This is a genomic window from Flavobacterium sp. ZB4P23, assembly GCF_003970375.1.
In the GTDB taxonomy this organism is placed as follows: Bacteria; Bacteroidota; Bacteroidia; order Flavobacteriales; family Flavobacteriaceae; genus Flavobacterium.
Genome location: NZ_RYDK01000005.1, coordinates 107,087 through 222,429 on the forward strand (window position 1 = coordinate 107,087; position 115,343 = coordinate 222,429).

The window sequence follows — 115,343 nt, forward strand, 5'->3', positions numbered from 1 at the left end:
TACACACAAATCGTAAAAAAATATAAATTATTTTGCGACTAATCTCTAACGTACGGACAGGTCGCGACCTGTCCCTGCAGATTGCACTAAAAATTAATCATTGAATCTTGCCTCTTACTATGATTCTACTACCATTTATCGAATTTTTATTGATAGAAATAAAAAAATGCCTCAATATTGGGATATCAATCCAAAAAAGAGGCATTTTTTTATACGACATTCACCCATATTCCTTTGATAATTAGAAGGTAACAAGCCAACTAATATCGTGTTTTCTAATCTTTAATCAAACCACAACTTGGTGGCGCTGGATATAGCGGTGGGAGCAATATCGTGTTTTCTAATCTTTAATCAAACCACAACTGTGGCATTTGCAAAATTTAAAAATATTTCAATATCGTGTTTTCTAATCTTTAATCAAACCACAACTGAGTAGTAGTTGTCATTACCCCATTAGATAATATCGTGTTTTCTAATCTTTAATCAAACCACAACTGCTCGGTCATTGCCTGAACTTCAGCATCAAATATCGTGTTTTCTAATCTTTAATCAAACCACAACTCCGCATCTTCATTAACGGCCATTATAACCAATATCGTGTTTTCTAATCTTTAATCAAACCACAACGCTAAATGAACGACTGTATTATCGTTTGCTAATATCGTGTTTTCTAATCTTTAATCAAACCACAACGAAGTGACTCCTATAAAATCAGTAACAGAAAATATCGTGTTTTCTAATCTTTAATCAAACCACAACTCAAACTCTTCATAAATTTTACGAACGTATAATATCGTGTTTTCTAATCTTTAATCAAACCACAACTGAAAGCTACTGCATCCCTGCTGGGCGGATGCCATACCTTTCAGTTGTGGTTTGGCTGTTTAAGACAATGAAAAACTGTATGTCAAAGAACCTTTAAAAATCTTGTCTTCCGATGATTGTAATGATTTCAATTTCAACACCTTTGATATTGCAATAAATAGTATCAACTCCACAAACACATAAACGGATTTGATGCAATTTTATTAAAACATTCAAACAACATCTCGTAATATTTATTTGCTTGTTGCAAACCAAATTTTCCTAAACCGTACTCAAAAATTCTTATAACATCTTCTTCAGCTTCATAAGATAAATGATACTTATACATTTAGCCTACTTTTAATTTCTGTCAAAAGTTCCTCTTTGGTTTTGGTGCTAAAACTACTTTTCAAACCTCTATCGATTTTCATTTGCACATAGTTGTGATATTCTTCCCGCACACGTGCTTGCTTGATTAAATAATTAACTACTTCACTTTTGCTGGTAAATTTTTCATTTGCTACTTGCTGTTTTAACCATTCATCATTTTGATTGGCTAATGTGAAGCTTTGTCTAGACATAATAAAATCATTTAGTGGTGTAAATATATACCAGGTAATTTAATTATTAAAAATTATTTTACCTCCCGGAGTCATTGTAAATTCGTATCCTTCAACTATCATATCTAATTTACTAACTTGTAATCTAATCTGTTCAAATGGTTTTTCAAAATCAACATCATATATTTCTTTTAAATCACTTGCTTGTCTTGCTTCAAAATGAGTTCTAAAAGTTAATCTACCTTGCGCATCAAATTTTGCCAATTTATATAATCTACTGTGCAAATCTTTAATTGGAAGTTCAAAAATTTCTTGAATATTTTTTTTATAAAACAATACCATCAAACCTTTTTTTAGAATATACTTTAAAGGCAACCTTGTTTTATCATGTGGATTTGTAACAATATCATAGCTGATTTTATTTTCATAATTACTTAATTTATAATATGAACCCGCATCAATATTATTAATCATTTCAAATGATCTTTTTATTTTCCCTTTTTTATCAACATCTTCATAAATTGCCATTGCAAAATTCTCGTCATTTTGAGCATAAACCTTCTGTTTGTGCTCATGGCGTGATTTCGACAGCAAGGCATGATCCTTTATTTCCAAAGGATTTTTTACGGAATTAGCATACAATCTAACTTTTTTTATTAGAATCCCTTTTTCTTCATTCATCCAAACCTTTTGATTTTCAGCAAGTTTATTTTTTTGTTGTGGATTTGAAGATAGTAGTAAAACCTTAGCGGCAATAGCTTCTTTCACTTTTTGTTTTACAACCTCATCCACAATATTTTCCACATCAGAAGCTTTAATACTTTCTAAATCTTTCCGGATTACATAGCGTATTTCTTCTTGATGCAATGGGTTTTTAATTGCCCCATAAATACTGTCTTGATGCAAAGAACCTCGAATAGTGTCACCTTGGTGAAACCTCGCCATTTTCTCTCCGTTGCTATCTTTCTTAAAAATTATTTTGTTATTGATGTCCGTTCTCGGAACATTTTTTCCGTCTGTATCAATTTCAATTTCGGCAACAAATTGTTTTTTCCCTCGTATTCTGATAATTTTTTTAGATTGTTTCTTTACATTATCTGGTGTATGATGGGAAACCAAAATTTCGTCCTCAATCTTTTTTAAATCTTCAGTAAAGGTTTTCCAAGGTTTTGATTGTTCTAAAACGGATTTCATCAATTTGTATTGATTTTTTTCCAAGTCATCTTCTAAATCCCAAGCATGCGCCATTACATCATATTTGTCTTTGGTCATACAGGCAATTGTAATCGCATCAATACAATGGTGTGTGTGCTTGCTGCGGTCTTTAATTTTATAATATTTCTTGCCGTCTTTAATATAACTTTCCTGAATTCCCCAGGCTTTTCTAAATTCAGCAACCATTCCGCCTTTTACGGCTTCTACTCTACCAAAATATGATTTTAAATACGCACTGGCATATTTGGTTATAATTCCCGTATCTGGAATTTGGCTGTTTTTGAAACCTACTTTCGGTTCTTTATAAGTAAACCGTTCGTATTTTCCTTTGAAATATTCCTTCTGTAAATTCAATTTATGGCGCAATCTGATTTTTCGGTCTTTTTGTTCCTTTGTGGTTGCCGCTTTAATTGCTCTTGAAATCCCAATTATATCATATTCCAATGCCAAATATTTTTTTTGCCAAGGCGCAACTCGATCTAAAATATCGCTATGATTACTCAACTCAATAGGCATTTTATTTTTTTTAATCTCCCGATTATATCGCTTGCTGCACAGCGTTTTATTCATTTGTGAATTGTCCTGTGACCTGCTTCTTGGAATAGTATGTTCTATATCATAATCAGGGTCACTACCTATAATTTGGCATATACTAATATTAGTATATTGTTCTTCATAAATTGTTTTTCTGTCTTGCTCAATCCATAACTGATAGCGTAAAATATCGTCTTCTGTTGGTTCAATGTCTATTCCAGTTTCCGCTTTATAGTCTTTTTTAATCTCCTCAATGTATGCTTTTCTGCTGTTTTCTATATCTCTTTGATAATCCTGAATTCCTTTTCGTTTATTGGCATCGTTTAATTCTCTGGCCATTTCAATATGAATTCTAGTTTTTTCATCAATTAGACCTTCAATAATTAAAGCATTCAACACTTTCCGTAATTGGTGCAAGGCTCGCATCGCCATCGGATTTTTTATTGAAGAAATTAACGGACTTCCTAAAACTAATTTTTCGTTTCCATTTCCATCTTTTAAAATTTGCTTTCTAAAAACATCAATATCCGATGGATGATATAGTTTATTAAGTTTATTCTTGGCGTTACAAAAAACCTGTCCGTCATCATTTTGACCATCTAAAAAATCAAATACTTTTTCGTCTAATCGTTTTATTGTTAAAAATTCGTATTTTTTTAATTGCTCAATGTAAATAGGAAATAACTTTTTTACAATAACCTCATTCTGGTCATCAATTTTATTTGATTTCACAAAATAACTTACCTTTTTTTCTAAATCTGATTTATAGGTTCCTTCGGCTTCTTTTGAATAATAAAAACCACCAACTTTACATTCTTTAATGAGCCCGTTTACAATTTCCAATAAATTATTATCAAAAGTGTTTGTAGCTATTAATTCGGCAATTTTAGTTTGGATGTGTTTTCTATCCTCAAGATTTTTCCAAATGTCGACATCTACAATATTTTTAATATTGGCCATAAAAACAGCGTGCGAATACAACAATCCTTCTCTCAAAAAAGGATTTATTTTATTAATTGCTGTTACACTCAAACTGGCAAAGTCTTTCTTTAGCTTTATTTTACTGAATAAAATAGCTTTTTTATCATCCAATTTCAATTTATCTTTTGCAAATTCCTGTAAGTACAAATCAGAAGTAGATACGGAAATCAAATGCCATAAATCATTATAATCTACATTTCGTGTTACTATTTCACCGCTTTTATTAAGAGTTTCATAGCTATAGATTTTAGTCTTCCAATCTTCACCCAAAGCATTTTTTAATGAAGTAGATACTACACATCCACTCACAGAAGAATTCATATTATAATTAAACAGGTAATTAACATTTGGAGCAGCAGATGATTTATAAAAAGCATATTTACCGCCACTTGGAACCAATTCTTTGGCTAAATCCTCAAAATTAAAATTGTCCTTTTTTCGCAAAAACTTGGGAGTGATTTTCAATCTTTCTTCGTTAGTAAGAAATCTTAGAGTTTCATCATCGGGAGTTTTTATCTTTATGGTATTAATAAAACACAACATTCTGTATTCCTCAAAATTGGGATGTGAAATGGCACATCTTGACTTACTTTTTTCAAAAGTACATTTGCCTATTAAGCCTTTTTGAGATTTTAAAGGTCTTTGAAAAAAGATAGCTTTATACAATTCTTTAGCTAGTCCAAAATATCTTTTTTCAGGCAATTTTTCAGTTGCTATTATTCCGTCTATTCCTTGAACCAAACAAATGACTTCAAATTCAGAAAGATAGTGTTCTTCCCGTGCCGTATATTGATTTCTAATTTTACCTTTATTGTATAAACTGAAAAAATATTGTCCTAAAGTTGCATAATTGCCCAATTTCATTGCTTGAGAAATCTCTCCAATCTTTTGTTTGACAGCCCCTAAGTCTTCTTTTTTATTCAACCGTTCAAGGAGTATGGTTTTAGTTCTCTCAAAGTCTTTTAGATTATCTTTAATCGTTTTGAAGAATGAATTATATAAGGTTTTCAGTTTCTTTTCTCCATCGTCTAAATCCGTTGCTTTACGTTCAATTAAATCACGATCTTGAAAATAGTCCGTTAATTCCATTTGAAGTTCCGTAATAGTTGCTGCGTTTTCAAGAATATCTTCTAGATCGGGTTTATGTTGCTCGATAACACCTTCCGCAGAAGGATCTAATCTATTGCTCAAAAAACCTCTTCGTTGTGCAATATGATAGAAAGCCCTTCCTAACGATAACAATGAAGTCTTTTGTTTACTTGATTTATCTCTAAAATAATAAGGATTTAAGTTTTTGTCATCATCGGTACGTAACCAAGCAATGAATTCCGGATTAAGTGGATATTTTTTAAAACCAGATTTTCTCCATTCTATAACTTCTTCTACAGATAATGGACACATATTATTTTCAGATAGAACTTTTAGAGTTTCATACTTTCTCAATTTTCTGCGAAACTTTATTTTTCTAGCACTTCTAAAACCTGTACGTTCTGCTGCACGAGAACTTTCAATTCCTTTTTCAGATTTAACCCCTTCGGAAAATATTCTGACTCCCTTATCTACAAGTGAAAAATCTGTTCCATCTTTATCCACAATTGCCCACCCAATGCTATTTGTCCCTAAATCCAATCCTAATATTTTTGCCATAACAATCTGTATTTTGTAAGAATTTTTAAAGCTACGGAGAAAATAATTACCTGCTTTACGGTTTCCCTCATTGAAACCTAATTATTTTATAGGTATATTTACAACTGATTAAAATTTCTAATCTTTAATCTTATCACAATAAGGCTATATGCCGTAGATGAAAATCTTAAGTCCTGCTTCGGTGGGACTTTTTTTTTTGAAAACAATTCATAATTTTAACCCAAATCCCTAGCCCTGATGGAAGCGGCATCTCCCAATTTAGAAAAACAAGGCTTTTCAGCCGTAGTTTTTATTAATTGGGAATACAGCGGACAGCAGGAAATAGCTCCAAAAAAAAAGCCATTTAACCTAAAATGACTATAAATTAAGTTTTTGTTTTGTATTTTCATACTGCTTTAGTATCTTTCGAGTTGAATCTATTTAGAAACCTTACACATTGAAAAAATGTTAGAAGAAAAGAATGATAACCTGCCTGAAGCAGACGGAAAATTAGACAAAAATACTATTGAATCTAATTCATTAGAATCAAACGTTTTAGCAACTCACGCCACTGATCCAACAAATGAACCCGAAGCTGCTGTTCCCGCCGAAGAGAATGTAATAGCGCCAGAAACAGCAAATACAACTGCGCTTCATGCCATTACACAAACAAATGCAGCTGAAAGTGAAGACGAAACACTCAAAGAAAGTCACGATATTCCGATGCAGGATTATGATACCTTATCACTTGAAGTATTGGTCAACGAATTGAAAAATTTAGTTTCCAGCGACAAAATTTTGACTTTTAAGCAGCATATTGAAGAAATTAAAAAAGCATTTTTAGCTAAATACAACCACCTCCTCGAAGAGAAAAAAGAAGAATTTCTAGCAGAAAATCAAGACCCTAACGAAGAATTTCAATATCATTCTCCGTTGAAATCTCAATTTGATACTTATTACTCTCTTTTTAGAGATACTAAAAATACCCATTTCAAGAGCTTGCAAACGAATCTAAAAACAAATTTAGAAAATCGTTTGGTCATTGTTGAGGAATTAAAAGAGTTGATTAACCCTCAGGAAAACATCAAAGACACCTTAAAACATTTTAATGATTTAAGAGAACGATGGAAAACTGCCGGGCCAATTCCTAAGGACAAATACAACCACGTGTGGAATAACTTCCATTTTCATGTGGAAAATTTCTATGATTATCTGCATTTAGACCGGGAAGCGAGAGATTTGGATTTCAAACACAACTTAGAACAAAAACAAAAAATTGTAGCGCGTGTTGAAGAATTGGTCACTGAAGCTGATATTAACAAAGCCTTCAGAGAACTACAGGATTTACATCGAATCTGGAAGGAGGATATTGGACCGGTATCTAGAGAACATCGAGATGATATTTGGAATAAATTCAGTGATTTGACCAAGCAAATACATGATAAACGGGAAGTTTTATTCGAAAATCAAAGAGGAACTGAACAAGAGAATTTAGAAAAGAAAAAAGAAATTATTGCTCAAATTGAAGTTTTGGCGACCGAGAAAGTGAATGCACATTCTCAATGGCTGGCTCAAATAGAAAAGGTAGAAGCCTTGAGAACTGCTTTCTTCTCTGCCGGAAAAGTGCCATCGGAGGTAAATGAGGATACTTGGGCCAGTTTTAAAACTGCTGTAAGAAATTTCAATTCTTTCAAAAATTCATTTTATAAAGACATTAAGAAAGACCAAAACGACAATTTAAGCAAGAAAACAGCTCTTGTAGCTAAAGCCAAAGAATTGCAGGAAAGCACTGATTTTGATGCTACAACTCCTATCATGAAACAAATTCAGGATGAATGGAAACAAATAGGGCATGTACCAAGAAAATATTCGGATAAAATATGGAAAGAGTTTAAGGATGCCTGCAATCATTATTTTGACAAATTAAAAGAGCAAAAAAATGAGGAAAATGGGGAAGAAGTAGCTGCTTTTGATGCTAAAAAAACCTACCTGGAAACCTTAAGAGAGTTCCAATTGATCGGAGACCATAAAACAGATTTAGACTCCATAAAATTGCATATTGAAACCTGGAAAAACTTTGGTAAAGTACCGTTCACAAGAAGACATATTGAGGGAAAATTCAACAAAATACTGGATGCCCTTTTTGAAAAATTAAGTTTGAGTAAAAAAGATACTGATATGTTGCGTTTCTCAAACAGAATGGATCATTTGTCAGAAAGCCATGATACGCGCAAATTAGATAATGAAAAGATTTTTGTAATGCGTAAAATTGATGAAGTTCAAAATGAAATTTTTCAATTGGAAAATAACATTCAGTTTTTTACCAATACCCGAAATGCAAAAAAAGAAAATTCCATCGTATTAGAAGTTCGTAAAAACATTGCTATTCATAAAGAGAGTCTTGATGTTTGGAAAGAAAAACTCAAACAATTACGAAACTTAAAAACCGAATAAATTTCAGCACATACTGGTGATCAAAACCTCGAGAATAAACTGCTCGAGGTTTTTTTATGGGGAGACACTACTTAGCTGATTTTAACATTTAACGTTCATTTATTAAAAAAAAAAATCATAAAGTCAGTCTCCTTTTTTATGTTTACAAAATGAAATGGATTCAGAAAACTGTCATTTTTATTAGCTTTTCAATAGCTCTGTTATTTGCTTTTAATGCAAATGCTATTTCATTGGATTCAATTCAAACAGAAAAGTCACATTCATTCTTTTCTGCTGACAGCATTCATTCTTCAGCTTTTATTCAACCACAGGTACATCCTGTATTTGCTTTACATGATCGTTCTATTGATCCTAACGTTAGTAATTTTTATGAAAATTACTTGGTAGCTGTTCCAAATTTTAAAGCCTCTAAGTACATTATTCATTTTGCAAAACAAGACATCAACCGTTGTGAAATGGTTTCGCTCTTACTCTTTCCTTTTCATTTTTTCTGGTAATTTAAAGCACTGAAACCCTAATTAGAAGAATATATTTATCTTCTATTTTGAATTGATTCCTTTTTAGTTTTCAGTTCAATTAATCCTGCATTAAAAATCTAAAAAAATAAAAAAAATGGATACATCCGTAACTATAATTGGCCTGGTACTAACGTTAATAATCGCCATCCCCATTTTCTATTCCATTCGGTATAGTTCACTAAATAAAACAAAAATTAAATCAATAAAACAGAAATTCAGTCAAAACAATCGCTTTAATTTTGAGTTAATGGAAACACAAAACAAAAAAGTATTGGCTTTAGACCAAAAAAACAAAGGGTTTCTTTTGATGGATTTTAATGCTAAAGAAGAAGTTGTTTCTTTTGTAGATTTAAATACAATTCAATCCTGTAAACTGATTCCAACAACGGAGAATAACAGCGATACGATAGTAAAAATTGAATTTCAATTTCACTATAAAGAAGGTAAAAAAACAGACACCATTCCATTTTACACAATTGAGAATGATCAAATAGGTCAGGTTTGTTTGCATGAAGATCATCAAATAGCTAAAAAATGGATAAAAATGATTCAGGATTGCATTACTATTTAAAGAACAAATTTCTTTGTGAAGAGGCTTTTGAAGCCTCTTTTTTTTGTAAAAGTTTTTTTCAATATGATAATTGTCATTTTAATATGTGAACAGTCGCTTTACTTTTGACTAACTATAAATGATTTTGCCATGAAAAATTCCTTAATACAAAAATACAATGTTTCGGAACCAAAATACACCAGTTATCCTAATTAGGATGAAATGGATTTTTCAGAAGAAATTTTGAAGAAATCTTTCACAGAGAGCAATCGTTCTGAAGGTATCAGTTTGCATATCCATTTGCCTTTTAATACCAAAGAATATGAGCAAATGCGAACAATGTATCGTCAGAGAATTTAGCTCTTTAAAAACCTTAACAAAAGACGAATTACTAAAACTTTCTTATTGTAAAACCTCCCATAGTAGTAAAAAAGGAGCGGTTACATTTGAAGAGGGAGAGAATGTAAATGGTATTTACTGTCTAAAAGATGGTATTTGTATTCCAAAATCAGAAGTGATGGGATGCTTTGGCAAGAACAATCAGTTTTCGATGAATGTGATGAAAAGCATTTGCGGTGATCTAAAAGAAGCCGACGATCACATGGTGCATTTAGCCCAAAAAACAGTCAAGAGAAGATTAGCCGGGACGCTTCTCTATTTGCATGACACCTTTGGAAAAAACGAAGATAACTCCTTAAAAGTACAACTTTAGAGAAATGAACTAGCCAGCATGATTGGAACAGCCACTGAAAGCTGTATCCGTTTACTTTCGGATTTAAAAAAACTAGAATTGATTGAATTAACCGGTAAAAAAATCGTTTTAAAAAGACATCAATTCACTCAAAAAATTAGCTAATTAATTCCATTTGCTTTACTCTTTCTTGTTCATTACAAAATAATACACCGGAATTCCTAACGCCACAATGCACAATCCCAATCCCGTATTGAAGGTGTCATAAATCAGTAAAGTCAGACAAATGGCTGATGTCACCACAATATAAAGTGCGGGTACAACCGGATATCCAAACGCTTTATAAGGCCTATCGGCATTGGGTTCTTTTTTTCTAAGAATGAAAACTCCCAGAATAGTCAGGATATAAAACAACAATGACGCAAAAGTAGCATAGGTTAATAAGTCCCCGAATTTTCCTGAAACACAAAGCATACAAGCCCAAATGCATTGCACCCACAATGCTTTGGCCGGAACCTGGTTTTTATTCAGTTCTGTAGCCTGTTTAAAAAAAAGTCCGTCTTTTGCCATAGCAAAAAATAATCGTCCTCCCGAAAGAATCAATCCGCTGTTGCATCCAAAAGTAGAAACCATAATCAATGCAGCCATTACAAAAACACCTACATTTCCCATAATCATACTTGCTGCGGCCGCTCCTACTCTATCATTACTGGCAAACATGATTCCGTTACTGGCAATATCAGCAGCGTTTGGAGCTCCCTGCATTGGCAATAAAGCCAAGTACGCCAGATTTGCTAAAACATAAATAACAGTAACAATTAAGGTTCCAAGAAACAAACTACGGGGGATATTCTTTTTAGGTTCTTTAATTTCCCCTGCAATGAAAGTGACATTATTCCAAGCATCACTAGAAAACAAGGAATTAATAATGGTAGCTCCTGCTGCTCCCAAAATAGCCATTCCTGCTAATTTTGTTACTGTAATTGTTCCATCAGGATTGACTACCGTTTTGCTGGCTTCCCACATAGTTGCGAAATTATTGGACAAAACATCCGTTTGCAGACCCACGTATAATCCTAAAATTATCAAGGCAAAAAGCGCTATTAATTTTGCCGAAGTAAAGAGCAACTGAACTGTTTTTCCGCTTTCTACTCCTTTAGTATTGATGTACGTTAGCAAAATTATACTGAAGATAGCCAATACTTTTTGGTACGAAAAAACAAAACTAGTACCAACCATAAATAGTGTTTGATCTAAAACAGGAAAGAAGATAGCAGCATAATTCGCAAAAGTAACTGCAATAGCAGCAATAACACCCGTTTGAATTACCGTAAAAACAGTCCAACCGTACAAGAAAGAAACTAATCTGCCGTAAGCGCGCTGAATGTAAACAAATTGCCCGCCTGCATTAGGCATCATTCCAGCCAATTCGCCGTAACTTAAGGCTGCAGCGACTGTAATTAATCCTGTCACTACCCAAATGACCAATAACCAAGCAGCGGAGCCAATATCCCTAGCCATTGCTGATGTTACAATAAAAATTCCAGATCCTATCATGGAACCAGCTACTAAACTCGTGGCATCTATTAATCCTAAGGAACGTTTTAACTCGGTTTTATTTTCTGACATAGGTAAATTAATTATTTAAAAGTGGATACTAATCCCGAAGTATTGAGACTGAAATCTGAGCACTGATTACTAAAAAACTGAACACTGAATACTATAACTTCTTCGCCTCTTCCCAAAATTGAGTTATTTGGAAATCATAGATTTCCAATTCCTATTTGTTAGGAAGACGCTTCGCTTCTTCCCAAAATTGAGGTGTTTGGAAATCATAGATTTCCAATTCCTATTTGTTAGGAAGACGCTTCGCTTCTTCCCAAAAAACATCCATTTCAGCAAGTGTCATATCCATTAAAGGTTTTCCCAATTCTCCTGCTTTACTTTCCAAATATTGAAAGCGCTTGATAAATTTTTTATTGGTTCGTTCCAAAGCATCTTCTGGATTTACATTTAAAAATCGGGCATAATTGATCATTGAAAATAAAACATCCCCAAATTCGGCTTCAATTTTATCCTGATCTCCTGCTTCAACCTCAACGTGTAATTCGTCTAATTCTTCTTGAACCTTATCCCAAACCTGATGCGATTCTTCCCAATCAAAACCCACTCCTTTTACTTTCTCCTGGATTCGGCTTGCTTTTACTAATGCGGGTAAACTTCTTGGAACACCTTCCAGAACGGACTTTCTGCCTTCTTTGAGTTTTAGTTTTTCCCAGTTTTGTTTCACTTCTTCCTCGTCTTTTACCACCACATCACTGTAAATATGGGGATGACGGTGAATTAGCTTTTCACAAATTTCATTACACACATCAGCAATATCAAAATCGTTCGTCTCGCTTCCTATTTTGGCATAAAAAACAATATGCAACAACAAATCACCCAATTCTTTTTTGACTTCGTTCAAATCATTGTCTAAAATAGCATCGCCTAATTCATAGGTTTCTTCAATGGTAAGATGGCGCAAGGTTTGCATAGTTTGCTTTTTGTCCCAAGGACATTTTTCACGCAAATCATCCATAATATCTAATACTCGTTCGAAAGCTTGCAGTTGGTTTTGTCTTGAATTCATTAGGGATAGTTTTTGGTAAAAATAAAAAAATCCTGTTCAGAAAAACAACTGAACAGGATTAAATAGTATTTTAAAATATGATTATTCTTTTTTAGCTTTTGCTTTTTTAGCAGGAGCGTTAACTTCCGCTACTGGAGTTTCTTCGGCTGCAACCTCTTCTGTCACTGCAGCAGCAGGAGCTTCATCAGTAACAAGTCCTTTTGCTTGAAGCATATTATACCAGTTCAGCACTTTTTTGATATCAGAAGGATATACTCTTTCTTCATCATAATCAGGTAAAACTTCTTTGAAATAAGCCATCAATGTAGTGTTGTCTTCTTTATGGGATATTGCCGCACCTTTGCTTTCTTTATCAGCAATTTTTTGCATGATTTCAGCTAAAGGTTTTTCGCCTTCATAGGTATAAATTGAAATTTCCGATAGTAAGCTTACATTGCTTTTCAAGTTTACGGTGATTTTTTTTCCATCCGCTAATGATTCTGCTACAAATCCGGTTCTTGTTTGCACTTTCAATACATATAAACCTGGTTTCCCAGAAATGGCTAATATTTTTTCTAAATTCATGTTATTGTGGAATTATTATTAAGAATTTGACTTATTTATTTTTATTTGAAACCAAAAATCATACCAAGCGAAGTTAAAAAGCTGTTTTATCTTCCTTTTTTGGCAAAGAATTTCATTCGGTAGTCTTGGAATGTTTTTCCTTCTAAAATGTTTTTCAGTTTCTTTTGAATCAGTCGTTTTTTTAATGACGAAATTTTATCGGTGAATAAAATTCCTTCAATATGATCGTATTCATGTTGGATTACTCTGGCGATTAATCCGTCAAAAACTTCGGTTTTCATTACAAAATCCTCTTCGCAATACTCAATTGTTATGGTTGGATTTCTATAAACATCCTCTCTGACATCCGGAATACTCAGACAGCCTTCATTAAAACTCCATTCTTCACCTTCTTCTTGTATCATTTTTGCATTGATAAAGGTTTTTTTGAATCCTTTTAATTCTTTTTGTTCTGCATCTTCTAATTCCTCATCGTCGCTAAAAGGAGTCGTGTCGATTACAAATAAACGAAGCGCTAATCCTACTTGTGGTGCAGCAAGACCCACACCATAGGCATTATACATTGTTTCATACATATTGGCAATCGTTTCTTTCAAGTTTGGATGTTCTGGTGAAAGAACTTCCCCTGTTTTTCTTAAAACTGGATCACCATATCCTATAATTGGTAAAATCATTCGTGTTGTATTAAATATTAGCTATTAAAATCGAAATAAGTTCTCTTTTAATTCGGTCTGCAAAAATAGTAAAAAAATAGCCAATGAATAATGCTCTAATGATAATTCATCACTATTTAAAATTTAGGTTAAAAGACCGATAGTATTCCTTTGAAAAATTCCTACAATCCTTACCTTTGCAAGCAATACAATTGTATGATTCATAAAATCCAAAAATTTACCGATACGACGTATTTCACTAATGCCCTAAAAGTAACTATCGCCACTGTGATTCCGGTGATGCTGTTTTCTTTTTTTGGCAAATTCGAAGCAGGTTTTACAATAGCTCTTGGAGCCTTTTTTACTTATCCTAGTGACATTCCAAGTAGTCTGAAACATAAAGTCAACGGGATTCTTGTTGCCACCATTCTTGTTGCTAGTGTGAATTTGCTGGTAAATATAATTTATCCGTATTCTTGGATTTTTTATCCTTTTTTAGCCTTATTAGTTTTCCTGACATCCATGTTATCCGTTTACGGACAACGAGCTACAATGGTTTCTTTCTCCTCTCTGATTTCAATCTCCTTGACATTTTCTGATATAAATACCGGTTGGGCTATGGTACAACATTCCGGTTTGATTCTAGCAGGAGGATTATTCTATCTCGTTGTTTCACTTACTTTTCACTACATCAGACCACATCGCTACATCGAATTACAAATTGCTGAATGCATCAAACTTACGGCTAAATATTTGAAGCTAAGAGGAGATTTATGGACCATAGACGCCGATAAAAAAGCAATTATTGAAAAGCAGTTAAACCTTCAGGTCGAGTTGAACACCATTCATCAAAACATAAGAGAAGTATTGATTAACAGCCATATCAGCGCAGGTTCTTCTAATCAAAATCGAAAAATGTTGCTTGTTTTTATAGCAATGGTAGAAATCCTTGAAGTGGCATTGTCTACGTCATTTGACCATGATAAATTGCACCGAAAATTCGACAATCATCCAAGGGTCTTGCTGACGTATCAAAACTTAGCCTACAATCTGGCCACAAGTTTAAAGCAATTATCTGAAAGTGTAAAAAAACGAACGAATTATATTCCAAAACACACATTGCTAAACGATTTGAACGCCTTACAGCTGGCAATCACTGATTATGAAAAAGATTTAGGGAAAAATTCTGCCTCAGAAGGCGTTTTTATGCTTACCACTATGCTGGAATATGCGGAAAAGCAAGTCGAGAAAATAAAAATTGTAGAACGTGCTTTTACCTCAATTGTTAATTTACAGGATTTTACAGGAATCGATACCGATTTAGAAAAATTCTTAACGCCGCAGTATTATCCGTGGCGTACTTTGACAGAGAATCTGAGTTTTTCCTCCACTATTTTCAGGCATTCCTTACGATTAACAATAGCGCTATTAGTTGGTTTTATTATTGGAAAAATACTGCCTTTTCATAATGTATACTGGATTTTATTGACTATTATCGTTATCATGCGACCCGGTTACGGCTTGACTAAACAACGTTCTTTTCATAGAATTCTAGGTACTGTTTTAGGTGGATTAATTGCCTTTGGAATTCTTTTCTTTGTCAAAGACAACATTATAATCAGTATTCTTTCTATTCTTTGCTTGCTTTTAGGATTCTCTTTTACCCAAACAAATTACAAAGTCAGTGCCACATTTGTAACCATGTATGTTGTTTTTATTTATGGAATTGTGACTCCTAACATAGGGGATCTTGTTCAATTTAGAATACTGGACACCATTGTAGGTGCCGGTCTTGCTTTTTTGGCCAATCATTTTTTATGGCCTTCTTGGGAATTTTTAAACATGCCCATGCATTTAGAAAAATCCATCAATGCCAATCAAAATTACCTGAAGGAAATTTCAATTTTTTATAATAAAAAAGGAACCGTTTCTACATCGTACCGCTTGGCTCGTAAAAATGCTTTCATCGAGATTGGGAATTTAATGGCTTCTTTTCAGAGAATGGCACAAGAGCCTAAATCAAAACAAAAACAGCTGCCTAAAGTCTATAAACTAACGGTATTAAATCACTCTCTTCTCTCCTCATTAGCGTCTTTAGGAACTTACATTCAATCCCATAAAACAACCTCCGCATCTGAAGCATTCAATGTGGTGGTGGATACTGTGATTAGAAATCTGGATGAGGCTATTGCACTTTTGAAGGAAAATGATTTCAAGCTAAAAGAAAACCTTCCCAAAGAGGATTTAGCGCTACGTTTTACCGAATTGAAAAATATACGTGCCCGAGAATTGAAAGCAGGAATTCCTATTGATGAAAAGGCTTTTCAATTGAAAATGCAAGAAGCACAATTGGTAATCGAACAATTAATCTGGCTGACCAGTTTATCCGAAACTATTTTAAAAACCACAACAGCATTAAAGGAATCTTAACAAGAAAAGCGCTTGAACCAGATTCTTATCTAATTCAAACGCTTTTTATTTTTGTGCTGACTTTCTAATTATTCAGTTTTAGGACGGCAGCCGTTTCTTTTCTGATTTTCTCTAATAAAATTGGATCTTCATTGAGATTTTGACCATAAGAAGGAATCATGATTTTTAATTTCTCCTGCCACTCCGCCGTTTTAATTTCCTCTTTGAAACATCTTCCTATCAAATCTATCATAATAGAAACTGCTGTTGAAGCACCTGGAGAAGCCCCCAGCAAAACGGATAAAGATCCATCTGCAGTGGTAATTACTTCGGTACCAAACTCCAGTATGCCTCCTTCTTTTTCGTCTTTTTTTATCACTTGTACCCGTTGTCCGGCACGTTCAATTTTCCAGTCTTTGGATCGTGCCTTGGGAACATATTCTCTTAACGCATTAATTCGGTCTTTAGGGGATTGGCGCACTTGCTCAATTAAATATTTGGTAAGGGGTATATTCTTAATACCTGCGGCTAACATTGGAATAATATTATCTGATTTTATCGATAAAGGTAAATCTGAATAGGAGCCATTTTTTAAAAACCTAGTCGAAAAACCCGCAAAAGGACCAAAAAGCAATTGCTTTTCTCCATTTATCATTCGGGAATCAATATGTGGTACAGACATTGGTGGTGCTCCCACGCTTGCCTTACCATATACTTTAGCCTGATGTTTTGCAATCACTTCCGGATTTGTGCATTTTAGCCATTGTCCGCTCACTGGGAAGCCGCCATAGCCTTTGCCTTCGGGCACATTTGCTTTTTCTAATAATGGCAAGGAACCACCCCCAGCACCAATGAAAACAAATTTAGAGTATGTTTTTCTCTTTTGACCGGAAGCTAAATCAGTGATTTTTATGCGCCATAACTTATCTTCTCGTTGTTTTAATTTTTGAACTTCGTGGTTATAATGAATGGTAACCCCATCTAGTTTTGCTAAATAACCAAAAATACTTCGGGTCAATTCTCCAAAATTTACATCTGTCCCAATTGCCATTGAACTGGCGGCCACTTTTTCGGTTTCTGATCTCCCTTCCATAACCAGCGGCATCCATTCTTTTAATTGTGCAAAATCAGTACTAAAAACCATTTGCTTAAAAAGAGGATTCAAATGCAACGCGTCAAATCTTTTTTTAAGATAAGCAACATTTTTTTCTCCCCATACAAAACTTATGTGGGGAATGCTTTTAATAAAATTTTCAGGAGAAGGAACTCTGTTTACTTGAACGAGATATGCCCAGAACTGTCTGGAAACTTCGAAAGACTCCGCGATACTGATCGCTTTTTTTGGGCTGATGCTTCCATCAGGTCCTACGGGAGTGTAATTGAGTTCACAAAAAGCAGCATGTCCAGTTCCTGCATTATTCCATGCATCAGAGCTTTCAGCCGCCGCTCTATCTAATCGTTCGTAAATTTCAATTTTTATATCCGGTTGCAGTTCTTTTAGGATTAAGCCCAGCGTGGCGCTCATAATTCCAGCTCCAATAAGAACTACTTCACTATTTGTACGTATGGTTGTGTCAGGCATAACTAGATTTTAAAGTGCAAAGGTAAATGATATATTCACAAAAAAAAGCATAAATTTCACCTCAAAAGTTACATTTATCAAACCGTTTTAGCAAAAAAATAGCTTTTTTACACTGATTTTAAAATTTTTTCCTGGTCAAATAGTCCTGAAGCATAATCGTGGCCGATATTTCGTCAATAAGTGCTTTGTTTTGACGCTGTTTCTTACTCATGCCGCTATCTATCATGGATTGAAAAGCCATTTTTGAAGTAAACCGTTCATCAACCCGAATGACTTTCATCTCCGGAAAATGATTGGTAAAGTGCGTGACAAATCCTTTAATGATCGATGCACTTTCTGAGGGTTCGCCATTCATTTGTTTGGGTTCACCAATAAGAACGACTTCTACTTTTTCTTTGGCAAAATAATCCTTCAAAAAAGCAATTGCAGTTGCCGATGGGATTGTGGTTAAACCCGAAGCTATAATTTGCATTTCATCAGTAACCGCTATTCCGGTTCGTTTTTGACCGTAGTCTATGGAGAGAATTCTAGGCATTTATAAGAAGTTTTACAAACATATTGAGCTTAATCGGCTAAATCCATAAAAAAAATCAGAATAATTAATTTTCATACTTTGAAATCACTTTATCAAGATAGGCATCAACTTAGTATATTGTATAAAGTTTTGCAGTACCATTATGATTTTTTTCTAGTGAAGCGTCTAATTTTTTTTTATTTCTAGTAAACGCCTCATCTTCCTGTACTATTTACTATTGTAAGTTCATCTGATGAAAAGAAACTCAATAACTCCAGAATTTTGGCTTTGATTTCGGGTTGAAATTCTAATCTAATGGTTTCCATACTATTTTTACTTAAAACGAATTCCTATGTTTCAAAATTGCGACAACTAAAACAGTTTCGTGTGCAACATCAACTTTAAAAACGATTGTATAACCTTTAAAAACATAATCTTTTGTGTTTTCATTATCAAAATAAATTGATTTTTTGAAAAGAAAAGGCTGCTGCATCTCTTTTTTTATTTTTTTATCAATGCAATTTTAAATTTTCTTGCAGTAAGCGGTTTGTCTTTTGAAATGGAATCAATTATATCATCTAAATCATGATTAAATTCGATAGTTAATTTAATCCTCATATTTTGATATCGTTTTTTCCAGCAAAATATCCAATTCCTCAAAAGTAGAATATACAGCAGTACCATTATCAATCTTATCAATCCTGGACTGAAGCATTCTTTTTTCTTCTTCAAAAATTGACCTTTCCTGAACTATTGTAAGTTCATCTGATGAAAAGGAACTCAATAACTCCAGAATTTTGGCTTTGATTTCGGGTTGAAATTCTAATCTAATGGTTTCCATAGTACCTACAATTTAAAGTACAAATATATAACATTTTCAAATTAATTTGACTTTTTGCTTTTAGTTAAAAACCCTATCTTTGTCAAAAATCTATCAAAAATGAATCCATTACAGCCAATTATAGAACAAGCTTGGGAAAACCGTGCTTTGTTACAAGAAACTACAACGACTGATGCTATCAGAGCAGTTATTGAATTATTAGATACCGGAAAATTACGTGTTGCTGAACCAGTTGGAGCGGGATGGCAAGTAAACGAATGGGTAAAAAAAGCAGTAGTAATGTATTTTCCTATTCAAAAAATGGAAACATTAGAGTCTGGAATTTTCGAATACCATGACAAAATGTTATTGAAAAGAGGCTATGCCGAGAAAGGAATTCGTGTTGTTCCTAACGCAGTCGCGCGTTACGGTGCTTATATTTCCAGTGGTGTTATCTTGATGCCAAGTTATGTAAACATTGGTGCTTATGTAGACGAAGGAACTATGGTAGACACATGGGCAACCGTAGGTAGTTGTGCTCAAATAGGTAAAAACGTACACTTAAGCGGTGGCGTTGGTATTGGTGGCGTACTTGAACCTTTGCAAGCGGCTCCTGTAATTATTGAAGACGGCGCTTTCATTGGTTCCCGATGTATCGTAGTTGAAGGGGTACATGTTGGGAAAGAAGCTGTACTTGGTGCCAATGTTTGCCTGACTGCCTCCACAAAAATTATTGATGTAACCGGAGAAACTCCCGTTGAAATGAAAGGTTATGTTCCTGCCCGTTCCGTAGTAATTCCTGGAAGTTATACTAAAAAATTCGCTGCTGGTGAGTTCCAAGTCCCTTGCGCTTTAATCATTGGAACTCGTAAACCTTCAACTGATTTGAAAACATCATTGAACAATGCTTTACGCGAATATGATGTTGCGGTTTAATATGTTTTAAAACAAAAAAAAAGTGTATATTCCTCCCTTCAACGGGAGGTTTTTTATGTTATGAAGATACTAGTAATACAACAAAAAATGATTGGTGATGTTTTGGCAAGCAGCATTATATGCAATAATCTGAAAATCATATATCCCGAATCACAAGTGGATTATCTGATTTATCCATTTACCAGCCCTGTTGTTGAAAATAATCTTAATATCGATAATCTGATTTTATTTAAAGATGACTATAGAAAAAGTAAATTTGCTTTTTTTAAATTCTTACTCAAAATTAGAAAAGAACGCTACGACCTTGTTATTGATGCCTACGGAAAAACAGAAAGCAATCTAATCATACTGTTTTCAAATTCAAAAAAGAAAATAGGTATCTATAAAAAATACAGTCATTTTATCTATACAGATAGCATCAAAGAATTATCTCAACCTTCAACTAATGCAGGTTTAGCTCTTGAAAACAGACTCTTATTAGTATCGGATTTTAATGATAACAAGAAACAACTAGATATCAAACCAAAAATTTTTCTTACTTCTGATGAAATCAAAAATGGAAAACAGATTTTAGAAACGAATAACATTGATTTTTCGAATAAAATATACATGATTGGCGTGCTGGGTAGCGGTAAAAACAAAACATATCCATTTCCTTATATGGCTAAAGTATTAGATACTGTTGTTGCTGAAACAAATGCTACCTTACTCTTTAATTATATGCCTTCGCAAAAAGAAGAAGCACAAACTATCTATAACTTGTGTCTTCCTGAGACTCAACAAAAAATTAAAATTGATTTAATCCTGAGAAATATTCGTGAATTTTTATCCGTGACGTATCATTGCAATGCTTTAATTGGAAATGAAGGGGGTGCAGTAAATATGGCAAAAGCATTGGATAAACCTACTTTTACTATTTTTTCAACTTGGATAATTAAGGAAGCCTGGAATTCGTTTGAAAACGAAACTACAACAGTTTCTGTACATTTAAAGGATTACAAACCTGAATTATACGGGGGGAAATCAGCAAAAGAAATGAAAAACGAAGCTATAAATTTATACGAAAAATTCACTCCAAATTTAATTTTACCTATTTTAAAGAAATATATAAAATCTAATTAGGACATATTCCTGAGTTCGTTTTTATTATTCTATTCACTTTTGTGTAGGCTCGAATTTCATTATTTTTTCTCCAAATTTCTTCAGAAACATACCCTCTTTTATGATCTAAATGAAGACAAAAGGCACTATATCTTATCTGTTTAGATGAAAGTCCCATATTGATTAATCGTTCGCCTAATTCTCTGTCTTCCCCTCCATATTGCATTTCTTCATTAAAACCATTAGTCGCTAATAAATCAGTTTTCCAGCCAGAAGCATTGTGTCCGTTCCAAGTTGGTTTGGTTGGCGTAAGCTTATTTAATAGGTTGGATAAAAAAGGAGAAGTCGTAAATTTTATATTTTTTAGATTTGACACAAGACCGTTGTTTTTAAGCCATTTTAAATCAAAACAATTTTGATTTAAAATATCTTCTTTTGTGATACGCTTTGAAATTGACATTGGAAGTTTAAAATAGCCTCCCGAAAGGAAAAAGCCTTTTTCTCTATATTTAAAATGAGTTGCAACAAAATCATTTCTAGGAATACAGTCGCCATCGGTAAAAATAAGATAGTCTGTATTTGAGGATAAAATAGCTTTATTCAGAATTTTAGTTTTTTGGAATCCGTGATCTTCATGCCAAACATGTATAATAGGAATAGTTATTAATTTTCGGAGTTCATCAATTTTTTCCTTAGTTTTTGAGTCAGAACCATCATCAGCAATAATAATCTCAAAATCAGTCGTTGTTTGCACACTAAAACCCCATAAAACTTTCTCGAGCCATTGAACTGCATTATAGGTACTCATAATAACTGACGCTTTCATATATATTTTTAAATTATTGATAACAAAAGTAATTAATAATTTATATATTGTCACAATATAAAAATTAATTAATGGATTCAAAACCGACTCCTAATTTATCTGTTTTAATAATTACATTAAACGAGGAAAATCAAATTAAGCCACTTTTGGTTGATTTAGATTTTGCTGATGAAATTATTATTGTCGATTCATTCAGTACCGATAAAACAGAAGCTATTTGTAAATCATTTGAAAAGGTCACTTTCATTCAAAATAAATTCGAAAACTATTCTTCTCAAAGGAACTTTGCTATTTTACATGCAAAAAATGACTGGATTTTATTTTTGGATGCAGATGAAAGACTGACTCCTGCATTAAAGAATGAAATTATAACCACGATAAAAACCAATGAAACCTTTTCGGCTTTTCTTTTCTATAGAACTTTTATGTTTGAAGGCAAAGTATTGCATTTCAGCGGGAATCAGAATGATAAAATATTTAGGCTTTTTAATAAAAATCAGGCTGAATATACCACAGACCGGCTTGTTCATGAAAAATTAAAAGTGAATGGAAAAATAGGTGTTCTAAAAAACAAACTGATTCATTATTCCTATGCTAATTTTCAAGCGTATAAATCGAAAACGATTCGGTACGGAGAATTCAAAGCACAGGAGAAGTTTTTAAAAAAGCAAAAGCCTTCGGTTTTATTACATTTTTTGCATCCTGCATATAATTTTTTGTTCAATTACATTATCCGATTAGGATTTCTTGACGGAAAAAAAGGTTTGATTATTTGCTATTTAAACGCCAATTCAATTCACATCCGATATCAAGAATTAGAACAACTTTGGAAAAGACAACAACAGTTATCTCCAAAACAATAATTTCTTTTTACGAGCAATTTTTCTATGAAATTTCATTTGAAAATCGTTGGTATAAAAGCACATTTTTACAAAAACTTCATCGTATTTCTTATTGTAAAGTTTGGCATATTCATCACTCATTATTGCCAGCATTTCTTTTTTTGGCGTAAGCCTGTTGAAATTTTTCATGCGTAGCTCGAAGTCCATAAACTGATGGAAATTCATTCTATTTAAATCAACTAGGTAGAAACTATAGCTTCCATCATCTGCTTTTTTAATCAAAGTATTTCCTGGAGAATGATCTAAAAACTCAATTCCTTTTTGATGTAAATCAAATGTAAATCGGGTAAACTGCCGCAAGATATTCTCATGATCCGGATAATCAGGTTGCAGCACTAATTCTCTGAAAGTTAACTCTGCCTGAAGATGCTCACTGATATAAAAACTTTCTTGTAATCCCAACAAAGTGAAATTTTCAGCACAAGCTATAGGTTGTGGCGTACCAATTCCCTTTTCTAATAAAATAGCTGCATATTCGAAAGAACGTCTGGCTTTAGATTTTCTGAAATATTTGTAGGCAATTTTATTGATCAGATTTGGGGTTTTGAAAGATTTGATATTTATCGTTTTCCCTTCTAATTCAAAAAGTTTTATTTTGTTTCGCACTCCGTCACCAAAAAGAATTCCTTTTGAATTGAAGCTTTCAATGATATCAATTAACACCTTTTGATTGGTTATCAATGACGTATTAAAAATTATAGTTCTTTTCAATTGTTTTATTATAAGATTAGTCGATTGTTTTAATAAAAGCAAAAATATTATTTAGCTAAATACTTAAACCATTGTCCGAAATTTTTAAAAAAAAGATAAAGTGATGAAATTCTAAGTACTTTATTATTACTAACATAGTTTTTAATTTCATCTATGTTTTTTGTAGGAAAATAACCTAAATTCTTCCATGTATCAGCTTCTATATAATAAAAATCTTTAAATGTTTTATAATTTTCTTGATTTACTAATTTCCATTTTTCAAAGAAAGAGTTATTAATTTGTACATTATGTCCCCAATTTTTTAATTTGAAAGCTAATTGGTCTTCGGTTCTTGATAAACATTCATGCAAAAGAATTTTATCCGTGTAAATTACCCTTGCTTTTGTCTTTCTGCCTACTTTGTAATTTGGATAGTTTGTAGCAAGTAAAACTCTTGTAAGATTTTCAACATACAATATTCCTTCATTAGTGTATTTGTACAAGTGAGTTAAAAAACAACCTATTTGAACAGGATTTTCTTTTGGGTTTTTCAAAAAAGAATCATACTTCCTAAGATCATTTATAAAACCTGAAAAATCTAAAAAGTATTCATCTGCATCAATTTGAATTAACCAATTTCCTATTCCCATTTTATCGGAAAGCATTTTTCTTTCTCTAACCTCGCATTCCATTGTAGTTAAACTTGACACGTAAAAATCATCTTCATATATAACAATTTTATTTTCAACATCAAATGCATCAATCCATTCAAAAAAAGTATCATCAATAGTAAAAAATTCACCGTTCCATGTTTTTCGTTCCTTATCAATAGCTAAAAAAATAGTGTTAGATTCTTTGTATATTGTTGGTATCGAATTTTTTAATAGTTCATAATCGTACGAGACTAAATAACCTACTTGTATTTTTCCTAACATAAACATCAATTTGAAATTTGTTGCAATTTAGTATTAAATATCTATTTTTGTTGAATGAAAAAAGAATATGATTATTTAATAGTAGGATCAGGTCTTTTCGGTAGTGTTTTTGCGCATGAGGCAACAAAAGCGGGTAAAAAGTGTTTGATTTTAGATAAAAGAAAACACACCGGAGGAAATATTTATTGTGAAAATATTGAAGGGATAAATGTCCACAAATATGGCCCGCATATTTTTCATACCAATGACAAGAAAATATGGGATTATGTAAATCAATTCGTGAATTTTAATCATTTCGTATATTCGCCTCTATCGCTTTCAAAGGGTAAACTTTATAATCTACCTTTTAACATGAATACCTTTTATCAGCTATGGGGAACCAAAACGCCGGCTGAAGCAAAAAATAAAATTGAGCAGCAAATTAAGGAGTTTGGAAGCGACAACCCTAAAAACCTCGAAGAACAAGCACTTTCATTGGTGGGAAAAGACATATACGAAACCTTGATCAAAGGGTATACTGAAAAGCAATGGGGCAGAAAGGCCACCGAACTGCCTGCTTTCATTATTAAAAGACTTCCCGTTAGATTTACTTTTGACAATAATTATTTTAACGATCGCTACCAAGGAATCCCCATTGGAGGTTACAATAAAATTATAGAAAATTTATTGGAAAACATTGAAGTGAAACTTGATACAGATTATTTCGAAAACAAAGAGTACTTTGAAAATATCGCAACAAAAATTGTTTTCACGGGGAAAATTGACGAATATTTTGATTACCAGTTTGGAAAACTAGAATATCGCTCGTTGCGATTTGAAACACAAATTATGGATACCGAGAATTTTCAAGGAAATGCAGGCATTAACTATAATGACATTGAATATCAACATACTAGGATCGTAGAGCATAAACATTTTGAATTTGGCAACCAAAAGAAAACTGTAGTGACAAAAGAATATCCTGAAAATTGGACGTCCGAAAAAGAGGCTTATTATCCTATTAATGACGAAAAAAATCAAGCGATATATCTCAATTATAAAAAGCTTTCCGAAACCCTTAATAATGTAATTTTCGGAGGCAGATTGGCAGAATACAAATATTACGACATGCACCAAATAATTGCATCCGCATTAATAAAATCTAAAAAAGAACTAGAAAATGGTTAAAATTTTTACAGTTACACATAAAGAGACCCCTATTTTATTTAACGAATTGCATATCCCGATACAAGTCGGCGAAAATGTAGACATTGCAACAAATATTTTGCGAGACAACACGCTCGATAACATTGCTAATAAAAACAAAAACTACTGTGAATTAACTGCTTCTTATTGGATTTGGAAAAATATTACGGATGTTGAATACGTTGGAATCTGTCATTACAGGAGGTATTTTAATTTTTTCAATCCCTTTTATAATTTCCAACCTTCCGCTCAAAAAAAAATTAAGATTGATGATTTTAAAAAAACAAAATTAGTTAAAACTGATGGAGAAATTTTAGAAAAAAAAATCATTAAAATACTCTCGGAGTACGATGTAATTCTTTGTAAACCATATAAATTTAAAAATACTACACTGACTCAAAACTACTGTGAAGATCACCGAAAAGAAGATTGGGATTTAACAAAAAAAATAATTAGTGAGAAGTACCCGCAATACAAAGAAAGTATTGTAACCCATTTAGACGAAGGTCGACTGTTTCATGTAGCAAATATGATGATTTGTTCCAAGAAAATTTGGGATGATTATTACACCTGGCTTTTTTCTATTCTATTTGAATTGGAATCTAAAGTCAGTATTCCCAAGGATGACTATCAAGCACGAATTTTCGGGTTTATATCTGAAAGATTAATTAATCTTTATGTTTATCATAATAAATTAAAAATCAAAGCAATTCCCACTTATAAAATAATCGATCTATAATCATGGATATCAATCAAGAAATACACAATGCTTACGAAGTCATAAAAAATGGAGGAATCATCCTCTACCCCACTGATACCGTATGGGGAATTGGTTGTGACGCCACAAATCCAGAGGCTGTCGCTAAAATTTACAAACTCAAGAAAAGAGCCGAAACCCAAAGCATGATTGTTTTGATGAATGGCGATAAAATGATTTACAATGTATTCAAAGACATTCCGGAAGTAGCCTGGCAAATTATGGATTTCTCTGACCTGACCGATAGTGAACTGGCAAATCAAAACCCAACCACTTTAATTCTGGACAAACCACGAAACGTAGCACCCAATTTAATCGCAGCTGACAACTCACTAGGAATTAGACTTGTAAAGGAACCTTTTTGTTTTAAATTGATGGAAAAAATGAAAAAACCGTTGGTTTCCACATCAGCAAATATCTCCGGACAACCTACTCCAAAAAGTTTCAAAGAAATCAGTCCTGAAATTATAAAAGGCGTGGACTATGTTGTAAATTTGCATCGCGAAAAAATTGCCGGAAAACCATCTACAATTATAAAATTGACAAGTGATTCTCAGGTAAAAGTGATTCGGAAATAATTGTTTTTTTACCGCTAATTCAATTTTAAAAATGGATGATTTAATTTATAAAGATGAATGTTATAAAATTGTTGGACTCCTGTATGAAGTACACAAAAATCTTGGTAAAGGTTTCTCTGAAATAGTTTATAAAGATGCCTTAGAATTTGAATTTAACGAAAATAATATTCACTATGAGAGGGAAAAAGAGTATTCAGTTAATTATAAAAATTCAATTTTAAAACATAAATTTTATGCAGATTTTATTATCCATGACAAAATAATTCTTGAAATAAAAACTGTCGAATGTTTTAACAATAGTCATTACAATCAGTGTTTAAATTATTTAAAAATTTCTGGAAACAAACTTGCAATATTGGTTAATTTTAACTTGACCTCTTTAGAATACAAACGTATCGTTGATACCAAAAAATAATTAGCGAATTTGCGGTAATAAAAAATGAACTACAAAACAGCCTTACATAACAAAATATTCGAAGTAATTTCTCAAGCTTCTCAAGAACTTAGCGTTGACAGTTATGTGATTGGTGGTTTCGTAAGAGATTTACTTTTGAAGAGAGACTTTAAAAAAGACATTGATATTGTTGCCGTGGGCAGCGGAATTGAATTGGCTTTAAAAGTGTCACAACTGCTTCCTAACAAACCAAAAGTTCAGGTTTTCAAAACTTACGGAACAGCGATGCTGCGTTTTGAAGACACCGAAATTGAATTTGTTGGAGCCAGAAAAGAATCCTATAATTTTGAAAGCAGGAATCCAGTTGTAGAAAACGGCACCTTAGAAGACGACCAAAACCGTCGTGATTTCACCATAAATGCACTGGCTTTATCTTTGAACACCGCTAATTTTGGAGAACTCTCCGATCCTTTTAACGGATTGGAAGATTTAAAAAACAAAATAATCAGAACCCCTTTGGATCCGGATATTACTTTTTCTGACGATCCTTTGCGCATGTTGAGAGGGATTCGTTTTGCAAACCAATTGGGATTTGAAATCGAAGAAGATTCGCTGAATTCGATAACCAAAAATGCGGAACGAATCAAAATTATTTCCGGAGAACGCATTGTCGATGAATTGAATAAAATACTTTCGACAGACAAACCCTCCGTAGGATTCTTGCTATTGTTCAAAACTGGACTTTTAGATATTATTCTTCCAGAATTGACTGCTCTGAATCAAGTGGAAGAAATTGAAGGCCATACCCATAAAAATAACTTTTATCACACGCTGGAAGTTGTCGATAATATTTGTCCGCATACTGATGATGTTTGGTTGCGCTGGTCAGCATTATTGCACGACATAGGTAAAGCACCAACGAAACGTTTTACTAAAAAACAAGGCTGGACCTTTCACGGACATGAATTTCTTGGTGGCAAAATGGCAAAAAAGATTTTTGAACGTTTGCACATGCCGTTGAATCAAAAAATGAAATTTGTGCAAAAAATGGTCATGATGAGTTCACGACCGATTGTTTTATCCCAAGATACGGTAACGGATTCTGCAGTGCGCCGTTTGGTTTTTGACGCTGGCGAAGACGTTGAGAATTTAATGACACTATGCGAAGCGGATATCACAACGAAGAATCCAAATAAATTCAAGAAATACCACAATAATTTTGAAATCGTCCGCCAGAAAATTGTAGAAGTCGAAGAACGGGATCAGGTACGTAATTTCCAGCCACCAATATCAGGTGAAGAAATTATGGAAAAATTTAACTTAAAGCCTTCAAAAGAAATCGGAATGCTGAAAGAAGCCATAAAAGAAGCCATTTTAGAAGGAGAAATTCCAAATGAATATGAAGCTGCTTTTCAATTTATGCTAAAAAGAGCCGCAAAAATCGGATTAAAGATTAACGCTTGTTGAATTAACAATTAATTACATTTCAAATATCTTTGCAAAAATTAATTTCAAACAATGAAAAAAGAGAATAATTACGTTATCATTTGGTTGTTATCAGGATGCTTATTATTGTTTATGATGGTTGTAGTGGGAGGAATTACCCGATTGACCAATTCCGGTTTATCAATGACCGACTGGCATTTAGTAACTGATACTTTTCCTCCTTTAACAGAAGAAAAATGGTCACACGCTTTTGAAGAATATAAAAAATTTCCGGAGTACCAAAAAATAAACATCCACAATGATTTTACGTTAAGTGATTACAAATTCATTTATTTCTGGGAATGGTTTCACCGTTTTATAGGGAGAATAATAGGTTTAGCGTTTATCCTTCCTTTTATATATTTCTTGTTCAAGAAACGTCTTTCGACAGAGACTATAAAAAAATGTGTTGTTCTACTATTCATGGGTGGTTTTCAAGGATTTCTGGGCTGGTTTATGGTACGTAGCGGATTAATCGACAATCCGGATGTAAGTCATTTTAGATTGGCATTACACCTTACATTTGCTTTTATAACGTTTGCTTACACACTCTGGGTAGCTTTGGATTTAATCTACCCAAACAAAGCGACAGCTATACCTCCATTACGAAATCTCGCGCGTGTCGCATTAATTTTTCTAGTTATCCAAATCATTTATGGCGGGTTTGTTGCGGGTTTAAATGCGGGTTTGATTCACAATCATTGGCCGCTGATGAGTGATGGTCAATTCATTCACGAGAGTGTCTTTATAGAAAAAAGCACCTTGTTTTTAAATCTTATCGAAGGAAAAAGCGGCGTTCAGTTCGTACATCGAACTATGGCGTATGTCGTGGTAGGATTAATTCTTGCTCTTTATTTTACAAGCAGAAAATACACTCTTTCCTCACTTCAGAAAAAAGGAATCAATATATTGGTGTTGATTGTCTTCTTGCAATTTGCATTAGGTATCCTTACTCTGCTTTACAGTGTCCCACTTTGGTTGGGATTACTACATCAAGTGATGGCTTTCTTTTTATTAACGGCAATGACATTCACTTTACACCGATTATCAAAATAAGAAATAAACATAACCCACGGTTTAAACCGTGTTCAATTCAAAATAATACCTGACTATATTGTCGCATTTCTTTGTTTACCAACATAAATGTCTAAACTTGCCGCTCAAGATAAATTTTTAGATTTATCAGATTATGGAAGACCATTTGGAAAATTTCTTGCCAATCAATTAAAAAACACTCGGTTTACTCCTATTCATGTCACCTTACTTTTTGGTGTTTCGGGCTTGATTGCTATTTACTGTATTCTGCAAGGAAGTTACTATTTCGCAAGTTTTTTTATCATTTTGAAATCAATGATTGATGCAGCAGATGGTGAACTGGCACGCTTAAAAAAAACGCCTTCTTATACTGGAAGATACTTGGACAGTGTATTTGATATCATCTTAAATTTTCTGCTTTTAATGACTATTTGTTATGTTTCAAAAACATCATTTTGGGTTACTATTTTGGCTTTTATCGGCATCCAATTGCAGGGCACTTTATACAATTACTACTATGTGATTTTAAGAAATAAATCCGTTGGCGGAGACACTACCAGTAAAATTTTCGAGTACAAATCACCCAGAGCTTTACCCGGCGAAACCCAAAAATCTGTCGATATTCTGTTCCGTGTTTACACCCTCGTTTATGGCACATTCGACAAGATCATTCACACACTTGATAAAGAAGCTTACAAAGTAAAAACGTTTCCTAATTGGTTTATGACGATACTTTCTATCTACGGTTTGGGCTTCCAACTATTGATAATTGCGGTAATGTTACCTATGAATTTAATTGAATATATCATTCCGTTTTTTATACTTTACACGGCACTCATTTTTGTTCTAATTGGAATCCGAAAAACATTTTTAAAGGTATAAAAGCACTATAGACATATTCTATACTAAATACCTAATTCACTAAAAAAGAGTTATTTAATACCCATTATATACTTTATCTATTTAATACTATTATCAGCCTATCCAACTCTTGAAATCAGAAACCTTTTCTCTACTCACAATTACTTCTTCGTCTTTGTAAGAAGGTAAAATAACTTTCAAACGGGAGTTGCTGTAGACTACAATTTCTTTAATTGCTTTAAGAGGAACTATGAATTTTCGGCTTACCCGATAAAAATCCTTTGGATCTAATTCCTGTTCCAAAAGTTCTAAAGTTGTTTCTATTAAATAATTCCTATTGTCAAAAGTATGCAAATAGGTTCCTTTATTTTCACTAAAAAAACACTCAATTTCATCGGCAGAAATCACCTTTAAATGTTGGCCTATTTTTACAGAAAATCTTTTTTTGTAATTTTTTTCAAATGGATTAGACAGCATTTTTTTGATTTGTTCAAAATCCAATTGTACTGTTTCCAGTTTAGGTAAACGCGCCTTAAATTTTGTAACGGAAACCTCTAAATCATCTTCGTCAATAGGCTTCAAAAGATAATCAACACTGTTCAATTTGAAAGCCCGTAAAGCATATTTATCATAAGCCGTGGTGAAAATTACTGCACTTTTAATAGATACTTTTTCGAATATTTCAAACGATAATCCATCTGACAATTGAATGTCCAGAAAGATCAAATCCGGATGTTCATTATTAGAAAACCAAGCAATAGCTTCTTCCACGGAATGCAATAGCACTCCAACTTTAATATTTAGTTTTTCCAGTTTTCGTTGGAGCAACCTCGCCGCTGGTTTTTCGTCTTCGATAATTATTGTTGTCATTTTTTAAGTTAGAGGTTAGAAAATAGAGAATAGAAGTAAGAGGTTTTACTGAATACTAAAAAAACTGAACACTGAACATTTATCCTTATTGCCATTTTTCGCTTTTCTCTTTTTCCATCAATTCCTTAATTTTTTTTTCTTCCCAGTTTTTTCCAAAAATCCAATTGGGCAAAAAAGTAGAAAAAGCGTGAGTTGTTAATCCAATTCCCCAGAAGAAAGCCGTAAAGAAATTCTCCATTTTAAAATAGCTTTCACCAACATCTAAATCTTGAATATTGACAAACACAATCATTAAATTCACTACTAGATAAACAATCAAATGTATGTAAAATCCTTTTATTTTTTTTACACGTGCGAGCGCTTCATTATACTGTAACTCTGTAATTGCATCTGTTTTCATGATATTAGCGGTTTTGATTTTTATCTTTATCCATCAACTCATTAATCTTTTTTTCTTCCCAATTAGTTCCCAAAAACGGCATATAATTAAAGACTTTCATGCCATGAAAAAACAATCCAATTCCCCACCAAAATAACGGCCAAAAAAACCATAAGTATTGAGGGGATGTAGTCAAATTAATGATTGCCAAAGAAATAATCACAATACTATAAACCGTTAAATGTCTGTAAAAATCTTTTATTTTTCCTACCTGCTTTTTTGCTTGAAAATATTTTTCTGAGTTGTCCATATTAGTTTGTATTTTTTTTAAATTTAGGGAATCTCAATTCCATTTATTATTCTGATTGTCTTTTTTCAAAATCTCATTAATCTTTCGCTCTTCCCATGATTTTCCGTACCCAAAAACTTCAAAACCATGAAAAGTAAGTCCCATTCCCCAACCCAATAACGGAAACCAAAACCATTGAAAATTTGCACTATAACTTAAATTAATAAAAATCAAAAACGAGATTACTAAACAATATGAAATTAAATTTCCGTAGAATCCTTTTAGTTTTTTTACGTGTTCTGATGCTCTCAAATATGCTCCAGTTTCATCGTTACTATATTGTGTTTCCATACCTGTAATTTGTTTAGTTAAAATGGGGATTTTGACCGTAAAGGTTTGTTCGTTTTGAGCAATCAGGACTTTTCTAGTAGTAATAATTCTATATCTGTTGACAATATTTTGTAAACCAACACCTTGCCGATCTTGCAACACTTCTTTCTTTTGATAATCGTTTTGAACAGCCAGATAATCACCATCCACATAGATCCTGATATATAACGGTCTTTGTTCGCTAACCACATTGTGCTTTACCGTATTTTCGAGCAAAAGCTGTAAAGAAAGTGGCACCACTTTGGCTTCTGGATTTATAGCTGTTGTTGGTACTTCATAAAACAAGCTGTTCTCAAAACGCATTTTTAATAAATTCATATAGGTTTTGGCAAAAGCCAGTTCTTCTTCCACTGGAACCAATTCCTTGTCTTTTTGTTCTAAAACATACCGGTAAATTTTAGATAATGAAGTCGTAAATCGTTGCGCATTTTCTGGATTTTCTTCAATAAGAGCACTTAAAACATTCAAACTATTGAAAAGAAAATGGGGATCTATTTGATTTTTTAAACTTTCAAACTTAGCATTTGCGGTTCCTGCGATGATTTTCTGTTCTTTGACTTTATTTTCATTGTACGCTTTATAAAAATGCAAAGCGTGAACGCCTAACAGTACAATAAAAGTAATAATTGATGATTCTATATAAGCCTGAGGAGTTTCATTGGACAAAAATTCTGAAAATGAGTTTCTTTCTATAATTACTTTTATAAAAATTCGCAACAAAAAAATCACAAATAAGGTGAGAAAAAAAGAACTGACAAATCCAATTAGTATCCGTTTTGGAGCGTAAATATTATCTTTAAAAACTTTGTCCAAAAATACGAACAACGCAGCATTTACAAGATACAAAGTAACACTATAAAGCATACAATATAAAAAGTAAACGTACAGTCTAGGACTAAACACCTCACTCCCAACAGTAATAAATTCAATAAGAAACGACACTAAAAAAATTATAACCCCAATAAATAAAGCTTTTAGTAATTGTGGTTTTATATACATTATTCTCTTTTTTTCAATAGTTTTTATTCTCTATTTTTTTCATTAAAATGACTAATTCGAAACAATCAACTGAATTATTTACAATTTTTCTGTGCTGCTAATGCTCTGTCCAATCCCCATTTTGGAGAAAAAGGTGTTTCAGGTTTAAAAGTAGCAAAAAGTCCGATAGCTTTTTCAATTTGCGCACACATTGGTTTGGTGTCTGTTCCCCAAAATTGAGCGCTATCAATTTCAAATTCGGCTTTACCATAAACAACTCTTGGGTTTTCCGGAGCAATTGCTTGTGCTTTTCCGTACAATTCCATAACCGTTCCGGATAATTTTTGTCCGTTTGTCATTGGGTCAAAAGCAATCCAAGCCGTATGAATCATTGCTTGCATAACCAATAATTCGGCATTATTTGGATTTTTATCCATTTCTAAATCTAATGATTTTTGCGCTTTCGAAAGTAATAAATTCATTTGATCTTTATCTTTTGTTCTAAAAGCAGTTGTGGTATTCACCAATGCAACATAATAATTTGGCAACCAGCTTGTTTTTTCAGCACCGGAAATTCTTTCGAACAAATCAGAAGCTTCCGTGTTTTTTCCTTCGCCCCATAATTGGAATGCTTTTCCCATACCTTGTTCAAATTGCCCTTGAGCCGATAATAAACTACAGATAAAAAATGCGATTGTGGTGATAATTTTGGTCATGATTTCTTGTTTTTAATGGTTGTTTTTTTGATGATTAAAACATTGTGTTATTTATACTTCAAAAGTATCTCGGTTTTCATTGGATTAAAATTTATAAATACTGAACTGTCAATTTTGATGGATGAATTGTGTGTCAGTCGAAAGTCATAAAGTCGAAAGTCTTAAAGCCGAAAGTCATAAAGTGGAATGAATTTACGTTTATTAGGATTTTATACCTTTGACATTATGACCATTTTTAAAGATTTTTCAACTGATTGTCTTTTTTATCGTTGCTAATCGTCCAAAAGAATCCTACGAAGAAAAAACGATCGGCCGTAGGAATAATTGCTTTTCTGTTATAAAAGCCCGCATTATCCGGATTGTTCACATATTCGTATCCAAAAACATTTTGACTTCCTAAAACATTAGAAACTGAGAAGTATAAAATCTTTTGTTGTGAGAGCAAATACGCCCAATTGAAGCTCAAACTGTTGTACGATTTGGTTTTTCCATTCATAAATTTCGTTTCATTTGGATTATTGTAGGATCGTCCGGAACTGTATGAATTCGTGAAACCTATTTGCGATTTCCAATCGTTTATCCAGTATTTAGTAACGATTGATAAACTGTGATCCGCAACAAAACTTGGTGTAACTTGAGAACTGAAATTTTTATAATCTCTTTCGGTATTGATGTAGGAATAAGAAACCCAATATTCTAAATTTTTGATTGATTTTCCATCTCTCCAAAACAAATCAAAACCTTTAGCATAGCCAGAACCGGTATTATTGTAAACCGAATTATATGCGGCCATTTGGGTGTCGAATTTTACTAAATTACTGTAGTCTTTATAATAGGTTTCGGCACGAAATGTTTTCCCGTTTTTATGGTATTGAAAATTCAAAATGTAATGCGAGGCTTTTTCGCTTTCAAACTGATTGTTGTTGGAATATTTAATGTATTCAGCACTTGGAGTTTGAGTAAAATCGCCATAAGCAAATGAAAACTGACTGTTCTTTGCCATTTTATAGGCAAATGAAATCCGGGGGGAAATAGCATTTTCATTTAGCAAATCGTTATTCGAAGCTCTTAAGCCTACTTTTGCAGCCCATTTTTTAGAGAAGAAAATATCAGCTTCCGTATAAACAGCCGCAATGTTTGCATTGTAGCCATTGGTAAAAACCGACCCTGAATTTTCGTTGAAATCTTCATTGAACTGGGTAATAAAATAATCTGCTCCAAAGGAAATTTTTACTCTTTCAGAAAAACTTTTTTTCAATTTTAATTTCAAATGAGCCGCATTTTCATCATTCGCCACTTTATCTGAATCTAAATTTATTTTGTTGTTGCTGTAGCCATAACTCAATCCAGAAGTAATTTGCCAATTGTTCCCAAAAACGCCTTTGTAAGACGAATTTAAATAGAAATTATTGTTATTTAAATCAACTCTGATTTTCTCCGGCGAATTGATATTTTCCTGATTAATATCAAATTTTGAAGAGTCAAAAGCAGCGTATACTTTCAAAATCCCATTATTAAAATTATAACGGTACACCGTTTCTCCAGACAACGATTGAAAAGGACTGTTCCAATCCACATTTTGTGGAATCAAAGCCTGATACGGCGCTAAATTGATGTAATTCGCATTTACGCTCAACGAACTTTTTTTCCGTTTTTGGGTGTTTCCAATTCCTAAACCCACAGTCATCAATGCTATTTCAGTTTTATTTTGGTCTGGGTCATCTTGTGTATTCAAAAGTAAAACACTGGATAACGCTTCGCCATATTCCGCTGAATAGCCGCCTGTAGAAAATGAAATTCCGCTGAACAGAAAAGGAGAAAACCTTCCTCGTGTAGGCAGATTATTCGTGGTTGCGCCATAAGGTTGCGCCACCCGAATCCCATCAACGAAAGTTTGTGTTTCATTAGCCTCGCCGCCACGAACAAACAATCGCCCATCCTCACCTACCGTTTGTGTTCCTGGCAACGTTTGCAAAGCCACAATAATATTTCCCGCAGAACCCGCTGTAGTTACGATGTCTAATGGTTTCAAAACCGAAACTCTAGCTTTATCGCCCGCTTCTAATGTTCCAGCCGTAATCACAACTGCATCGAGCGACGTAACACTTTCTCGCAGTTTTATCGTTTTATTTTTGAAATTGGCGACATCAACCACTGTTTTAAAAGTTTCATAAATCAGGAAACTCACCACCAAACTCTGATTTCCAGTTGTTGTAGTCGTAAAACTAAAATCACCCGTTTCACTGCTGGAAGCGCCGTCATACGTTCCTTCGATAAAAATATTAGCGCCAGAAACCGGTTTTCCTTTTTCATCTACCACTTTCCCGGAAACTGTATTTTGTGAAAAAATAGTCAAGCTGAATAATAAAAAGGCAAATAAAAAAATCGAATTAAGACTTTTCTTGGAATGATTTGACTGCTTAGTAAATGTTAGTTTCATCGTATTTAATTTTTTTATAAAGCAAATGTATTTTAGAAAAGAAGGTGGCAAAACAATACAATACTGAACTGTTGAAATACGAGGATGAGTTGTAATAATTTTAATTTTAGATTATATTTACAACGTACTATTGCGCTTCAAAAGCAGGATCAGCATGAGGGATAGTAGTGAAAATCCTTTCTTGGCTCGATGTTAAAGCGAGACAAGAAAGATTGTAACGAATAGCCCGACCGGAGCTTTTGCGCAGGGCATGCCCAAAAACAAAAAAACTAAGTATGGAAATAAAAACCGAAAAAGAGAAAATGATTGCCGGAGAATATTATTTAGCAGGCGATCCTGTTTTAGTAAAAGACAGGCGAAAATCTAAAAATTTGCTCCACCGATTAAATGTTGTGGAATACAGAATAACTAAAAAAGCACGGGAAATTCTAAAAGAACTGATTCCCAATGCCGGAGCAAATCTATATATTGAACCTCCATTCTTTTGCGATTACGGCTACAATATCAGTTGTGGGAAAAATGTGTATTTTAATGTAAACTGTGTTGTTTTAGACTGTGCCAAGGTCACTATTGGTTCCAATGTGTTTTTTGCACCAGGAGTTCAATTGTACACCGCCACACATCCACTGGATGCTGAACTGAGAAAAACGTTGGAAAATGCCTTACCAATAACCATTGGTGATGATTGCTGGATTGGAGGGAATTCCGTTATTTGTCCTGGAATCACTATTGGAAATGGCTGCGTTATTGGTGCAGGTTCAGTGGTTACTAAAGACATTCCTGATAATTCTTTGGCAGTAGGAAATCCGGCAAAAGTGATCCGGCAATTAAATCAACAATAATATGATCCAACTTAACAAAATTCATCATATTGCCATTATTTGTGCCAATTATCAAAAATCTAAAACGTTCTATACAACTGTTTTAGGACTTACCATTATTCAGGAAATTTACCGTGAGGAAAGACGATCGTATAAACTTGATTTGGCACTTAACGGAGAATATGTAATAGAATTATTTTCTTTTCCAAATCCGCCAAAACGTTCTTCCGCTCCTGAAGCGGCAGGAATGCGTCATTTAGCTTTTGAAGTAGCCGATATTCAGAAAACACGCGATTATTTTGTGAATCAAAACATCCCTTCCGAAGAAATACGCATCGATGAATTTACCCAAAAAAAGTTCTTCTTTATTGCCGATCCGGATGAATTACCTTTAGAATTTTATGAAAAATAAGATACTTCCTAAATTTAAAAGAATAAAATAATACCAGAATCGCAAAAGAAAACCATGCCTTTCTTTTTTTAATTCTAATCTGGCTTTGTTTCTTTATCTTTGCAACATTGAGTTAAATTCTTTTTATTACACTAATAAAGATTCCATCCCCCTTTTAAATGAACACTACTGCAAGAATAAAAAAAAATTATCGCTTCATTAAATTCCGAAAATTAGTTATTGTCTCTGTTTTGATTGGTTTTCTTTCTGCTTTTTTAGGTGTTATTTTAAAAAATGCTACAGAATATTATGAGGAAATATTTTTTCATCAAGCGACTATCAATCCACTATTCTTAGTTATTTTCCCCGTATTTGGATTGTCGATTATTTATTTTCTTAGGGAATATTTATTTAAGAAAAAGGAAAATAAAGGCATAAAAGAAATCTTTGAAAGCACCAATTCTAAATCTAAAAATTTACCCAGTTATAAAATCCCTTCTCATTTCATTAACGGATTATTGACCGTCGTTTTTGGCGGTTCCACCGGGATAGAAGTCTCAACTGTTGTGGCTTCGGCAACCATTGGCTCCGTTGCTCAAAGAAAGCAAAATGTGTTTAGACAATACAAAACTGAATTGATATGTGCCGGAATTGCCGCTGGAATTACAGCTATATTCAGCAGCCCGATCGCTGGAATTCTTTTTGCGATAGAGGTTATTTCTAGAAAAGTCACTCGAGCATTCTTACTTAGTAACTTGATTGCGGTAGCCATTGCTTTTGGGCTGGTATTTTTATTGGACGAAAAACCACTGTTTGCAGTAAATATTACAACTTGGCATCTTAAAGCCATTCCCTATTTTATTCTTTTAGGCATTTTGTCAGGATTGAATTCTGTGTATCTAACGCGCAGTGTATTGTTTTTCAAAGCCCAATTTACGAGAATAAAAATTCCATATTTCAAAATTATAATAGGATCGCTGATTTTAAGTTCCTCTTTATTCCTGTTTCCACAGCTTTATGGCGAAGGCTATCATGCTATTAAAACTATTTTTGTTAGTTCGAATGAAATGTCATTGACTTTCCCTCTGGCACTAACAATCATTGGCATCATCATCCTGAAACCCATTGTAACATCAGCCACACTTGCTTCAGGAGGAGATGGAGGCGTTTTTGCACCCAGTCTTTTCATGGGTGCTTTTTTAGGATTGCTTCTTGCTTTAGTTACAAACACTTATTTTAATGCTCATGTAATTCCGATAAACTTTATTATCATGGGGATGGCTGCCGTTTTAAGCGCCAGTATTCATGCCCCTTTTACTTCTATTTTCTTAGTTTGTGGGCTAACGAATGATTACACTTTGTTTATTCCTATTTTGTTGGTTTGCTTAATATCAAAATATACGGCAAAAATGATTTACCCTTTTACCGTTTATTCCTATTCGCCAAGTTTAATAAAATAATCTCCTATGCACGTTCAAAAAATAAAAAGGAGTTATCGCAAAACCAAATACATCCTCTACAAGGAGACTTTGGTTGATTTCAAAGAACATTCCTGGGCTTTTTTGGGTTCTTTTATTGGCATTGGAATAATAGCCTATTTGCAATCAAAAGCTTTACCAGAATCTGATGTTATATATTTAATTGGATCCTTTGGCGCATCGAGTGTATTGGTATATGGTGTGATTCAAAGTCCATTAGCACAGCCTAGAAACCTTATTGGCGGCCACCTGGTTTCAGCTATTATAGGTGTAACAATTGCTAAATTTGTCCCTGATATTCTATGGTTATCCGCACCGCTTGCAGTTTCCTTGTCTATAGTTTTGATGCAAATGACAAAGACGCTTCACCCGCCGGGAGGTGCCACAGCATTGATAGCCATAATTGGCTCCCCAAAAATTAAAGAACTGGGATACTGGTATGTGCTGTATCCTGTGCTAACTGGCTCACTCATACTCCTTGTTATTGCATTGATTGTAAATAACATGACATCAAAAAGACAATACCCAAATCATAAAAAATACCACCAGTATCGAAAAAGAGTAGCCCGTGTATTTAAAATAAAAAAACTGTAACTTTTTATTCAAATAAGTGATTTGAAAACAAAATACACTTTCCTTCTTTTCTTCAAAAAGACTTTGACATTGATGTATTCCTTTCTCGTGCATACGCAAAAATCTTATTAACAAATCTGAAATCTGAAATCTAAATCTAAAATTATATTTTACCTTTGGACTTTTAATATAAATAAAGATTATGGTTTATAAATTTAGAGTGATTCTAGACGCGGAAGAAGATGTTTTTAGAGACATTGCAATACTTGAAGACGATACTTTAGAAGATTTACACAATGCTATTTTCAATTCTTTTGGTTTTGACGGGATGGAAGTAGCTTCTTTTTATACTTGTGATGAGACTTGGAACCAAGAAGAGGAAATTTCACTTTTTGATACCGGTGATGTTCCCGGTGAGCAAAAAATCATGAGTGACTATCAATTATCTGATATTTTAGACAAACAAAATACCAAAATTCTTTATGTCTATGACTTTATCAATATGTGGACATTCCTTGTAGAACTTGCTGCTGTAGAAGACCAAGTGCTGGGTAATTTATATCCGGAAACTATTTTTTCTCATGGGGAAATGCCGGATGAAGCGATGGAGAAAAACTTTGAATCTGACAATGCCGATAACTATAATGATGAATTTGAAGATGGCTTGGACGAAGATGATCTGGACATGTTTGAAGGCGATGATAGTTTTGAAGACTATGGATTTGAGGAGAATTGGAATTAGCCCTCTCCCCAACCTGCTCCAAAGGTGAGGGGAGACTAACCATATAAAAATAAAATGAATGTCCGTATTGATACCCAATGAACATTTTTTTACGTGGCTTTCTTTGTTAGGTATGATTCCAGACAATTATAAAAAAAATCAACAAATACAAAATTACGTCTCATCTACCCCTCCTTAGGAAGGGACTGAGGGGAGGAAATCTTATAAAAAACATGATCAACTTATATAACACACACATCGAGAACTTATCCATTCATAGAGTGGGTAATAAAAGCAGAAACGAAGCCATTTTTTTATCAGAGCAGCCTTTTAATTTAAATGATGAAATTGTTCCCTTGATGAAAGAATTTTTCTTTAAACCCTTTAGAGAAAAAGAAGAAAACTATTTTCAGTTTGCCCATGAAATTGATTTGGATTACAATGATATGTTCAAGTTTGCAACAGAAGTTTTTGACAATCCAAGCAGCGTTCATGAGATTTCTAAAAAAATCACAACCCACTTATTTGAGCAATCCAATCATCCGCATATCAAGAATGGCGAAGTGTACGTTACATATTTATCTAACGTAAGTATTGATAATAATGTCGTGGATGCGATAGGGATTTTCAAAAGTGAAATACAAGCAGATTTCTTGCAGTTTGAAGAAAAAGCAACCCATTTAGAGATGATTTTGCAACAAGGTGTGAGTTTAAACAAGTTAGATAAAGGCTGCATCATTTTTAATTATAAAAAAGAGGAAGGATACAAAATCCTGACTGTTGACAGCAACCGCTACGATGCCAGATACTGGCTAGAGCATTTCTTATCAGTAGATGCTTTTGAGGATGAAAACTTTATCACTAAAAAGTATTTAAAATTTTGTCAGAACTTTGCTAAGGATGTTGTTTTCCCAGCCGAGGACAAGAAAGAAGAAGTAATGTTCATGAACCGTTCCGTGAACTATTTTGCCAAAAATGATCAGTTTGAAGAAACTAATTTCCTGAACGAAGTTTTAGACAATCCAGACCTTATTCCTGAATTCAAGAACTACAAAATGGACAAAGGAGAAAAATACAGTATTGAAGATGTTACTTCTTTTCCTATTGCAAATGCAGCGGTTTCTGATGCTAGAAAATCAATCAAAAACATCATTAATTTAGACACACACATCCAAATTAAAATGGACTTTATCAATCCTGAAAGCGCTGAAAAATATGTTGAAAAAGGATGGGACGAGGAAAAACAAATGTACTACTATCTCGTTTATTTCAATAAAGAACAGAAGAGCTAGTTTACAGTGTTCCATTGCCATTTATAGCACCAATAATGATATGAATCTCCAATTACGAAAGTGTAATTGGAGATTTTTTTTTAGAAATAAATGCAAAAACCAACCTTGTAAATTTACGGTTCTTAAAAACTACCAAAAATGGCGCATCCATTTTTTAAAGAAAGTCCGTTCAAAACCTTGATTTCATTTTATAAGCTTATCGAAGCCTTAGAAGAAATTGCGGGTGCCAACGTAGATTGTCACGCCAATTATGCCAAAGCATTACTCCTAAAAATCGAGCGTTTTCCGGTTTAAACTAGGTAATTTTTTTAAAACACAGCAATACCGTGATTCAACTGAAAAACAAGGAAATTTATACTTTTGTTTTGAATAAAGTACTGGTTTTGAAATTTCTGGTAATAAAATGAAAAGCTGCACTCATGATACCGCCCATTGATTTTGCACTTTTAAAATTCAAATCATTGGTGTACCGATAAAGCTCTAATCGCAATTGTTCAATATGTGCCTCGGGAGCAATTACGTCCTCGCGCATAATTTTCAACAACCGCTTGATCCTGTTTTCGGCAGAAAGGATTCTTTTGGCTAAAACGGCTCTTTCTTCATCCTTATATTGCTCTATGGAACTGTTTTGAAGCTTTTCTTTAACTAATTTTACCATGGGGTAATTTTCTTTAAAAAACTGAGGGCGGTACACTTTGAAGTTTCCTTCGTAGCATTGCTGATCAAAATCAATAGCACGTATTTTATAGACCACTTGATCAAAATCATGGGTGGGCACAATTACATAATTATAGGAACGCATATCCCCTAATAATCGAATCATACAGCGTTCATTGAACTTGACAAATTCTTTGGCTATTTGCGCTTTTTCGGTTTCGGTGCAATCAATGAGCAGTGTTTTCATAAACACATCACCAGGAATCCCCATAATATGTTCTTCTATTAAAGTGTCTTCATATACTAAAAAATTTATTTTGTCCGGAGAAAGAATATGCTCTAACTCCAGTCCGTAAATACGAGAAGCATCTGCTTTTTTAATATAAAAATGGGTGTAATTATCATTTAGTATGTTCCTGACTTTTATTCGAAAAGGTTTTGAATTTCCAAAAGTGCAGTAATCAATGGAATCCACATTCAAGAATTTGATAATCCCCAGATTACCGTCAGAATGGAGTAGTGAATAGATTTTTTTTAGATTCAAATCAATTTCTTCTCGCTCAAAATCATTGTAGTATACCCGTATCCATAACGTATCCTGGTCATTTTTATCATAGACCGTTATTGATCCGGAAAAACGCAATAAGTCATCGTAAAAAATAGAAACTTTTGACAAGCGATCAAACCGTCCCAAGTATTCTAAAAGTGATTTATTTACAGGATAGGATGGTTTTTTAAAAAGCATTACTGGCTCACTCATTGAAAAAAAAATTTAATACAAAATTACGATAAATTAAGGCGTTGCTTGCGATTAGTTTCTAAAAGATATTTTAATAAATTCTCATTTTTTTTCATAAAATAAATACTGACTAGACAATAAAATAAGATATAAATAGCAAAACCATCATTTTATGTTAAAAATATTTGATACAAAAAAAAATAACCTTTATATTTGGTAGTCTCCAAGACTCTTTAACTATTTAAAACCTACTGATGAAGAACAAACTAGAACTTTATTTCAGGGCGGCTCAATCAGCTAAGATTGGAATATGGAAAATGGACCTGCAAACGAATCACATTTTTTGGGATGCGGTTACAAAATGTATTCTGGAAGTTCCTGAAAATTATGAACCCATAATTGGGAATGGAATTAATTTTTACACCATGGGTGAGAATAGAGACCGAATCAAAGTTCTTATTAATAGTGCAATAAATCACGGGATTCCATTTAGTGATAAATTTGAGATTACGACCGCAAAAAACAATATCAAATATGTAGAATGCATTTGTCAAGTCGATGTGATTGATGGAAAAGCAGTATCTCTACTAGGTACTTTTCAAGACATTACAAAGGAGCAAAATCTAATCAATGAACTTCAGCTCAGTGTTGAAAAATTCTCTTCTGTTTTTTCCAGTGCCAATGATGCCATCCTAATTATAGATACCTCTAATGGTATTATTACAGACTGTAATTCCAGATCCACCGAACTTACCGGATATTATGATTCGGAAATCAAAGGAATACACCATTCGAAACTGTTTCCTATGACATTTAGAAAAGAGCTTCGTTTTTTCTTGAAATACAATTTAACAAAGAATGAATATACTGTCAACGAAACATCCTTAAGGACCAAATCTGGAAAATCAATTGCTGTTGAAATTGCTTCAGGCAAAAAATTCATGGTGGACAACATTACCTATTTAGTCTGTTTTGTCAGAGATATCAGCGAAAGAAAAAATGTTGAAGCAAAAATGAGTTTGCTTTCCCTAGCAGCCTCCGAAACTACAGACACCATTGTAATTGCAAATCCTAACGGTGAAGCAGTATGGGCAAATCAGGCTTATTTAGACCTTACAGGGTTGAAAATGGAAGAAGTAATAGGCCAAAAACCCGGCTATGCCTCTAAAGGTCCAGAAACGGATGAACAAGCCAGCGAATTCCTGCGAAAGGCAATTCAGAATCAGGAAAGTATAAAAATCACCATTCTTAATTACACTAAAAACAAAGAAAAATATTGGTTTGAACTTAATATAACAACGGTATTTGACAGCCATAATACCTTTATTCATTTCATAGGCGTAGGCCGAAATGTAACCTCAAGAATTGAAAAAGAAATAGAGTTAAAAAAATTATTGGATATTACCAACATTCAAAATAATAAATTATACAATTTCACGCATATTGTTTCCCACAACATCCGCTCCCACACCAGCAATCTATCTATGGTAATTGATGTGATAGATCATACCGATGATATTACTGAAAAACTATCTTATTTTGATTTATTCAAAGAAGGCACCCAAAAACTCTCTGAAACAATTGAATATTTGAATGAGATTATAACCATTCAGCAAAAAATAAATATTGAAAAGAAAGGAATTCGCTTAAGGCAAGAAATTGAAAAAACAAGAATGGCTTTGAGTCAGGCCATCAAAGAGAGTCAAATAGTAATTACTCACACCATTCCTGACCATTTGATTGTAAATGCTATCCCCGCTTATTTAGACAGCATATTACTTAACTTATTTACCAATGCAATTAAATATAAATCCCCCCATAGAACTGCAACTTTAGAAATTAGCTACGAAGCTAAAGACAATTACAGCATTATCAATTTCAAAGATAATGGTTTGGGATTAGATTTAGAAAAAAATGGTCACAAGCTTTTTGGTATGTACAAAACGTTTCACGGCAATGAAGACGCGAAAGGAATTGGATTATTCTTAACCAAAAACCAGCTGGAAGCCATGGGTGGAAAAATTGAAGTAGAAAGTGAAGTGGGGCAAGGTTCTAATTTTAAAATTTATTTATATGAAGAATAAATTAACATACATCATTGACGATGATAAATTAAATGTAAAATTGATGAGCATTCTCATTTCTAAAAATAAGTTTTGTGACGAAATTGAATCTTTTCATAATCCCCAATTAGCCTTAGATAAATTAAAACATTGTTTTGATACTAATGAAAACCTGCCGGACACTATTTTATTAGATTTAAATATGCCGGTCATGGATGGTTGGCAATTTTTAGATGAATTTTTGCTGATAGCCTTAGAAAAAAAAATTATAATTTTCATCATGACATCCTCAATTGACCCTAATGATATTGAAAAGACAAAAAAATACCGTGTAGTAAAAGACTATATCGACAAACCTATTACGGCACAAAAATTAGATTTATTACGTAAATTAATCGAAGAAATAAACTAATATTAATTTTAGAGTACCAAAATCATACCTTATTCGTCCTATATAAAATTATAAAGATGAACCCTTTGGAAACGATACTCTTTATTAAAAATCTCCACAAACGTTATGGCACACTTCAAGCTTTAAAAAACGTTTCTTTCGAAATACAAAAAGGTACTGTATACGGGATTCTAGGTCCTAACGGCAGCGGGAAATCAACTACTTTAGGAATTGCGCTGAATGTGGTCAATAAAACCTCCAGTGTATACCGCTTTTGGCGGGACAATGGAAACTCATGAAGCCTTGAAAAAAGTGGGTACCATTATTGAAAGACCTAACTTTTATCCCTACATGACGGCTAAGGAAAACTTAAAGTTGGTTTGCAAAATCAAAGGAATCCAATCTGCAAAAGTCAGTGAAAAGCTGGAATTTGATACTGGCAAAGTAATAAAAGGCGATTTTTCAGTAAGAAGATAATATAAATTTTGTTATTTTTAACACATGAAAAAAACTTTACTTATACTCATCATTCTTTTTTCCATAAGTTGTTTTTCGCAGTTTAGTAAAACACATTATATTCCGCCTCTTACGGCGGCAAGTAATAATTTACCTGGTGATCATTATTTATATATTTCTACTCCTAGTATTACCAATGTAAAACTTGAAATTACAGCAATTGGCGGAGCGACTATTTCAGCAACAGTCAATAACAGTAATCCTTACAGACATGATATTGGACAAGGAATCGACACACAGTTATTTACTTCTAAAACTCAAATAGGAGTTATTGCTAATAAAGGTTTCATTGTTGAAGCTCAAGATTTAATTTATGTAAGCGTTAGAGTCAATGCCGGTAGAAATATACAAAATGGAATAGTATCGTATGCACATGCAGGAGGATTAGTGTCTAAAGGAAATAGTGCATTAGGTAAAACTTTTAGGCTAGGCGCCATGTTAAACCCTCTTTTAGACAGCAGCTTACTAAATTTTGCCTCCATTTTATCCACTGAAAATGGTACCAAAGTAACCATCTCTAATATACTTAATGGAACAGTATTGTCTAATGGAATTATTATTTCTGGTGATATCGTAGTTACTCTTGATAAAAATGAAAGTTACGTGCTGGCTATGGATAACTCCCCAAACACAACACCTTCAAACAGTTCAAAAATGATTGGTGCGCTAGTAGTAAGCGACAAACCAGTTGTTGTAAATTCAGGTTCGTTTGGCGGTAGTAATAGCACATTTCTCAATAATGGGCAACCAACAGGGAGAGATCTTGGTTTTGACCAAATCGTTTCAGCAGAAAAAACTGGGAAAGAATATATTTTTGTCAAAGGTCTTGGTACCGATGAATTAGAACGTGTGTTATTGATAGCAAATGAAGATAATACCAAAATATTTTTAGACGGCGTTACTCTTTTTAAAACATTAAATAAAGGTGAATATGCTGATATTGATGGAAGTAAATTTACTAATGGAAACTTATACGTAACTACATCTGAAAACGTATTTGCGTATCAAAGTATTGGGGGAGGTAATTCTCCTGCCAATCAAAATTTATTTTTTGTCCCGCCCTTAAATTGTGCAACGCCAAGCATTGTTGATAATATACCTTCTATTGAATTGATAGGAAGCACAATTTATAATGGCGGATTGAATATCGTTACTGAAACAGGAGCTACCGTGACTGTAAACAACAATACGCTCAATAATAACACTGCTATTCCTGTAACAGGAAATTCAGGTTTTGTGAGATATACAAGTAATGGTTTATTCGGCAATATATCAGTAAAATCCACCAGACAAGTCTATGTTTCTTACTTTGGGACAAATGGCGCGGCTACTTATGGCGGTTATTATTCCGGTTTTGACACAAAACCAGAAATTGTAACTGATAAAATTACAGTATCTAATTCAAATTGCATCCCAAATGTTATTCTAAAAGTAAGTTCACTTTCATCATATGATAGTTTTGAATGGTATTTCAATAACGCAGTAATACCTAATACAAACAGCAATTCTTATACCCCAACGCAGCCAGGTTACTATCAAGTACGAGGCAGTATTTCAGGATGTAATTCTCCACCTGTATTGTCTGATTTAATTCCTGTTAGTACTTGCGAAACAGATACAGATCTTGACACCGTAAATGACAATATTGATCTTGATAATGACAAAGACGGTATTACAAATTGCACAGAATCCTATGGAAATCAAGTCTTGGATCTTTCAAATCCTTCAAATGGAACTGTAGCAGTTGGTCTTTACTCCAATTCATTTACTGGAACAATTACCACGTCAACAACTGCAAGTACAACGCCATTTATTGGAAGCAGTGACGGAAGTTTTATTTCCAATGTACCAGCAGGAAAAGGAAACTTTGTTAGTTATAAAATGACTTTTTCTAATCCAATCAGTTTGGAAATGAAATATGTAAATATAGCTAGTGCAACTGATTTATTGAATGCAGATGCTGAATACATAATGAATTCAGATGTTAATAAAACCATCACGGTACTAAATCCAAGTGACCAACTATTAATTGATACTAACTATGATGGTATTTACGAAAGTGGAGTAAAACAATTTTCCTCATTTGAAATCAGATTTAGATTAAAAAGTATCACTCCATTGGCTGCAGGAACAGCAACATTTCAGTTTCTAACCAATTTATCGAAATCTATTACTTTTTCACACAAAAACTTATCAGATGTCAACGCTAATAAATCAACATTAGCGATCAGTGCAGTGTGCGTTCCTAAAGACAGCGACAATGATGGGATTGCAGATCAGTTAGACAACGATAGCGATAATGACGGAATTGCTGACAATATTGAAGCACAACCAAACACTGCAGTAGCTGTAACAAATAGCGATACAAATAAAAACGGTATCGACAACGCTTACGATCCAGGACTTATACCGATGGATACTGATAGCGATGGTGTCCCTGATTATTTGGATTTAGATAGTGATAACGATGGGATTTTAGATTCAATAGAAACGGGAAATGACCTTGATTCTGATGGAATCAGAAATTATCGTGATTTAGATGCTGATGGTGATTTATGCAATGATGTCATCGAAGCCGGATTCTTAGACCCAAACAATGACGGAGTATTGGGCAATAATCCAGTTTCAGTAAATACAAATGGTCAAGTAATAAGCGGCGTAGGATATACTACACCAAATAGTAATTACACTACCGCTGCTCCTATAACTATAACAACACAACCAACAGTTTCGCCAACTTGTGAACTACAAAATGCAGTAATTACTCTAGCTGATAATGGCGGAAACACCTATCAATGGCAAGTATCCACTAATGGAACCATTTGGACTAATATTACTGATGACGCAACATATTCTGGAGTAACTACAAATTCATTGACTGTTACCAATGTAAAAACCACAATGAATGGATATAAATATCGTGTAAAATTAGATAAAATTGGAAACAGTTGTGGCTTAATTTCAAATGACACTACTTTAATCGTATATACGTTACCAACCGTGAATAATACAACCATTATTCAATGTGACGAAGATTTAAATGAGGTAACCACATTTAATCTAACGGTTAAAAATGATGAGATTTCAAGCAATTTTGCAAATGAAACCTTTTCTTACTACACTTCATTTTTAGGTGCTACAACGGCAAACGCTTCAGAGTTAATTAGTACGCCTAAGGCTTTTACGAATACAACACCTAGAATTATGAAAGTATATGCAAGAGTACTTAATTCTAATGGTTGTTTTAGTGTAGCTGAATTGACCCTAAAAGTTTTAGCAACACAAATTCCAAGTACATTCAAAAGAAAGTTCGTGCAATGTGATGATTTATTAGACATAAACGGCAATAACAATGCAAACAATGATAAAAGAGATGGTGTAAGTACTTTTGACTTTAGCAGTGCAGAAACAGATATAAAAAATTTATTACCCGCGGGAAATTATACAATAACATTTTATCGCAATCAAGCCGATGCATTAGCAGAAATAAATGCAATCACCAATATCTCTAATTACAGAAATATTGGTTACGTAAACACTCAAGAAATTTGGGGCCGCGTAGACAGTGATACAGATAATGCTTGTTATGGCTTGGGACATTACGTAACACTTACAGTTGAAAAACTTCCGTTTGCTTACGCTGTGTCTATCCCAAGACAATGTGATGACAACCAAGATGGAAAATATACTTTTAATACAGCTACATTAGAATCTGATTTAAAACAAGGACAAACTAATGTTACTGTTACTTATTTTGATCAAAACAACAATTCGATATCAAGCCCATTTCCTTCAACCTATACTACAGGCACACAAACGATAAAAGCAATTGTTACTAATAATTCAACTTTAAAATGTTTTGACGAAACTTTGATAACATTCACAGTGGATGATCTTCCAGAAGCTTTCCAAGTAACTGTAAATTTAACAACCGTATGTGATGATGAAATAGATCCTCTGTTACAAGATGGTAAGTTTGGTTTTAATACGAGTACTTTTCAGAATACGATTTTAGGAAATCAAACAGGAATGGTTGTCAAATATTTTGATGCAAATGGAGCTTCTTTATCTAGTCCGTTGCCAAATCCTTTCATTAGCAGCACCCAAAACATTACAGCCGTTGTGGAGAATACTGCTAACTCAACCTGTAAAGCTTCAATTATTTTACCTTTCATTGTAAATAGTTTACCACCTATAAACTTAAATTCTGATGGATCAGAAAACGAATTGGTATGCTCTAATCTTCCTACTTTTTTTGTAACACTAAATGCAGGGATTCAAGATGGATCCCCAACTACTGACTACACCTATAAATGGTTTAAAGATAACGTTCTTCTACCAAATGAGAACAACTACACGCTAGATGTAAATCAAGAAGGAAACTACACTGTAGAAGTAAGAACAGTTTCAGGATGTTCTAGAATTCGAACTATAAAAGTTACAGCTTCTGATATTGCTAGTATTACCAGCATTGATGTAGTTGATCTAGCAGATACAAATACGGTAACCGTTAATGTATCCGGAAAAGGAATTTATGAATACAGTCTTGATGCTCCGTCCGGACCTTTTCAAGATTCAAATTTCTTTGACAATATAGCTGCTGGAATTCATGAAGTATACATCAATGACAAAAATGGTTGTGGAACAGTGAGCCAAAAAATAGCCTTAATTGGCGTACCTAAATTTTTCACTCCAAATGGAGACGGCCAAAATGATTATTGGAATGTAAAAGGAGTAAATGCTGATTTTAATGCAAATTCTACCATCTATATTTATGATAGATACGGCAAATTACTAAAACAAATTACAGCTTCCAGTCAAGGCTGGGACGGTACTTTTACAGGGCAGCCATTACCCTCTGATGATTATTGGTATACCATAAAATTAGCTGATGGAAGAGAAGCTAAAGGTCATTTTAGTTTGAAACGATAAAACAATTAATAGGGCATGCCACCATAAATAGAAAAGGCCTACTTATCATTATGCGGAATTAGCCCTTTCTATTTATGCTGTCGGGCTATCCGCGCTACTTCGGTAGCTTGCTGCTATCCCTCATGCAAATCCCGGATAATATTATTTATGAATATCAATTAATCTAAATTTTATGGTACAATACCGTCATAGTTAAAATGTGCCGCAAAAAAACAACTGACATTTATACCTCACAAGAGGCCATTAAAATTGTGTAGCAAACAGCGAATTAAAACCAATAAAAGGGATCTAAACACCAAAAAAAAAGCCATTCGAATCAACGAATGGCTTTTCAGTTTTATAAAAATAAAATTAGATTTTAAATCTTTTTCTATCCGTTTCTGTCAAATATATTTTTCTCAAACGAATCGATTTTGGAGTTACCTCAACATATTCATCTTTTTGAATGTACTCTAAAGCTTCTTCAAGAGAGAAAATAACTGGAGGAATAATTCTAGCCTTATCATCATTTCCTGATGAACGAACGTTAGATTGTTTTTTCTCTTTAGTTACGTTGACACACATATCATCGCTACGGGAGTTTTCTCCAATTACTTGACCTTCGTAAATTTCATCATTAGGATTAACGAAGAATCTACCACGATCTTGCAATTTATCGATAGAGTAAGGAATCGCTTTTCCTTTTTCCATAGAAATCAATGACCCTTTGTTACGTCCAGAAATTTCTCCTTTGTAAGGCTCATATCCTATAAAACGGTGTGCCATAATAGCCTCACCAGCTGTAGCAGTAAGCAATAGGTTACGCAATCCAATGATTCCACGAGACGGGATATTGAATTTTATGATCATACGCTCCCCTTTAGTTTCCATACTCAACATTTCTCCTTTACGGAAAGAAACAAACTCTACCGCTCTTCCAGACAAATTCTCTGGTAAGTCGATTGTCAATTCCTCAATTGGCTCACATTTTTTGCCATCAATTTCTTTGATGATAACTTGTGGTTGCCCAATTTGTAACTCATACCCTTCTCTTCTCATTGTTTCAATAAGAACAGACAAGTGAAGTACTCCACGACCAAAAACCATGAACTTATCCGCTGAATCAGTTTCACCCAATTTCATCGCTAAGTTTTTTTCCAATTCTTTATTCAACCTGTCTCTGATATGACGAGAAGTTACAAACTTACCTTCTTTCCCAAAGAAAGGAGAGTCATTGATGGTAAATAACATACTCATCGTTGGCTCATCAATAGTAATTGTTTGTAAGGCTTCCGGATTTTCAAAATCAGCGATAGTATCCCCAATTTCAAAACCTTCAACTCCAATAATTGCACAAATATCTCCAGCAATTACTTCTTGCACTTTTTTACGACCTAATCCTTCAAAAGTATGTAATTCTTTAATACGTGATTTCATGATTACACCATCTCTTTTGCACAAAGAAATCTGCATTCCTTCTTTCAAAACACCTCTTTCTAAACGACCAATAGCGATACGACCTGTAAAAGCAGAGAAGTCTAATGAAGTAATCAACATTTGAGGAGTTCCTTCTGATACTTTAGGAGCCGGTACATTAGCAATAACCATATCTAATAATGCTTCCACATTATCAGTTACGTTTTCCCAATGATCAGACATCCAATTGTTCTTAGCTGATCCGTAAACTGTTGGAAAATCCAACTGCCACTCTTCTGCTCCTAATTCGAACATTAAGTCAAAAACTTTTTCATGCACTTCTTCAGGAGTACAGTTTTCTTTATCTACTTTATTAATAACAACGCATGGTTTCAAACCAAGGTCTAGTGCTTTCTGTAATACAAAACGAGTTTGTGGCATAGGCCCTTCAAATGCATCTACTAGTAGACAAACGCCATCAGCCATATTCAATACACGCTCTACCTCTCCACCAAAATCGGCGTGACCAGGAGTATCAATAATGTTGATTTTTGTTCCTTTGTATACTACAGAAACATTCTTTGAAGTAATGGTAATACCTCTTTCACGCTCTAAGTCGTTGTTGTCAAGGATTAAGTCACCTGTATTTTCGTTATCGCGAAATAACTGACAGTGATACATAATTTTATCAACCAAAGTTGTTTTACCGTGATCGACGTGGGCAATAATTGCAATGTTTCTAATAGATTCCATCTGTGATTTTTAATGGGTGCAAAGGTACACTTTATTTTGATATAAAAAATATTTATGTAATAGTTTACATATTCTTAACGCATTAGACACAGAAATAGGTCTTTAAAAAAATCACGAAAAATAAGTTATTATGTTGTTTAATAATTCACAAATAATTATTTATATTTGAGTAATGAAAAGTAAAACCAATCAAATAATTATCATTTACATTGTAATTTCAATGTTTGTAGCAACCATTAGTCATAAATTATTACAACCTTTTATTTCTGATTCAAACCACCAATTTTACACTTTCACAAAAGACATCTTATACATATTTTTAACCGGAATAATTTTCAAACTCATTTTATCAAAAAATGACACTCGAAACATATCCATTTTTGAAAAGCTGAAAAACACAAATGATGAAATAAAGGAATCGAATGAACAATACCATATTGTAGCAAAAGCGACAAGTGATACTATTTGGGATTGGAAAATACAAGAAGACAGCTTTTCTTGGAACAAAGGTATTGAAACTGTTTTTGGCTATAAAGAATACGAAGTTGGTAATAGTTCAAAATGGTGGTTTGATAAAATTCACCCCGAGGACAGTATTAAAATGTCTGTCAAACTCTACTCTTTTATCGAACAAAAAACCGAAAACTGGCAAGATCAATACCGTTTTAAATGCGCTAACGATTCCTATAAGTATGTTCTTGACAGAGGTTTTCTCTTGAAAGATGAAAATGGGAAAGCCGTTAGAATGATTGGAGCCATTCAAGACATCACAAAACAAAAAGAAGAAGAACAAAGACTAAAATTGCTAGAGACTGTTATTATTCAATCAAAAGATTCCATCATCATCACCGAAGCCAATTCGATCGACGGAAATATCCCAAATATCACCTACGTAAACCCGGCTTTTTCAATCATGTCAGGATACAATTCCGAAGAAAGTATAGGAAAATCTCCAGAACTTTTTAATAGTCCCAATTCAGATTACGAGGAATTAAAAAAACTGATAGCCGCTATACAAAATAAAGAAGAGTGCATTATTGAAACCATCAGCTATACAAAAAACAAAAAAGAATACTGGGTACGCTTCTCCATGATACCAATATACAATACTGATAACGAACTTTCACATTGGATCTCCATCCAGAGAGACATCACTGATGAAAAAAAACAAGAAAAGGAAAAAGAACAGCTTATTCGAGAGCTAACACAAAATAACAAAGATCTAAAACAGTTTTCGTACATTACTTCACACAACCTTAGGGCTCCATTATCAAATTTGACAGGACTTTTGAACTTAATCGAAGACATTCCTATTGATAATCCAGAGTTAAAAGAAATTTTATATGGCTTCAATAAATCTACGCATTTATTAAACGAAACCATTAATGACTTAGTCAAAGTAATCATCATCAAAGACAATCCATCAATCAAAAAAGAAGCAGTACTTCTTCAAGATATTTTTGAAAATGTGTTCAATCAACTCAACTTTCAAATTGAATTATACAAACCCATTATAAAAATTAATTTTGAAAAAGTTTCAATTATCAACATCAATAAAGCGTATATAGAAAGCATTTTACTAAACCTATTAACCAACGCTATAAAATACAAATCCGAAAATAGAAAACTAAAAATAACAATCACAACCAGCGAAATTGACGACACAATTGTATTAATTTTCAAAGACAACGGAATAGGCATCGATCTGGAAAGAAACAGAGATAAAGTTTTTGGCCTTTACCAGAGATTTCATAATTATCCGGACAGCAAAGGATTAGGGCTCTATTTAGTAAAATCTCAAGTTGAAACTATGGGAGGAACAATTAATATTGAAAGTGAAGTCAATAAAGGAACTATATTTACATTAACTTTTAAAAATAAATAATATGTTAGATACAATTTTATGTGTTGATGATGACCCAATAACACTTATGCTATGCAAAAAAGTAATCAACAAATCATCCTTTTCTAACGAAATAATTACTTCTCAAAATGGCGAAGAAGCGCTGAAATACTTCAATACTATCAGACAAAATAATGATGACAAACACCACCATCCGCAATTAATTTTTTTGGATCTAAATATGCCCGTAATGGGAGGATGGGAATTTCTGGATTATTTTAACAGCCCGGAGTTTTCAGATTTTAGTGCTATTAAGGTAATTGTACTTTCTTCTACAATTGATCCGGAAGACTTAGAAAAAGCAAAAAAATACCCCATGGTAATTGACTTTTTATCAAAACCAATAACCCTATCTATGCTTGAATATTTAAAGAATAAGATTAGCTAATATTACCCATAAAAAAAACTCCCATCCTAAGAATGAGAGCTTTTTATTTATATAAAATAAATTGTTTTAATTACAATTTAGCAACAAGCTTCGTTAATTTAGATTTTAAATTAGACGCTTTGTTATCATGAATGATATTCTTTTTAGCTAATTTATCAATCATAGAAATCACGTTTGATAATTTAGAAGTAGCATCTACTTTATCAGTCGCTATTCTTAATGCTTTTATAGCATTACGAGTAGTTTTATGTTGGTATCTATTTAATACTCTTCTCTTTTCGTTACTTCTAATTCTTTTTAGAGCTGATTTATGATTTGCCATTTTATTATGTTTTTATCTTTTACTATATTTTTGTAGTCCGTAAGGGAATCGAACCCCTGTTACCAAGACGAAATCTTGGCGTCCTAACCCCTAGACGAACGGACCATTATCCCCTAAGTTTTATCAATTAATCAAAATTGAATTTGTAGCCCGTAGCGGAATCGAACCGCTCTTACATGGATGAAAACCATGCGTCCTAACCGATAGACGAACGGGCCATTTTCCCTCTGAGTTCGGGATCACTTTAACCTGCAAAAAAAATAGTAGCCCGTAGCGGAATCGAACCGCTCTTACATGGATGAAAACCATGCGTCCTAACCGATAGACGAACGGGCCCTGCTTCTCTAATGCGGATGCAAAAATACAACTATTTTTGAAACGTACAATAGTACATGCAAAAAAAATTATTTTTTTTTAATATGCCTTCGCAAACAGTACTCGGCCTACTGAGTTTTCACCAGTAAAAACGCAGCTTCCCGCTTCTTCTATTCGGTCTAAAGGGATGCATCTGATGGTTGCTTTCGTTAAGTCTTTAATCTTTTCCTCAGTTGCTGCAGTTCCATCCCAATGTGCTGATACAAAACCTCCTTTCGCATCTAAAACCGCTTTGAACTCTTCAAAACTGTTTACCTCAGTAACATGTGTATTTCTATATTGCAATGCTTTTTCAAATAATTCTTTTTGAATTTGCGCTAGTAAATCGTTGATATACGTTTCAATTCCATCTTTAGAAACGACTTCTTTAGTCAATGTATCTCTTCTTGCAACCTCAAAAGTTCCATTTTCTAAATCTTTAGGACCTACAGCAATCCTAACCGGCACCCCTTTTAATTCCCATTCTGCAAATTTAAAACCAGGCTTTTGAGTGGTTCTGTTATCATATTTGACAGCGATTTGTAATTTTCGCAAAGCCACAGTCAAAACAGTTACTGCTTCAGTTATTGCCGCTAATTGTTCCTCTGTTTTATAAATAGGAACAATCACGACCTGAATAGGCGCTAAACTAGGAGGCAATACCAGGCCTTGGTCGTCTGAATGCGTCATCACTAATGCCCCCATCAAACGAGTAGAAACACCCCACGAAGTTCCCCAAACATACTCTTGCTTTCCTTCGGCTGTAGCAAATTTGACATCAAATGCTTTAGCAAAGTTTTGCCCTAAAAAATGTGAAGTCCCCGCTTGTAATGCTTTACCATCCTGCATCAACGCTTCGATACAATAGGTTTCTTCTGCTCCGGCAAAACGCTCGGTTTCAGTTTTTATTCCTTTTATAACTGGAATTGCCATAAAATTCTCGGCAAAATCAGCATACACATGCATCATTTTTTCTGATTCTTCTACCGCTTCTGTTTTAGTAGCGTGAGCGGTATGCCCTTCTTGCCATAAAAATTCTGCGGTACGCAAAAACAATCTCGTTCTCATTTCCCAGCGCACCACATTTGCCCATTGGTTAATCAGTAATGGCAAATCTCTATACGATTGTACCCATCCTTTATAAGTAGACCAAATAATAGCTTCACTTGTAGGACGTACAATTAATTCTTCTTCTAATTTTGCATTGGGATCCACCATTAGTTTACCAGGTCTGTCAGGATCGTTTTTTAATCGATAATGGGTAACAATAGCACATTCCTTAGCAAAACCTTCTGCATTTTTTTCTTCGGCTTCAAACATGCTTTTAGGAACAAATAGAGGGAAATATGCATTTTGATGTCCGGTTTCTTTAAACATTCGATCCAACTCCGCTTGCATTTTTTCCCAAATTGCATATCCGTAAGGCTTGATAACCATACACCCCCTCACCCCTGAATTTTCGGCTAAATCGGCTTTGACAACCAACTCGTTATACCATTTTGAATAATCTTCCGCTCTTGTAGTTAAGTTCTTACCCATGTTTTATATTTTGGCACAAATTTTGTTTAATATTTATTTAACTAATAATTACGCAAAACTAACTATTTTTGTATTGTCCAACAATAAAAACTCCACATATATGAAAACTACCCCTTTTTCCGCCCCGAACACATCAATATATTATACGATCAGTTTTTTAACACTATTGTTGGCCTCTTGCAGCTCTTATCAAAACAGTTCGTACTATGATTCTGACGGAATATATGGTAACACTTCCTACAAAATTACTGAACGAGAACCACAAAATGATCCAAATAACCAATATACTGCGTATTTCAATTCACTTCAAAACAACTACCAATCCAATGAAATTTTTACAGATGTAGATACTTACAGTGATTATGATTTAGAAAATGACACTCTTCAGGAAAACTACACTACTTATCCTGGATGGGGAGGTAATGCGCAATCCGTAAATGTCTATGACAACGGATGGGATATGAATAACTGGTACGGAAACAATTGGGGTATGAACAATTGGGGCATGAATAACTGGTACGGAAACAACTGGGGATTTAACGGTGGTTTTGGATGGGGAATGAGCATGGGATTTGGGTGGAATAACTGGTATGGCAACAATTGGGGATGGAACAACTGGTATGGAAACAATTGGGGATGGAACAATTGGTACGGTAACGGCTGGGGAAACTATGGAGATGGTCAAAACAATGTCAATTATTCTTCTAATGCAGGCCGAAGAGGGTCTTCCTATTCCAATTCAAATACGATAAACAACACCAATCAAACAAGCAGAGAATATTCCCGAAACCAAACCAATACCACTATTGGCAGACGAACTAATAACGCCAACTTTAGAAACAACACCACTGATTTGCGACGAAACGCAACGAATAGCATCAACCGAACAAGTCCTACATTCTCTAGGAATCAAGGTCAACCACAAAACAGTTCGTACAATACTCCCAGAAGAAGATCCGATATAAACAATGTGCGCAATCAAAACAATGCGCCTTCACGATCTTTCACACCAACAAGAAATGACAACAACAGCCCGTCGTCTTATAGCCCTAGTTCAAACATGTCCAGATCTAATAATTCAGGTGGCGGAAGATCTGGTGGTAGTGGTGGTGGTAGATCATCTGGCGGTGGTGGAAGAGGTGGAAGAGGATAAAAAATAGTGCGGAACCATCCTTTTTGATAAAAATTAAATATCCCAACAAAAAATGAAAAAACACCTATATTTATTACTCGCTGGCTTATCGTTTACCGTAGCCCAATCACAAGAAATTTCTGATGCACTTCGGTATTCACAGGACAACTTAAATGGAACAGCCCGTTTCAGAGCCATGAGCGGTGCTTTTGGAGCGCTTGGGGGCGACCTGTCATCTATCAATGTAAACCCTGCTGGTTCAGCGGTGTTTACCAATAATCAAATGGCTGTTACATTGACAAACTTCGATACTAAAAACAATTCAAATTACTTTGGCGGGACAGCAACAGAGAAAGAAAACTCCTTTGATTTGAATCAAGCAGGAATTGTATTTGTTTTTAATACCAGAAACCCAAACAGCAAGTGGAGAAAAATTTCCTTGGCCATAAATTATGAAAACGCCAATAATTTTGATAATGGGCTGTTTTCAGCAGGAACCAATCCAAACAATTCTATAGCTAATTATTTTTTGAGTTATGCCAATAATGGGAACGGCGGTGCTCCAGTTCCTCAAGATTTTGTAAACACAAATCCGGGAGAATCTATATCCCAATTGTATTCTTTCTTGGGTAGTAATCTTCCAAATGGTCAATATCCAAATTTAAGTGGCTTCGCAGCTCAGCAAGCTTTTTTGGGATATCAAGGTTATGTTTTAAATGCCGCAGACGAGTCCAATAACAACTCTACTTTTTTATCCAACGTTCCTGCTGGAGGAAATTATTATCAAGAAAATTCCGTTTACAGTACGGGATACAACGGAAAATTATCCTTTAATGCAGCAACCTCTTATAATGACCAATTTTATTTTGGACTAAATTTAAATTCTCACTTTACTGATTTCAATAAATCGTCTAGCTTTTACGAAGACAATAGCAACCCATTAGGCACTAATGATCAAATCACAAGAGTACAATTTGACAATGATCTTTATACTTACGGATCGGGATTTTCATTTCAAGTAGGTGCTATTGCAAAAATTACTAACGAAATTCGATTTGGTATGGCATATCAATCTTCTACATGGTATACTTTGAACGACGAGCTGTCGCAAAGGTTAATTACGGTAAGCGGCAATTCAACCGGTGAATTACCGCAAGATGTGGTAGACCCGCAAGTGGTTAATGTTTACGAGCCCTATAAATTGCAAACGCCAAGTAAGTTGACCGGGAGTTTTGCCTACGTATTTGGAAAATCTGGATTAATCAGTATCGATTACGCTTTTAAAGATTACAGCGACACCAAATTTAAACCTGAAAACGATCCCTTATTCAGAACCTTAAATAATGACATGAATGAATTGCTCAACGTTACCGGAGAGTTAAGAATAGGTGCCGAATATAAAATTAAGGCATTAAGTCTAAGAGCAGGATACCGGTACGAACAAAGTCCGTATAAAAATGCCGTAACCGTGGGTGATTTAACTGGGTATTCCGCAGGTTTAGGATATAATTTTGGATCTACCAAACTGGATTTAGCCTATTCCTATGCCAAAAGAAATTCCCAACAAGGTTTTTTTAACCAAGGATTCACTGATGGAGCAAGTATAGATGCTATTAACAACAATGTTTCTTTGACACTATTGTTTGAGTTGTAACGTCCTGAAAAATGAATTAGAAAAATCCGTTTCGTGATTGTGAAACGGATTTTTTTTAGCCCTGATGGCAGTGAAAATCCTCCCGATTATTTTCGGGAGATTACTTCCCCTAGTAGTCATTTTTATAGGAGTTCAGTGAACTTTGTTTGTAGCGTACAGCAGGAATAGCTCCTTAAAAAGTGTAAAAGAAACAGAAACAAGTTCCGTTTGAATAAAAAAGTGTAATTTTGCAAAATTCCCAAATTATCGGGATTCTAATGTTATGAGAACGAAGTCTTTAAAAAAGAATAAAATAAACGTGATCACTCTTGGGTGTTCAAAAAATGTATATGATAGTGAAGTGCTTATGGGTCAGCTACGCGCAAGCGGCAAAGACGTTACGCATGAAGCTCCGGAAGCCGAAGAGGGAAATATCATTGTAATAAATACCTGCGGATTTATTGATAATGCCAAGGCCGAATCTGTCAACATGATTCTGGAATATGCGGACAAAAAAGAAAGAGGATTAGTTGATAAAGTATTTGTTACTGGATGTCTGTCCGAGCGTTACCGACCTGATTTAGAAAAAGAGATTCCAAATGTGGATCAATTTTTTGGAACTACAGAGCTACCACAATTATTAAAAGCCTTGGGAGCGGACTACAAGCACGAGTTGCTTGGAGAACGACTGACTACAACTCCAAAAAATTATGCCTATCTAAAAATTTCCGAAGGTTGTGACAGACCATGCAGTTTTTGTGCAATACCCTTAATGCGAGGAAAAAACGTTTCACAAACAATTGAAAAACTGGTAAAAGAATCCGAAGGTCTAGCAAAAAATGGCGTTAAAGAATTGATCTTGATTGCTCAGGATTTGACGTATTACGGATTAGATATCTACAAAAAAAGAGCGCTTGGAGAACTACTGGAAGCTTTAGTTAAAGTAGAAGGAATTGAGTGGATTCGTTTGCATTATGCTTTTCCAACCGGTTTTCCTATGGATGTACTGGAAATCATGAAACGCGAACCTAAGATTTGTAATTACATTGATATTCCGTTGCAACACATTTCAGATTCAATTTTGAAATCCATGCGTCGCGGAACAACGCAAGCAAAAACAACAAAATTATTAAAAGAGTTTCGCGAAGCAGTACCTGGAATTGCAATACGCACCACTTTGATCGTAGGATATCCCGGAGAAACACAAGAAGATTTCAATATATTGAAAGACTGGGTTCAGGAAATGAAATTTGATAGAATGGGCTGTTTTGCTTATTCTCATGAAGAAAACACACATGCCTATTTACTGGAAGATGATGTTCCAGATACTGTAAAACAAGAGCGCGCCAATGAGATTATGGAGTTACAATCACAAATTTCATGGGATTTAAATCAGGAAAAAGTAGGTCAAACGTTCCGATGCATCATCGACAGAAAAGAAGGTGGCCATTTTGTAGGCCGAACTGAGTTTGACAGTCCAGACGTAGACAATGAGGTTTTAATAGATGCATCAAAACATTATGTAAAAACAGGAGAGTTTGTGATGATCAAAATTATCGAAGCAACGGAATTTGATTTGTACGGAGAACCGGTATAATTTTTTAAACGATTTTTTAATATTTTAAAATGCTACATATGAAAACAATTCAATCAGTACTAGTGATCACATTTGTATTATTATCAGTCCACACCATTTCAGCACAATACGGAAACGGCGGTTATAATAATGGATATGGAAACGGGAACGGTTACGGAGGAAATCGTAGGATGAATAGCGGAATGGATCAAACCAGAACTCCTGAAAAACCTAAAGAAATTCCTGTTGAAGTTTCAGTTGCTAAAATAATGGAAACTATAAAACCGGAACTTAATCTGGATGAACTCCAAGTGGTAGCAATGTCTAATATCTTCATTGAAAGCTTCAGAACTCAAGGAATGCTTCTAAAGGCAGAAACCAGTCAGGAAGATAAAATTAAAAACATCGAGGCACTATCTGAAGTTACCGATAGAAAATTAATGGCATTATTAAATGAAGATCAGAAGGAAAAATTCATTATTTTAAAAAAAGAGCAGAAAAATCCAAAAAAATCAAAGTCTAAAAAGAAATCGAAATAATCGTTTTTTTATTTCATTATAAAACTCAAATCCTAATGAGAAATATTTTTTATACCCTATTTTTCGCCCTTGCTATTGCTGCTTGCTCCACAAATCCATACAAGAAAACTGAAAAGGTATATGACACCAAACTCAAAACATTAAAAAAAACGATTTCTAATAAGGATCCTAAACCCCTTCCGGTTGTTCCTCCGGTTGAATTAAACAGAGATACATTATACACGCAGCAATTACATACCTATAAGGATACTATTTTCAAAATGGGATCTACGTTTTTGGAGAATGGAATCAATACAAAATGGATTGGTACCGTCAATTTTAATTTACGCAAGCCTAATTTTATCATTATTCATCATACAGCGCAAGATTCATTGCAACAAACCATAAATACATTTACAAAAACAGAAACTCAGGTAAGTTCCCATTATGTAATTTCAGATGATGGTAAAGTCGTGCAAATGCTGAATGACTACCTAAGAGCCTGGCATGCCGGAAATGGCTCTTGGGGAAAAAATACGGATATTAATTCAGCTTCTATAGGAATTGAACTCGACAATAACGGATCCGAAGTGTTTTCAGAATCACAAATCAATAGCTTATTAGCCCTTCTAACTAAGTTAAAAAAAGATTATAACATTCCTGCTCAAAACATTTTAGGTCATGCGGATATTGCCCCAACCAGAAAAAAAGATCCCAGCGCCTTATTTCCCTGGAAAATTTTAGCCGAAAAAGGTTTTGGAATTTGGCCTGATGAATTTCTACAAACAGCTCCTTTTGATTTTAATGTCGATCAGGGATTACGAATTATTGGGTATGACACTAAAAACATATCTGCTGCTATTATTGCTTTTAAACTTCATTATATTCAAGATGAAGTTACTGATGTTTTAGATGAGAAAACAAGAAATACCATTTATTCTATTTACAAACAACAATAGCAAAAGCCCCTAAAACAATCCTAAACGGTTTTTTGAATTTTCAAAGAGCCGTTTTTTGTGTCCAAAATTGAATAATTAATATTTCTCCAAACCACTGCCGAAATTATTAATGAGTACTGAAGTAAAACCAAAATCGGCATTAGTTTTTAGTCATACATTGGCACTCGTTGGGTGCAATTGTTCAAAACGTCAGTCCGAGTGTTTTTTGTGGAGTAAAACGGAACAAAGCATCTCGATACGCTTCGCACTTGAAGTGACGTGTATCGAGAACCGTTTTTAATACTAATTTTCTAGTTCTTGATATAATCCCGCCCAAAAGCGGGATCATTCGAACTGACGAAAATTTCCATCAAAAACTAATTACACCCAACGGGTACTTTAGGAAATTTTAAACAAAAAAACTGCCAAAATACAAAAGAGTATCCTGGCAGCAAAAAAAATATTGTTTTAAATACTAGAATGAATAGGTTGTAGCGAGCAGTGCAAATGCGGTCAAGACTTTTGGAGCAGCATCATTATTTGAAAAAATAGCTTCAGAGGCGGAGTCAAGTCTGAATTCCGGAATGATAGTCAAGTTACCAACCTTGTAGTTTAATGACAATGTATTCCCTATAACACTAGTTCCAGCAAGCAATCCCAGCGCAGGAGTTGCCTCTTTTGCATCTAAATATTCCAATCTGTATGTCAGACTTAGAGATTCTTTTATAGCAACATTTGCATAGCCTACTAACGCAAACCACTCTCCATCCAATGAACTGTCAAAGTCGTTATCAGTCATTGCATACGTACCATTAAACCCTAAGAAAAATGCGTCACTAAGTTTCTTTGTTCCAACGAAATCAAACTGCGTCTTATTTTCATCAGAAGCTGGATTACTACTACCAGATGTTACATTAAAAAAGGCGCTACCTGTGTCGCCCAGAAACGCAAGTTGCCCTATAAACGTTTTTTGAGTTGAGCCTGCATCAATAGTAGATTTAAAATCTGTAGGATTAGTAACTCCCGCCATAAAACTGAATTTTCCAGTAGTATATTGTGCTTTTACCCCTGTATTAAAAAAGGGTCCGTACGTAAAGGCATAGGACATACTGTAGTTTTTATTATCGACAGCATCCAATAATTCATATCCCAGATGAGTTCCAAAACTACCAGCAGTAACTTTGAACTTATCTGAAAATTCATATGTGAAATTTAATTGCTTAATCATAAAAGTTGCATTGGTATCATTATAAGTAAACTGAGCGGCTCTGTTACCAAAACCTAAATCTACAAAAACAGAACCTTTACCCCTTTTATGTGACGCTTCGATAGAAACCATTCCTAGTTCAAACGAGTTATGAGAATTAGTAAAACTTGTCAAACTGTTGTCTATTCCGGAAAAATCATATTTGTAATATGCATCTGCAGATCCCGCAAAAGTTGTTGCTGGAACCGCAGAGCTTTCTTGTGCAAATATAAAAGTTGTGGTTAGCAATACTGCTAAAATAGTTACTGTTTTTTTCATCTTTAAGGTGTTTTAATTAATAATACAGCTTGGTAATTATTTGGTTTTGGTTACTATTTAAAAAAATCAGAACTAAAATAATTGCTAAAAACATTATTTTATGCTGCTTTTGGTGTGAATTTTTCCCTAATCCTAAAGCGAATTTATTAACTTTTACTCCACTTAAATTACTATTTCCCACTTTTTTATCTTGTTTAGAAAAGAATTATCAATAACGAAAAATCAATAAAAAAAAATCATTATTCCATATTTTTACGAAAGTATTTTAAAAATTCAATAATTAAATTTTACAACACACCCCACTTTTTTTTGATTAAAATAAATTTAAAGTGCAAAAAATAGAATATTATCAATAAATAAACGCTGTAAACAACAACAACCCCCTATAAAAAAGACAGTTAAAAAAATTAAATGTTTTATATAAAATTTAAATAATTTTGTTTTTTATAGTTCTGCACTGTGTAACACAAAAAATTATCCTTTTTTTTTTAAGTCTAAGAAACGAGTTTCAATGAGAATTAAACAGTAACAAAAACCGTTTTTTCTATTTTTTCTTTTATGAAAATTTTAATGGTAACTCCCATTCAATTGTATTAAATTTATACCATGATTCGTAGCCTAATTAAATTAAATCTTCAAGTCCTTTTTGTTGCTTTTTCCGTTACATGGATTAGTGAGGCAGTTGCTGTTCTTGTCAATGATAGGAAATACGAATTATACGAAGTATCTAAAAATAATACGGAAGAAAGCAATTTCGAGAATAAACTAAAAACGCTTTTCATAGGTACCGTAGCCCTCCCAAATGCATTAGCATACGATTCCATTGTTCCAAACAGAATAAACGCTTTGGATTTATTCAAAGCAAAAGAGTCGCATTTAAAAAATTCAACTCCACCTCCGGAGTGTATTGCTTGATTCTATTATATGTTTCCTAATACACCAAAAGGAACTACACCTATATAGAGCCATTACACACTCGAGATATGATTTACTATCAATAGCAATCGAACTGTACTCAAGTATTTTTTTTATTAGCTGATAGGAAAGCGCTGTAATTAAATCAAAGAAGCTGGCAAAACAGCAAAAGCAAACAATCCCTTAATATCTGAACACATGAAAAATCTATTTATATTATTCACAATTTTATTCAATGTTGCATTAGTTGCACAAACTCACGAAATCATTACGCATGACAACAAAAAAATGGATGTAAACTTCATCAAAATGGAGAATAATCTGGTTTATTTTGCAGTACCAGGCAGTAGTGAAGAAAAAAAAATCAGCCAATATGCCGTTGCTCAATTAAATGAAAAATCAGCTACCGATTCAAAACTAGTTTCGGAAAAAATCAATGTCCTTGCAAAATCAGATTATAAAAAAGTAATCGTCTTAAAAGACTTTCAGACAATTGGTCTAAAAAAATCCGGGGTCATCACTAGTTTTTATGGAAAAGCAAAAGGAGAAACTAATACCTCCTTTATACATGGAGGAGAAAAGCGATTAAAAGAGAATGCTGCTCGCAAAGGATATCCGTTTATTGTTATTCTATCCAATACACCTAACGATATAAAAGCAATTACTTATACGTATTAAGGAATCGTTTTTAAAAAGAAAATTTATACCATGCAAAAAAGCTGTAGTCCAAATTTTAGACAACAGCTTTTTTTAAATACACTCAATTCATTTTTTAATATGAAAAAGTAACTCCTGCTACTAAAAATTGCTTTCCAAATGGTTCTAAATTAGCTTTGTTTGATGCAGCATTATAGGTATAATTTAACCAAATAGGCATTGTTACGCTTTCACTTAATTTAATATCTTTTGATGCTTTGCACCCCAAGTTTACGAACGAAAGTTTATCATAATCACCAAAGGTATAATAGCCCGCTTTGTTATTAAGAACTGCTCCTACAACAGGAGACAAACTTATGCCCAAAGGAACTTCAAAACTATAGCCCACTTCCATGTAAGTAGTAAAATTTTGTTTGCCTTTTAAATCATTCTCATCTTTATATCTAAAATCATTCCCAGCAACCAAAGTACTCAGAGTAAACCAAATAGGCACTCCTTTTTCAGAAAAATCAAATAAAAACTGTAAATCAATAGATTGTGAACCATCATTTCCAAAATTAAAAAAATCATTAGAAACCCCTTCTTGTTTGTCTGTGGAAGGCCAATAATAATCTTGTAATGAAACGGTTAAATAATCAGTAACTGCGTAATTAATAACAAAATCTAACTCTCGATACCCTTTTGAAGCGCCATTTGCATCATAATATTGTTTTTTGAAATTATGAGTTGCCCACAAACCCAGAGAAAGTTTATCAGTTACATTATAATTTCCATACAACTGAACTACAGGATAATTTCCTCCCCAAGATTGTCCTCTCCAAATGTATCTACTGGCGATATCGAGATTTATATCCCATTTCTTTTCGGTTTTGGTTGTGTCTGAAACTTTTTCTTGAGCAAAAATTAAGGAACTGCTTAGCATTAATGCTAAAAAAACGATTAGATTTTTCATGTTTAAATTGGTTTTCATTATTAATTTGGATGGTTAGGTTAATCTATTTTTTAGGTTCTTAGCCTAAGTTCAAACTTCTTTAATAAAGATGTAAATTAGCATCTGTTATCTTCATGAATTCAATATTCTAATTAATTTCACACATAAAAACAGCTAGCATGTTTTTATTCAATAACTAAGGATTTCATATTCATAAATTCTTTGATTCCAACTTGAGATAATTCTCGCCCATAACCCGACTTTTTGATTCCTCCAAAAGGAACACGAGAATCAGAACGCACTAAAGAATTTACAAAAACATTTCCTGCTTCAATTTTTCTGGCTAGTTTATATGCCTTTTCTCGATCTTCTGTCCAAATTGCAGAAGCCAAGCCATAACGATGATTATTAGCGATAGCAATAGCATCATTTTCATCTTTAGCACGCACAATGGTGGCTAATGGCCCAAAAGTTTCTTCTTGGAAAGCAATATTATTAGAATCTACAAAATCTATTAATGTAGGCTGAAAATTACAATTTTCACGATCTCCTCCTACTATTAATTTCGCACCTTGTTGCAATGCTTTTTCTAATTGATGGCTTAGTTTTTCGGCCAAATCCAAACGAGCTAATGGTCCCATATTAATTCCATCTTGTACAGGATTTCCTTGACTTAAAACGCATACTTTTTGGGCAAAAAGAGCCGCAAATTCATCCGCTACTTTTTCGGTAACGATAAATCGTTTGGCACAAATACAAGCCTGGCCTGCATTGAGCATTCTGGATTGAGTGGCAACAGTCGCCGCTTTTTCAATATCGGCATCATTCAAAACTATGAATGCATCCGAACCACCCAATTCCATAACCGATTTTTTGATGTATTTCCCGGCTAATGATGCTACCGAAGAACCGGCCATTTCACTTCCTGTCAAGGTAACTCCATGAACAATATCCGAAGCAATTACTGCTTCTACCTGCGGTATATCAATTGTTATTTGTTGGAAAACTCCTTCTGGAAAACCGGCTTCCAAAAAGGCATTTTCTATAGCTTTGGCACAGCCTATAACATTTGGTGCATGTTTTAAAAGAGTTACATTTCCCGCCATAATTGTAGGAGCAGCATAACGCAACACCTGCCAAAAGGGATAATTCCAAGGCATAATTGCAAAAACGGCTCCCATTGGGTCGTAAACCGACATGCTTGTAAAAGGGGTGTCGTACTTTTCGTCTTTCAGCATTCTCTCAGCATTCTCGGCATAAAAATCGCAATTTCCTGCTGATTTTTCAACTTCAGAAATTCCTTCGGATAAAATTTTACCCATTTCATTAGTAATTAATAAACCCAACTCATCCTTCTTAGCTCTCAAAATGTTAGCCAGTTTTTTCATTTTATCTCCTCTTTCCTGAAAAGACGTATTTCGCCAATTTTTAAAAACTCTTTCTGACATTTCCAATTTCTGATTCAATTGTGCGTTCGTCAACACTTCATGCTCCGTGATGATTTCTCTTGAAAATGGATTTATTGATTTGAATATCATAATTTTTTTTGTTTAAAATTTAATGTTGTACGCTTAAAGTTCCTTGACAGAACTCCATTGCGACTGAACACTGAATACTTCGAACTGACCACTTTTTTAATGGTTTTCACTCAATTTCGTATTTGGATCCAAAGGCCAATACATCAAAACCGAACAATTACCGCTTCTGGGATCATCTAAATAATCGAATAAAGGTTCCACTAAAATAAAACCACATTTAGTTTGAGCGGTAACAGTGGGGTCAATAATTTCTCCTTTAATTAATTTATCACAATATTCAGCAATAGTCATTTGATCTTTAACATTATCAAACCCAATAGGCATTCCTGCGGTCATTTGCCCTTTGGTTCCCAATGCTCTAGCTACCTCCTGACGTGCATTGTAAATTTCTCTACCAATACCTTTTCCTTGATAATCCGGATGAACTGAAACGTCTAATCCGTAAAGCCATTCCGCTTTTGGATCGTGTGTTCCCAACCATAAATTATCCGAAATTTCCAAGAAAGTATGATTTCCTTCGTGGTAATTTTGCAGCAAAGTTGTTGTTGCGGCAATAACTCTATCGCCATCTAAAACAACCATTTGTCCTTCAGGAAAAATCTCCATGTGACGTATGTATTGTGCTTCAGTCATCAACTCTTCTTCAGACAAAGTTGGAAAAACAATTTTTTGAAGTTCAGCTTCTTGTTTGGCATATTCAGGAGTAGCTGTTCGCAAAATGTATTTACCTAAAATTTCTTTTTTCATATATTTATAATTAAATGATTGAAAGATTTAAAATTTAAAAAAGTAATAATATTTATGACTTTCGACTTTAAAAACATCTATGACATATTTCCATAACTGATCAATTTCAATTCCATGTATTCTTTCAACCCTTCAGAACCTGATTCATGACCGATTCCGCTACTTTTTATTCCTATGAAAGGCAATTCCGTTCCATGCGCCGCCCATTCATTGATTCCTACCATTCCAAATTCTAGGTTTTCCGCATAGAAATTAGCAGTCTTAATATGATTCGTAAACACATAAGAAGCCAAACCGTATTCGGTATCATTCGCCCATTCCAACACTTGTTCTTTAGTATCGAAAGGAATCACAATCATCAATGGTCCAAAAACCTCAGTTTTGATAAATTCTTGAGTTTGTCTGGCTTCAATCAAAGCCGGATGTACAAAAAATCCTTTTTCCGAAACTTCACCACCAATATGAATGGTTGCTCCATCGGCTTTGGCTTTTTCAATCATTGTCACAATATGCTTTTGCTGTGTTTTATTAATTAATGGTCCCACAAAATCAATAGCGCCACCATTAATTCCTGTTTTTAATTTCGAAATATCGTCTTTGACAATCGAAACAAATTGGCTAAAAATATTCGAATGCACATAAAAACGTTGGGGAGCCACACAAACCTGTCCGCAATTTCTTAGTTTGGCAACCAAGGATTGATGTGCAATTGCTTCCACATCTACATCTTTTTCTATAATTACTGGTGCGTTTCCGCCTAATTCAAGCGATAATTTAGTTGCTGTTTTAGAAGCGCCATCCATTAAAATTTTTCCTACTCTAGTGCTTCCAGTAAAACTTATTTTTTTCAATAAAGGATTTTCAATCATCTCTGTTCCTGTCGAAACCGGTTCGGTATTGATTAAGTTGAAAACACCTTTAGGAATTCCTGCTTCGTGTAAAGCTTTTGCCATATTAAAACTAGACAAAGGCGTAAACTCTGACCCTCTCATTACTACGCTACAGCCAGCAGCTAAAGCAGCTGCAACAGCACGAGCTGGATTGTAAGCTGGAAAATTCCAAGCAGTAATCACACCAACCACTCCTAAGGATTGATAAATGACCATGGAACGTTTGTCTATTCTGCTGGAAGGAATTACTCGACCATAACTGCGTTTTCCCTCTTCGGCAAACCACTCAAAAAGATTAGCCGAAACCAGCCATTCACCACGAGATTCGAGCATAGGTTTTCCTGTTTCCAGTGCTGTTTCCTTGGCGAAAACCTCTACATTTTCCCGCATGTAATTAGCTGCTTTTTTTAAAAATTCAGCTCTAAAATAAGGTGTCGTATTTTTCCATTCTTTAAAAGATGCTTCAGCTGCAACAATTGCTTTTTTGCAATCAGCAGCATTTCCAAAAGGAACTTTATCTAAAATTTCTTCGGTTGAAGGACTTTGTACATCCCAGGTTTTGCCATCTATGGCGTCGCACCATTCTCCGTTTATATATTGTTTTCTCATGACAGTATTTCTTTTATTGTTTCTTCTAAAATTGACAAGCCTTTTTCTAAAATTTCATCTTCTATAAATAAAGGACTTAATATTCTGATACAGTTTCCGTAAGCTCCAGAAGTGATTACAATCAATCCTTTCTCTAAACATTTATCCACAATGGCTTTCGTAGAAACACCATCAGACATTCCAGTTGTTGGATTCGAAAATTCGATGGCCAACATTGCTCCTAGGCCACGAACATCAGTAATGTTTTGTGGATACAAAGTCTGCCATTGAATGAATTTTTCTAGCACTAGCTTACCTACTTTTTCACCAGCGGCATTGATATTGTTTTTTTGCATGTAATTGATGCTCGCCAATGACGCGACACAACTCAACGGATTCCCTAAATAGGTTCCTCCAATAAGTCCTGGTTCAACGGCATCCATAATTTCCTGTTTTCCAATAACGGCACCAATAGGCATTCCGCCTCCCATAGATTTTGCCCAAGTTGACAAATCCGGAGTTACACCATAATGCTCATAAGATGCCCATTTTCCGGTACGACCAAAACCAGATTGCACCTCATCAAAAATCAATAAAATGTTGTTCTCAGTGCAGAATTTACGCAAATACTGCACGTATTTTTTAGATGCAACAGTAAAACCACCCTCACCTTGTACTAATTCCAAAATGATTGCAGCGGTTTGACTCACTGAAACGGTTGTTGAAAAAGTTTTATGCAACTTCATAATCATCAAATCATCGAATTCAGCTTTCGACATTCTTTTATTCATCGAAGGTTTGTAATACGGATATTCCAAACGATATACTTCAGGAGCATAAGGTCCCGCTCCTTCTTTATATTTTACATTTGAAGTTAAAGTCATCGCCATCATTGTACGTCCATGAAAAGAACCATCATAACATATAATCCCCGCTTTTCCGGTTACTGCACGAGCAATTTTGATCGCATTTTCTACTGATTCTGCACCGGATAAAGTCAACATTGCTTTTGTAGCTTCCCCGTGTGGCAATATCTCACATAACTTCTCGGTTAAGTCTAAATATTGCTCATAAACAGAAACATTAAATGAGGCATGAATGAATTTTTCGGCTTGTTTTTGAATCGCATCAATAATTTCAGGAACACCGTGACCGGCATTATTTACACCAATTCCTCCTGCGAAATCAATTAATTCTCTACCATCGGCATCAATGATTATGGCACCTTTAGCCGATTGAATGCTCGATGGATTAAAAATTCCTAAAGCGTTTGGAACACTTTTCTTTCTTCTTTCGTATAATTTGTCTGTATTATTCATTTTGCTTGCTTGCTTGATAATTTTGCTAATTCTAAATCGGGTTGCGCGAATTTGTAAATTTTCATATACATATTCGTTTTGGTGTCAAAAACACCTTCCATCGAATGAATTTTATCGCCTAATAATTCATTCAAATGCTCCATATCCCGACACATAATATTAGCTTCAATATCATAGTCCCCTGAAACAGAAGCCAAAAAACTAATCTCAGGCAACTTTCCTAATTCCTCAAAAATGGTTTTCATATATGATTTTGGTTTAACGGAAATCAAAACACTTGCATAAGCATTAAAACCAATTTTGTTAGGATCAACCCTTCCTATAATTTGCAAAGTCCCATCTTCAATCAAGTTAATATAACGGTGTCTAATGGTACTCACTGCCACATTAATTTCTTTAGAAATTTCAGTAAACGACATTCTCCCGTCTTTTTGAAGCAGCTTCAATATTTGGTAATCTAATTCATCATCTAATACACTCATCGTTTGTAGTTTTTCCTCACCCCAACTCTCTCCAAAGTAGAGGGAACCGAGTCTGAGAAAGTTGTTTTATATTTTTTTATATTTTAATTCTCCATTTACCCATGTTTCATTGACTTCAACGGTAGAAACATCGTCTAATTTAAACGGGTTTTTACTCAGTATAATAAAATCAGCATATTTCCCTACAGAAAGACTTCCTTTTATATTTTCTAAATGATCCGCAATCGCACTTCCTACAGTATAGGCATGCAATGCTTGCTCAAAAGTTATTTTCTGGCTTTCGCCAATGACAAAGCCATCCATCGCTTTTCGGGTAACCGCCGTTTCCATATTGAGCCAAGGATTTATTTCTTTCACCACAGGACCATCGGTCGATAAGGCCAAGTTAATTCCATTATCTAAAACCGTTTTACACGGATAAACTACATCCAATAATGCATCCGGCAAAGTACTTTTAAAATTATTTGCCAATTCGTAAATGAAGATGGGCTGCATCGCTGCAGTCATTTTCATATTTTTAAAATCTTTTATATTTTCATTCGATAAAAATCCAACATGCTCAATTCGGTGACGTAAACTAGGGTTGATTTTGAATAAATCTCGATACACTTTCAAAGTCAAATCAACCGCCTGATGACCAATGGCATGAGTTGCAACAGAAAATCCTTTATCAACAGCTTCTTTGGCCGTTTCGAAAAACTTGTCATAATCCAATCTCAAAACGCCTTTATATCCTTCGGTATTTTTGTAAGGAACATTCAAGGCAGCTGTAGCAGAACTCAAACCTCCATCAGAGAAAAACTTTACCGTTTTTATTTGCAAGAATTCCGATTCATATAATTCCGGTAAAACCTGAATTTCGTCACTACCATCCGGAATTCTAAGCGGAAAAACGTTCATTCTCACTTTCAACAATCCTTCTTGGTCCAATTTAATGTAAGCCGCCAATAATTCTTCATTTGCAGCCGGATCCGTCGCACTAGTAATTCCTAAACTCAACAAATACTTATGCCCTTCCAGAATCATGTTTTTATATTCGTCGAAAGTAAAGGCTGGAATGTTATTCATGATTAATCCCAAAGCTCTTTCAGTAAAAATACCTTGCAGACTTCCATCTTTATTTTTGCGAATTTCTCCTCCAAAAGGAATTTCCGTAGCTTCATCAACTTCTGAAATTGCCATGGCTATTGAATTGGCAATTCCAATGTGAGCACAAGTTCTAATTATAAAAACAGGTCGGTCAGAAATAATTTCGTCCAAATCTTCTTTGGTCGGCAATCGTTTTTCTTCGAGAATCATTTCATTGATTCCACGAGCCATAATCCATTCGGAACTTGGGTTTTTCTCAGCAAATTCTTTTAACAATCTTTTGAATTCCACTATAGATTTCACAGCCCGAACATCCAACATATACGTTCTAAGATGCCCAATTTTCCAAACATGAATATGCGCATCATTCAATCCCGGAACAATCGTTTGTCCGCTAAAATCAAATTCATTGGAAAAAGAACCAAATTGATTTCGCAATTCAGTTACACTTCCAGTGGCTTCAATATGGCCGAAATTATTAATTACCATGGAATCTGCTTTTGGAAAAGCAGCATCCATTGTAATAATATTGGCATTATATATCAGTTTAAAAGTCATAAAGTCTATTATTATAAAGTCTAATATCGAACTAGTCTTATGACTTTCGACTTTGAGACTTGCGTCTAAATTATTTTCTTTCGTTCAACACTTCTTGGATAGCATTTTCAATTACATCCAATCCTTCGTTCAATTGCTCATCAGTGATTACAATTGGTGGCAAGAAACGAATACAGTTCGTGTACAATCCTGCTCGAATTAATATTAATCCGTTAGCTACTGATTTTTTAATGACGGCCATGGCCATATCCATATCCGGTTCTTTGGTTTTTCTATCTTTTACAAATTCAACTACGAGCATGGCGCCCAAACCACGAACATCTCCGATACAAGGAAATTTTTCTTTCATGACTTCTAATCGCGTTCTGATGATCTCTCCCACATGAACTGATTTTGCCAAAAATTCTGGTGTGTTTATTTGTTTTACCGTTTCAAGAGCAGCAACCACAGCAATTGGACTTCCGGAATACGTTCCTCCCACACCACCTAAATGAGGAGCATCCATCATTTCTGCTTTTCCCGTTACTGCACTGATTGGCAATCCGGAACCTATAGATTTTGCCATTGTCACCATATCAGGAACTACTTCGCTGTGCTCGATAGAAAGGAATTTCCCTGTTCTTCCAGCTCCGGACTGAACCTCATCAGCAATAAAAACAATGCCATGTTCATCACAAACTTTTCTGATCTTTTCTAAGAAACGTTTTGGCACAGGAATAAAACCCCCTTCGCCTTGAACCGGTTCGATAATAATTGCTGCAACCGAAGAGGGATCTACGTGTGAAATTAAATTCTGGTCGAAACGCTCGATGCAAAAATCGATGTATTCTTCTTCAGTGAAGTTATCCGGTTTACGGTACACATTTGGAGAATGAAACCGATAGATATCTTGTGAATAACTACCAAATCCTCTTTTGAACAAAGCATATTTACTGGTCAAACTTAAGGTAAGTAATGTTCTCCCATGATATGCCCCTTCAAAGCAAATAACAGCTGGTCGCTTCGTATAATATCGTGCAATTTGGACTGCATTTTCTACTGCTTCAGATCCTGAACAAGCTAGTAAGGTTTTTTTAGGAAAATCTCCTGGTGTAATTTTATTAAGTAATTCTGCAAATTCTAAATACGGTTCGAATGTAGTGACTAGCGCTCCGGTATGAAGGTATTTATCCATTTGATCTTTTATGGCATCAACAACTGCTTTTGGTCGGTGTCCCAAATTTACCATCCCAATTCCTCCTGCAAAATCTATTAATTGATTTCCATCTACATCCCACACCAAAGCACCTTCCGCTTTTTCAACAACGACCTCAGTAGATTTTCCCAAACCAGCAGGCAAAGCAGCAGTTCTTCTTGCTAACATTTCTCTACTTTTTGGTCCAGGTATTTCTGATACTTTTTTAATTTGAGTTCCCATTTTTTTTAATTTTTAAAGGCAAAAGGCATTCGCCGATAGCCATTCATTCTTATTGATTAGTTTATTTTTGTTTTTTGGCGCAGGCCTAAATACTATAATTTTCGTCTACCGGAAGGTACATTAACATGCTTGCATATCCACAATCCGGATCATTAATATAGTTATACAAAGGTCGTATCCATCTAAATCCCGCTTTCCTTTGAGGGGTGATTGTAGGATCTGTATATTTATTAATTTGCAAAGCCAAACAATAGTCTTCAATAGTCATTTTATCTTTAAATCTTCCGTAACCAATGGTCATTCCGGCAATAATTTGCCCTTTTAACCCAAGGGTTTTACAGATTTCGGTTCGGGCTTTGTACATTTCTGTCGAAAGACCCAAACCTCGATATTCTGGCAAAATCCCCATATCGATTCCGTACAACCAATCGCCACGAGCAATTTGAACATTGGTAATCCATAAATTATCGGTTTCCTCCAGAAAAGTACTGTCATGTTCCGGAAAATCACATCTGAAGGCACTTGCAGAACCTACTAACTTCCCTTCTTTTTCAACTACTAATTGCCCTTCCGGGAAAACCTTAATATGATTTGCAAAATGATTTCTATTCATAATCTCTGATTCATGTAGTGAGGGATAACACTGCAACTGCACATATTCCATATGATCCGCATCAGACGGAACAGCATTCCTGATGAAAAACTGATTGTTTAATATGTTTTTATAAATCATAGGCAAAAAGTTTACATAATAAATCCACAGATAAAATACATCACAGCCGAAACTCCAAATATTATTAATTGATATGGAAATTGTGAAATACCATGTTTCATCATATCTACTTTACAGGATTGTGCGGTAAGAACTCTATTATCCGAGAAGAAACAGGCCGCTGCTCCCCAAACTGTTCCAGATACTAAAGCACCCTGAGAAAGCCAGAAATTAGCGCCTAATGAATGTGACAATAAGGCTGTCGTTGGCACTAAAATAGCGTATATTCCCCAATTAGACCCCGTTGCCCAACAGATCCATGAAACCAAAGCAAAAACAATAAAGGGTAAGGTCGATCTATTTAACCAGCTAATTCCTTGCAAGTGAGACGTTACAAATTCATTAAACCCTAAAGCATTTTGAACATCTTTTAACAAATAAGTAAAAGCTAAAACGGCTAATACAAAAGTGATCGTTTCCAGTCCCATTACAAAATGTCTGGAAATTTTATCAAATTTAATAACTCTAAAAATAAGAAAATAGAGATACGTAAAGACAACCGCAGTAGCAATTCCGCGTAAAGCATCAATACTTCCAAAAATCATATCAGACGAAAAAGTTAAACTTCCCCAATAATCCATATCATAAGGATAAGGGAAAATGGTACACCATACCAAAACAAGTAACGGCATGATAAAATAATATAATTTTCCAGCTTTTTTAGCAGGATTCTTTCTGATTTTTTCCTCTTTAGGTTCTGGAATGACTACTTCAGCCTCGGCATCTCTTATCCCTTTTAAATCTGGAACAACTTTAAATACCACTAAACCTCCCAAAATTAAGGAAATCCAAGCCGAAAAATTATAAGGAATTGTTCCTAAAAATGCTTGAATTGCACTTGGACTCACACTCACATCTCCAATATTTCCCAGGGCCGACAATTGAGTTCCGTAAAAAATAGTCCAGGTAGAAATAGGAAACACTACAGTCAAGGGCACACAAACAAAACTCAGAACCAAAGCTAATTTAGCTCTGGAAGCTCCAAACTTATCTGTTATTGGCCGCATCGTATTTCCCACAGACAAAGCACTTAAATAGTCATCCAAGAAAAAGAAAAAACTTAAAAAATAAGTCATGATAAGTGATTGTTGTTTCGTTTTTACATGATTTTCAGAATAGGTTGCAACTGCTCTTATTCCTCCAGAAGCAACTAATAATTGCACAAAAGCACCATATAAAATACAAACTAATATTACCCAAATTAAACCTTGATCATGCGCATCTCTTGATATCGAACTGAACAAACCATCAAACATATTTAAAGGAAAAATCATTCCTTTCCCCTCTGGAAAAAATTCTGTAGATCCTCCTTTTGATGCTAACAAAACAAAACCCAAAGCACATCCGATAATTAATGGCTCCAATGCTTTTCTGGTTATAATAGCAATCCCTAATACAGTAAATGCAGGAACTAAAGCATCCCAATTAATAAAATAACACAAGGCCGACAGGAATAACAAGGCAACTCCAATAATGGTTGAGATTGATTTCATTGATTTTATGGTTTGGTTAATAGAAAATAATATAAATTGGTTAATATTTAAACTCAAATTTGACATTAATAAAAAACCTAAATATTGTAAATAAATTAATTTATATATGTTTATTTTGTAAATCTAACCATAATTTAGATATAATAACAAAAAAATTACTAAATTTTTATTTAAAAGTGTACATTTGAAAAACTAAAATAAATTAATTATGATATTTAATGAAGTAAAAAATTTTATAAATGGAGCGTTTAAATCAGGAAGCTCCAGCAAAATTCATACTATTATCTCCCCTTTAGATGGTCAAGAATTAACTACTTTCAAAGAATCTACCGTGGATGATTTGAATGAAATTATCGCTTTTGCTCAAAAAGCTCAAAAAGCCTGGCAAAAAGTTACCTTAAAAGAAAGAGTCCAGGTTTTCTATAAATACAAACAATTATTAGAAAAAAACATAGAGGAACTGACCGAAATTATTTACCTCGAAAACGGGAAAATTCATGGGGAAGCCAAAGCTGAAATTGATAAAGCCATCGAACTTACAGAATTTGCCTGTGCTTTGCCTCAATTTGTAAATGGAGAAAACATGGAAGTTAGTAAAGGTGTTTATTGCTCCTCAAGCCGAGTTCCTTTGGGGATCGTTGCTTCTATCGTTCCTTTTAATTTCCCAAGCATGGTTCCGCATTGGACTATTGTAAATGCCTTGGCTCTTGGAAATGCTTTTATTTTGAAACCCTCCGAAGCGGTACCAATCAGCAGTCAATATACAGCAAAACTTTTGAAAGAAGCCGGACTTCCTGATGGCTTATTCAATATCATTAATGGTACACAATCTACAGTTGAAAATCTTTGCGATCATCCGGATATTAAAGCCATAACTTTTGTCGGCTCCACGAAAGTAGCAAAAATAGTATATCAAAGAGCAAGTCAAAATTTGAAACAGGTTTTAGCACTTGGCGGAGCAAAAAACCACATCATTTTATTACCGGATGCAAATCCCGAAATGGCTTCCTCTAATATTGTAGCTTCTATGAGCGGTTGTGCCGGGCAGCGTTGTATGGCGGCTGCAACTTTAATCGCTGTTGGAAATTGCGATGTGATACTGGGTAAATTAATTAAAGACGCCAATAAAATTCAATGTGGTACAACATTAGGTGCCGTAATTTCGAAAGCAGCCAAAGAAAGGATTGAGTTATATATCACTGAAGCCGAACAACAAGGTGCCAAAATCGTTTTGGATGGCAGAAATACGATAGTTATGGGAAAAGAAAATGGTTTTTATGTCGGGCCAACGATTATTGACTACGCAACTGCTGATATGAAAATTGCAAAAGAGGAAATATTTGGACCAGTTCTAACCATTGTTCGTGTTAGTACAATTGATGAAGCTTTAGCAATTGAAAATGGAAATCCTTATGGAAATGCGTGTTCCGTATTTACACAAAGCGGCGGTTTAGCAAATTATGTAACCGAAAATGCTTCCGCAGGAATGTGCGGGGTAAATATTGGAGTTCCTGTTCCCAGAGAACCTTTTGGTTTTGGTGGATGGAATGAATCAAGATTTGGTTCTGGAGATATTACAGGGAAAAGCGCTATTGGCTTTTTTACGAAAGAAAAGAAAACAACCACGAAATGGAATCCCGAAGCTGGAACCAACTGGATGAGTTAAATAATTATGATAGAAAAAGTTAAAGCATCCGATTTTTTATTCATTTATGAATTATACATGCATCCAGAAGTAAACCCTTTTTTGCTCTACGAAATAATGGATTCAGAAAGTTTTAGACCTATATTTAATGACTTGCTAAAAGAAGAAATTTTATATCTATATAAAGAAGATTCAAAAACTATTGGAATGTGTAAACTCATCCGACAAAAGCACAGAAATAGCCACATTATGTATCTGGGAGGAGTAGCTATTCATCCTCATTATTTTGGAAAAGGATTTGGAAAAAAAATGATGTTAGAAATCATTAATATATGTAAAATAAAATCCGTTTCCAGAGTTGAATTGAGTGTCGACACTCATAATTTGAAAGCCATAAAGCTATATAAAAGTGTAGGTTTCACAAAAGAAGGAATTTTGAAAAACTATACTTTTTTAAAAAGCATGAACAAATTCATAGATGAACAAATCATGTCTAATTTAATAGAAAAATAATACAATTGCACAAAGCTTACATGAACGAACGAAATTTATAAGATGCAAATTCTGTCCTACTTTATGATTTTGTTGTCTAACCAATTGAAACTAAAATTTTAAATATAATGTTAAGTAAAGAACAAATAATAAGTGATAGTAAACAATTCAGTTTGTTTACTTGGGTTGCTCAAAAAAATGTAAATCCAATCCCTATCGAAAGAGCCGAAGGCGTTTATTTATATGAAGTTGGAGGAAAAAAAATAATTGATTTCTCCAGCGGATTAATGTCAGTAAATATTGGTCACGGCGACCAGCGGGTCACAGATGCAATTGTCGAACAAATGCAAAAAGTGAGTTATGTGACCCCATCTTGCACTACAGAAATCCGGGCGCGTTTAGCAAAAAAACTTGCCGAAATTTGTCCCGGTGATTTAAACAAAGCTTTTTTTACACTTTGTGGCGCTTCATCAATCGAAAATGCAATAAAACTGGCTCGTTTATACACTGGAAAGCACAAAATTTTTGGAAGATATAGAGGATTCCACGGAAACTCTTCTGCCAGTATGACTTTAGGCGGAGATCCTAGAAAACTTTTTAGTGATGCCCAACAAGCCACTAATATTTTTCACCTAGATGATCCCTACGATTTTTATGGTTTGAGTGATCAAGACGAAGAAACGAAATTAAAATGGAGCCTTGATTCAGTAGAAAGAATCATTCGGTATGAAGGCGGGCACACGATTGCAGCCTTTGTCTTTGAAGGCGAAAGTGGGTCATCAGGTTGCTTGCATTATCCAAAAGGCTATCTAAAAGGGATTAAATCCTTGTGCGAAAAATATGAAATTCTATTTATTGCCGATGAGGTAATGAGTGGTTTCGGCCGAACCGGAAAATGGTTTGGTTTTCAACATAGCGACATCATTCCAGATATGATTTGTATGGCCAAAGGTCTGACTTCTTCTTATTTACCCTTAGGTTGTTTGATGGTATCGGATAAAATTGCAGCAAAATATGACGATTCCCCTTTGTGGTTGGGATTGACTTATAATTCACATCCAGTGGCTCTCGCAGCTTCACTTGCCGTTATAAATATTTACGAAAGTGATCATTTGATAGAAAACGCAGTCAAAATGGGTACTTACATGGAAAAACAAATTAACAAAATGCGTGCCCAACATCCTTCAATGGGTGATTTTAGAAACAAAGGATTATTGGGTTGTTTGGATATTGTGAAAAGTAAAAAACCATATCAACTAATGGCTCCTTTCAATGCTAATGCTGTCGAAATGGAAGTTATGAACAAAGTGAGTGCCAAGTTAAGAGAGCAAGGATTATATACCTTTGTTCGCTGGGGTTATATTTTTATTGCACCACCATTAATGATTAACGAAACTGAAATTGACGAAGGTTTATCAATTATTTCTGAAGCTTTAAAAATAGCAGACGAGCACATGAATTAATACATTTTTTCCACAAGAAAATTTAGTATATGACCGAAAAAAGCCGACAAAAGAATTTGGCTTATGCCTTTCATTAGAGGTTGAGAATAAAAAACCAAAAAGTGTTACAAGAGGAACTCCTCAGATAATTCTAGGAATTAATTTCCATAAAAATAACATCCAATAGCGCAAAGACTTTTTCCTTGTCCAAAGGTTTTGTAATGTAGTCATTAAAGCCGCACTGAACTATTTTTTCTCTCTCTTCTGCGGATGAATACGCTGTCTGGGCTATGACCGGAAGTTCCGGTTTAATTAACTTTATTTTTTCAAAAGCCTCATAACCACTCAAAATAGGCATTTTTATATCCATAAAAACCAAACTGATATCCGGATTTTCGGTACAAATAGTAACTGCTTCCTGACCATTAAAAGCACGCAAAACTGTATGGTTTTTTGACTCAATAATTTTCTTTAACAACAAGAAATTGATAGTATCATCTTCAGCAATTAAAATTATTTCATTCTCCTGGTTTCCTGAAAAAGATATCGTCTTACTTGACACAATGTCTTTTTCAGTCTGATCAAATTTTAATGGAAACGAAAATGTAAAAACAGATCCTACTCCAATTGTAGATGTCACTGTTATTTCCCCACCCAGCATCTCTACATACGCCTTCGAGATGGACAAACCAAGACCTAATCCCGTTAATTCAGTAGTGCCGTCCCCTTCAATTCTTCGGAAACGATCAAATATTACTTTCAGATGATTTGTACTCATACCGATCCCTGAATCTTCAATAGTAAACGCTAAAATTCCTTTTTCTTTGTGGACTGTGTATCCAAAAGCAACAAATCCATTATCGGTAAATTTTACCGCATTTGTAATTAAATTCACAATAATCTGTTTCAGTTTCGTTTCATCAGTAAGAATATTTTCTGTAATTTTAGCTGAATTTTCAAGAATATAAAATTGAATATTTTTATCTTTAGGAATCGTAACTTTGATGGAATCATACAACTCTGTCATACATTTTTCAATGTCTAATCCTTTATAATTAGGTGTAATTTGCTTGGCGTCAATTTTAGACATTTCAATAAGATCTTCAATTATTGAAACCAGGTTGTTCCCACTGTTTTTTATTATTTTTAAATATTCCAATTTCTCACTTTCTGTCAAATTTGCATCCGTTAGCAAATCACTAAATCCCATTATGGCATTCATAGGAGTTCTGATTTCATGCGATAAATTAGCCAAAAAAGAAGATTTTAAGGTATCGCTTTCCTCCGCCTTTTGTTTGGATATTTCTAATTGTCGCCTTTGATTGCTGTTCTCTTCAAAAAGATTTCCTATATACCCAAACTCTCCTTTGAATTTTCTTAACGAAGCTATCGCTTTAACATTACCTGTTTCTAGAATACTTTTGACTAATTTTAGTGGATTATAAACCCATCGTTTTGTATAATACACAAAAATAAAAATGTTCAATAAAGAAACCAGCACCACAATAAAAAGAATTTCTTTTGAATTTTTATAATTCAAATTGAACGGCCTTTTGAAAAGCAATGTAGCCACAACGTCATCTTTCCAGTCTTTCAGATCTAAACTTACAATTACAAAATCACTTTCTTCAAGAACCGTACGATGCGCCGGAACTAAATTAACTTTTGAACTGCTTATATTTCCTAAAGAATTCAAAAAAGGCTTATCTAAAAGTCTAGCTATAAAAAAGTAACCGGACGGAGCTGTTTTATTCTTTTTAGGATCTATTGAAGGATGAATCGTTGCACCAAAAACCTCGACAATTCCTTCTGGAATTTTAATATAGAATTTTTTTAGTTTCGATTTATAAAGCACTGTCATCATCTCTTTTGGGATAAAGTCAAGGCTTTTAATCTTAGAGGAAGCTGTTTTATTTATTATTTTTTTGTCAAGGCCATACACCCCAACATAATCCGCATTATAAAATTCAAATTCGCTTAGAATATATTTATCATACCATTTTGCATCTTTTGTTATAGTATAACTAACCAAATTATCCCAATGGGTAACATCAATAATGGTGGCGGTAGTGGTTTTAGAATTGAGTCTAAACAAAGATCTCACTTCTTTATCGTATTGATTGTAAGTGGTTTTATAAAAATTTCGTTCTTCCTGAATAGTATAAAGATATAAGGTGATGTAAATTACAAAAAAGAAAATACTTGCCGAAAGTATCAACATCAGTAGTTTATAGTACGTATTTAATCTAATCAATCTTTTCATGGAATCACTCGAATAAAACTAAAACACAGCCTACTTTTGTAAGACATATCAGTTTTTTTCTATGCCGCAAGTTAACCATTTTTATCAGTAAAAAAAATAAGCCACTTCAAACTAAGTATTTTTTTTATAATAAAACCTTATTTATCAGCGGTATACTTTTAAAAAAGCATTCTAATCTTTCTTAAATCCCTTTTAAATGGCAACTTTTCATTTTTTTTCAGAATTAAAAAAAGATTATTTTTTTTTCCTTGTCAAAACAGAAGTGATTCGGTTCTCTTTTAGCAACCAAGCCAATGTCATTTGTGTCAAAGGAGAAAAAGCAACACAACCCTCTCCTTTGTCTTCGAGAACATCTAATAATCCCGCTTCTGGTTGCCACGCAAACATGGAATATTTCACTTGATGAATAAAGCAGGGTGTCTCCAATTGTTTCAGTATTTCAGTAGTTTCCTTAGTTTGCGCTGCTGTATAATTAGAAATTTCCACATACAATGCTTTTCCGCTTCGTACGGCGTAATCCAGCGCCATCATGGTTTCCTCCAATAGCGTTTCCGGATCAAAACGATTCGAATAAAAAAGAAATTTGTGGCAGTAACAAATCACTTTTTCCACATCTGTCCTATTTCATCTAGTTGTTTTTTTAGCCAAATTCTAATTTAATTTTTATAGTCCGATTGAAAGATACTAAAACGTCAAATGATCCCCCAAAACACCAACTAGTTTTTGATATTAAATGTAAAACTAAAAAACCACCTAAAATAATCAGGTGGTTTTTTCATTTCTTAAAAAAATACTACAACGGAATATTCCCGTGTTTTCTATCTGGAGTAACACTAACTTTATTTTCTAGCATGCTAAAGGCTTTTATCAGTTTGCGTCTGGTGTCTTCCGGTAAGATTACCTCATCCACAAAACCACGTTGTGCTGCGGTATACGGATTCGCAAACAAATTCGCATATTCAGCTTCTTTTTCCAAAAGTTTAGCGGCAGGATCTTCGGCCTCATTGATTTCTTTCTTGAAAATAATTTCAGAGGCTCCTTTGGCTCCCATCACAGCTATCTCGGCACTGGGCCAAGCAAAATTCATGTCGGCACCAATGTGTTTCGAGTTCATCACATCATACGCACCACCGTAGGCTTTACGTGTAATTACCGTAACTCGTGGCACGGTCGCTTCGCTTAAAGCGTACAATAATTTCGCTCCGTGAACGATAATTCCATTCCATTCTTGGTCCGTTCCCGGCAAAAACCCCGGCACATCCACTACAACCAATAACGGAATATTAAAACAATCACAAAAACGAGTAAATCGAGCTGCTTTTTTCGAGCTGTTCACATCCAGACAACCCGCTAAAATCATCGGTTGGTTGGCTATAATCCCAATGCTTTTTCCTCCCAATCGAGCAAAACCCACCAAGATATTTTCGGCATAGTTTTTATGAATTTCATAAAACGAATCTTCGTCAATAATGCCGCTAATTACCTCGTGCATATCGTACGGTTTATTGGGATTATCCGGAATAATAGTCGCTAATTTGGGACGAACCTCATCATTGAGTTCATACCGTAAATTGTGTGCTTTTTCTTTGTTGCTTTGTGGTAAATAACTCAACAAGCGTTTCAAATCTTCCAGACATTCCACATCATTAGCAGAAGTAATGTGCGCCACACCGGATTTCGTAGAATGCGTGCTTGCCCCTCCCAATTCCTCTGAAGTCACCGTTTCATTGGTTACTGTTTTCACGACATTCGGGCCTGTTACAAACATATAACTGGTATCTTCAACCATCATCGTAAAATCAGTCATGGCTGGTGAATATACCGCTCCACCAGCGCAGGGACCCATAATTGCAGAGATTTGCGGAATTACGCCACTGGCTTGTACGTTTCTATAAAAAATATCAGCATAACCACCCAACGAACGAACACCTTCCTGAATACGTGCCCCACCAGAATCATTCAGGCCAATCATGGGTGCGCCCATTTTGACTGCCATATCCATAATTTTACAAATTTTTTCGGCATGAGTTTCAGATAATGATCCCCCAAAAACGGTAAAATCCTGCGCAAAAATATAGACCAATCGACCGTTTATAGTTCCGTATCCGGTAATGACACCATCTCCAAAAAACAGTTCTTTTTGCATTCCAAAATCAGACGTTCGATGGGTAACTAACATCCCGATTTCTTCAAAAGAGCCTTCATCCATCAAATAATTGACGCGCTCTCTTGCCGATAGTTTTTTATTAGAATGTTGTTTTTCGATACGTTTTTTACCGCCGCCCAAATGAGCTTCAGCAATTTTATCGTTTAATGTTTTTATTTTAGATTCCATACTTTATTTAATTGGATACTATTGTTTTTTAAAATTTCGTCACTTCGAGTGGTTTTGAACAGTAATGCGATAGCTTTAATGTTTAAAATTGTATCGAGAAGCCTTGTTAAATGTAAAGTTCTCGATACTTCCCAAAGGTTTTTTGTTTAAAACCTTTGCTCAACTCGAACTGACGTTTTAAGAGTTTAGTAAGCGTACGATTTTTTGATCTTCAAAATACTGTTTCAACGCCACCAAAGCAGCGATTTCGGCTTCTTGCTCCATTTGATTTTTCAATACATCCATATTGTAATAGTTCTTTACAAAATGCGTGTCAAATTTCCCGGAACGAAATGCCTCGTGTTCAAAAACAAATTTCCCAAAAGGCAACGTTGTTTGTACGCCTTCCACATGATAATCTTCAATGGCTTTGAGCATAATTTGAATGGCCTCTTCGCGGGTTTCGCCGTACGTAATTAATTTGGCTAACATAGGATCGTAATAAATAGGAATGTCCATGCCTTGTTCAAAACCATTGTCCACACGAATACCCTGGCCAACTGGCAATTGATACACCTCCAAATTCCCCACACTCGGCAAGAAATCATTCATCGGATCTTCGGCATACACACGTAATTCCATTGCATGCCCTTTTATTTTCAAATCTTCTTGTTTTATTGCTAATGCTTCTCCCCTGGCCACTCTGATTTGAAGTTCAACCAAATCAGTTCCTGTAATCCATTCCGTAACAGGATGTTCTACCTGCAAACGAGTATTCATTTCAAGAAAGTAGAAATTATTATTTTCATCCAATAAAAATTCGACAGTTCCTGCTCCTAAATAATCACATGATTTAGCTACCAAAACAGCAGCTTCTCCCATTTTTTTACGCAATTCAGGTGTTAAAACCGAAGAAGGCGCTTCTTCTATTACTTTTTGGTGACGACGCTGGATACTGCACTCTCTTTCGAATAAATACAACACATTCCCGTGGCTGTCTGCCATAACTTGAATTTCGATATGCCTTGGCGAACCCACATATTTTTCGATAAAAACAGAACCATCACCAAAAGCGGAAATCGCTTCACTGATGGCGCGATCCATTTGAGATTCGAAATCAGCTTCACTCTCTACCACACGCATTCCTTTTCCGCCACCACCTGCAGAGGCTTTAATCAGAATTGGAAAACCAATTTTTTTGGCAACCACTTTCGCTTTTTCGACATCCGTAATGGCTTCGTCAAAGCCCGGAACCATTGGAATGTTGTATTGCTTAACAGCCTCTTTCGCCGCTAATTTACTTCCCATGATTTTGATCGCTTTCGACTTTGGACCAATAAAAATGATGTTATTTTTCTCTGCTTCTTCGGCAAAATCAGCATTTTCACTCAGGAATCCGTACCCGGGATGAATTGCATCTACGTTTAATGATTTCGCAACCTCTATGATTTTACTTCCCAATAAATAGGATTGATTAGAAGGAGCTTCGCCAATCCAAACGGCTTCATCAGCAAATTTTACGTGCGGTGCATTTCTGTCGGCAGTAGAATATACTGCTACAGTTTTAATGCCCATTTTTTGTGCGGTTTTCATCACTCTTATGGCGATTTCACCTCTATTGGCAACTAATAATTTTTTCATTTTATATTTTTTAACCGCAGATTCGCTAATTTTAATTCTCTCACAATCAATTGCGTTGTATAACTTAAAATTTTCTTTTAAATTAGTGGTGTTTTATTCGAATTCAATTAACAACTGTCCTTTATCTACGGCATCGCCCATCATTACTGATATGGTTTTGATAACGCCATCACGCGGAGAAAGAAAGCTATTTTCCATTTTCATGGCCCCTAAAATAATAAGGTTGTCATTCTCTTTGACGGTTTGTCCTACTACCACACTGATTTCGAGAATTAAACCTGGCATGGGTGCTTTGATAAAATTGACTTGTTTGGTAAGCCCTACTTCGAATCCCATTTCCTTAATCAAAACATCCAAAGGATTTGAAATGGCAACGGTGTAGGTGTTATTGTTTACCTTTACGGTGTAGCTTTTTTGAAGAAAATCAGAAGTGATGATTTCCGCTTGATAAGGAGTGTTTGAGTGCAAAACATGAAACTTATTCGTTTCCACACTTACTGCATCCAGTTGTGAAATACTTTTCTTTTCTAAATCAAAATGAAAAGTGTCATTTACATTAACTTTATAACCAATACTCATTTGCTTTTATTTTATGGTCGTAAAAATAGGCAAAAGAAAACGTTTTCGTAAACCAATGAAGAAAGTTTTATGCTAATTTAGTATAGGTATCAAAAATAAAATTATAATACTAATAACCCATATTCCCGCAGCGTTTTAATTGGTTTGGAGTACCAAAACAATTCAAAGTCCTCCAGATATGATTCGAAATCTATTTTTATTTCTTGAAAGCTGTGAGTTTTAGAATTCGAAACAGCGATTTTCTGTAGCATTTCTACCAGCCATTCTCCCTCCCTTTTATTCGTTTGAATACTGAAACTTTCTTTTTTATCATGAAATATCAAAGTCATTAGTTCCCAAGAATTTCCTTTTTTAGATTTGGTAAAATGTTCCACAAATGGTTTGCCGCCTAACCAAACGATTTTAGCAGTGGGTTTGACGCTAAAATCATTGTCTTCTTGTAGAGCATCAAAAATAAAATCAGGTGAAATTTTAGTTTTTGGAATTTTAAATTCAAACCAATCCTGCAATTCGTAATCAAAACAGATTCCGTGCATGAAATTGAACAACGATTTCTTAAGTCCAAAACTGAATTTATCATGGTCGATTCCTGTTGCATCGGTATAATTAATATCGTTATTGGCAAAAGTTCCAATGATTTCGGTTTCTTTTGTCACACCAAATTTCTCTGGATACAAGCCTACTGGACTGTGCGCCGTCATAGCAAATTGATGCCAAAATCCCGATTGTAATACCCCAACTTCAAATAACTGACGCACCATTTCGAGACTATCTATCGTTTCCTGAATGGTTTGCGTAGGATAGCCGTACATCAAATAGGAATGAACCATGACTCCTGCTTCGGTAAAATTTCTGGTGACTTTAGCCACTTGCTCCACCGTAACGCCTTTGTCAATCAATTTTAATAATCGATCAGAAGCTACTTCGAGACCACCAGAAACCGCAATGCAACCGGAAGCTTTAAGTAGCAAACACAAGTCTTTGGTAAAACTTTTTTCGAATCGAATGTTCGTCCACCACGTCACGGCTATTTTCCTACGAAGAATTTCGAGAGCTAGTGCCCGCATTAAAGCCGGAGGCGCCGCTTCATCTACAAAATGAAATCCGTTCTCACCTGTTTGGGCAATCATTTCCTCCATTCGGTCGCACAATAAATTGGCCGCCACGGGTTCGTAAATTTTGATGTAATCCAAAGAAATATCGCAAAACGTACATTTCCCCCAATAACAACCATGTGCCATGGTAAGTTTATTCCATCTCCCATCACTCCACATGCGGTGCATGGGATTCACAATTTCGATAACCGAAATGTATTTATCCAAAAATAAATCCGAATAATCCGGAGTTCCTACTTGTGATTGTTTGTAATCGTGTTTCAGGGAATTATTTTTATAAACTACCTTTCCGTCTTCCAACAGAAAGGTTCGTTTATAAGAATTGTAATCTGTCCCGAAATTTCGGGATTCAATATTAGAGATTAATTCTTCTATTGGCATTTCCCCATCGTCCAAAGTAATAAAATCGAAAAACTCAAACACACGAGCATCTGAAAGCGAACGCAATTCTGTATTTGGAAAACCACCACCCATCGAAATCTTGATATTGGGATAATGCTTTTTAACCCATTGTGCCGAACGAAAAGCCGCGTACAAATTTCCTGGAAACGGAACTGAAATCAAGAATAATGTAGGTTTTATAGTTTCTATTTTTTCTTTTAAAATAGAAAGAAGAACGGTATCAATATAAGTTGGTTCCTGTTGCAAGGCTTCATACAATTCGTCAAAAGAATTCGCACTTCGTCCCAAACGTTCTGCATAGCGGCTGAAACCAAAATTAGCATCTACACATTCGACAATAAAATCTGAAATATCTTCGAGATACAAAGTCGCTAAATGCTTGGCTTTGTCCTGTGTTCCCATCGTTCCGAAAGCCCAATCAAGTTCTTCCAATTGTGCAAAACGGGACGCTTCCGGCAAGAAATCTTCCTGACAAATTTGAAGCGCCAATGTTGGATTTTTTCCTTGCAGAAAAGCAATCACGGGATCAATCGTTTTTAGATATTCATCTTGCAAAGCTTGAATTCTTTGGGAGTTGGGTGTTAGCTTTTGGGTCCTAGCTGTGGCAATAGCAAACACATTTTGCAAACCTTCTTTAGAAAACAATTCCAAAATCACCTCAATACCCAAATCCGCCTGAACAGACTCAATGTTTTTGGTATTCAGAAACCCTTTAATATAAGCGGTCGCCGGATACGGTGTGTTGAGTTGGGTAAACGGAGGCGTGATGATGAATAATTTGGTTTTCAAAAGAAATAAGTTTTGTGCAAAAATAAGGGATAATTCTGTTCTTATCACCAAAGTAAAAGTCCATATTATTATTTATTCTTTGGATTCAAATATAAAACAAAGCTATTTTTAGTTTCAACGTAATATATAGGTATTTAATTATATTTATCTTGCTGTAAATCTTACTTCTGAAGCGAATTTTTCCTTTTTCATTTACAATGCAAAGTCAATGTTTTGATTGTGCCAAAAACCTACGTGGTTGCAATGATGATGATGCTGCCGATTTAAAGAAAGCAAGCGATGGTATATACCTAGCAAAGAATTAAACAATTAACTCAAAAATAGTTCATGTGACGGAAGTCTTAATGGTCATCAACTTCCATCAGGTGATTATTGGTATACAGCAACCAGAACTGATGAAAATGAATACAAAGGTCATTTTAGTTTGAAGCGATAGCAAATCATCAAAACTTATGCTCTTTTTTGCTGACCATCAACAATGAAAATAAAGAGACACAGGCTGCCGTACTTAAGTAAAACCCAACGTAGGTCAGGCTATACTGTGTAGCTAACCAAATCGCAATCATAGGGGCAAAAGCGGCTCCGATAATTCCTGCCATGTTAAATGCCAAAGAGGTCCCTGAATAACGCACCGTTGTAGGAAACAGTTCCGATAAAAAAGTCCCCAATGGGCCATATGTGAATCCCATCAGCGCCATTCCAACACATAAAAACAAAGTCACAAGAACCGAACTGGCAGAATTTAAAAAAAATGAAAATGCAAAACCAAAAACAGCTATTGCTATCGTTGCATAAATAAGCATTTTTCTACGCCCAATACAATCCGCAATTAAAGCAGAAACAGGAATAAAAAGCGCAAAAAACAATACCGAAAACAATTGCATCAATAGAAAATCCCTTTTGGAATAACCTAAATCTGACGTTGCCCAGCTAAGCGTGAACACCGTCATGAGATAAAAAACCAAGAAAGTTGTAATCGACGCAAATGTGCCAAAAATCAATTGGTTTTTATAAAATTTTAATAAAGTAAAAAAGGGAATTTTAACCTCTTGTTGTTCTTTTTTAGAGTTTTTGAAAGCAGGAGTTTCATCAATTTTTAATCGGATATAGAAACCTACAACAACCAATAACGAACTCCCTATAAACGGAATTCTCCACCCGTAGTCCAGAAAAGCTTCGGCACTCATTGTGTCTGTCAAAATCAAGAAAGTACCACCTGAAAGCAACAAGCCTATTGGAGCTCCCAATTGCGGGAACATACCATACCAAGCACGCTTATTAGGCGGAGCATTTTCGATTGCCAATAAAACCGCTCCACCCCATTCGCCACCTAAACCAACTCCTTGACCAAAGCGACACAACATAAGTAATAAAGGAGCTGTAATTCCAATACTGGCATAACTTGGTAAAAAACCAATACAAACAGTTGAAATCCCCATTGTTAATAATGCAATTACTAAGGTGGTTTTACGTCCAATTTTATCACCATAATGGCCAAAGACTGCGGAACCTAAAGGTCGGGAAAGAAAAGCAATCGAAAAAGTTGCAAGAGATAATAAAACAGAATTAGTATTATCTGTTGAAGGAAAAAACAATTGAGGAAAAACTAAAACTGCTGCATTAGCATATATATAAAAATCAAAAAACTCTATAGTTGTACCAATTAAACTGCCAAAAAGAACATGTTTTAAAGAATTTTTATTCGTAAGCTTTAAATTATCTTTCATAAAATTGTTAATTTTTTTTGATAAAATTGATACTATTTTTCGAAAGTAACAAATATTATAGTTCCAATATTTTTCGGTAATTTAGCCTCAAATAAAATTCCATATGCCAACCGACTGTATCAGCTATCAAAATTCAGGATATTTCTCTTCTTTGATGAACGATTATTTAGATCAAAAAAATAATTTACATTCTCTATACAATAGATTTCCAACGCTGGAAAACTTTGAAAAGCAAATCCTTGAAAAGCAAAATAACTTCCCCTCCCCAGCCCTCCCCGAAGGAGAGGGAGTCGAAATGGATAAAAAAATTGTCAATGACAATAAAAGAAATATTTTAGTTTCAGTCTTAAAAAAACAATATTCGGCTATTTCAACTTCTGTTTTAACAAAACAAAATATTGAAACTTTAGCCCTTCCAAATACATTTACTGTAACCACTGGCCATCAGCTAAATTTATTCAGTGGACCTTTATATTTTTTATACAAGATTATTTCGACAATTAATTTGACAACCGAATTAAAAGCGAAATATCCCACCTATAATTTTGTCCCAATTTACTGGATGGCTACCGAAGACCATGATTTTGAAGAAATCAATTATTTTAATTTTAAAGGCAAAAAATTCCGTTGGAACAAAGAAAGTACAGGTCCTGTTGGACGATTGTCTACTAAAGGTTTATCCGATTTTCTAGAAGTATATGCGCTGGAATTAGGTTCCGGTACGAATGCAGATACTCTAAAAAAATTATTCAAAGACTCTTATCTGAATCACGATAATTTAGCCGATGCCACACGATTTTTGGCAAATGCATTATTTGGTGCAAATGGTTTAGTCATTTTAGATGCGGATAATTCAGACTTAAAAAGAGCTTTTATTCCTTTTGCAAAAGAAGAATTACTACACCAATCCTCGCATAAATTAGTACTAGAAACTGCCGAAAAATTAAAAGAGTATACGATTCAAGTGAATCCTCGTGAAATCAATTTGTTTTATATTGAAGATAGTATCAGAGAACGCATCATCTTTGAAAATGATCGATACAAAGTAAACCATACTAAAATTGAGTTTTCTGAAACAGAAATTCTATCCCTTTTAGAAAATCATCCAGAGAAATTCAGTCCTAACGTGATTATGCGTCCGTTATATCAAGAAGTGATTCTCCCCAACTTATGCTACATTGGCGGAGGAGGAGAGATTGCCTATTGGCTAGAGCTACAATCGTTTTTTGCCGCTGCAAAAGTAACTTTTCCAATACTTTTGCTTAGAAATTCCGTACTATTAGCAACCGAAAAGCAAGCTAAAAAAGCAGACAAATTAGAATTGAATTGGGAAAATTTATTTTCGAAACAGGCGAATTTAGTACCTACTAAAACCAAAGAATTATCAGATTTCCCAGTCGATTTAACGCATCTCAAAATCCAATTGGAAAAACAATTTCAGGAGCTTTATGATGTTGCGACCAAAACCGATAAATCTTTTATTGGAGCGGTAAAAGCCCAGGAAATAAAACAAAACAAAGGATTAGAAAATCTGGAAAAACGATTGCTAAAAGCACAAAAAAGAAAACTAAGTGACGTTTTAAAACGCATCACCTACTTGCAAAATGAGCTGTTTCCCAACCAAAGTTTACAGGAACGACAAACTAATTTTTCCGAATTTTATTTGGAATACGGAGATAAACTGATTCCTACATTAATCAACCAACTCCAACCGCTGGACAACAAATTTGAAATTATTGTACTTTAATCAAATTATGATTATTTGAGTGCAATATTTGTAAAAATATTCAATAAAAAAATGCTAATTTTGCATAAAATTAAAAAAAATAAAAATGGCTACTAATAGAACTTTTACAATGATCAAGCCGGATGCTGTTGCTAACGGACACATCGGAAACATACTTGCAATGATTACTACGGCAGGTTTCAAAATCGTTTCTTTAAAATTGACACAATTAACTGTTGCTGATGCACAAGCTTTTTACGAAGTGCACGCTGCAAGACCTTTCTATGCTGAATTAGTAGAGTTTATGTCAAGAGGACCAATTGTTGCTGCTATTTTAGAAAAAGACAACGCTGTTGAAGATTTCAGAACTCTAATTGGAGCTACAAACCCAGCTGACGCTGCTGAAGGAACTATCCGTAAAGCATACGCAACCTCTATTGGAGAAAATGCAGTTCACGGTTCTGATAGCGATGAAAATGCAGCTATCGAAGGTGCGTTCCATTTTGCCGGAAGAGAGCAGTTCTAGTATCGGTTTTCATTCGCAATTGACAGTTACGAATTATAATAAAATAGAAATCCCGTTTCAAAATTGAAACGGGATTTTTTTATATCAAAAATCTGAAATCTAAATTCGTTAATCAACAATCTAAAATCATTACCTTAAAACCACATCCTTCACCACATCTCGTCTTAGTTCCTCATTAATCATAGCCACAATTTTTGATTTACCATGACTTAATTCCTCTCGTAAAACGGACGAGGTCAACTCTACATACAACGTACTTCCTTTCAAAACTACATTATTGGTATAACTGTTCACACCGTTACCCATCAAGTTTTTCCAAGCGTATTTTACGTCCATTTGATCCATTCCGGGCTGCAGCTTATTTACTTGGATAATTTGTTTCAAAACATCCCCTATCGTACTTTGATTATTTAGTCTCTTTGCCATCGCCCAGTAAATTTATTGGTGTTGCTTTCTTGTAATGATATGCTGTTTTTTCTTTGTTCAGTAATACTAATTCTTCCGCTGACACTGCAATTATTTCCTCACTCCATTTCATATAAGGTGTTGAATAATCCACAAACGCCTTGTCATCTGCAAATCGAATTGAAACCTTTTCATACGCATCATTCACCATAAAAGTACCGTCTAGTTGTGGCATGACTTTCTTTCGAAACCCTTTATTCTTTTTGTCAACTTCAAAATAATCATACACTTCATTCATCTTATACTCCTTGTTTTCCCCCTTATCAAAAACAACCTTTTTAATTTCCCAATAGCCGTTTATGTTGGCAATATCAGCAGGTATAATTTCTTGCTGGCATCCCACAAAAAGGAATGCAATAAAAAGAAAGCTAAATGTATTTTTCATATAATTAATATTTTTAGGAGCTATTTCCTGCTTTTCACTTCAATCTTTTTATCCGCCGAAAAAACGGCTAAAAAAGGATTTCCGCTTCAATCAGGGCTAGGTATTTTGAAGTAACCATACTTAAATTGCATACAACAAAGTTACTCTTATTAAATTCACAGAAAACAAAAAAAGTAGAACACATTAAACTATTTTATATATTACTAACCATAAGGTAATTAGAACTAAATTAGAGCGAAATGTAAAAAATAATCTACCGTATCGTCCTCACAATATTTTGCATAAGCTACAGTTCTGAAACTTCAGAACCAACGCCTACTCCAACAGATACACTCTATTTCCTTCCACTAACCGGCGCCACTTGGGTAACAAAATCTAGTATCATTCTTGTCAACGGCCGAATTGTTATGGAAAATCATTTCAATGGTCATCACGCCAATTGGAATTCAACGGTAGTTTAATACCAACAGCTCCTGCCGACATGTTTATGGCCTTAGGCAAAAACGATCAAAAAATTTATGTCATTCCGAGCAAGAAAATGGTCGTTATCAGAATGGGAGAGGTGGTAAACCTTGACAATCCAACTTTAGCTTTATCTGATTTTGATGAAATATTACAGCAGAAAACTAGTGTTTTATATCAGTAAATCTATTTGGTTTTCAAACGTTTAAGAAACCCTAAAACAAAGAAAACCAATCCCATAAGTATCAAAAAATAATACAGACTGATACTTATATCTCGAATAAGATTAGCCGTTATAAAAGAAACTATACTCCCAAAATAAAGGTTTAGTGGTGGTACATTTTTTAAAGAAGAAAAATCCATAATTGTCTTTTATTTAAAGAATGAATCTACAAATTCATATTTATTAAAAACCTGAAGATCCTCAATTCCTTCTCCAACACCAATATATTTTACAGGAATTTTAAACTGATCTGAAATTCCTATCACCACACCGCCTTTGGCAGTGCCGTCAAGTTTTGTAACCGCTAAACAAGTAACCTCAGTAGCGGCAGTGAATTGTTTGGCTTGTTCAAAAGCATTCTGACCCGTTGAACCATCCAAAACTAACAGTACATCATGTGGTGCATCTCCAACAATTTTTTGCATCACTCGTTTTACTTTGGTCAATTCGTTCATTAAATTAATTTTATTATGCAAACGACCTGCGGTATCAATGATAACGATATCCGCATTTTGCGCCACCGCGGATTGCAAGGTATCAAAAGCCACCGAAGCCGGATCACTTCCCATATCCTGACGAACAATAGGAACCCCTACTCGATCCGCCCAAATTTGCAACTGGTCAATGGCAGCGGCCCGAAAAGTATCAGCTGCGCCCAGCACAACGTTGTATCCTTGTTTTTTAAACTGAAAGGCTAATTTACCAATAGTAGTAGTTTTACCAACTCCATTTACACCCACTACCATCAAAACATACGGCTTAGTCTGAGTTGGAATTACAAACTCAGTGGCTTCACCGGAGTTAGTCTCTGATAATAAAGCCGCAATTTCTTCTCTGAGGATCAGATTGAGTTCTTCAATTCCCAGATATTTATCTGCTGCTACCCGACTTTCTATTCTTTCAATGATTTTCAAAGTCGTATTGACACCAACATCGGAAGCAACCAGAATTTCTTCTAAATTATCCAGGACTTCCTCATCCACTTTTGACTTTCCGGCAACCGCTTTGGTTAACTTAGAAAAGAAATTTGTTTTTGATTTTTCAAGACCTTTATCTAATGTTTGCTTCGCCTGTTCGGTTAGGCTCGGGTCTTTTTTGTCTGCTGAAAATATTCTTTTGAAAAAACTCATTGTGTAAATAGTATTAAGAATGAAGTATTTAAGTCCAAAGAACAAATACAATTTCTAATGGTAAATATAGAAAATAAAAAAGCTACTTCCGAATGAAAGTAGCTTTTCTATATACTGCTGTTGTAAATTATTTCTTTTTCAAGAATTCATCAACTGATTCTGGAGTCATAATAGATTCTACGAATGTATATGCACCTGTTTTTGGAGATTTCACCATTTTGATGGCTTTTGATAATCTCTTAGAAGATGTCTGTAACGATGCTACGGTTTTCTTTGCCATGATTCAAATGTTATTTAAATTTAAATAAAATCTCTAAATGTGACCATTTCTAGATTTCTATTAAAATCTCTAATTATTATTTAATTTCTTTGTGAACAGTTACTCTTTTCAAGATTGGATTAAATTTTTTAATCTCTAATCTGTCTGGAGTATTTTTTTTGTTCTTTGTTGTTATGTATCTTGAAGTCCCTGCAACACCTGATGTTTTGTGTTCAGTACATTCTAAAATTACCTGGATTCTATTACCTTTCTTTGCCATCTTGCTATTTTTTTATTTTGGAAGGGATTATTTAATAAATCCTTCTGCTTTTGCTTTTTTCAAAACTGCAGCGATTCCATTTTTATTAATTGTTTTTACCGTAGATGCAGCTACTCGTAGAGTAATCCATCTATCTTCTTCTGGAAGATAAAAACGCTTTTTAACTAAGTTTACAGAAAATTTTCTCTTAGTTTTGTTCATAGCGTGAGAAACGTTATTTCCTACCATCGCTCTTTTACCTGTAAGGTCACAAACTCTTGACATTATACTTATCTTTTATCGTTATTCAAAATCAGGGTGCAAAGAAAAGAAAAATAAACCTATTAAGCAACATATTTACTGCACATTTTTTAAAATTTCTTTCTGTACTAGTTCTAAACTTTTTATTACCGCTCTATCTATCACTTTTTCACGGGGTTGACCAAAATTGAATTCTTCAACAATTACTTCCTTTGGTGTTGCTATTGCAATAAAAACAGTGCCAATTTCTGCATCTGAGTCGCCTTTTGTTGGTCCGGCATTTCCTGTTGTCGCAATTGCATAATCCGTATTCATTCTCTTTTTTATGCTCAAAGCCATTGCAGAAGCTACCTCCTTACTGACTGCGGAATATTCCTTTATCAGACTTTCCGGAATACCCAAAACATCTATTTTAGCTTGGGTTGAGTACGAAACTACACTTCCTGCAAAATAATTGGAAGCACCGGCAACAGCACTTAAAAGCGTTGCTATTTTACCCCCTGTACAACTCTCGGCTGTGGCTATGGTTTTGTTTTGTTGGGTCAAAAGTTTCCCTACTGCAACTTCAATCGTTTCGTCTTCATCATAACCAACGATGATATCATGAATAATTGCGTCCAGCAAGTTTACATTTTCAAGTAGCGCAGTCTCTAATTTATTTTTATCTGTACCACGTGCCGAAAGACGCAATCGTACGCGTCCCGGAGCAGGCAAATAAGCCAGCTTAATAAATACAGGAAGGTTATTTTCCCAATCCTCTATTCGTTCCGCCACCAGACTCTCGCCCTGACCATAGGTCAGAATTGTTTTATGAATTATATAAGGGCGCTCATATTCCCGAACTACTTTCGGGATGATTTCATGCTCCATTAAATACTTCATTTCATAAGGAACTCCAGGAAGCGAAATAAAAACAGTGTTTTCCTTTTTCATCCACATTCCTGGTGCCGTACCTACCTGATTGTGAAGTACCGTACATTTCGAAGGAACCAGCGCCTGATCTTTATTGATTTGCGTAATGGTTCGCTTATAAAAACCTTCTATAAGTTGCGTGACATGAGCTAACACTTTTTGATCAACAACTAATTCATCTTCAAAGTAATCACAAAATGTTTTCTTGGTAATATCATCTTTTGTTGGCCCTAGACCTCCAGTTATAATAACCAAATCGACTTTGTTTTGAAGTGCTGTAAACGTATCAAAAATGTGTTTTTTATCATCACTAATCGAAATCATTTCGTTGATTTCAACACCAATTTTATCTAACGATTTGGCTATAAAACCAGAATTTGTATCGACAATTTGGCCTATTAAAATTTCGTCACCTATGGTAACTATGGTTGCTTTCATTTTTTTTGGTGCTGCTTATTTTGTAAAACTGTATTTAAAAAAGGAAAGTGTAAATTGGCAGATTCCTTTTTTTGCGTGAGGGATAACAGTGAAAATCCTTCCGTTTTTTCGGAAGATTACTTCACCTAAACAATTATTTTAATAGGGGTTCAGTGAACTTCGTTTGCAACGGATAGCCCGACCACGCTTTAACGTAAGTGAAAGCGTGGTCACGCCCAAATTTTACAAATCAAAGTCTTTTTTAATTTCTTTAATGGCTTCTTTCACCTGATTTTTTACACTCTTAAACGTTTCTTTGATTTCTTTCTTTTTACCTTCAGTCTTTGTCCAGGCTTCAACTTGAAGAATTTCTTCAAAAGCAACATTAAGTCCCATCAAATCCAGGGTTGGCTTTATTTTGTGTGCATAAGCATAGGCATGCTTGTGGTCTTTCTTTTTTATTCCTTCTTTAATTTGCTCTAGATCTGCCGGAACTTCAGTCACAAACAAAGTCAGAATTTCATTTACAAATTCAGGGTCGTTGTCCGACAGTGCGTACACTTTTGACAGGTTGTAGTTTATTGCCATTATTTTACTTGTATTCTAAATAGTTGTTGCCCTTCTAAAAATCCTTCTAAAACGTCCTCCGGCTTTACCGCTGCCACTCCTTCCGGGGTTCCTGTAAAAATGATATCGCCAATTTTTAATGTGAAAAACTGAGAAACGTATGAAATCAGCTCATCAATTTTCCAGAGCATCAAACTCGAATTACTCATTTGAACCGTTTCATTATTTTTCTTTAATTCAAAAGTAATATTTTCTACGGAACTAAATTCATTTTTTGATACAAATTCACCTATAACTGCCGAGCCATCAAATGCTTTGGCTTTTTCCCAAGGCAGCCCTTTTGCTTTTAATTTGTCTTGTAAATCCCGAGCGGTAAAATCGATTCCCACACTAATTTCGTCATAATATTTATGAGCAAACTTAGGCTCGATGTATTTCCCTACTTTACTTATCTTGACTATAATTTCGATTTCGTGGTGCACCTCTTCCGAAAATTCCGGGATTACAAACGGATGTTGTTTTAATAAAACGGCTGAATCCGGTTTCATGAAAACCACAGGTTCCGTGGGCCGCTCGTTTTGTAATTCCTCTATGTGATTGGTATAATTCCTACCGATACAGATTATTTTCATTTTTTATTAATTAAAAAATTTAATGATTGAAAGATTCAAAAATTAACTTAATTTATTATTCAGTTTTCGTAGTTTAATTGCCGTTAAAACTTTCTTGGTGTACAACGGAAAATCGGCATTTTGAATCCAACTGAAATAACCGGGCTCTGTTTCCAGAATTTTACCCACTTTTACTCCTTTGTGTTTTCCAAAAGTAAAAATCTCCTCCTCATCCTTATCAAAAGCAATCATTCCTGCGAAATCAGCAATTTTCTTTCTTGTTGTAAACTCGGACAATAATTTCATATCGTTTTCAAGTTCCGGATAGCGATCCAGTTGCGCTTTCAGAATCTCGTAAGTTGCCATGGTATCTGCTGCTGCAGAGTGTGCATTTTCAAGCGTTTTTCCACAATAAAATTTGTGAGCTGCGCTCAATGTACGCTCTTCCATTTTATGAAAAACGGTTTGCACATCAACAGAAACCCTTCCTTTCATATCAAAATCTACTCCGGCACGTAGCATTTCTTCAGCCAATAACGGAATATCAAAACGATCCGAATTAAATCCAGCTAAATCACTGTCTTTAATCATATTATACACTTGCGCGGCCAGTTCATTAAAAGTAGGTTCATTGGCCACTTTTTCATCAGTAATGCCATGAACAGCGGTTGTTTGAGGTGGAATTGGGATTGTTGGATTGACCAACCACGTTTTACTTTCTTTATTTCCGTTCGGAAAAACTTTTAAAACTGAGATTTCTACAATTCTATCTTTTCCGATATCAATCCCTGTGGTTTCTAGATCGAAAAAACAAATTGGTTTATTGAGTTTGAGTTCCATTTTTAATTTTTGTGTGGTTACAAATATAGAAATTTGGGTTTAATTTCATTTAAAGTTCACCGTTTAAAGTTTCATAAAATCTTAAAAAAAGAAAACCCGATTGATTTTTAAAAATCAATCGGGTTTTTATTCTAAATATTAGCTTTTAAACATCTCTGTTTACATCAAATGCTTCTAAGTATTCAGCGACTCTTTTTACAAAACTACCGCCTAAAGCTCCATCTACCACTCTATGATCATAGCTGTGTGATAAGAACATTTTTTGACGAATCCCGATAAAATCTCCTTCAGGGGTTTCAATTACAGCGGGCATTTTACGGATTGCTCCAAGGGCTAAAATACCCACTTGAGGCTGATTTAAAATTGGCGTGCCAAAAACACTTCCAAAAGTTCCCACATTAGTAACTGTATAGGTTCCGCCTTGAGTATCGTCCGGTTTTAGTTTTCCAGCTTTTGCACGACCTCCTAAATCATTGACCGCTTTAGCCATTCCAACTAAATTCAACTGATCCGCATTTTTAATAACGGGAACAATTAAATTTCCGTTTGGTAACGAAGCAGCCATTCCTAAGTTGATGTTTTTCTTCTTGATAATATAATCGCCATCCACAGAAATATTCATTCCTGGAAAATCTTTTATCGCTTTAGCAACCGCTTCCATGAAAATTGGCGTATACGTCAACTTCTCCCCTTCTCTTTTTTCGAAAGCAACTTTATTTTTCTCTCTCCATTTCACAATATTAGTCACATCAACTTCGATAAACGATTGTACGTGAGCCGAAGTTTGTACCGAAGCGACCATGTATCCCGCAATTAGCTTGCGCATTCTGTCCATTTCTATAATTTCATCACCACCGCTTACGGATACCGGAGCTGCTTTTTGAGCTGCTGGCACTGCAACCGGTTTTTGAACTGCTGCCACCGGAACTGCAACTACAGGCTGACTAGTTCTGTTTTTTACATACTCTAAAATATCATTTTTAGTCACTCTTCCCTCTTTTCCTGTTCCCGAAATTGCTGCTAATTCAGCCACAGAAACCCCTTCTTCTTTAGCAATATTTTTTACCAAAGGCGATAAGAATTTTTCAGATTCCGAGTAATCGGAAGACAAATCTACCGGAGTCGCAACACTTTCGTTGGATCCTGAAGCTTCGGGATTAACCATTTTTGTTACTTCAGCAATAACCTCAGGAGCTACAGCTTCTTTAACAATTGGAACAAGCGCTCCATCTTCAGTCTCAATAATAGCAATAGTTTGCCCTACCTGAACTAAATCATCTTTACCAAACAGTTGTTCTACTAAAATTCCCGAAACTTCGCTTGGCACTTCACTGTCTACTTTATCAGTAGCGATTTCAAGTACTGCTTCATCCGCTTCAATTTTGTCGCCAACTTCTTTTAACCAGTTTGTAATGGTTGCTTCTGCAACGCTTTCTCCCATTTTTGGAAGTTTTAATTCAAATCTTGCCATATTGTTAACCTAAAAGGTGATATTGATTTTCAGTTTGCGAAATTACTAAATATTTCAAACATAAATTACATTAAATGTAATTTTCTACTCTATTTCTATAATCTCACCTCTCTCATTACTATTATTACTTCCTATTAAAAAATTAGCGTTTTTTGGTATAATTTTAAAGGTAAATCCTTTATTCCTTGAAGATTCGAGAATTGCGATACATTTTTTGAAAGAAATGAATTCGTTATCTAAAATAATTTCTGTACCTATTTTACTTTTAACAGAAGACGAAATTACTATTTTTTCTGTTTTCAAATCGTGAAACAGGACTTTTTTTTGCAAAACCAAATGGAGCTTATCTGCTAATTTTTGGTTAGCTGAATACAAAAGATATGATTTTGGAATGATTTTTATTCCTGGTTTCCCTTGAAACATTTTCGCCAAAGAAAAAAAGACAATCCCAATTTTCATAAAAAGGGAGAAAAATAAAACACTTTTAAAATGCTTTTTGTAGAAGAAATTCATCGCTTCCTGAAACCGTTTCATATACGTTTCATCCTTAACCGTGCTTTCTCCTTTGTAGTGAATTGCGGTCGTTTCATGGAAATAATAATTGAATCTTCCTTCTTTCAGGACTCGATACGACAAATCAATATCGTCAGAATACATGAAACAATCTTCATCAAATCCGGCTACTTCAAGATACAAATCTCTTTTCATAACCATAAAAGCACCCACAAGAATGGCTACTTTTCCGGTTTGGTTTTCACTTAAATGTTGCGCATAATATTTCCCGAATGTTCCAGGAAATAATTTGTATAAACCTGTGATTTTGGTAAAAGCGACCCAAGGTGTCGGAACGCCACGTTTACTTTCGGGCAGAAATCTTCCGGTTCCATCGATGAGTTTACAACCCACAATTCCTAAATCCGATTGTTTTTGGGCGAAAGCCAATACTTTCATAAACGTATCTTCGGCAACAACAGTATCGGGATTCAGAACGCAAATGTATTCGCCTTGCGCTTGGGCTACCCCAATGTTATTGCCTTTGGGAAAGCCAATATTTTCTTTGTTTTGAATGAGTTTTACGTTAGGAAAAAGCTTTTGCATCATTGCACAACTGTCATCCGAAGAATTGTTATCAATTACAATAATTTCGCCGTCAATGGTTTCTAATGCGTTTTGAACGCTTAAAACACAGAGCTCCAGAAAATAGCGAACGTTGTAATTGAGAATAATGACGGATAGTTGCAAAGCTTATTGTTTTAGTTTTTTGGGATTTTGTTTCGTGTTGAAAATTCTCAAAACTACAACACTTTCTTTCTCTACGGAATAGATAATTTTAAAACTCCAAATGGCCACAAATCTAACTTTTTGGATATTAATTATTGGCTCAACCGGAAATTTATAAGGAAAATTCGGCAGAGAATTTGCCAAATCATAAATTTCATTAAATACTAAAATAGCATTTTGAGGACTTTCTTTTTTTATGTACTTATAAATAGCTTCTAGTTCATTTGATGCTTTTTTACTCCAAAGCACCCTCATTAACCTAGAATTTTTTTTCTGACATCTTCACTAGAATAGGTTTCTAACTTTCCTTCATTCAATTGATGTAAAGCCTCATGAATGTCTTTAGTATATTCTTTTTCAGAAATTGGGTTTCCATCTGCGTCATAACCAACTATATTTTCTTCATCAAGAAGTTTTGCTATTTTACTAAGAATCTTATTGTCGTTAATACTTAAGATTCTTTGCGTGATGCTGATTTTTAAAGTCTCCGTTTTCATGATACAAATTTTTAACCACTCAAATTTACGTCATTTTATTGAAAATTAAAAAAAAACATGTTTCTCCACTAGCCCCGAAGGAAGGGAAAAATTTTTTTTGTTCTTTCTTTAAGGACTAAAAGAGTACTTCACCAAGTTAATATTTTCATCGGTGTTCAGTGAATTTCATTTAGAATGAAAGCTGGACCTTTAGTTCCAACTAAAACCAAGTCATTCGCTCCTAAAAAACAGGTTATCATGTTTAGTTTTAACATTACTTAAACGATAAAACTTGAAACCTAATATAAATGAATTACTTTTGCAAAAAAGTTATGTTTAGTAATGCATGCATCTCTTATAATTTATAACTCATACCCTACAAAGTGAATTACTTATCTGTCGAAAATATCTCTAAATCTTTTGGAGAAAGAACACTTTTTGAAAACATTTCTTTTGGAATTAGTAAAGACCAAAAAATCGCCTTCATTGCCAAAAATGGCTCTGGAAAAACGACTATCATGAGCATCATTAACGGTTTGGAAGAATCAGATACCGGACAAGTTGTACTCAGAAAAGGTATCAAAATGGCCTTCCTTTCGCAAAATAACAATTTGCAGGAAGAATTGACGATTGAAGAAAGCATTTTCGCATCGGATAATGAGACTTTGAAAGTGATAGAAGCGTATGAAAAAGCATTAGAAAATCCGGAAGACGAAGAAGCCTACCAAAAAGCTTTTGACGGAATGGATCAGCACAATGCGTGGGACTTTGAAACACAATACAAGCAAATCCTGTTCAAACTGAAGTTGGAAGATTTCAAACTGAAAGTAAAAAATCTTTCTGGTGGACAGAAAAAAAGACTTTCATTAGCTATTATTTTGATCAATCGTCCCGATTTATTAATTCTGGATGAGCCTACCAACCACTTGGATTTAGAGATGATTGAATGGCTGGAAAGCTATTTTACTAAAGAAAATATTACGTTGTTTATGGTGACGCACGACCGTTTCTTCTTGGAGCGTGTTTGTAACGAAATCATCGAACTGGATAACGGAAAATTATACCAATACAAAGGAAATTACTCGTATTATTTAGAGAAAAAAGAGGAACGCATTGCATCAGAAAATTCGAGTGTGGATAAAGCGCAAAACCTTTTTGTAAAAGAACTGGAATGGATGCGTCGTCAGCCAAAAGCGAGAACGACCAAATCTAAATCCCGTCAGGATGACTTCTATGACATCAAAGAAAAAGCACAAAGCCGCCGCCGTGAAAACAAAGTAGAGCTTGAAATTAACATGGAACGTATGGGAAGCAAGATTATCGAGCTTCACAAAATTTCCAAGAAATTCAAGGATCATGTCATTATGGATAATTTCAGTTTTGATTTTCAACGTGGCGAACGCATTGGAATCATTGGGAAAAACGGAACTGGTAAATCTACTTTCTTGAATTTATTGACCGGAAACGTTTCGCTTGATAGCGGTAAAGTGGTGATTGGCGAAACGATAAAAGTGGGTTACTACACGCAAAGCGGAATAAACCCAAAACCGGGTCAACGTGTGATTGATGTAATTAAGGAATACGGAGAATTCATTCCATTGATGAAAGGGAAATTGATTTCAGCTTCGCAGTTGTTAGAGCGTTTCTTGTTTGATGCTAAAAAACAATATGATTTTGTGGACCGATTAAGCGGTGGCGAATTGAAACGTTTGTACTTGTGTACAGTTTTGATTCAGAATCCGAACTTCTTGATTCTGGATGAGCCTACGAATGATTTAGATATTGTGACGCTGAATGTTTTGGAAAGTTTCCTTTTGGATTTTCCGGGTTGTCTTTTAGTGGTTTCTCATGACAGGTATTTCATGGATAAAATTGTGGATCACTTATTCATTTTTAGAGGTGATGGTGTCGTGGAAAATTTCCCTGGCAACTATTCTGATTTCAGAGCCTACGAAGACAGCACTGATGTGGCTCAAAAAGAAGAAAACAAAGCCGAAAAGAAAGACTGGAAACAAAACAATCCAACCGGTAACCTAACGTTCAACGAGCAAAAAGAATTCCAGAAAACAGAGAAAGAAATCAAGGACTTAGAGCTTCAGAAAATAGCTATTGAGCAATTATTTTCGGACGGAAAAATTACTGATGCTGACATCGAGAAAAAAGGAAATGAATTGCAAAACCTCATCCAAAAGATGGAACTCAAAGAAGAGCGTTGGTTTGAATTAAGTGCCAAAATGGAAGGATAAAAAACTTATAATTGTATTCAATTTTTGTAAAAACCCCATCACAAATTACATAATAGTAGCTTGTGGTGGGGTTTTTCGCATGAGTATATTAACAGAAAATTAGCACAATTACATAACTTGAGTATTGAAATAACATATACATTTGACTATCAATTTCAATCATCAAACTGTAAATCAACTCAAATGAACGTAAAATCTACAAACACATCCATCAAAAAAAAATCTAAATTCATACCATACCTGCTCTTGTTGAGTACTATTTTGTTTTTTCAATATTCTTGGTCACAAAATATTTCAGTAAAAATAATTGATGCAACTACTAAAGAACCTATTCCCTACGCCACCATCAATATTGATAAAAAAGAGCATTTGATTTCAAATGCCGAAGGTTTTTTTAACCTATCTGAAACTGCAATTCAACACGAAAATACACTAATCATTACGTATCTTGGATATAAAAATCTTGAAGTTAAGGTGAGTCAATTATCAAAACTAGATTATATCATAGCACTCACTCCTACTATTTTTGAATTAAATGATGTACAAGTAAATGGTGAAAAACCAAATCCTTATGTTATCATGGCTACGGTAAAGGCTAATCTTTCTATAAATTATAGAAATACCGATAATCCTATTAAAGACATGTTATTTGTGAGAAAATCAACGGCGACATATCCTAAAGAAGTTGTAGTTGATATAAATCAGTCGACAGGTTTTTCAAAACAAGCGCTTAAGCAAGTCAATAGTGATGTTCAAAATTTCACCAATGCCTTAATTAAATCACCCCCAAAAGAGTATACAGACATGTTGTGTAATTTATTTACTCATACTATTAAAAAAGATAATAAGTCATTTGAATCGCATAAAATTAACGTTCTTAAAGCAACTGTTCTCAAAAATGAAGGAAGTACAACCTCATCAGAAGAGTTGAAAGAAATTGGTATAAAAACAATGTTAAAGCACTTAGATTCTACAAAGTATTACCGCATTAAAAGTGGACTCATCGGTTCTCGAGATACTATTTCTTTAAGAAAAGATTTCAACAAAAAGAAAACAAAATCTAAAACAGCAGATCAAAGTACGCTTTTAACAACTACCAAATACAATTTAATACAATTCATCAAGAACAATAATTTAGGTAAATCTTCTGAGCATGATTTTATAAATAATCCAGAACTGTACACTTACAAATTTGAAGGAACTACTTTTACTGAGGATAACGATTATGCATTTGTACTTTCATTTTTACCAAAAAAAGGTAGTGCAAAATTTACCGGTAAACTCTACATTAATGAGTCGGATTATGCAGTTCTTAGAGCTGAATACCAACTTGATGAAGGAGAAAATCTACACAATGTTAATTTAAAATGGCTTTTAGGCATTAAAGTAGCCCAAAATAACAACAAAGGAATTTTAATGTTTCGCAAAAAATCTGAAAACAAGAATTATTACTTGCATTATGCCTCTGAAGAAAATGGGAATTATTTTTATATAAACCGACCTTTGAAATTTATTGAAATCACCAAAGAAGACAAAGACATTCTATCATTAGACATAAAATATGAAGGAAACTCTACGACTAAAACTGAATTTTTAAATCTATCACATTCCCTTGTAACAGATACTGATGTTACTAAAGTTGTTGAAAATGAATTCAACATTGTATCCTTAAAATCATACGATCCTAAAATATGGAAAGGATACCATGCTATTGAACCAGTAGCAGAATTAAAGCGTTTTAAAGTTAAAGAATAATACCTCATCACAATGTTTCTGTATCAAATCTTTTTAAAAACTAGATTCAACTAATTAAAAAAAAACCTCATCAATAAAATTGAAGAGAAAGAGGAACGCTGGTTTGAACTGAGCGCGAAGATAGAAGGCTAGAGTCATTGCAAGGCACGAAGCAATCCCATTTTTTGCTCTCGTTATGTGATTGCTTCGTGCCTCGCAATGACAAAACTGACTAATTATCAAAACACAACCCCAATATTTTTAGCGGTAACGCTAGAAATGTTGGGGTTGTGTTTTTTAGGAAAAACAGTGATTACAAATTAGTAAGAAATATTAGAATTAATAAAAAGTCCATTTGATGCTTTGTAGTTTTATTTTCACAGCTATCCGAAAGTTTTAATAAAAATCAAAAGTTCCCTTCCTAGCTCATATAAACAGGCTCTAAGTATTTTATTACCCTGAAAAAAAGTCTGGTTTAAATATAATTTCAGATTTTTTCCTTATTTTTTTAGCAGCCCCGCTCTTCAAAGCATACAATAGTTCTTGATTATGCTGCGCAAATGTCTCTGACTTTGCGCTCACAATAGTAGTCACAAAACAACCACAGCAAAATCCAATTCTACTGTGGTTGTTTTATTCTATATCCTTTTTTAATTCCCCCTTCGGGGGTTAGGGGGATTTCTACCAAGGAATCGGATTGTAATCTTTCAAAAACTTCCCGCACCAATGTTTTCCTGTATTAATACCGTCAAACAACGGATCCATCACTCGTGCTGCTCCATCCACAATATCCAATGGCGGTTGAAAATCCTCTTCTTCCTGTTTTCTTTTGGCTAATTCTGCAGGATCTTCGTCGGTTACCCAGCCGGTATCAACCGCATTCATAAAAATGCCGTCTTTTGCTAAAGTTCCTGAGGAAGTATGTGTCAGCATATTCAAAGCAGCTTTGGCCATATTGGTATGTGGATGACGGTCTTCTTTGAAAAAGCGATGAAACTTCCCTTCCATCGCCGACACATTAATGATGTGCTTTTTCCCAGTGCTCTCTTTCTTCATCACTTCCGAAAGGCGGTTACATAATACAAAAGGCGCCACGGAATTTACCAGTTGCACTTCGATCATTTCTGTGGTTTCTATTTGTCCCAAACGTAAACGCCAGCTGTTGGTTTTTCTTAAATCGACTTGCTGTAAATCGGCATCAAGTTCCCCTTCCGGGAAAACTTCATTTGCCACCAAAGCATTATCAAACGAATACGGAATTTGAGACAATTTAGCGGAAGCCCGCAACCCAATTCCAGGTTCTGGTCCGTGCCAAGTCACCGGCATATTCTGATTGGAGGAAGCCCCTGCCGTCAACACTTTTAATTCATCCAGACAATTCGTATGATCCAGTAATAATTCCTGTGCCTGTTGCGGCAAAGAAGCAATGGAACGCTCCTCATTTTCCATTAGATGCGTATAAAATCCCGCAGGACGCCTCACCGTTTGCGCTGCATTATTAATCAGAATATCCAAACGATCGTATTTTTGCTCTATAAAATTGCAGAAAATCTCTACACTTGGGATGTGTCGCAAATCCAATCCGTGAATTTTCAAACGATGTCCCCAATCCATGAAATCGTCTTCCTTAGAAAAACGCAATGCGGAATCCACCGGAAAGCGAGTTGTTGCAATAACGGTTGCTCCACCACGCAACAACATCAACGTAATGTGATATCCAATTTTTAGACGAGAACCTGTGATAACGGCAACTTGCCCATTTACATCTGCGGTTTGAAAACGTTTGGCATAATTAAAATCGCCACAATCGGTACACATTGTATCGTAAAAATGGTGCATTTTAGTAAACTCCGTTTTACACACGTAACAGTTTCGTGGAGTTTCCAGTTCCAATTGTTCTTTGTTCACAAGATCATTGTAAGCCAAAAGTTTTGGCGCCATAAAAACACTTGCTTCACGCGCATGGCGGATTCCGGTTACCTTACGGGCGGTTCGGTCTCGTTTTTCCATTTTGCGTTTAGCAGCCACTTTACCGTCTTTTTTTCTCCGGGAAAGCTCGTCACGATCGGGTCTGGAAAACATACCTGCCGCTTTGATTAAAGCGGTGCGTTGCTCTTTTGGAATATCAAATATTTGATCCGTATCCGTATTCAATTGTGCTAAAATAGCGATGCAGCGGTCAATTTCTTCAGAGCTTATCGTAGTTTTATGTTCTATTTGTTCAATCATCATCGTAAAAAAAATGGATATTATTCTTGTGTAAATTCCAAGGCTGCAAATATAGCCTTTTTAAAGTCGTAATGTTTCGAAGCAATACTGTCGGAAGTCGAAGCGCAAAGATGATAGAATTGTATTTTGACTTTCGACTATTATCTTACTATCTTCGCACCCACAATGTTCTTTCACCAAGATGCACGAAGCAACCGCAAAGATTCACAAAATTGAAAAACTCAGTGTATCTTCGTGTTTTCTCTTTGAGAATCTCTGTGTAACAAAAAAGTTCCATGCTGTTTCAAATCAAATCGTATTTACAATTCCTTTGGCACTCAAAAAATGAGCATGCGGTGCATTCGCCATTTGTGTTTACTTTATTGACGAGATGCTTTTATGATAAAAAATCAAAACCGGAATATACGATTTTAAGAGAATATAGAAACTCGCTTTTAGCAAACAATAATACCATTGAAGTCACTGATTTTGGTGCGGGTTCCAAAGTGTTTAAATCGAATTCCAGAGTTATTGCCAAGATTGCCAAAACAGCAGGGATTTCTCCCAAGCGAGCTGAATTACTTTTTAGAATCACCAATTATTTTCAACCGGACTCTATTTTAGAAATTGGAACTTCATTGGGATTGGCGACTTCTGCCCTAGCTTTAGGGAATTTAAAAGCCCAAATAATCACTTTAGAAGGTTGTCCTGAAACCGCTAGACAAGCTCAATTGCAATTTAAAAAATTCAATTTCAATACTATATGTTCCGAAATAACAGAGTTCAGTACTTATTTACAAACCGAAAGCCTAAAGCCTAAAACCCATAACCTAATTTACTTCGACGGCAATCACTCCAAGAAAGCAACATTAGACTATTTTGAAGTATTACTTCCTACCATTACGAACGAAACCCTTTGGATATTCGATGACATTCACTGGTCGCCAGAAATGGAACAAGCTTGGGAAATTATAAAAAACCATCCCAAAGTAACGGTAACAATTGACACATTTCAGTGGGGATTGGTATTTTTTAGGAGAGAACAACCAAAAGAACATTTTGTGATTCGAACCTAAAAAAAGTGACAGCCATTGCTGACTGCCATTTTCAATATCGAATAACTACTTTTTATTCTTTAGCTTTTTTCATTTCTCCAGATTTTGCTTCCATTCTGTTTAGCGTATAAATTGGTGCAAATTTTAATTTTAAACCCGAAATTTTTCTGTTATCATCCACTGAAAGTCCTTCTTTTTCAACTGTATTTTTTCTACTGTCCAATGCTTCATACATCAATTTGATTTCGTCCCAGTCTTCACGAGAATACTTATCTTTATTCGTTTCAACTGCATCTACAAATTGCTGGTACACGCTAAGAATATTATCTTTATCCACCCAGGCAAAACTCATATCCTCACCCACTTTCCCTTCACCAAATAAAGTATTCCTCATTTGTTGTTTTGGGTTTGCAGCAGCGGCGGCTTTATCTTGAGCCTCTATTTTGGCTTCGTATTTTGCTTTCAAAGCCTCGTATTTAGCATTTGCTTCATCAAGGTATTTCTGCGCCTCCGCATTGTCTTTCATATTTGCCAATGCTGCCTTTGCATTACCACTTTTTAATTGATACGTAGCTTCAATTCCTTGCCAGTTTGCTTTAGCATTCTCGGAAGAAACATTCCCTAATGAATCCACATACATCACATAAGAATCCACTATTTTCTCCGCTTGCTCTGTTTTTTCATCTTTACAGGAGGCAAATCCTAAAGCGACTACCGCTATTCCTAACACCATTTTTGTACTTTTCATAACTTCTTGATTTGATTAATACTTTTAACAAAAATAAGTAATATTATTATATTATCAATTATAACCAAAAAATGTTATAAATAATTAAAATAATTATGAAATAAATACCAATAAAGTGTAAATTATACAAATTTATACTATAATAACATAAAATTTAATAGAATGATTTAACGTATTAAAAAATACATTTACCAAGAAAATAGAAAAAAACGCAAGTACTTCATTAATAAAAAATTATCTGACCGCATAAACCTAAGCTCAAAATGTAACAAATTTAAAAAACATCTACTTATTAATAATTCAAAAGTCTTTTGTACTTTTAAAATCTAATTTAATAGCACCCTACGCACCGTCGAAGGTCAAAAAATCATACATTCTAATGGCAAACCCGCTAATCAAAATAACCAATATCAAACGAGATTTTGTACTTGGAAATGAAATTGTATATGTTCTCAAAGGCATTGATTTAGAAATAAATAAAGGCGAGTACGTAGCATTAATGGGACCTTCAGGATCCGGAAAATCTACCTTAATGAATTTATTAGGTTGCTTAGACACGCCAACTTCTGGCAGTTACATCCTGAATGGGAAGGATGTCAGCCAGATGAAAGATGATGAATTAGCCGAAATTCGCAATAAAGAAATAGGATTTGTTTTCCAAACTTTCAATCTTTTACCCAGAACAACCGCACTAGACAATGTAGCTTTACCCATGATTTATGCCGGTTTCTCTAAATCTGATAGAAATAAACGCGCCACGGAAGTTTTAGAACAAGTAAATCTTGCTGACAGAATGGATCACCAACCCAACCAACTTTCAGGAGGTCAACGCCAGCGGGTGGCAATTGCACGTGCCTTGGTCAATAAGCCGTCCATCATTTTAGCGGATGAACCTACAGGAAATTTAGACAGCAAAACCTCTCTTGAAATCATGAAACTTTTTGGAGACATCCATACCAATGGGAACACCGTTATTTTAGTAACGCACGAAGAAGAAATTGCCGCGTATGCGCATCGAATTATACGTTTGCGTGACGGAATTATTGAAAGCGATACGACCAAATAATTTTTTTTAGGAGCTTTTTCCGGCTATACGCTTGTATCTCTTTCTTTTTTAAAAAGAAAAAAGAAACAGGATACCGCTTCTATCCGGGCTAAAAAATCTCACTTACAAATATCTTTTAAACCCCAAATAAAAACTAGTACCTAAAATGAATATCGCCATACTAACCTGCCAAAAACTTCCCGATTTAAATCCTGAAGATCAAAAAATAATTCCTGCACTAGCCAAACATAATATTAACGCCAAAGCGGTGATTTGGAGTGACAAAACCATTAACTGGGCTGATTTTGATTACCTAATTTTTCGCAATACTTGGGATTATTTCGAAAAAGAAACCGAATTTAATATTTGGCTCCACCAAATAGAAAAACTGGGTATCAAAACACTTAACCCGATTGAAATAATCAAACAAAACATACACAAGTTTTATTTGCGTGAAATGCAAAAGCAAGGAATCACAATATTACCAACCGTATTTATTGACAAAACAGACACTCTGAATCTAGCTGAACACCTACCTTCCCATTGGAAAAAAGCAGTCATAAAACCCGCATTTTCGGCAGGATCGTATCTCACTGAAGTTTTTGAAACATCAGATAGTGAAGAAATAAACCAGAAATATGCGACCATAGCTGCAGAGAAAGACTTGCTGTTACAGGAATTTATGCCGGAGATTCAGACTCTAGGTGAAACTTCATTTATCTTTTTCAATAAAAAATTCTCTCATGCGGTTAACAAAAAGCCGGTAAATGGAGATTTTAGAGTACAATCCCTATTTGGTGGCATCTATAATTTGGTACATCCCAGTT

Annotated in this window: 98 protein-coding genes, 3 tRNA genes, 6 pseudogenes and 1 CRISPR repeat array (1 of these 108 cut by a window edge); of the genes and pseudogenes, 48 read left to right on the plus strand and 59 right to left on the minus strand. The window is 34.5% G+C overall.

The genetic code is table 11. The features are described from left to right. Nucleotides 1–262: 262 nt before the first annotated feature. Nucleotides 263–826: a CRISPR direct-repeat array (repeat unit 36 nt; unit sequence AATATCGTGTTTTCTAATCTTTAATCAAACCACAAC). 319 nt (nucleotides 827–1,145) lie between these two features. Together EKL99_RS09720 and cas9 are read right to left on the minus strand one after the other, a co-directional pair. Next, the gene (locus EKL99_RS09720) at nucleotides 1,146–1,385 is read right to left on the minus strand and encodes a CopG family transcriptional regulator (RefSeq protein WP_126576860.1); all 240 of its coding nucleotides are present in this window, start codon (nucleotides 1,383–1,385) and stop codon (nucleotides 1,146–1,148) included. Nucleotides 1,386–1,424: 39 nt separating this feature from the next. After that, nucleotides 1,425–5,741, minus strand: coding sequence for a type II CRISPR RNA-guided endonuclease Cas9 (gene cas9, locus EKL99_RS09725; RefSeq protein ID WP_126576861.1), 4,317 nt, complete (start codon nucleotides 5,739–5,741; stop codon nucleotides 1,425–1,427). A 444-nt stretch (nucleotides 5,742–6,185) separates the two neighbouring features. On the opposite strand from cas9, the gene EKL99_RS09730 reads away from it, so the two are divergent. From EKL99_RS09730 to EKL99_RS09750, 5 genes and pseudogenes are all read left to right on the plus strand, one after another. After that, on the plus strand, nucleotides 6,186–8,174 hold the full coding sequence (locus EKL99_RS09730; RefSeq protein WP_126576862.1) for a DUF349 domain-containing protein: 1,989 nt from the start codon (nucleotides 6,186–6,188) through the stop codon (nucleotides 8,172–8,174). 149 nt (nucleotides 8,175–8,323) lie between these two features. Further along, on the plus strand, nucleotides 8,324–8,671 hold the full coding sequence (locus EKL99_RS09735) for a hypothetical protein (protein WP_126576863.1): 348 nt from the start codon (nucleotides 8,324–8,326) through the stop codon (nucleotides 8,669–8,671). Nucleotides 8,672–8,786: 115 nt separating this feature from the next. Further along, entirely contained in the window at nucleotides 8,787–9,263 is a 477-nt protein-coding gene (locus EKL99_RS09740) for a hypothetical protein (RefSeq protein WP_126460506.1), read from the plus strand. Nucleotides 9,264–9,392: 129 nt separating this feature from the next. Then, nucleotides 9,393–9,551, plus strand: a pseudogene (locus EKL99_RS14680) (coproporphyrinogen III oxidase); the annotation flags it as partial. 13 nt (nucleotides 9,552–9,564) lie between these two features. After that, nucleotides 9,565–10,102: pseudogene (locus EKL99_RS09750) on the plus strand (Crp/Fnr family transcriptional regulator). An 11-nt stretch (nucleotides 10,103–10,113) separates the two neighbouring features. On the opposite strand, the gene EKL99_RS09755 reads toward EKL99_RS09750, so the two are convergent. The 4 genes from EKL99_RS09755 to def all read right to left on the minus strand — a co-directional run bounded on the left by EKL99_RS09755 (nucleotide 10,114) and on the right by def (nucleotide 13,803). Beyond that, on the minus strand, nucleotides 10,114–11,562 hold the full coding sequence (locus EKL99_RS09755) for an APC family permease (RefSeq protein WP_126576864.1): 1,449 nt from the start codon (nucleotides 11,560–11,562) through the stop codon (nucleotides 10,114–10,116). A 220-nt stretch (nucleotides 11,563–11,782) separates the two neighbouring features. Then, nucleotides 11,783–12,565: a nucleoside triphosphate pyrophosphohydrolase gene (gene mazG, locus EKL99_RS09760; protein WP_126568353.1), complete on the minus strand. Its 783-nt coding sequence runs from the start codon at nucleotides 12,563–12,565 to the stop codon at nucleotides 11,783–11,785. Nucleotides 12,566–12,646: 81 nt separating this feature from the next. Beyond that, a complete protein-coding gene (locus tag EKL99_RS09765; RefSeq protein WP_126460497.1) occupies nucleotides 12,647–13,129 on the minus strand; it encodes a DUF5606 domain-containing protein in 483 nt (160 codons plus the stop codon). A gap of 86 nt (nucleotides 13,130–13,215) precedes the next feature. After that, complete coding sequence (gene def, locus EKL99_RS09770) at nucleotides 13,216–13,803, minus strand: peptide deformylase (RefSeq protein WP_126460494.1); 588 nt, start codon at nucleotides 13,801–13,803, stop codon at nucleotides 13,216–13,218. 195 nt (nucleotides 13,804–13,998) lie between these two features. Between def and EKL99_RS09775 the strand changes: the two genes are divergently transcribed. Continuing rightward, nucleotides 13,999–16,212 (plus strand): FUSC family membrane protein, encoded by a 2,214-nt coding sequence (locus EKL99_RS09775; RefSeq protein ID WP_126576865.1) that lies wholly within the window; start codon nucleotides 13,999–14,001, stop codon nucleotides 16,210–16,212. A 64-nt stretch (nucleotides 16,213–16,276) separates the two neighbouring features. On the opposite strand, the gene EKL99_RS09780 is transcribed toward EKL99_RS09775, so the two are convergent. The 3 genes from EKL99_RS09780 to EKL99_RS09795 form a co-directional block, all read right to left on the minus strand. After that, the gene (locus EKL99_RS09780) at nucleotides 16,277–17,773 is read right to left on the minus strand and encodes a malate:quinone oxidoreductase (protein WP_126576866.1); all 1,497 of its coding nucleotides are present in this window, start codon (nucleotides 17,771–17,773) and stop codon (nucleotides 16,277–16,279) included. 118 nt (nucleotides 17,774–17,891) lie between these two features. Next, a complete protein-coding gene (ruvX, locus tag EKL99_RS09785; protein ID WP_126568359.1) occupies nucleotides 17,892–18,308 on the minus strand; it encodes a Holliday junction resolvase RuvX in 417 nt (138 codons plus the stop codon). Nucleotides 18,309–18,894: 586 nt separating this feature from the next. Next, nucleotides 18,895–19,128 (minus strand): hypothetical protein, encoded by a 234-nt coding sequence (locus tag EKL99_RS09795; protein ID WP_126460479.1) that lies wholly within the window; start codon nucleotides 19,126–19,128, stop codon nucleotides 18,895–18,897. 99 nt (nucleotides 19,129–19,227) lie between these two features. On the opposite strand from EKL99_RS09795, the gene EKL99_RS09800 reads away from it, so the two are divergent. Both EKL99_RS09800 and EKL99_RS09805 read left to right on the plus strand, forming a co-directional pair. Further along, nucleotides 19,228–20,043 carry a 2,3,4,5-tetrahydropyridine-2,6-dicarboxylate N-succinyltransferase gene (locus tag EKL99_RS09800; RefSeq protein ID WP_126576867.1) on the plus strand — a complete coding sequence of 272 codons (816 nt, stop codon included), beginning with the start codon at nucleotides 19,228–19,230 and terminating at the stop codon, nucleotides 20,041–20,043. A gap of 60 nt (nucleotides 20,044–20,103) precedes the next feature. Then, entirely contained in the window at nucleotides 20,104–21,165 is a 1,062-nt protein-coding gene (locus EKL99_RS09805) for a glycosyltransferase family 9 protein (protein ID WP_126576868.1), read from the plus strand. On the opposite strand, the gene EKL99_RS09810 is transcribed toward EKL99_RS09805, so the two are convergent. Then, entirely contained in the window at nucleotides 21,158–21,970 is an 813-nt protein-coding gene (locus EKL99_RS09810) for a glycosyltransferase family 2 protein (protein WP_126576919.1), read from the minus strand. The genes EKL99_RS09805 and EKL99_RS09810 overlap by 8 nt on opposite strands. A gap of 71 nt (nucleotides 21,971–22,041) precedes the next feature. On the opposite strand from EKL99_RS09810, the gene EKL99_RS09815 reads away from it, so the two are divergent. Next, the gene (locus EKL99_RS09815) at nucleotides 22,042–22,833 is read left to right on the plus strand and encodes a glycosyltransferase family 2 protein (protein WP_126576869.1); all 792 of its coding nucleotides are present in this window, start codon (nucleotides 22,042–22,044) and stop codon (nucleotides 22,831–22,833) included. On the opposite strand, the gene EKL99_RS09820 is transcribed toward EKL99_RS09815, so the two are convergent. Together EKL99_RS09820 and EKL99_RS09825 are read right to left on the minus strand one after the other, a co-directional pair. Next, complete coding sequence (locus EKL99_RS09820; protein ID WP_370275742.1) at nucleotides 22,816–23,553, minus strand: lipopolysaccharide kinase InaA family protein; 738 nt, start codon at nucleotides 23,551–23,553, stop codon at nucleotides 22,816–22,818. The two genes, EKL99_RS09815 and EKL99_RS09820, sit on opposite strands and share 18 nt — an antisense overlap. A 77-nt stretch (nucleotides 23,554–23,630) precedes the next feature. Next, nucleotides 23,631–24,497, minus strand: coding sequence for a hypothetical protein (locus EKL99_RS09825; RefSeq protein WP_231507423.1), 867 nt, complete (start codon nucleotides 24,495–24,497; stop codon nucleotides 23,631–23,633). A gap of 54 nt (nucleotides 24,498–24,551) precedes the next feature. Between EKL99_RS09825 and glf the strand changes: the two genes are divergently transcribed. The 7 genes from glf to EKL99_RS09860 all read left to right on the plus strand — a co-directional run bounded on the left by glf (nucleotide 24,552) and on the right by EKL99_RS09860 (nucleotide 30,813). Next, entirely contained in the window at nucleotides 24,552–25,664 is a 1,113-nt protein-coding gene (glf, locus tag EKL99_RS09830) for a UDP-galactopyranose mutase (RefSeq protein ID WP_126576870.1), read from the plus strand. After that, complete coding sequence (locus EKL99_RS09835; RefSeq protein ID WP_126460464.1) at nucleotides 25,657–26,421, plus strand: DUF4422 domain-containing protein; 765 nt, start codon at nucleotides 25,657–25,659, stop codon at nucleotides 26,419–26,421. Before glf ends, EKL99_RS09835 begins: the two co-directional genes overlap by 8 nt. 2 nt (nucleotides 26,422–26,423) lie before the next feature. Continuing rightward, nucleotides 26,424–27,017 (plus strand): L-threonylcarbamoyladenylate synthase, encoded by a 594-nt coding sequence (locus EKL99_RS09840; protein WP_126554423.1) that lies wholly within the window; start codon nucleotides 26,424–26,426, stop codon nucleotides 27,015–27,017. A 31-nt stretch (nucleotides 27,018–27,048) separates the two neighbouring features. Then, the gene (locus tag EKL99_RS09845; protein ID WP_126576871.1) at nucleotides 27,049–27,432 is read left to right on the plus strand and encodes a GxxExxY protein; all 384 of its coding nucleotides are present in this window, start codon (nucleotides 27,049–27,051) and stop codon (nucleotides 27,430–27,432) included. A 24-nt stretch (nucleotides 27,433–27,456) separates the two neighbouring features. Next, a complete protein-coding gene (locus tag EKL99_RS09850) occupies nucleotides 27,457–28,878 on the plus strand; it encodes a CCA tRNA nucleotidyltransferase (protein ID WP_126460441.1) in 1,422 nt (473 codons plus the stop codon). A 51-nt stretch (nucleotides 28,879–28,929) separates the two neighbouring features. Further along, nucleotides 28,930–29,952, plus strand: coding sequence for a COX15/CtaA family protein (locus EKL99_RS09855; RefSeq protein WP_126460437.1), 1,023 nt, complete (start codon nucleotides 28,930–28,932; stop codon nucleotides 29,950–29,952). 87 nt (nucleotides 29,953–30,039) lie between these two features. Beyond that, a complete protein-coding gene (locus EKL99_RS09860; RefSeq protein WP_126576872.1) occupies nucleotides 30,040–30,813 on the plus strand; it encodes a CDP-alcohol phosphatidyltransferase family protein in 774 nt (257 codons plus the stop codon). A gap of 93 nt (nucleotides 30,814–30,906) precedes the next feature. On the opposite strand, the gene EKL99_RS09865 is transcribed toward EKL99_RS09860, so the two are convergent. The 6 genes from EKL99_RS09865 to EKL99_RS09890 all read right to left on the minus strand — a co-directional run bounded on the left by EKL99_RS09865 (nucleotide 30,907) and on the right by EKL99_RS09890 (nucleotide 36,854). Then, nucleotides 30,907–31,662, minus strand: coding sequence for a LytTR family DNA-binding domain-containing protein (locus tag EKL99_RS09865; protein ID WP_126554413.1), 756 nt, complete (start codon nucleotides 31,660–31,662; stop codon nucleotides 30,907–30,909). Nucleotides 31,663–31,747: 85 nt separating this feature from the next. Further along, nucleotides 31,748–32,062 carry a 2TM domain-containing protein gene (locus EKL99_RS09870; protein WP_126554411.1) on the minus strand — a complete coding sequence of 105 codons (315 nt, stop codon included), beginning with the start codon at nucleotides 32,060–32,062 and terminating at the stop codon, nucleotides 31,748–31,750. 4 nt (nucleotides 32,063–32,066) lie between these two features. Beyond that, on the minus strand, nucleotides 32,067–32,351 hold the full coding sequence (locus EKL99_RS09875; RefSeq protein ID WP_126561903.1) for a 2TM domain-containing protein: 285 nt from the start codon (nucleotides 32,349–32,351) through the stop codon (nucleotides 32,067–32,069). Nucleotides 32,352–32,384: 33 nt separating this feature from the next. Next, nucleotides 32,385–33,719, minus strand: coding sequence for a histidine kinase (locus EKL99_RS09880; RefSeq protein WP_126576873.1), 1,335 nt, complete (start codon nucleotides 33,717–33,719; stop codon nucleotides 32,385–32,387). Nucleotides 33,720–33,793: 74 nt separating this feature from the next. Continuing rightward, entirely contained in the window at nucleotides 33,794–34,414 is a 621-nt protein-coding gene (locus EKL99_RS09885; protein ID WP_126576874.1) for a hypothetical protein, read from the minus strand. 235 nt (nucleotides 34,415–34,649) lie between these two features. Then, complete coding sequence (locus EKL99_RS09890) at nucleotides 34,650–36,854, minus strand: TonB-dependent receptor (protein ID WP_126576875.1); 2,205 nt, start codon at nucleotides 36,852–36,854, stop codon at nucleotides 34,650–34,652. 281 nt (nucleotides 36,855–37,135) lie between these two features. Here EKL99_RS09890 and EKL99_RS09895 point away from each other — a divergent pair, with 281 nt between their 5' ends. The 7 genes from EKL99_RS09895 (at nucleotide 37,136) to EKL99_RS14450 (ending at nucleotide 42,424) form a co-directional block, all read left to right on the plus strand. Continuing rightward, complete coding sequence (locus EKL99_RS09895; protein ID WP_126554457.1) at nucleotides 37,136–37,696, plus strand: sugar O-acetyltransferase; 561 nt, start codon at nucleotides 37,136–37,138, stop codon at nucleotides 37,694–37,696. Between the two features lies 1 nt (nucleotide 37,697). After that, a complete protein-coding gene (locus tag EKL99_RS09900; protein WP_126561907.1) occupies nucleotides 37,698–38,087 on the plus strand; it encodes a VOC family protein in 390 nt (129 codons plus the stop codon). 158 nt (nucleotides 38,088–38,245) lie between these two features. Beyond that, a complete protein-coding gene (locus EKL99_RS09905; protein WP_126554399.1) occupies nucleotides 38,246–39,526 on the plus strand; it encodes a chloride channel protein in 1,281 nt (426 codons plus the stop codon). Nucleotides 39,527–39,532: 6 nt separating this feature from the next. Next, nucleotides 39,533–40,138: an HPP family protein gene (locus EKL99_RS09910; protein WP_126460409.1), complete on the plus strand. Its 606-nt coding sequence runs from the start codon at nucleotides 39,533–39,535 to the stop codon at nucleotides 40,136–40,138. A gap of 181 nt (nucleotides 40,139–40,319) precedes the next feature. Next, nucleotides 40,320–40,859 carry a hypothetical protein gene (locus EKL99_RS09915; protein ID WP_126554398.1) on the plus strand — a complete coding sequence of 180 codons (540 nt, stop codon included), beginning with the start codon at nucleotides 40,320–40,322 and terminating at the stop codon, nucleotides 40,857–40,859. Between the two features lie 212 nt (nucleotides 40,860–41,071). Beyond that, nucleotides 41,072–42,130, plus strand: coding sequence for a nucleoid-associated protein (locus EKL99_RS09920; protein WP_126576876.1), 1,059 nt, complete (start codon nucleotides 41,072–41,074; stop codon nucleotides 42,128–42,130). A 138-nt stretch (nucleotides 42,131–42,268) separates the two neighbouring features. Further along, nucleotides 42,269–42,424, plus strand: a complete 156-nt coding sequence (locus EKL99_RS14450; protein WP_156063271.1) for a hypothetical protein — start codon at nucleotides 42,269–42,271, stop codon at nucleotides 42,422–42,424. 58 nt (nucleotides 42,425–42,482) lie between these two features. Here EKL99_RS14450 and EKL99_RS09925 read toward each other — a convergent pair whose 3' ends face one another. Further along, the gene (locus EKL99_RS09925; RefSeq protein WP_126460400.1) at nucleotides 42,483–43,547 is read right to left on the minus strand and encodes a hypothetical protein; all 1,065 of its coding nucleotides are present in this window, start codon (nucleotides 43,545–43,547) and stop codon (nucleotides 42,483–42,485) included. A 233-nt stretch (nucleotides 43,548–43,780) separates the two neighbouring features. Here EKL99_RS09925 and EKL99_RS09930 point away from each other — a divergent pair, with 233 nt between their 5' ends. The 4 genes and pseudogenes from EKL99_RS09930 (at nucleotide 43,781) to EKL99_RS09945 (ending at nucleotide 51,428) form a co-directional block, all read left to right on the plus strand. Further along, complete coding sequence (locus tag EKL99_RS09930) at nucleotides 43,781–45,610, plus strand: PAS domain-containing sensor histidine kinase (RefSeq protein WP_126554397.1); 1,830 nt, start codon at nucleotides 43,781–43,783, stop codon at nucleotides 45,608–45,610. Then, nucleotides 45,600–46,001, plus strand: a complete 402-nt coding sequence (locus EKL99_RS09935; protein WP_126460394.1) for a response regulator — start codon at nucleotides 45,600–45,602, stop codon at nucleotides 45,999–46,001. Before EKL99_RS09930 ends, EKL99_RS09935 begins: the two co-directional genes overlap by 11 nt. A gap of 65 nt (nucleotides 46,002–46,066) precedes the next feature. Then, a pseudogene (locus EKL99_RS09940) lies at nucleotides 46,067–46,409 on the plus strand (ATP-binding cassette domain-containing protein); the annotation flags it as partial. Between the two features lie 72 nt (nucleotides 46,410–46,481). Next, entirely contained in the window at nucleotides 46,482–51,428 is a 4,947-nt protein-coding gene (locus EKL99_RS09945) for a T9SS type B sorting domain-containing protein (protein ID WP_126576877.1), read from the plus strand. Nucleotides 51,429–51,779: 351 nt separating this feature from the next. Here EKL99_RS09945 and typA read toward each other — a convergent pair whose 3' ends face one another. Beyond that, nucleotides 51,780–53,576 carry a translational GTPase TypA gene (gene typA, locus EKL99_RS09950; RefSeq protein ID WP_126456299.1) on the minus strand — a complete coding sequence of 599 codons (1,797 nt, stop codon included), beginning with the start codon at nucleotides 53,574–53,576 and terminating at the stop codon, nucleotides 51,780–51,782. A gap of 172 nt (nucleotides 53,577–53,748) precedes the next feature. Here typA and EKL99_RS09955 point away from each other — a divergent pair, with 172 nt between their 5' ends. Continuing rightward, the gene (locus EKL99_RS09955; RefSeq protein WP_126460388.1) at nucleotides 53,749–55,461 is read left to right on the plus strand and encodes a PAS domain S-box protein; all 1,713 of its coding nucleotides are present in this window, start codon (nucleotides 53,749–53,751) and stop codon (nucleotides 55,459–55,461) included. A gap of 1 nt (nucleotide 55,462) precedes the next feature. After that, nucleotides 55,463–55,867: a response regulator gene (locus EKL99_RS09960; protein ID WP_126460385.1), complete on the plus strand. Its 405-nt coding sequence runs from the start codon at nucleotides 55,463–55,465 to the stop codon at nucleotides 55,865–55,867. 70 nt (nucleotides 55,868–55,937) lie between these two features. On the opposite strand, the gene rpsT is transcribed toward EKL99_RS09960, so the two are convergent. The 5 genes from rpsT to proS all read right to left on the minus strand — a co-directional run bounded on the left by rpsT (nucleotide 55,938) and on the right by proS (nucleotide 58,082). Continuing rightward, entirely contained in the window at nucleotides 55,938–56,189 is a 252-nt protein-coding gene (gene rpsT / locus EKL99_RS09965; protein WP_091166799.1) for a 30S ribosomal protein S20, read from the minus strand. 33 nt (nucleotides 56,190–56,222) lie between these two features. Next, a tRNA-Glu gene (locus EKL99_RS09970) sits at nucleotides 56,223–56,294 on the minus strand. Between the two features lie 41 nt (nucleotides 56,295–56,335). Continuing rightward, nucleotides 56,336–56,407 (minus strand) — tRNA-Glu (locus tag EKL99_RS09975). A gap of 46 nt (nucleotides 56,408–56,453) precedes the next feature. Next, nucleotides 56,454–56,525, minus strand: a tRNA-Glu gene (locus tag EKL99_RS09980). A gap of 78 nt (nucleotides 56,526–56,603) precedes the next feature. Then, nucleotides 56,604–58,082 (minus strand): proline--tRNA ligase, encoded by a 1,479-nt coding sequence (gene proS / locus EKL99_RS09985; protein WP_126554393.1) that lies wholly within the window; start codon nucleotides 58,080–58,082, stop codon nucleotides 56,604–56,606. Nucleotides 58,083–58,182: 100 nt separating this feature from the next. Between proS and EKL99_RS09990 the strand changes: the two genes are divergently transcribed. The 5 genes from EKL99_RS09990 to EKL99_RS10010 all read left to right on the plus strand — a co-directional run bounded on the left by EKL99_RS09990 (nucleotide 58,183) and on the right by EKL99_RS10010 (nucleotide 63,900). Continuing rightward, the gene (locus EKL99_RS09990; protein WP_126576878.1) at nucleotides 58,183–59,235 is read left to right on the plus strand and encodes a hypothetical protein; all 1,053 of its coding nucleotides are present in this window, start codon (nucleotides 58,183–58,185) and stop codon (nucleotides 59,233–59,235) included. A gap of 52 nt (nucleotides 59,236–59,287) precedes the next feature. Further along, on the plus strand, nucleotides 59,288–60,868 hold the full coding sequence (locus EKL99_RS09995; RefSeq protein ID WP_126576879.1) for an OmpP1/FadL family transporter: 1,581 nt from the start codon (nucleotides 59,288–59,290) through the stop codon (nucleotides 60,866–60,868). Nucleotides 60,869–61,130: 262 nt separating this feature from the next. Beyond that, nucleotides 61,131–62,444 (plus strand): 30S ribosomal protein S12 methylthiotransferase RimO, encoded by a 1,314-nt coding sequence (rimO, locus tag EKL99_RS10000; RefSeq protein WP_126460374.1) that lies wholly within the window; start codon nucleotides 61,131–61,133, stop codon nucleotides 62,442–62,444. Between the two features lie 38 nt (nucleotides 62,445–62,482). Next, nucleotides 62,483–62,962, plus strand: coding sequence for a hypothetical protein (locus EKL99_RS10005; protein WP_126460371.1), 480 nt, complete (start codon nucleotides 62,483–62,485; stop codon nucleotides 62,960–62,962). A 35-nt stretch (nucleotides 62,963–62,997) separates the two neighbouring features. Continuing rightward, nucleotides 62,998–63,900, plus strand: coding sequence for an N-acetylmuramoyl-L-alanine amidase (locus EKL99_RS10010; protein WP_126554391.1), 903 nt, complete (start codon nucleotides 62,998–63,000; stop codon nucleotides 63,898–63,900). A 454-nt stretch (nucleotides 63,901–64,354) separates the two neighbouring features. On the opposite strand, the gene EKL99_RS10015 is transcribed toward EKL99_RS10010, so the two are convergent. Beyond that, a complete protein-coding gene (locus EKL99_RS10015; RefSeq protein ID WP_126568382.1) occupies nucleotides 64,355–65,404 on the minus strand; it encodes a porin in 1,050 nt (349 codons plus the stop codon). A 606-nt stretch (nucleotides 65,405–66,010) separates the two neighbouring features. On the opposite strand from EKL99_RS10015, the gene EKL99_RS10020 reads away from it, so the two are divergent. Together EKL99_RS10020 and EKL99_RS10025 are read left to right on the plus strand one after the other, a co-directional pair. After that, nucleotides 66,011–66,319, plus strand: coding sequence for a hypothetical protein (locus EKL99_RS10020; RefSeq protein WP_126576880.1), 309 nt, complete (start codon nucleotides 66,011–66,013; stop codon nucleotides 66,317–66,319). Between the two features lie 198 nt (nucleotides 66,320–66,517). Then, nucleotides 66,518–66,997 carry a hypothetical protein gene (locus EKL99_RS10025; protein WP_126576881.1) on the plus strand — a complete coding sequence of 160 codons (480 nt, stop codon included), beginning with the start codon at nucleotides 66,518–66,520 and terminating at the stop codon, nucleotides 66,995–66,997. A gap of 94 nt (nucleotides 66,998–67,091) precedes the next feature. Here the strand turns inward: EKL99_RS10025 and EKL99_RS10030 are convergent, their stop codons facing one another. From EKL99_RS10030 to EKL99_RS10075, 10 genes are all read right to left on the minus strand, one after another. Beyond that, on the minus strand, nucleotides 67,092–67,928 hold the full coding sequence (locus tag EKL99_RS10030; RefSeq protein WP_126515547.1) for a hypothetical protein: 837 nt from the start codon (nucleotides 67,926–67,928) through the stop codon (nucleotides 67,092–67,094). 164 nt (nucleotides 67,929–68,092) lie between these two features. Then, a complete protein-coding gene (locus tag EKL99_RS10035) occupies nucleotides 68,093–69,445 on the minus strand; it encodes an NAD-dependent succinate-semialdehyde dehydrogenase (protein ID WP_126576882.1) in 1,353 nt (450 codons plus the stop codon). 96 nt (nucleotides 69,446–69,541) lie between these two features. Beyond that, on the minus strand, nucleotides 69,542–70,192 hold the full coding sequence (locus EKL99_RS10040; protein ID WP_126515549.1) for a GNAT family N-acetyltransferase: 651 nt from the start codon (nucleotides 70,190–70,192) through the stop codon (nucleotides 69,542–69,544). 77 nt (nucleotides 70,193–70,269) lie between these two features. Continuing rightward, complete coding sequence (locus tag EKL99_RS10045) at nucleotides 70,270–71,691, minus strand: aldehyde dehydrogenase family protein (protein WP_126576883.1); 1,422 nt, start codon at nucleotides 71,689–71,691, stop codon at nucleotides 70,270–70,272. Beyond that, nucleotides 71,688–72,989 (minus strand): aspartate aminotransferase family protein, encoded by a 1,302-nt coding sequence (locus EKL99_RS10050; protein WP_126563909.1) that lies wholly within the window; start codon nucleotides 72,987–72,989, stop codon nucleotides 71,688–71,690. Before EKL99_RS10050 ends, EKL99_RS10045 begins: the two co-directional genes overlap by 4 nt. Next, complete coding sequence (locus EKL99_RS10055) at nucleotides 72,986–73,471, minus strand: Lrp/AsnC family transcriptional regulator (RefSeq protein WP_126515552.1); 486 nt, start codon at nucleotides 73,469–73,471, stop codon at nucleotides 72,986–72,988. Before EKL99_RS10055 ends, EKL99_RS10050 begins: the two co-directional genes overlap by 4 nt. 66 nt (nucleotides 73,472–73,537) lie before the next feature. Beyond that, nucleotides 73,538–75,118, minus strand: coding sequence for an amidohydrolase (locus EKL99_RS10060; RefSeq protein ID WP_126576884.1), 1,581 nt, complete (start codon nucleotides 75,116–75,118; stop codon nucleotides 73,538–73,540). Nucleotides 75,119–75,188: 70 nt separating this feature from the next. Beyond that, entirely contained in the window at nucleotides 75,189–76,535 is a 1,347-nt protein-coding gene (locus EKL99_RS10065) for an aspartate aminotransferase family protein (RefSeq protein ID WP_126563906.1), read from the minus strand. 85 nt (nucleotides 76,536–76,620) lie between these two features. Next, nucleotides 76,621–77,268 (minus strand): GNAT family N-acetyltransferase, encoded by a 648-nt coding sequence (locus tag EKL99_RS10070; RefSeq protein ID WP_126563905.1) that lies wholly within the window; start codon nucleotides 77,266–77,268, stop codon nucleotides 76,621–76,623. A gap of 11 nt (nucleotides 77,269–77,279) precedes the next feature. Next, entirely contained in the window at nucleotides 77,280–78,800 is a 1,521-nt protein-coding gene (locus tag EKL99_RS10075) for a Na+/H+ antiporter NhaC family protein (RefSeq protein WP_197037231.1), read from the minus strand. 208 nt (nucleotides 78,801–79,008) lie between these two features. Between EKL99_RS10075 and mmsA the strand changes: the two genes are divergently transcribed. From mmsA to EKL99_RS10090, 3 genes are all read left to right on the plus strand, one after another. Further along, nucleotides 79,009–80,466: a CoA-acylating methylmalonate-semialdehyde dehydrogenase gene (gene mmsA, locus EKL99_RS10080; RefSeq protein ID WP_126515557.1), complete on the plus strand. Its 1,458-nt coding sequence runs from the start codon at nucleotides 79,009–79,011 to the stop codon at nucleotides 80,464–80,466. Nucleotides 80,467–80,472: 6 nt separating this feature from the next. Then, nucleotides 80,473–80,958 (plus strand): GNAT family N-acetyltransferase, encoded by a 486-nt coding sequence (locus EKL99_RS10085; protein WP_126576886.1) that lies wholly within the window; start codon nucleotides 80,473–80,475, stop codon nucleotides 80,956–80,958. A gap of 107 nt (nucleotides 80,959–81,065) precedes the next feature. Next, nucleotides 81,066–82,400 (plus strand): aminotransferase class III-fold pyridoxal phosphate-dependent enzyme, encoded by a 1,335-nt coding sequence (locus EKL99_RS10090; protein ID WP_126563902.1) that lies wholly within the window; start codon nucleotides 81,066–81,068, stop codon nucleotides 82,398–82,400. Nucleotides 82,401–82,530: 130 nt separating this feature from the next. Here EKL99_RS10090 and EKL99_RS10095 read toward each other — a convergent pair whose 3' ends face one another. From EKL99_RS10095 to EKL99_RS10120, 6 genes and pseudogenes are all read right to left on the minus strand, one after another. Next, nucleotides 82,531–84,642, minus strand: coding sequence for an ATP-binding protein (locus tag EKL99_RS10095; protein ID WP_126576887.1), 2,112 nt, complete (start codon nucleotides 84,640–84,642; stop codon nucleotides 82,531–82,533). A gap of 300 nt (nucleotides 84,643–84,942) precedes the next feature. Next, nucleotides 84,943–85,221, minus strand: a pseudogene (locus EKL99_RS10100) (aldo/keto reductase); the annotation flags it as partial. A 214-nt stretch (nucleotides 85,222–85,435) separates the two neighbouring features. Further along, a complete protein-coding gene (locus tag EKL99_RS10105; RefSeq protein ID WP_126568390.1) occupies nucleotides 85,436–86,977 on the minus strand; it encodes an acyl-CoA carboxylase subunit beta in 1,542 nt (513 codons plus the stop codon). Between the two features lie 177 nt (nucleotides 86,978–87,154). Further along, nucleotides 87,155–88,597 carry an acetyl-CoA carboxylase biotin carboxylase subunit gene (gene accC / locus EKL99_RS10110; RefSeq protein WP_126460343.1) on the minus strand — a complete coding sequence of 481 codons (1,443 nt, stop codon included), beginning with the start codon at nucleotides 88,595–88,597 and terminating at the stop codon, nucleotides 87,155–87,157. 93 nt (nucleotides 88,598–88,690) lie between these two features. Then, nucleotides 88,691–89,176: an acetyl-CoA carboxylase biotin carboxyl carrier protein subunit gene (locus EKL99_RS10115; RefSeq protein WP_126460338.1), complete on the minus strand. Its 486-nt coding sequence runs from the start codon at nucleotides 89,174–89,176 to the stop codon at nucleotides 88,691–88,693. A gap of 101 nt (nucleotides 89,177–89,277) precedes the next feature. Further along, nucleotides 89,278–91,482, minus strand: coding sequence for a radical SAM protein (locus tag EKL99_RS10120; protein WP_126568392.1), 2,205 nt, complete (start codon nucleotides 91,480–91,482; stop codon nucleotides 89,278–89,280). A 331-nt stretch (nucleotides 91,483–91,813) separates the two neighbouring features. Here EKL99_RS10120 and EKL99_RS14785 point away from each other — a divergent pair. Further along, nucleotides 91,814–91,918, plus strand: a pseudogene (locus tag EKL99_RS14785) (T9SS type B sorting domain-containing protein); the annotation flags it as partial. Nucleotides 91,919–91,925: 7 nt separating this feature from the next. On the opposite strand, the gene EKL99_RS10130 reads toward EKL99_RS14785, so the two are convergent. Next, nucleotides 91,926–93,209: an MFS transporter gene (locus tag EKL99_RS10130; protein ID WP_126460332.1), complete on the minus strand. Its 1,284-nt coding sequence runs from the start codon at nucleotides 93,207–93,209 to the stop codon at nucleotides 91,926–91,928. A gap of 103 nt (nucleotides 93,210–93,312) precedes the next feature. Here EKL99_RS10130 and bshC point away from each other — a divergent pair, with 103 nt between their 5' ends. Together bshC and EKL99_RS10140 are read left to right on the plus strand one after the other, a co-directional pair. Further along, nucleotides 93,313–94,956, plus strand: a complete 1,644-nt coding sequence (gene bshC, locus EKL99_RS10135; RefSeq protein WP_126576888.1) for a bacillithiol biosynthesis cysteine-adding enzyme BshC — start codon at nucleotides 93,313–93,315, stop codon at nucleotides 94,954–94,956. Between the two features lie 85 nt (nucleotides 94,957–95,041). Then, nucleotides 95,042–95,461 (plus strand): nucleoside-diphosphate kinase, encoded by a 420-nt coding sequence (locus tag EKL99_RS10140; RefSeq protein ID WP_126576889.1) that lies wholly within the window; start codon nucleotides 95,042–95,044, stop codon nucleotides 95,459–95,461. A 129-nt stretch (nucleotides 95,462–95,590) separates the two neighbouring features. Here the strand turns inward: EKL99_RS10140 and EKL99_RS10145 are convergent, their stop codons facing one another. Then, on the minus strand, nucleotides 95,591–95,887 hold the full coding sequence (locus tag EKL99_RS10145) for a DUF721 domain-containing protein (protein ID WP_126460325.1): 297 nt from the start codon (nucleotides 95,885–95,887) through the stop codon (nucleotides 95,591–95,593). Beyond that, nucleotides 95,868–96,311 carry a hypothetical protein gene (locus EKL99_RS10150; RefSeq protein ID WP_126455073.1) on the minus strand — a complete coding sequence of 148 codons (444 nt, stop codon included), beginning with the start codon at nucleotides 96,309–96,311 and terminating at the stop codon, nucleotides 95,868–95,870. The genes EKL99_RS10145 and EKL99_RS10150 overlap by 20 nt, the downstream gene beginning before the upstream one ends. 436 nt (nucleotides 96,312–96,747) lie before the next feature. Between EKL99_RS10150 and EKL99_RS10155 the strand changes: the two are divergent. Then, a pseudogene (locus tag EKL99_RS10155) lies at nucleotides 96,748–96,957 on the plus strand (serine hydrolase); the annotation flags it as partial. A 188-nt stretch (nucleotides 96,958–97,145) separates the two neighbouring features. On the opposite strand, the gene ftsY reads toward EKL99_RS10155, so the two are convergent. The 12 genes from ftsY to EKL99_RS10215 all read right to left on the minus strand — a co-directional run bounded on the left by ftsY (nucleotide 97,146) and on the right by EKL99_RS10215 (nucleotide 105,501). Beyond that, the gene (gene ftsY / locus EKL99_RS10160) at nucleotides 97,146–98,126 is read right to left on the minus strand and encodes a signal recognition particle-docking protein FtsY (RefSeq protein WP_126460322.1); all 981 of its coding nucleotides are present in this window, start codon (nucleotides 98,124–98,126) and stop codon (nucleotides 97,146–97,148) included. 127 nt (nucleotides 98,127–98,253) lie between these two features. Next, a complete protein-coding gene (locus EKL99_RS10165) occupies nucleotides 98,254–98,406 on the minus strand; it encodes a DUF4295 domain-containing protein (protein WP_091205215.1) in 153 nt (50 codons plus the stop codon). Nucleotides 98,407–98,482: 76 nt separating this feature from the next. Beyond that, the gene (gene rpmG / locus EKL99_RS10170; RefSeq protein ID WP_017495179.1) at nucleotides 98,483–98,665 is read right to left on the minus strand and encodes a 50S ribosomal protein L33; all 183 of its coding nucleotides are present in this window, start codon (nucleotides 98,663–98,665) and stop codon (nucleotides 98,483–98,485) included. Nucleotides 98,666–98,692: 27 nt separating this feature from the next. Then, nucleotides 98,693–98,929, minus strand: a complete 237-nt coding sequence (rpmB, locus tag EKL99_RS10175) for a 50S ribosomal protein L28 (protein ID WP_126455077.1) — start codon at nucleotides 98,927–98,929, stop codon at nucleotides 98,693–98,695. Nucleotides 98,930–99,001: 72 nt separating this feature from the next. Further along, the gene (locus EKL99_RS10180) at nucleotides 99,002–100,255 is read right to left on the minus strand and encodes a CinA family nicotinamide mononucleotide deamidase-related protein (protein ID WP_126561921.1); all 1,254 of its coding nucleotides are present in this window, start codon (nucleotides 100,253–100,255) and stop codon (nucleotides 99,002–99,004) included. Nucleotides 100,256–100,477: 222 nt separating this feature from the next. Then, entirely contained in the window at nucleotides 100,478–100,822 is a 345-nt protein-coding gene (locus EKL99_RS10185) for an Hpt domain-containing protein (RefSeq protein WP_126455081.1), read from the minus strand. Beyond that, the gene (locus tag EKL99_RS10190; protein ID WP_126460317.1) at nucleotides 100,822–101,433 is read right to left on the minus strand and encodes a fumarylacetoacetate hydrolase family protein; all 612 of its coding nucleotides are present in this window, start codon (nucleotides 101,431–101,433) and stop codon (nucleotides 100,822–100,824) included. The genes EKL99_RS10185 and EKL99_RS10190 overlap by 1 nt, the downstream gene beginning before the upstream one ends. Before the next feature lie 42 nt (nucleotides 101,434–101,475). Then, complete coding sequence (locus EKL99_RS10195; protein ID WP_126576890.1) at nucleotides 101,476–102,252, minus strand: 3'-5' exonuclease; 777 nt, start codon at nucleotides 102,250–102,252, stop codon at nucleotides 101,476–101,478. Between the two features lie 145 nt (nucleotides 102,253–102,397). Further along, nucleotides 102,398–103,723 (minus strand): dihydrolipoamide acetyltransferase family protein, encoded by a 1,326-nt coding sequence (locus tag EKL99_RS10200; RefSeq protein ID WP_126576891.1) that lies wholly within the window; start codon nucleotides 103,721–103,723, stop codon nucleotides 102,398–102,400. An 84-nt stretch (nucleotides 103,724–103,807) separates the two neighbouring features. After that, nucleotides 103,808–104,965, minus strand: coding sequence for a glycosyltransferase family 2 protein (locus EKL99_RS10205; protein WP_126554366.1), 1,158 nt, complete (start codon nucleotides 104,963–104,965; stop codon nucleotides 103,808–103,810). 3 nt (nucleotides 104,966–104,968) lie between these two features. Beyond that, on the minus strand, nucleotides 104,969–105,259 hold the full coding sequence (locus tag EKL99_RS10210) for a type II toxin-antitoxin system RelE/ParE family toxin (protein ID WP_126455091.1): 291 nt from the start codon (nucleotides 105,257–105,259) through the stop codon (nucleotides 104,969–104,971). Further along, nucleotides 105,259–105,501: a hypothetical protein gene (locus tag EKL99_RS10215; protein ID WP_126455093.1), complete on the minus strand. Its 243-nt coding sequence runs from the start codon at nucleotides 105,499–105,501 to the stop codon at nucleotides 105,259–105,261. Before EKL99_RS10215 ends, EKL99_RS10210 begins: the two co-directional genes overlap by 1 nt. Nucleotides 105,502–105,863: 362 nt before the next feature. On the opposite strand from EKL99_RS10215, the gene EKL99_RS10220 reads away from it, so the two are divergent. Next, on the plus strand, nucleotides 105,864–107,726 hold the full coding sequence (locus EKL99_RS10220; RefSeq protein WP_126569059.1) for an ABC-F family ATP-binding cassette domain-containing protein: 1,863 nt from the start codon (nucleotides 105,864–105,866) through the stop codon (nucleotides 107,724–107,726). A 183-nt stretch (nucleotides 107,727–107,909) separates the two neighbouring features. Further along, a complete protein-coding gene (locus tag EKL99_RS10225; protein WP_126569058.1) occupies nucleotides 107,910–109,481 on the plus strand; it encodes a carboxypeptidase-like regulatory domain-containing protein in 1,572 nt (523 codons plus the stop codon). Nucleotides 109,482–110,141: 660 nt separating this feature from the next. Here the strand turns inward: EKL99_RS10225 and EKL99_RS10230 are convergent. Further along, on the minus strand, nucleotides 110,142–111,692 hold the full coding sequence (locus EKL99_RS10230; RefSeq protein WP_126576892.1) for an SDR family NAD(P)-dependent oxidoreductase: 1,551 nt from the start codon (nucleotides 111,690–111,692) through the stop codon (nucleotides 110,142–110,144). Between the two features lie 272 nt (nucleotides 111,693–111,964). Between EKL99_RS10230 and EKL99_RS10235 the strand changes: the two genes are divergently transcribed. Continuing rightward, nucleotides 111,965–112,744: an O-methyltransferase gene (locus tag EKL99_RS10235; RefSeq protein ID WP_126561930.1), complete on the plus strand. Its 780-nt coding sequence runs from the start codon at nucleotides 111,965–111,967 to the stop codon at nucleotides 112,742–112,744. A 52-nt stretch (nucleotides 112,745–112,796) separates the two neighbouring features. Here EKL99_RS10235 and EKL99_RS10240 read toward each other — a convergent pair whose 3' ends face one another. Then, nucleotides 112,797–113,471, minus strand: coding sequence for a DUF6565 domain-containing protein (locus tag EKL99_RS10240; protein WP_126576893.1), 675 nt, complete (start codon nucleotides 113,469–113,471; stop codon nucleotides 112,797–112,799). 379 nt (nucleotides 113,472–113,850) lie between these two features. On the opposite strand from EKL99_RS10240, the gene EKL99_RS10245 reads away from it, so the two are divergent. Together EKL99_RS10245 and EKL99_RS10250 are read left to right on the plus strand one after the other, a co-directional pair. Continuing rightward, nucleotides 113,851–114,537 carry an ABC transporter ATP-binding protein gene (locus EKL99_RS10245; RefSeq protein WP_126455103.1) on the plus strand — a complete coding sequence of 229 codons (687 nt, stop codon included), beginning with the start codon at nucleotides 113,851–113,853 and terminating at the stop codon, nucleotides 114,535–114,537. A gap of 145 nt (nucleotides 114,538–114,682) precedes the next feature. Beyond that, on the plus strand, nucleotides 114,683–115,343 hold the 5' portion of the coding sequence (locus EKL99_RS10250; protein WP_126561932.1) for a RimK family alpha-L-glutamate ligase. Its footprint extends 197 nt past the window's final position; 661 of the gene's 858 nt are visible here — the first part of the coding sequence; its start codon is at nucleotides 114,683–114,685; its stop codon lies off the right edge, out of view.

What these genes read in the sequence shown, in the direction of transcription:
- EKL99_RS09720 (WP_126576860.1), bottom strand. Translation starts at nt 1,385, where the DNA reads ATGTCTAGACAAAGCTTCACATTAGCCAATCAAAATGATGAATGGTTA.
- cas9 (WP_126576861.1), bottom strand. Translation starts at nt 5,741, where the DNA reads ATGGCAAAAATATTAGGATTGGATTTAGGGACAAATAGCATTGGGTGG.
- EKL99_RS09730 (WP_126576862.1), top strand. Translation starts at nt 6,186, where the DNA reads ATGTTAGAAGAAAAGAATGATAACCTGCCTGAAGCAGACGGAAAATTA.
- EKL99_RS09735 (WP_126576863.1), top strand. Translation starts at nt 8,324, where the DNA reads ATGAAATGGATTCAGAAAACTGTCATTTTTATTAGCTTTTCAATAGCT.
- EKL99_RS09740 (WP_126460506.1), top strand. Translation starts at nt 8,787, where the DNA reads ATGGATACATCCGTAACTATAATTGGCCTGGTACTAACGTTAATAATC.
- EKL99_RS09755 (WP_126576864.1), bottom strand. Translation starts at nt 11,562, where the DNA reads ATGTCAGAAAATAAAACCGAGTTAAAACGTTCCTTAGGATTAATAGAT.
- mazG (WP_126568353.1), bottom strand. Translation starts at nt 12,565, where the DNA reads ATGAATTCAAGACAAAACCAACTGCAAGCTTTCGAACGAGTATTAGAT.
- EKL99_RS09765 (WP_126460497.1), bottom strand. Translation starts at nt 13,129, where the DNA reads ATGAATTTAGAAAAAATATTAGCCATTTCTGGGAAACCAGGTTTATAT.
- def (WP_126460494.1), bottom strand. Translation starts at nt 13,803, where the DNA reads ATGATTTTACCAATTATAGGATATGGTGATCCAGTTTTAAGAAAAACA.
- EKL99_RS09775 (WP_126576865.1), top strand. Translation starts at nt 13,999, where the DNA reads ATGATTCATAAAATCCAAAAATTTACCGATACGACGTATTTCACTAAT.
- EKL99_RS09780 (WP_126576866.1), bottom strand. Translation starts at nt 17,773, where the DNA reads ATGCCTGACACAACCATACGTACAAATAGTGAAGTAGTTCTTATTGGA.
- ruvX (WP_126568359.1), bottom strand. Translation starts at nt 18,308, where the DNA reads ATGCCTAGAATTCTCTCCATAGACTACGGTCAAAAACGAACCGGAATA.
- EKL99_RS09795 (WP_126460479.1), bottom strand. Translation starts at nt 19,128, where the DNA reads ATGGAAACCATTAGATTAGAATTTCAACCCGAAATCAAAGCCAAAATT.
- EKL99_RS09800 (WP_126576867.1), top strand. Translation starts at nt 19,228, where the DNA reads ATGAATCCATTACAGCCAATTATAGAACAAGCTTGGGAAAACCGTGCT.
- EKL99_RS09805 (WP_126576868.1), top strand. Translation starts at nt 20,104, where the DNA reads ATGAAGATACTAGTAATACAACAAAAAATGATTGGTGATGTTTTGGCA.
- EKL99_RS09810 (WP_126576919.1), bottom strand. Translation starts at nt 21,970, where the DNA reads ATGAAAGCGTCAGTTATTATGAGTACCTATAATGCAGTTCAATGGCTC.
- EKL99_RS09815 (WP_126576869.1), top strand. Translation starts at nt 22,042, where the DNA reads ATGGATTCAAAACCGACTCCTAATTTATCTGTTTTAATAATTACATTA.
- EKL99_RS09825 (WP_231507423.1), bottom strand. Translation starts at nt 24,497, where the DNA reads ATGTTAGGAAAAATACAAGTAGGTTATTTAGTCTCGTACGATTATGAA.
- glf (WP_126576870.1), top strand. Translation starts at nt 24,552, where the DNA reads ATGAAAAAAGAATATGATTATTTAATAGTAGGATCAGGTCTTTTCGGT.
- EKL99_RS09835 (WP_126460464.1), top strand. Translation starts at nt 25,657, where the DNA reads ATGGTTAAAATTTTTACAGTTACACATAAAGAGACCCCTATTTTATTT.
- EKL99_RS09840 (WP_126554423.1), top strand. Translation starts at nt 26,424, where the DNA reads ATGGATATCAATCAAGAAATACACAATGCTTACGAAGTCATAAAAAAT.
- EKL99_RS09845 (WP_126576871.1), top strand. Translation starts at nt 27,049, where the DNA reads ATGGATGATTTAATTTATAAAGATGAATGTTATAAAATTGTTGGACTC.
- EKL99_RS09850 (WP_126460441.1), top strand. Translation starts at nt 27,457, where the DNA reads ATGAACTACAAAACAGCCTTACATAACAAAATATTCGAAGTAATTTCT.
- EKL99_RS09855 (WP_126460437.1), top strand. Translation starts at nt 28,930, where the DNA reads ATGAAAAAAGAGAATAATTACGTTATCATTTGGTTGTTATCAGGATGC.
- EKL99_RS09860 (WP_126576872.1), top strand. Translation starts at nt 30,040, where the DNA reads ATGTCTAAACTTGCCGCTCAAGATAAATTTTTAGATTTATCAGATTAT.
- EKL99_RS09865 (WP_126554413.1), bottom strand. Translation starts at nt 31,662, where the DNA reads ATGACAACAATAATTATCGAAGACGAAAAACCAGCGGCGAGGTTGCTC.
- EKL99_RS09870 (WP_126554411.1), bottom strand. Translation starts at nt 32,062, where the DNA reads ATGAAAACAGATGCAATTACAGAGTTACAGTATAATGAAGCGCTCGCA.
- EKL99_RS09875 (WP_126561903.1), bottom strand. Translation starts at nt 32,351, where the DNA reads ATGGACAACTCAGAAAAATATTTTCAAGCAAAAAAGCAGGTAGGAAAA.
- EKL99_RS09880 (WP_126576873.1), bottom strand. Translation starts at nt 33,719, where the DNA reads ATGTATATAAAACCACAATTACTAAAAGCTTTATTTATTGGGGTTATA.
- EKL99_RS09885 (WP_126576874.1), bottom strand. Translation starts at nt 34,414, where the DNA reads ATGACCAAAATTATCACCACAATCGCATTTTTTATCTGTAGTTTATTA.
- EKL99_RS09890 (WP_126576875.1), bottom strand. Translation starts at nt 36,854, where the DNA reads ATGAAACTAACATTTACTAAGCAGTCAAATCATTCCAAGAAAAGTCTT.
- EKL99_RS09900 (WP_126561907.1), top strand. Translation starts at nt 37,698, where the DNA reads ATGATCCAACTTAACAAAATTCATCATATTGCCATTATTTGTGCCAAT.
- EKL99_RS09905 (WP_126554399.1), top strand. Translation starts at nt 38,246, where the DNA reads ATGAACACTACTGCAAGAATAAAAAAAAATTATCGCTTCATTAAATTC.
- EKL99_RS09910 (WP_126460409.1), top strand. Translation starts at nt 39,533, where the DNA reads ATGCACGTTCAAAAAATAAAAAGGAGTTATCGCAAAACCAAATACATC.
- EKL99_RS09915 (WP_126554398.1), top strand. Translation starts at nt 40,320, where the DNA reads ATGGTTTATAAATTTAGAGTGATTCTAGACGCGGAAGAAGATGTTTTT.
- EKL99_RS09920 (WP_126576876.1), top strand. Translation starts at nt 41,072, where the DNA reads ATGATCAACTTATATAACACACACATCGAGAACTTATCCATTCATAGA.
- EKL99_RS14450 (WP_156063271.1), top strand. Translation starts at nt 42,269, where the DNA reads ATGGCGCATCCATTTTTTAAAGAAAGTCCGTTCAAAACCTTGATTTCA.
- EKL99_RS09925 (WP_126460400.1), bottom strand. Translation starts at nt 43,547, where the DNA reads ATGAGTGAGCCAGTAATGCTTTTTAAAAAACCATCCTATCCTGTAAAT.
- EKL99_RS09930 (WP_126554397.1), top strand. Translation starts at nt 43,781, where the DNA reads ATGAAGAACAAACTAGAACTTTATTTCAGGGCGGCTCAATCAGCTAAG.
- EKL99_RS09935 (WP_126460394.1), top strand. Translation starts at nt 45,600, where the DNA reads ATGAAGAATAAATTAACATACATCATTGACGATGATAAATTAAATGTA.
- EKL99_RS09945 (WP_126576877.1), top strand. Translation starts at nt 46,482, where the DNA reads ATGAAAAAAACTTTACTTATACTCATCATTCTTTTTTCCATAAGTTGT.
- typA (WP_126456299.1), bottom strand. Translation starts at nt 53,576, where the DNA reads ATGGAATCTATTAGAAACATTGCAATTATTGCCCACGTCGATCACGGT.
- EKL99_RS09955 (WP_126460388.1), top strand. Translation starts at nt 53,749, where the DNA reads ATGAAAAGTAAAACCAATCAAATAATTATCATTTACATTGTAATTTCA.
- EKL99_RS09960 (WP_126460385.1), top strand. Translation starts at nt 55,463, where the DNA reads ATGTTAGATACAATTTTATGTGTTGATGATGACCCAATAACACTTATG.
- rpsT (WP_091166799.1), bottom strand. Translation starts at nt 56,189, where the DNA reads ATGGCAAATCATAAATCAGCTCTAAAAAGAATTAGAAGTAACGAAAAG.
- proS (WP_126554393.1), bottom strand. Translation starts at nt 58,082, where the DNA reads ATGGGTAAGAACTTAACTACAAGAGCGGAAGATTATTCAAAATGGTAT.
- EKL99_RS09990 (WP_126576878.1), top strand. Translation starts at nt 58,183, where the DNA reads ATGAAAACTACCCCTTTTTCCGCCCCGAACACATCAATATATTATACG.
- EKL99_RS09995 (WP_126576879.1), top strand. Translation starts at nt 59,288, where the DNA reads ATGAAAAAACACCTATATTTATTACTCGCTGGCTTATCGTTTACCGTA.
- rimO (WP_126460374.1), top strand. Translation starts at nt 61,131, where the DNA reads ATGAGAACGAAGTCTTTAAAAAAGAATAAAATAAACGTGATCACTCTT.
- EKL99_RS10005 (WP_126460371.1), top strand. Translation starts at nt 62,483, where the DNA reads ATGAAAACAATTCAATCAGTACTAGTGATCACATTTGTATTATTATCA.
- EKL99_RS10010 (WP_126554391.1), top strand. Translation starts at nt 62,998, where the DNA reads ATGAGAAATATTTTTTATACCCTATTTTTCGCCCTTGCTATTGCTGCT.
- EKL99_RS10015 (WP_126568382.1), bottom strand. Translation starts at nt 65,404, where the DNA reads ATGAAAAAAACAGTAACTATTTTAGCAGTATTGCTAACCACAACTTTT.
- EKL99_RS10020 (WP_126576880.1), top strand. Translation starts at nt 66,011, where the DNA reads ATGATTCGTAGCCTAATTAAATTAAATCTTCAAGTCCTTTTTGTTGCT.
- EKL99_RS10025 (WP_126576881.1), top strand. Translation starts at nt 66,518, where the DNA reads ATGAAAAATCTATTTATATTATTCACAATTTTATTCAATGTTGCATTA.
- EKL99_RS10030 (WP_126515547.1), bottom strand. Translation starts at nt 67,928, where the DNA reads ATGAAAAATCTAATCGTTTTTTTAGCATTAATGCTAAGCAGTTCCTTA.
- EKL99_RS10035 (WP_126576882.1), bottom strand. Translation starts at nt 69,445, where the DNA reads ATGATATTCAAATCAATAAATCCATTTTCAAGAGAAATCATCACGGAG.
- EKL99_RS10040 (WP_126515549.1), bottom strand. Translation starts at nt 70,192, where the DNA reads ATGAAAAAAGAAATTTTAGGTAAATACATTTTGCGAACAGCTACTCCT.
- EKL99_RS10045 (WP_126576883.1), bottom strand. Translation starts at nt 71,691, where the DNA reads ATGAGAAAACAATATATAAACGGAGAATGGTGCGACGCCATAGATGGC.
- EKL99_RS10050 (WP_126563909.1), bottom strand. Translation starts at nt 72,989, where the DNA reads ATGAATAATACAGACAAATTATACGAAAGAAGAAAGAAAAGTGTTCCA.
- EKL99_RS10055 (WP_126515552.1), bottom strand. Translation starts at nt 73,471, where the DNA reads ATGAGTGTATTAGATGATGAATTAGATTACCAAATATTGAAGCTGCTT.
- EKL99_RS10060 (WP_126576884.1), bottom strand. Translation starts at nt 75,118, where the DNA reads ATGACTTTTAAACTGATATATAATGCCAATATTATTACAATGGATGCT.
- EKL99_RS10065 (WP_126563906.1), bottom strand. Translation starts at nt 76,535, where the DNA reads ATGGGAACTCAAATTAAAAAAGTATCAGAAATACCTGGACCAAAAAGT.
- EKL99_RS10070 (WP_126563905.1), bottom strand. Translation starts at nt 77,268, where the DNA reads ATGATTTATAAAAACATATTAAACAATCAGTTTTTCATCAGGAATGCT.
- EKL99_RS10075 (WP_197037231.1), bottom strand. Translation starts at nt 78,800, where the DNA reads ATGAAATCAATCTCAACCATTATTGGAGTTGCCTTGTTATTCCTGTCG.
- mmsA (WP_126515557.1), top strand. Translation starts at nt 79,009, where the DNA reads ATGATATTTAATGAAGTAAAAAATTTTATAAATGGAGCGTTTAAATCA.
- EKL99_RS10085 (WP_126576886.1), top strand. Translation starts at nt 80,473, where the DNA reads ATGATAGAAAAAGTTAAAGCATCCGATTTTTTATTCATTTATGAATTA.
- EKL99_RS10090 (WP_126563902.1), top strand. Translation starts at nt 81,066, where the DNA reads ATGTTAAGTAAAGAACAAATAATAAGTGATAGTAAACAATTCAGTTTG.
- EKL99_RS10095 (WP_126576887.1), bottom strand. Translation starts at nt 84,642, where the DNA reads ATGAAAAGATTGATTAGATTAAATACGTACTATAAACTACTGATGTTG.
- EKL99_RS10105 (WP_126568390.1), bottom strand. Translation starts at nt 86,977, where the DNA reads ATGGAATCTAAAATAAAAACATTAAACGATAAAATTGCTGAAGCTCAT.
- accC (WP_126460343.1), bottom strand. Translation starts at nt 88,597, where the DNA reads ATGAAAAAATTATTAGTTGCCAATAGAGGTGAAATCGCCATAAGAGTG.
- EKL99_RS10115 (WP_126460338.1), bottom strand. Translation starts at nt 89,176, where the DNA reads ATGAGTATTGGTTATAAAGTTAATGTAAATGACACTTTTCATTTTGAT.
- EKL99_RS10130 (WP_126460332.1), bottom strand. Translation starts at nt 93,209, where the DNA reads ATGAAAGATAATTTAAAGCTTACGAATAAAAATTCTTTAAAACATGTT.
- bshC (WP_126576888.1), top strand. Translation starts at nt 93,313, where the DNA reads ATGCCAACCGACTGTATCAGCTATCAAAATTCAGGATATTTCTCTTCT.
- EKL99_RS10140 (WP_126576889.1), top strand. Translation starts at nt 95,042, where the DNA reads ATGGCTACTAATAGAACTTTTACAATGATCAAGCCGGATGCTGTTGCT.
- EKL99_RS10145 (WP_126460325.1), bottom strand. Translation starts at nt 95,887, where the DNA reads ATGGCAAAGAGACTAAATAATCAAAGTACGATAGGGGATGTTTTGAAA.
- EKL99_RS10150 (WP_126455073.1), bottom strand. Translation starts at nt 96,311, where the DNA reads ATGAAAAATACATTTAGCTTTCTTTTTATTGCATTCCTTTTTGTGGGA.
- ftsY (WP_126460322.1), bottom strand. Translation starts at nt 98,126, where the DNA reads ATGAGTTTTTTCAAAAGAATATTTTCAGCAGACAAAAAAGACCCGAGC.
- EKL99_RS10165 (WP_091205215.1), bottom strand. Translation starts at nt 98,406, where the DNA reads ATGGCAAAGAAAACCGTAGCATCGTTACAGACATCTTCTAAGAGATTA.
- rpmG (WP_017495179.1), bottom strand. Translation starts at nt 98,665, where the DNA reads ATGGCAAAGAAAGGTAATAGAATCCAGGTAATTTTAGAATGTACTGAA.
- rpmB (WP_126455077.1), bottom strand. Translation starts at nt 98,929, where the DNA reads ATGTCAAGAGTTTGTGACCTTACAGGTAAAAGAGCGATGGTAGGAAAT.
- EKL99_RS10180 (WP_126561921.1), bottom strand. Translation starts at nt 100,255, where the DNA reads ATGAAAGCAACCATAGTTACCATAGGTGACGAAATTTTAATAGGCCAA.
- EKL99_RS10185 (WP_126455081.1), bottom strand. Translation starts at nt 100,822, where the DNA reads ATGGCAATAAACTACAACCTGTCAAAAGTGTACGCACTGTCGGACAAC.
- EKL99_RS10190 (WP_126460317.1), bottom strand. Translation starts at nt 101,433, where the DNA reads ATGAAAATAATCTGTATCGGTAGGAATTATACCAATCACATAGAGGAA.
- EKL99_RS10195 (WP_126576890.1), bottom strand. Translation starts at nt 102,252, where the DNA reads ATGGAACTCAAACTCAATAAACCAATTTGTTTTTTCGATCTAGAAACC.
- EKL99_RS10200 (WP_126576891.1), bottom strand. Translation starts at nt 103,723, where the DNA reads ATGGCAAGATTTGAATTAAAACTTCCAAAAATGGGAGAAAGCGTTGCA.
- EKL99_RS10210 (WP_126455091.1), bottom strand. Translation starts at nt 105,259, where the DNA reads ATGAGGGTGCTTTGGAGTAAAAAAGCATCAAATGAACTAGAAGCTATT.
- EKL99_RS10215 (WP_126455093.1), bottom strand. Translation starts at nt 105,501, where the DNA reads ATGAAAACGGAGACTTTAAAAATCAGCATCACGCAAAGAATCTTAAGT.
- EKL99_RS10225 (WP_126569058.1), top strand. Translation starts at nt 107,910, where the DNA reads ATGAACGTAAAATCTACAAACACATCCATCAAAAAAAAATCTAAATTC.
- EKL99_RS10230 (WP_126576892.1), bottom strand. Translation starts at nt 111,692, where the DNA reads ATGATGATTGAACAAATAGAACATAAAACTACGATAAGCTCTGAAGAA.
- EKL99_RS10235 (WP_126561930.1), top strand. Translation starts at nt 111,965, where the DNA reads ATGCTGTTTCAAATCAAATCGTATTTACAATTCCTTTGGCACTCAAAA.
- EKL99_RS10240 (WP_126576893.1), bottom strand. Translation starts at nt 113,471, where the DNA reads ATGAAAAGTACAAAAATGGTGTTAGGAATAGCGGTAGTCGCTTTAGGA.
- EKL99_RS10245 (WP_126455103.1), top strand. Translation starts at nt 113,851, where the DNA reads ATGGCAAACCCGCTAATCAAAATAACCAATATCAAACGAGATTTTGTA.